This window comes from Thermoprotei archaeon (genome assembly GCA_038881895.1).
Taxonomy (GTDB): domain Archaea; phylum Thermoproteota; class Thermoprotei; order Gearchaeales; family WAQG01; genus JAVZOV01.
On sequence record JAVZOV010000003.1, the window covers coordinates 1 to 115343 of the forward strand.

Annotated in this window: 103 protein-coding genes, 4 tRNA genes and 2 pseudogenes (1 of these 109 running past the window's edge); 52 read left to right on the plus strand and 57 right to left on the minus strand. The window is 36.0% G+C overall.

Annotation, left to right across the window (positions count from 1 at the left end; all coding sequences use genetic code 11):
* Positions 1 to 565: 565 nt before the first annotated feature.
* Positions 566 to 1717: a citrate/2-methylcitrate synthase gene (locus QW128_05420; GenBank protein MEM3833019.1), complete on the minus strand. Its 1152-nt coding sequence runs from the start codon at positions 1715 to 1717 to the stop codon at positions 566 to 568.
* Between the two features lie 244 nt (positions 1718 to 1961).
* Here QW128_05420 and QW128_05425 point away from each other — a divergent pair, with 244 nt between their 5' ends.
* Entirely contained in the window at positions 1962 to 2735 is a 774-nt protein-coding gene (locus QW128_05425; GenBank protein ID MEM3833020.1) for a KaiC domain-containing protein, read from the plus strand.
* Between the two features lie 954 nt (positions 2736 to 3689).
* Here the strand turns inward: QW128_05425 and QW128_05430 are convergent.
* Positions 3690 to 3908 (minus strand): MoaD/ThiS family protein, encoded by a 219-nt coding sequence (locus QW128_05430; protein ID MEM3833021.1) that lies wholly within the window; start codon positions 3906 to 3908, stop codon positions 3690 to 3692.
* Between the two features lie 4 nt (positions 3909 to 3912).
* Positions 3913 to 5742 carry an aldehyde ferredoxin oxidoreductase family protein gene (locus QW128_05435; GenBank protein ID MEM3833022.1) on the minus strand — a complete coding sequence of 610 codons (1830 nt, stop codon included), beginning with the start codon at positions 5740 to 5742 and terminating at the stop codon, positions 3913 to 3915.
* 129 nt (positions 5743 to 5871) lie between these two features.
* Here QW128_05435 and QW128_05440 point away from each other — a divergent pair, with 129 nt between their 5' ends.
* A complete protein-coding gene (locus QW128_05440; protein ID MEM3833023.1) occupies positions 5872 to 6192 on the plus strand; it encodes a hypothetical protein in 321 nt (106 codons plus the stop codon).
* 72 nt (positions 6193 to 6264) lie between these two features.
* Here QW128_05440 and QW128_05445 read toward each other — a convergent pair whose 3' ends face one another.
* Positions 6265 to 7971: a hypothetical protein gene (locus QW128_05445; GenBank protein ID MEM3833024.1), complete on the minus strand. Its 1707-nt coding sequence runs from the start codon at positions 7969 to 7971 to the stop codon at positions 6265 to 6267.
* 189 nt (positions 7972 to 8160) lie between these two features.
* Here QW128_05445 and gcvPA point away from each other — a divergent pair, with 189 nt between their 5' ends.
* Both gcvPA and gcvPB read left to right on the plus strand, forming a co-directional pair.
* Positions 8161 to 9483 (plus strand): aminomethyl-transferring glycine dehydrogenase subunit GcvPA, encoded by a 1323-nt coding sequence (gene gcvPA / locus QW128_05450; protein ID MEM3833025.1) that lies wholly within the window; start codon positions 8161 to 8163, stop codon positions 9481 to 9483.
* The gene (gcvPB, locus tag QW128_05455) at positions 9480 to 10994 is read left to right on the plus strand and encodes an aminomethyl-transferring glycine dehydrogenase subunit GcvPB (GenBank protein MEM3833026.1); all 1515 of its coding nucleotides are present in this window, start codon (positions 9480 to 9482) and stop codon (positions 10992 to 10994) included. The genes gcvPA and gcvPB overlap by 4 nt, the downstream gene beginning before the upstream one ends.
* 5 nt (positions 10995 to 10999) lie before the next feature.
* Here the strand turns inward: gcvPB and QW128_05460 are convergent, their stop codons facing one another.
* From QW128_05460 to QW128_05470, 3 genes are all read right to left on the minus strand, one after another.
* Positions 11000 to 11593, minus strand: coding sequence for a UbiX family flavin prenyltransferase (locus QW128_05460; protein ID MEM3833027.1), 594 nt, complete (start codon positions 11591 to 11593; stop codon positions 11000 to 11002).
* Positions 11590 to 12945 carry a tRNA (N(6)-L-threonylcarbamoyladenosine(37)-C(2))-methylthiotransferase gene (locus QW128_05465; protein ID MEM3833028.1) on the minus strand — a complete coding sequence of 452 codons (1356 nt, stop codon included), beginning with the start codon at positions 12943 to 12945 and terminating at the stop codon, positions 11590 to 11592. The genes QW128_05460 and QW128_05465 overlap by 4 nt, the downstream gene beginning before the upstream one ends.
* A 325-nt stretch (positions 12946 to 13270) precedes the next feature.
* Positions 13271 to 14419: an alanine--glyoxylate aminotransferase family protein gene (locus QW128_05470; protein MEM3833029.1), complete on the minus strand. Its 1149-nt coding sequence runs from the start codon at positions 14417 to 14419 to the stop codon at positions 13271 to 13273.
* Between the two features lie 75 nt (positions 14420 to 14494).
* Here QW128_05470 and QW128_05475 point away from each other — a divergent pair, with 75 nt between their 5' ends.
* The 3 genes from QW128_05475 to QW128_05485 all read left to right on the plus strand — a co-directional run bounded on the left by QW128_05475 (position 14495) and on the right by QW128_05485 (position 17424).
* A complete protein-coding gene (locus QW128_05475) occupies positions 14495 to 15493 on the plus strand; it encodes a hypothetical protein (GenBank protein MEM3833030.1) in 999 nt (332 codons plus the stop codon).
* Positions 15494 to 15629: 136 nt separating this feature from the next.
* Positions 15630 to 16244, plus strand: a complete 615-nt coding sequence (locus QW128_05480) for an IS607 family transposase (GenBank protein MEM3833031.1) — start codon at positions 15630 to 15632, stop codon at positions 16242 to 16244.
* Positions 16222 to 17424: a transposase gene (locus QW128_05485; GenBank protein ID MEM3833032.1), complete on the plus strand. Its 1203-nt coding sequence runs from the start codon at positions 16222 to 16224 to the stop codon at positions 17422 to 17424. Before QW128_05480 ends, QW128_05485 begins: the two co-directional genes overlap by 23 nt.
* 250 nt (positions 17425 to 17674) lie before the next feature.
* Here QW128_05485 and QW128_05490 read toward each other — a convergent pair whose 3' ends face one another.
* The gene (locus QW128_05490) at positions 17675 to 18901 is read right to left on the minus strand and encodes a hypothetical protein (GenBank protein MEM3833033.1); all 1227 of its coding nucleotides are present in this window, start codon (positions 18899 to 18901) and stop codon (positions 17675 to 17677) included.
* A gap of 220 nt (positions 18902 to 19121) precedes the next feature.
* On the opposite strand from QW128_05490, the gene QW128_05495 reads away from it, so the two are divergent.
* Positions 19122 to 20342, plus strand: coding sequence for a trypsin-like peptidase domain-containing protein (locus QW128_05495; protein ID MEM3833034.1), 1221 nt, complete (start codon positions 19122 to 19124; stop codon positions 20340 to 20342).
* A 46-nt stretch (positions 20343 to 20388) separates the two neighbouring features.
* Here the strand turns inward: QW128_05495 and QW128_05500 are convergent, their stop codons facing one another.
* The 3 genes from QW128_05500 to trm14 all read right to left on the minus strand — a co-directional run bounded on the left by QW128_05500 (position 20389) and on the right by trm14 (position 23235).
* Positions 20389 to 20538, minus strand: a complete 150-nt coding sequence (locus QW128_05500) for a hypothetical protein (protein MEM3833035.1) — start codon at positions 20536 to 20538, stop codon at positions 20389 to 20391.
* Positions 20539 to 20813: 275 nt separating this feature from the next.
* Positions 20814 to 21305, minus strand: coding sequence for a flavin reductase family protein (locus QW128_05505; GenBank protein MEM3833036.1), 492 nt, complete (start codon positions 21303 to 21305; stop codon positions 20814 to 20816).
* 781 nt (positions 21306 to 22086) lie between these two features.
* The gene (gene trm14, locus QW128_05510) at positions 22087 to 23235 is read right to left on the minus strand and encodes a tRNA (guanine(6)-N2)-methyltransferase (protein MEM3833037.1); all 1149 of its coding nucleotides are present in this window, start codon (positions 23233 to 23235) and stop codon (positions 22087 to 22089) included.
* Between the two features lie 104 nt (positions 23236 to 23339).
* Here trm14 and QW128_05515 point away from each other — a divergent pair, with 104 nt between their 5' ends.
* The 4 genes from QW128_05515 to QW128_05530 all read left to right on the plus strand — a co-directional run bounded on the left by QW128_05515 (position 23340) and on the right by QW128_05530 (position 27166).
* Complete coding sequence (locus QW128_05515; GenBank protein MEM3833038.1) at positions 23340 to 24176, plus strand: TIM barrel protein; 837 nt, start codon at positions 23340 to 23342, stop codon at positions 24174 to 24176.
* 260 nt (positions 24177 to 24436) lie between these two features.
* Positions 24437 to 25726, plus strand: a complete 1290-nt coding sequence (locus QW128_05520; GenBank protein MEM3833039.1) for a hypothetical protein — start codon at positions 24437 to 24439, stop codon at positions 25724 to 25726.
* Positions 25727 to 26142: 416 nt separating this feature from the next.
* A complete protein-coding gene (locus QW128_05525; protein MEM3833040.1) occupies positions 26143 to 26688 on the plus strand; it encodes a DUF6125 family protein in 546 nt (181 codons plus the stop codon).
* A gap of 337 nt (positions 26689 to 27025) precedes the next feature.
* A complete protein-coding gene (locus QW128_05530; protein MEM3833041.1) occupies positions 27026 to 27166 on the plus strand; it encodes a hypothetical protein in 141 nt (46 codons plus the stop codon).
* Here the strand turns inward: QW128_05530 and QW128_05535 are convergent.
* The 3 genes from QW128_05535 to QW128_05545 all read right to left on the minus strand — a co-directional run bounded on the left by QW128_05535 (position 27167) and on the right by QW128_05545 (position 29619).
* Positions 27167 to 27240, minus strand: a tRNA-Lys gene (locus QW128_05535).
* A 304-nt stretch (positions 27241 to 27544) separates the two neighbouring features.
* Positions 27545 to 28813, minus strand: a complete 1269-nt coding sequence (locus QW128_05540; protein MEM3833042.1) for a hydroxymethylglutaryl-CoA reductase, degradative — start codon at positions 28811 to 28813, stop codon at positions 27545 to 27547.
* A 383-nt stretch (positions 28814 to 29196) separates the two neighbouring features.
* Complete coding sequence (locus QW128_05545) at positions 29197 to 29619, minus strand: translation initiation factor IF-2 subunit beta (protein MEM3833043.1); 423 nt, start codon at positions 29617 to 29619, stop codon at positions 29197 to 29199.
* Between the two features lie 226 nt (positions 29620 to 29845).
* On the opposite strand from QW128_05545, the gene QW128_05550 reads away from it, so the two are divergent.
* From QW128_05550 to QW128_05570, 5 genes are all read left to right on the plus strand, one after another.
* Positions 29846 to 30079, plus strand: a complete 234-nt coding sequence (locus QW128_05550; protein ID MEM3833044.1) for a hypothetical protein — start codon at positions 29846 to 29848, stop codon at positions 30077 to 30079.
* Between the two features lie 44 nt (positions 30080 to 30123).
* Positions 30124 to 30546 carry an archease gene (locus tag QW128_05555; GenBank protein MEM3833045.1) on the plus strand — a complete coding sequence of 141 codons (423 nt, stop codon included), beginning with the start codon at positions 30124 to 30126 and terminating at the stop codon, positions 30544 to 30546.
* Positions 30547 to 30705: 159 nt separating this feature from the next.
* Positions 30706 to 31818 (plus strand): hypothetical protein, encoded by a 1113-nt coding sequence (locus QW128_05560; GenBank protein MEM3833046.1) that lies wholly within the window; start codon positions 30706 to 30708, stop codon positions 31816 to 31818.
* Positions 31818 to 32879, plus strand: a complete 1062-nt coding sequence (asd, locus tag QW128_05565; GenBank protein ID MEM3833047.1) for an aspartate-semialdehyde dehydrogenase — start codon at positions 31818 to 31820, stop codon at positions 32877 to 32879. The genes QW128_05560 and asd overlap by 1 nt, the downstream gene beginning before the upstream one ends.
* Positions 32880 to 33019: 140 nt before the next feature.
* Positions 33020 to 33748 (plus strand): hypothetical protein, encoded by a 729-nt coding sequence (locus QW128_05570; GenBank protein MEM3833048.1) that lies wholly within the window; start codon positions 33020 to 33022, stop codon positions 33746 to 33748.
* Between the two features lies 1 nt (position 33749).
* Here the strand turns inward: QW128_05570 and QW128_05575 are convergent, their stop codons facing one another.
* Both QW128_05575 and QW128_05580 read right to left on the minus strand, forming a co-directional pair.
* Positions 33750 to 34904 carry a transposase gene (locus QW128_05575; protein MEM3833049.1) on the minus strand — a complete coding sequence of 385 codons (1155 nt, stop codon included), beginning with the start codon at positions 34902 to 34904 and terminating at the stop codon, positions 33750 to 33752.
* On the minus strand, positions 34895 to 35056 hold the full coding sequence (locus tag QW128_05580; GenBank protein ID MEM3833050.1) for a helix-turn-helix domain-containing protein: 162 nt from the start codon (positions 35054 to 35056) through the stop codon (positions 34895 to 34897). Before QW128_05580 ends, QW128_05575 begins: the two co-directional genes overlap by 10 nt.
* A 36-nt stretch (positions 35057 to 35092) precedes the next feature.
* On the opposite strand from QW128_05580, the gene QW128_05585 reads away from it, so the two are divergent.
* Both QW128_05585 and mtnA read left to right on the plus strand, forming a co-directional pair.
* Positions 35093 to 35644: a transposase gene (locus tag QW128_05585; protein MEM3833051.1), complete on the plus strand. Its 552-nt coding sequence runs from the start codon at positions 35093 to 35095 to the stop codon at positions 35642 to 35644.
* Positions 35645 to 35657: 13 nt separating this feature from the next.
* On the plus strand, positions 35658 to 36692 hold the full coding sequence (gene mtnA, locus QW128_05590; GenBank protein MEM3833052.1) for an S-methyl-5-thioribose-1-phosphate isomerase: 1035 nt from the start codon (positions 35658 to 35660) through the stop codon (positions 36690 to 36692).
* Between the two features lie 26 nt (positions 36693 to 36718).
* On the opposite strand, the gene QW128_05595 is transcribed toward mtnA, so the two are convergent.
* Entirely contained in the window at positions 36719 to 37447 is a 729-nt protein-coding gene (locus QW128_05595; GenBank protein ID MEM3833053.1) for a hypothetical protein, read from the minus strand.
* Between the two features lie 230 nt (positions 37448 to 37677).
* Between QW128_05595 and QW128_05600 the strand changes: the two genes are divergently transcribed.
* Entirely contained in the window at positions 37678 to 38865 is a 1188-nt protein-coding gene (locus QW128_05600) for an HD domain-containing protein (protein ID MEM3833054.1), read from the plus strand.
* Between the two features lie 5 nt (positions 38866 to 38870).
* Here the strand turns inward: QW128_05600 and QW128_05605 are convergent, their stop codons facing one another.
* Positions 38871 to 39143, minus strand: a complete 273-nt coding sequence (locus QW128_05605) for a hypothetical protein (GenBank protein ID MEM3833055.1) — start codon at positions 39141 to 39143, stop codon at positions 38871 to 38873.
* Between the two features lie 215 nt (positions 39144 to 39358).
* Between QW128_05605 and serB the strand changes: the two genes are divergently transcribed.
* From serB to QW128_05620, 3 genes are all read left to right on the plus strand, one after another.
* Complete coding sequence (gene serB / locus QW128_05610; protein ID MEM3833056.1) at positions 39359 to 40015, plus strand: phosphoserine phosphatase SerB; 657 nt, start codon at positions 39359 to 39361, stop codon at positions 40013 to 40015.
* A gap of 97 nt (positions 40016 to 40112) precedes the next feature.
* Positions 40113 to 41285: a threonine synthase gene (gene thrC, locus QW128_05615; protein MEM3833057.1), complete on the plus strand. Its 1173-nt coding sequence runs from the start codon at positions 40113 to 40115 to the stop codon at positions 41283 to 41285.
* Positions 41275 to 42186, plus strand: a complete 912-nt coding sequence (locus tag QW128_05620; GenBank protein MEM3833058.1) for a homoserine kinase — start codon at positions 41275 to 41277, stop codon at positions 42184 to 42186. Before thrC ends, QW128_05620 begins: the two co-directional genes overlap by 11 nt.
* A gap of 476 nt (positions 42187 to 42662) precedes the next feature.
* Here the strand turns inward: QW128_05620 and QW128_05625 are convergent, their stop codons facing one another.
* A complete protein-coding gene (locus tag QW128_05625) occupies positions 42663 to 43676 on the minus strand; it encodes a radical SAM protein (protein MEM3833059.1) in 1014 nt (337 codons plus the stop codon).
* 151 nt (positions 43677 to 43827) lie between these two features.
* On the opposite strand from QW128_05625, the gene QW128_05630 reads away from it, so the two are divergent.
* Positions 43828 to 45111, plus strand: coding sequence for an aspartate aminotransferase family protein (locus tag QW128_05630; protein MEM3833060.1), 1284 nt, complete (start codon positions 43828 to 43830; stop codon positions 45109 to 45111).
* Between the two features lie 2 nt (positions 45112 to 45113).
* Here the strand turns inward: QW128_05630 and QW128_05635 are convergent, their stop codons facing one another.
* The 4 genes from QW128_05635 to QW128_05650 form a co-directional block, all read right to left on the minus strand.
* Entirely contained in the window at positions 45114 to 46145 is a 1032-nt protein-coding gene (locus QW128_05635) for an alcohol dehydrogenase catalytic domain-containing protein (GenBank protein ID MEM3833061.1), read from the minus strand.
* 482 nt (positions 46146 to 46627) lie between these two features.
* Positions 46628 to 46702: transfer RNA gene (locus QW128_05640), tRNA-Val, on the minus strand.
* A gap of 221 nt (positions 46703 to 46923) precedes the next feature.
* Positions 46924 to 47415, minus strand: a complete 492-nt coding sequence (locus tag QW128_05645) for an ATP-binding protein (protein ID MEM3833062.1) — start codon at positions 47413 to 47415, stop codon at positions 46924 to 46926.
* A gap of 2 nt (positions 47416 to 47417) precedes the next feature.
* Positions 47418 to 48407, minus strand: a complete 990-nt coding sequence (locus QW128_05650) for an ROK family protein (GenBank protein ID MEM3833063.1) — start codon at positions 48405 to 48407, stop codon at positions 47418 to 47420.
* A 402-nt stretch (positions 48408 to 48809) separates the two neighbouring features.
* Here QW128_05650 and QW128_05655 point away from each other — a divergent pair.
* Both QW128_05655 and QW128_05660 read left to right on the plus strand, forming a co-directional pair.
* A pseudogene (locus QW128_05655) lies at positions 48810 to 49398 on the plus strand (IS607 family transposase).
* Between the two features lie 45 nt (positions 49399 to 49443).
* A pseudogene (locus QW128_05660) lies at positions 49444 to 50496 on the plus strand (transposase).
* 188 nt (positions 50497 to 50684) lie between these two features.
* Here the strand turns inward: QW128_05660 and QW128_05665 are convergent.
* The 6 genes from QW128_05665 to QW128_05690 all read right to left on the minus strand — a co-directional run bounded on the left by QW128_05665 (position 50685) and on the right by QW128_05690 (position 57039).
* Entirely contained in the window at positions 50685 to 51572 is an 888-nt protein-coding gene (locus tag QW128_05665) for a VIT1/CCC1 family protein (protein MEM3833064.1), read from the minus strand.
* A gap of 116 nt (positions 51573 to 51688) precedes the next feature.
* Complete coding sequence (locus QW128_05670) at positions 51689 to 52528, minus strand: SagB/ThcOx family dehydrogenase (protein ID MEM3833065.1); 840 nt, start codon at positions 52526 to 52528, stop codon at positions 51689 to 51691.
* Between the two features lie 79 nt (positions 52529 to 52607).
* Positions 52608 to 54029: a proline--tRNA ligase gene (proS, locus tag QW128_05675; GenBank protein ID MEM3833066.1), complete on the minus strand. Its 1422-nt coding sequence runs from the start codon at positions 54027 to 54029 to the stop codon at positions 52608 to 52610.
* Between the two features lie 240 nt (positions 54030 to 54269).
* Entirely contained in the window at positions 54270 to 55277 is a 1008-nt protein-coding gene (locus QW128_05680; GenBank protein ID MEM3833067.1) for a threonine/serine dehydratase, read from the minus strand.
* A 542-nt stretch (positions 55278 to 55819) separates the two neighbouring features.
* The gene (cyaB, locus tag QW128_05685) at positions 55820 to 56374 is read right to left on the minus strand and encodes a class IV adenylate cyclase (protein MEM3833068.1); all 555 of its coding nucleotides are present in this window, start codon (positions 56372 to 56374) and stop codon (positions 55820 to 55822) included.
* Positions 56374 to 57039, minus strand: a complete 666-nt coding sequence (locus QW128_05690) for a metallophosphoesterase (GenBank protein MEM3833069.1) — start codon at positions 57037 to 57039, stop codon at positions 56374 to 56376. The genes cyaB and QW128_05690 overlap by 1 nt, the downstream gene beginning before the upstream one ends.
* A gap of 110 nt (positions 57040 to 57149) precedes the next feature.
* Here QW128_05690 and QW128_05695 point away from each other — a divergent pair, with 110 nt between their 5' ends.
* The gene (locus QW128_05695) at positions 57150 to 57320 is read left to right on the plus strand and encodes a helix-turn-helix domain-containing protein (GenBank protein MEM3833070.1); all 171 of its coding nucleotides are present in this window, start codon (positions 57150 to 57152) and stop codon (positions 57318 to 57320) included.
* Complete coding sequence (locus QW128_05700) at positions 57311 to 58438, plus strand: transposase (protein ID MEM3833071.1); 1128 nt, start codon at positions 57311 to 57313, stop codon at positions 58436 to 58438. The genes QW128_05695 and QW128_05700 overlap by 10 nt, the downstream gene beginning before the upstream one ends.
* A gap of 205 nt (positions 58439 to 58643) precedes the next feature.
* Here the strand turns inward: QW128_05700 and QW128_05705 are convergent, their stop codons facing one another.
* Positions 58644 to 59840: a glycosyltransferase family 2 protein gene (locus tag QW128_05705; GenBank protein MEM3833072.1), complete on the minus strand. Its 1197-nt coding sequence runs from the start codon at positions 59838 to 59840 to the stop codon at positions 58644 to 58646.
* Between the two features lie 269 nt (positions 59841 to 60109).
* Between QW128_05705 and QW128_05710 the strand changes: the two genes are divergently transcribed.
* Both QW128_05710 and QW128_05715 read left to right on the plus strand, forming a co-directional pair.
* Positions 60110 to 61918 (plus strand): aldehyde ferredoxin oxidoreductase family protein, encoded by a 1809-nt coding sequence (locus tag QW128_05710; GenBank protein MEM3833073.1) that lies wholly within the window; start codon positions 60110 to 60112, stop codon positions 61916 to 61918.
* Positions 61919 to 62044: 126 nt separating this feature from the next.
* Positions 62045 to 62142 (plus strand) — tRNA-Lys (locus tag QW128_05715).
* Between the two features lie 429 nt (positions 62143 to 62571).
* On the opposite strand, the gene QW128_05720 is transcribed toward QW128_05715, so the two are convergent.
* The 6 genes from QW128_05720 to QW128_05745 all read right to left on the minus strand — a co-directional run bounded on the left by QW128_05720 (position 62572) and on the right by QW128_05745 (position 70258).
* A complete protein-coding gene (locus QW128_05720; protein MEM3833074.1) occupies positions 62572 to 63669 on the minus strand; it encodes a PLP-dependent aspartate aminotransferase family protein in 1098 nt (365 codons plus the stop codon).
* Positions 63669 to 65045 (minus strand): cystathionine beta-synthase, encoded by a 1377-nt coding sequence (locus QW128_05725; protein MEM3833075.1) that lies wholly within the window; start codon positions 65043 to 65045, stop codon positions 63669 to 63671. The genes QW128_05720 and QW128_05725 overlap by 1 nt, the downstream gene beginning before the upstream one ends.
* Before the next feature lie 10 nt (positions 65046 to 65055).
* Complete coding sequence (locus QW128_05730; GenBank protein MEM3833076.1) at positions 65056 to 65691, minus strand: ParB N-terminal domain-containing protein; 636 nt, start codon at positions 65689 to 65691, stop codon at positions 65056 to 65058.
* Positions 65692 to 67324: 1633 nt separating this feature from the next.
* Complete coding sequence (locus QW128_05735; protein MEM3833077.1) at positions 67325 to 69022, minus strand: thiamine pyrophosphate-binding protein; 1698 nt, start codon at positions 69020 to 69022, stop codon at positions 67325 to 67327.
* A 17-nt stretch (positions 69023 to 69039) separates the two neighbouring features.
* On the minus strand, positions 69040 to 70050 hold the full coding sequence (locus QW128_05740; GenBank protein ID MEM3833078.1) for a 2-hydroxyacid dehydrogenase: 1011 nt from the start codon (positions 70048 to 70050) through the stop codon (positions 69040 to 69042).
* A gap of 58 nt (positions 70051 to 70108) precedes the next feature.
* Positions 70109 to 70258, minus strand: coding sequence for a hypothetical protein (locus QW128_05745; protein ID MEM3833079.1), 150 nt, complete (start codon positions 70256 to 70258; stop codon positions 70109 to 70111).
* 376 nt (positions 70259 to 70634) lie between these two features.
* Here QW128_05745 and QW128_05750 point away from each other — a divergent pair, with 376 nt between their 5' ends.
* Entirely contained in the window at positions 70635 to 71789 is a 1155-nt protein-coding gene (locus tag QW128_05750; protein MEM3833080.1) for an alanine--glyoxylate aminotransferase family protein, read from the plus strand.
* Positions 71790 to 71821: 32 nt separating this feature from the next.
* Positions 71822 to 72898: a class I SAM-dependent methyltransferase family protein gene (locus QW128_05755; protein ID MEM3833081.1), complete on the plus strand. Its 1077-nt coding sequence runs from the start codon at positions 71822 to 71824 to the stop codon at positions 72896 to 72898.
* Here QW128_05755 and psmB read toward each other — a convergent pair.
* Complete coding sequence (psmB, locus tag QW128_05760) at positions 72884 to 73489, minus strand: archaeal proteasome endopeptidase complex subunit beta (protein MEM3833082.1); 606 nt, start codon at positions 73487 to 73489, stop codon at positions 72884 to 72886. The genes QW128_05755 and psmB overlap by 15 nt on opposite strands.
* A gap of 73 nt (positions 73490 to 73562) precedes the next feature.
* Here psmB and QW128_05765 point away from each other — a divergent pair, with 73 nt between their 5' ends.
* A complete protein-coding gene (locus tag QW128_05765) occupies positions 73563 to 74549 on the plus strand; it encodes a GTPase (protein MEM3833083.1) in 987 nt (328 codons plus the stop codon).
* Between the two features lie 179 nt (positions 74550 to 74728).
* Here the strand turns inward: QW128_05765 and rtcA are convergent, their stop codons facing one another.
* From rtcA to QW128_05805, 8 genes are all read right to left on the minus strand, one after another.
* Complete coding sequence (gene rtcA, locus QW128_05770) at positions 74729 to 75790, minus strand: RNA 3'-terminal phosphate cyclase (GenBank protein ID MEM3833084.1); 1062 nt, start codon at positions 75788 to 75790, stop codon at positions 74729 to 74731.
* A gap of 15 nt (positions 75791 to 75805) precedes the next feature.
* On the minus strand, positions 75806 to 76606 hold the full coding sequence (locus QW128_05775; GenBank protein MEM3833085.1) for an S-adenosyl-l-methionine hydroxide adenosyltransferase family protein: 801 nt from the start codon (positions 76604 to 76606) through the stop codon (positions 75806 to 75808).
* 72 nt (positions 76607 to 76678) lie between these two features.
* The gene (locus tag QW128_05780; GenBank protein MEM3833086.1) at positions 76679 to 77704 is read right to left on the minus strand and encodes an ABC transporter ATP-binding protein; all 1026 of its coding nucleotides are present in this window, start codon (positions 77702 to 77704) and stop codon (positions 76679 to 76681) included.
* A gap of 13 nt (positions 77705 to 77717) precedes the next feature.
* A complete protein-coding gene (locus tag QW128_05785; protein ID MEM3833087.1) occupies positions 77718 to 78680 on the minus strand; it encodes an ABC transporter ATP-binding protein in 963 nt (320 codons plus the stop codon).
* Position 78681: 1 nt separating this feature from the next.
* Positions 78682 to 80199 (minus strand): ABC transporter permease, encoded by a 1518-nt coding sequence (locus QW128_05790; GenBank protein ID MEM3833088.1) that lies wholly within the window; start codon positions 80197 to 80199, stop codon positions 78682 to 78684.
* A gap of 5 nt (positions 80200 to 80204) precedes the next feature.
* On the minus strand, positions 80205 to 81260 hold the full coding sequence (locus tag QW128_05795) for an ABC transporter permease (protein MEM3833089.1): 1056 nt from the start codon (positions 81258 to 81260) through the stop codon (positions 80205 to 80207).
* A gap of 207 nt (positions 81261 to 81467) precedes the next feature.
* Complete coding sequence (locus tag QW128_05800; protein MEM3833090.1) at positions 81468 to 84011, minus strand: ABC transporter substrate-binding protein; 2544 nt, start codon at positions 84009 to 84011, stop codon at positions 81468 to 81470.
* A gap of 134 nt (positions 84012 to 84145) precedes the next feature.
* Positions 84146 to 84658 carry a hypothetical protein gene (locus QW128_05805; protein ID MEM3833091.1) on the minus strand — a complete coding sequence of 171 codons (513 nt, stop codon included), beginning with the start codon at positions 84656 to 84658 and terminating at the stop codon, positions 84146 to 84148.
* Positions 84659 to 85026: 368 nt separating this feature from the next.
* On the opposite strand from QW128_05805, the gene QW128_05810 reads away from it, so the two are divergent.
* The 13 genes from QW128_05810 to QW128_05870 all read left to right on the plus strand — a co-directional run bounded on the left by QW128_05810 (position 85027) and on the right by QW128_05870 (position 98775).
* The gene (locus QW128_05810) at positions 85027 to 85281 is read left to right on the plus strand and encodes a DNA-directed RNA polymerase subunit H (GenBank protein ID MEM3833092.1); all 255 of its coding nucleotides are present in this window, start codon (positions 85027 to 85029) and stop codon (positions 85279 to 85281) included.
* Positions 85282 to 85286: 5 nt separating this feature from the next.
* On the plus strand, positions 85287 to 88643 hold the full coding sequence (locus tag QW128_05815; GenBank protein MEM3833093.1) for a DNA-directed RNA polymerase subunit B: 3357 nt from the start codon (positions 85287 to 85289) through the stop codon (positions 88641 to 88643).
* Positions 88644 to 88656: 13 nt separating this feature from the next.
* Complete coding sequence (locus tag QW128_05820; protein MEM3833094.1) at positions 88657 to 91287, plus strand: DNA-directed RNA polymerase subunit A'; 2631 nt, start codon at positions 88657 to 88659, stop codon at positions 91285 to 91287.
* Positions 91284 to 92558: a DNA-directed RNA polymerase subunit A'' gene (rpoA2, locus tag QW128_05825; GenBank protein MEM3833095.1), complete on the plus strand. Its 1275-nt coding sequence runs from the start codon at positions 91284 to 91286 to the stop codon at positions 92556 to 92558. The genes QW128_05820 and rpoA2 overlap by 4 nt, the downstream gene beginning before the upstream one ends.
* Before the next feature lie 15 nt (positions 92559 to 92573).
* Positions 92574 to 92918, plus strand: a complete 345-nt coding sequence (locus QW128_05830; GenBank protein ID MEM3833096.1) for a 50S ribosomal protein L30e — start codon at positions 92574 to 92576, stop codon at positions 92916 to 92918.
* On the plus strand, positions 92896 to 93336 hold the full coding sequence (locus QW128_05835) for a NusA-like transcription termination signal-binding factor (protein MEM3833097.1): 441 nt from the start codon (positions 92896 to 92898) through the stop codon (positions 93334 to 93336). The genes QW128_05830 and QW128_05835 overlap by 23 nt, the downstream gene beginning before the upstream one ends.
* Positions 93337 to 93352: 16 nt before the next feature.
* Complete coding sequence (locus QW128_05840; protein MEM3833098.1) at positions 93353 to 94201, plus strand: sulfite exporter TauE/SafE family protein; 849 nt, start codon at positions 93353 to 93355, stop codon at positions 94199 to 94201.
* A 9-nt stretch (positions 94202 to 94210) separates the two neighbouring features.
* Positions 94211 to 94519: a DUF1634 domain-containing protein gene (locus QW128_05845; GenBank protein ID MEM3833099.1), complete on the plus strand. Its 309-nt coding sequence runs from the start codon at positions 94211 to 94213 to the stop codon at positions 94517 to 94519.
* A 470-nt stretch (positions 94520 to 94989) separates the two neighbouring features.
* Entirely contained in the window at positions 94990 to 95535 is a 546-nt protein-coding gene (locus QW128_05850; protein MEM3833100.1) for a THUMP domain-containing protein, read from the plus strand.
* Between the two features lie 248 nt (positions 95536 to 95783).
* On the plus strand, positions 95784 to 95975 hold the full coding sequence (locus QW128_05855; GenBank protein ID MEM3833101.1) for a hypothetical protein: 192 nt from the start codon (positions 95784 to 95786) through the stop codon (positions 95973 to 95975).
* A gap of 42 nt (positions 95976 to 96017) precedes the next feature.
* Positions 96018 to 96272: a hypothetical protein gene (locus QW128_05860; protein MEM3833102.1), complete on the plus strand. Its 255-nt coding sequence runs from the start codon at positions 96018 to 96020 to the stop codon at positions 96270 to 96272.
* 37 nt (positions 96273 to 96309) lie between these two features.
* Positions 96310 to 98139, plus strand: coding sequence for a ribosome biogenesis/translation initiation ATPase RLI (locus QW128_05865; GenBank protein MEM3833103.1), 1830 nt, complete (start codon positions 96310 to 96312; stop codon positions 98137 to 98139).
* 135 nt (positions 98140 to 98274) lie between these two features.
* On the plus strand, positions 98275 to 98775 hold the full coding sequence (locus tag QW128_05870) for a hypothetical protein (protein MEM3833104.1): 501 nt from the start codon (positions 98275 to 98277) through the stop codon (positions 98773 to 98775).
* Positions 98776 to 99327: 552 nt separating this feature from the next.
* On the opposite strand, the gene QW128_05875 is transcribed toward QW128_05870, so the two are convergent.
* A complete protein-coding gene (locus tag QW128_05875; protein ID MEM3833105.1) occupies positions 99328 to 100881 on the minus strand; it encodes a DUF5752 family protein in 1554 nt (517 codons plus the stop codon).
* Positions 100882 to 101167: 286 nt separating this feature from the next.
* Between QW128_05875 and QW128_05880 the strand changes: the two genes are divergently transcribed.
* On the plus strand, positions 101168 to 101818 hold the full coding sequence (locus tag QW128_05880; protein ID MEM3833106.1) for an HAD-IB family phosphatase: 651 nt from the start codon (positions 101168 to 101170) through the stop codon (positions 101816 to 101818).
* An 82-nt stretch (positions 101819 to 101900) separates the two neighbouring features.
* Here QW128_05880 and QW128_05885 read toward each other — a convergent pair whose 3' ends face one another.
* From QW128_05885 to QW128_05910, 6 genes are all read right to left on the minus strand, one after another.
* Positions 101901 to 102299: a hypothetical protein gene (locus QW128_05885; protein ID MEM3833107.1), complete on the minus strand. Its 399-nt coding sequence runs from the start codon at positions 102297 to 102299 to the stop codon at positions 101901 to 101903.
* 17 nt (positions 102300 to 102316) lie between these two features.
* Positions 102317 to 102413, minus strand: a tRNA-Phe gene (locus QW128_05890).
* 88 nt (positions 102414 to 102501) lie between these two features.
* The gene (gene speD, locus QW128_05895; GenBank protein MEM3833108.1) at positions 102502 to 102888 is read right to left on the minus strand and encodes an adenosylmethionine decarboxylase; all 387 of its coding nucleotides are present in this window, start codon (positions 102886 to 102888) and stop codon (positions 102502 to 102504) included.
* A 120-nt stretch (positions 102889 to 103008) separates the two neighbouring features.
* Positions 103009 to 103518 carry a dual specificity protein phosphatase family protein gene (locus QW128_05900; GenBank protein MEM3833109.1) on the minus strand — a complete coding sequence of 170 codons (510 nt, stop codon included), beginning with the start codon at positions 103516 to 103518 and terminating at the stop codon, positions 103009 to 103011.
* Between the two features lie 7 nt (positions 103519 to 103525).
* A complete protein-coding gene (locus QW128_05905; protein ID MEM3833110.1) occupies positions 103526 to 104665 on the minus strand; it encodes an FAD-binding oxidoreductase in 1140 nt (379 codons plus the stop codon).
* Positions 104662 to 106434 carry an FAD-dependent oxidoreductase gene (locus QW128_05910; GenBank protein MEM3833111.1) on the minus strand — a complete coding sequence of 591 codons (1773 nt, stop codon included), beginning with the start codon at positions 106432 to 106434 and terminating at the stop codon, positions 104662 to 104664. The genes QW128_05905 and QW128_05910 overlap by 4 nt, the downstream gene beginning before the upstream one ends.
* 179 nt (positions 106435 to 106613) lie before the next feature.
* Here QW128_05910 and QW128_05915 point away from each other — a divergent pair, with 179 nt between their 5' ends.
* Positions 106614 to 107000 carry a ribbon-helix-helix protein, CopG family gene (locus tag QW128_05915; GenBank protein MEM3833112.1) on the plus strand — a complete coding sequence of 129 codons (387 nt, stop codon included), beginning with the start codon at positions 106614 to 106616 and terminating at the stop codon, positions 106998 to 107000.
* A gap of 105 nt (positions 107001 to 107105) precedes the next feature.
* On the opposite strand, the gene QW128_05920 is transcribed toward QW128_05915, so the two are convergent.
* Together QW128_05920 and surE are read right to left on the minus strand one after the other, a co-directional pair.
* Positions 107106 to 107357 carry an Lrp/AsnC ligand binding domain-containing protein gene (locus QW128_05920; GenBank protein ID MEM3833113.1) on the minus strand — a complete coding sequence of 84 codons (252 nt, stop codon included), beginning with the start codon at positions 107355 to 107357 and terminating at the stop codon, positions 107106 to 107108.
* A 104-nt stretch (positions 107358 to 107461) separates the two neighbouring features.
* Positions 107462 to 108265, minus strand: coding sequence for a 5'/3'-nucleotidase SurE (gene surE, locus QW128_05925; GenBank protein ID MEM3833114.1), 804 nt, complete (start codon positions 108263 to 108265; stop codon positions 107462 to 107464).
* 337 nt (positions 108266 to 108602) lie between these two features.
* Between surE and QW128_05930 the strand changes: the two genes are divergently transcribed.
* The 3 genes from QW128_05930 to QW128_05940 are packed head-to-tail and all read left to right on the plus strand — an operon-like array spanning position 108603 to position 111008.
* Positions 108603 to 109460, plus strand: coding sequence for an ABC transporter ATP-binding protein (locus QW128_05930; GenBank protein MEM3833115.1), 858 nt, complete (start codon positions 108603 to 108605; stop codon positions 109458 to 109460).
* Positions 109430 to 110281, plus strand: coding sequence for an ABC transporter ATP-binding protein (locus tag QW128_05935; GenBank protein ID MEM3833116.1), 852 nt, complete (start codon positions 109430 to 109432; stop codon positions 110279 to 110281). The genes QW128_05930 and QW128_05935 overlap by 31 nt, the downstream gene beginning before the upstream one ends.
* Positions 110268 to 111008 carry an energy-coupling factor transporter transmembrane component T gene (locus tag QW128_05940; protein ID MEM3833117.1) on the plus strand — a complete coding sequence of 247 codons (741 nt, stop codon included), beginning with the start codon at positions 110268 to 110270 and terminating at the stop codon, positions 111006 to 111008. Before QW128_05935 ends, QW128_05940 begins: the two co-directional genes overlap by 14 nt.
* A gap of 4 nt (positions 111009 to 111012) precedes the next feature.
* Here QW128_05940 and QW128_05945 read toward each other — a convergent pair whose 3' ends face one another.
* Together QW128_05945 and QW128_05950 are read right to left on the minus strand one after the other, a co-directional pair.
* Positions 111013 to 111447 carry a bis(5'-nucleosyl)-tetraphosphatase gene (locus QW128_05945; GenBank protein ID MEM3833118.1) on the minus strand — a complete coding sequence of 145 codons (435 nt, stop codon included), beginning with the start codon at positions 111445 to 111447 and terminating at the stop codon, positions 111013 to 111015.
* A 309-nt stretch (positions 111448 to 111756) separates the two neighbouring features.
* Positions 111757 to 111888, minus strand: coding sequence for a hypothetical protein (locus tag QW128_05950; protein MEM3833119.1), 132 nt, complete (start codon positions 111886 to 111888; stop codon positions 111757 to 111759).
* Positions 111889 to 112395: 507 nt separating this feature from the next.
* On the opposite strand from QW128_05950, the gene QW128_05955 reads away from it, so the two are divergent.
* Positions 112396 to 112935, plus strand: coding sequence for a stage II sporulation protein M (locus tag QW128_05955; GenBank protein MEM3833120.1), 540 nt, complete (start codon positions 112396 to 112398; stop codon positions 112933 to 112935).
* Between the two features lie 47 nt (positions 112936 to 112982).
* On the opposite strand, the gene QW128_05960 is transcribed toward QW128_05955, so the two are convergent.
* Positions 112983 to 115343, minus strand: the 3' portion of a protein-coding gene (locus QW128_05960) for a hypothetical protein (GenBank protein ID MEM3833121.1). The gene runs 726 nt beyond the window's last position; the window shows 2361 of its 3087 coding nt (coding positions 727–3087); its start codon lies off the right edge, out of view; the stop codon is at positions 112983 to 112985.

Here is a 115343-nt window from a genome sequence, read left to right on the forward strand (position 1 = left end):
GAGCCATCAACATCGCTAAAAAATTTGAGAGGTGGATGAGCTATATGCCCATCCACGGGGCTGCAAGTGAACCAGCCCATAACCAGCCTAAGCTGGAAGCCCCATCCGTAAGGGTGGGGTAGTTCACCGGTACTCTGCCAAGACCATATGATAGAGGTTCAATAAGCAATGCTTGCACAATTGATAAGAATATCTTAGATAAAACATTAGAATTCGGAAAATGGAAGTGATTAGTTTCAAGTCATTCTGTGACTGGAATACCAAACGCTTCAATACTTGTGAAAGCTGATAATACTGAGGAAGTTTTATTAGATAGGAACATTAAAACAAGAGCGCGAGCGGATGCCACCTCCAGCTGTTAAAACGGTTAAAGACTTAATCTTTTGGCAATATACAAAGATAATCGCAGAGTCTGCAGGATTCGGTTAAGAGAAATTGGGGTTTTGTAATGAATAAGTTTAAACAATTGCAAAAAGGGGAGATGCTCACCATCAATAACTTTTACACTAAGGTTTTCATTAAAATCTTGTTTCTTAACGTTATTAAAAAAATAAAAGTGAGTATTTCAGCGTTGATCAATCTGCATGTATGGTTTATTGAGTTCTCCTATATAGTAAAGTCTGGGTCTGAGTAACCTATTGTTTGCTACGTATTCCATTATGTGCGATGACCATCCTGCAACTCGTGCTAACACAAATAGTGGTGTGTATAGGTCTATTGGTATCTTCATTCCATAGTATGGTATACCGCTCCAATAATCTACATTTGGGAATATTCCTCTATCTGCTAGCTTCTCAATTACTAATTTTTCAAGTTTTTCTGCTACTTCGTACAAAGTTTTCAGTTCTCCGCCGTACATGTCTGCAAATTTTTTCGAGTATTCTCTGAAAATCTTTGCTCTCGGGTCGTAGGACTTGTATACTCTATGTCCACATCCCATTATTCTTCTTTTTTGGGCTACTGCATTTTTAAACCATTCGTCAACTTTATCTGGCGACCCTATTTCTAGGAATTGTTTCATTGCTTCCTCGTTCGCACCACCGTGTAATGGTCCTCTTAATGCACCAATTCCTGCAACGATTGCGGAATAATAATCTGAGAGTGTTGAAGCGACAACTACACTTGCGAATGCTGACGCATTCATTTCGTGCTCTGCATAGAGTATGTTCGACACATCCATGGTCTTAGCCCATAATTCTGATGGCTTTTCACCATGTAGCATGTAGAGGAAGTTTGCTGAATGATCTAGTTTTAGATCGGGATCTATGACTTCTTTTCCTGTTCGTATTCTATGATAAGCAGCAATTATTGTCGGTATTTTTGCTGTCAGTCTAATGGATTTCCTGTACACTCCATCTAATGATAAATCACTACGTCCGGGATCTAAGTTACCTAGATACGATACTAGGGTTCTGAGAACTTCCATTGGGTGTGTGTCTTTGGGTATTTTTCGTATTAGTTCTATGACCTCTTTAGGTATTTCTCTATTCTCTTTTAACCAGCCTTTAAAATCTTCAAGTTCTTTTCTTTTTGGTAATCTCCCATAAAAGAGTAAATACGTGACCTCTTCATAAGTACTATACGTAGCTAGATCTTCAATACTATAACCTCTGTAATATAATCTGCTATTAAATCCGTCTATGAAGCAGATGCTTGATTCGTCCATATAAATGTTCTCAAGACCTTTATATATTACAGGCTTTTCTTGTGAGACCAAAATCTATCACCAAATACTTTTTGTTTATACATGTATATAAATATTTTGCTAATGAAAATACTTCAGAGTGATAATAAATATTTTCAAATTGAACGTGAAGCAAAAGATCAAAATAATAATGTAATACAAAATAATATTTCTTTCATTATAAGAAAGTCTGTCATCAAAAATCATAAATATCGCTAAAAATGACGATAGATTTAAAAGTTTCATTATAATATTTATGCATTAGAAGATTATGGTTATGGGAGCAAAAGCAGAAGAGAGGATTAAGAGATTATCTACTGGAGTTAAGGGTTTTGATGAGCTTATAGGTGGAGGTATTCCAGAAGGTTTCTTTGTTGCTTTAGTCGGAGAGCCTGGTACTGGTAAAACAATATTTTCAATACATTATATTGCTCAAGGTTTGAATGATGGTGATAAGTGTATTTATGTCACTACTGAGGAAAGCAAAGAATCAGTTATTAGACAAGCCCAACAATTTGGGTTTGATTTTACAAAATATATAAAAGATGGTAAATTAATCATGATCGATGCTTTAATGAAAGAAAAACAGGATGAATGGACTATTATTAATTTAAATGTTGACGAACTAATTCAGAAAATAATAGCTGCAAAACAGAGGTTAGGATATGGTAGGGCACGCTTAGTTATAGATTCGCTTTCGGCATTCTTCTTAGATAGACCTGCTATGGCTAGAAGAGATAGTTATAATGTAAAGCGTACATTATATAAATGGGGACTTACAGTATTAGCAACATCACAATATGCTATAACTACTGGAGAAGCATTCGGATGGGGGATTGAGCACATAGCTGATGGTATAATAAGATTCAGAAAAGCAATCAAAAATGGTGTATTAAAAAGATATATCATGGTCGAGAAAATGCGTCAAACACCGCATGATCTACACTTATGGGAGATTGAAATCATAGATGGGATAGGATTAGTGCTTTTAGAAAAAACTAATATGAGAGCAGAAGATTACGCCGCATCTAAATATTCGAAGAACACGTGAACACTCAATTTATTTTTGGTACCACTCTGTAACCAAAGTCAAGAAGATTCTCATTTCTAAGATACTCATTGTTTATCATCCTTTAGACTTCCTCAGCATCCCACATCAGAAGCGAGGAGTGTGTCATCACACTGTTAATGGTTTCCCAGAAAGGTGATTTCCTGAGCAAGCTCTATATTGATTATGCAGTATCCTTGTTCAAAAGCATTATCTAAACACTTACTTAAGCTTATTGACAATTCATCCCAGAACTAGAGTTCTATTTTCAGTCAAATTCTTTCGTAAGTGTTATTATTTTTAAACTAAATTAAATTATTTCCAATTTTTAAATAATTAAATAAAATTTCATGAAAATTTTTCTAAATAATTAGATTTTATCTTATGATCGAAAGTTATATATTTTCTAAGAACTAAAAATAAATGCTGACCGGAAAGCAAGCTTAATCCGAACGCAACACAAATCATCACCCGGCTGTAATCATCAACGGAAGGCCTGGAAATCCTGCGAAAGCAGGATGGAAGGGCTGGAAGTTGGTGAGATACCGCTGAGTGATGACGGTTGTTGTGTTTGGATTGGGCTTAGATCCGGTCAGCATTTCTTGTCATCATTTTTATTTAGCTTCATTCTTGTCAATCTCCACAGTTAAAGGAGATTCTTGCTTAAATAGACTTGATGTAATTTGTGTGAAAGAAGCTTTCGCTCTGAATCTAGCATCATCCATAGGCTGCTAAGTGATCAAGTCTGCCTCAATAAGGATTTAACATCTCTCTATTGAAATCCATACGCACCAAAATTACTGACTGCACCTTATTGACAATCTTATCCTGGTAAAAACTGTAAACTTTCTTGTCGATTCTTTTTGTAAATAAGAAACTAAATGAAAATTTAAGATTGGGGTTTATAAGGTTCATACTATTGTGTTTTGAACAGTAAGATTAAATTTAGTGTAATAGCTATCCTCCACCGATGATTGGGATTATGATTACTTCATCGTCGTTACTTATTTCTGTTGTAAAGTCAGCGTTTTTTCCGTTTACTAATATTATTGCTCGTTCCTTATCTGGTAGTTCTCCTATTATGTCTATGAGTCTTTTTGGTTTTTCTAGTTGAATTTCTATGAGCTCTTTGCCTAATATATATCTGAAAAAGCCTACTGGTTTGATTTTTGCCAAATTATCACCTCAGTTTTATGTATCTTGAAAGTTCTTGCGCGACGTTTTCTAGTCCTGAATTAATTAGAGCTTGTTTTGTTGGTATTCCATGTTCATCCCAGTTTCTTATTTCATAGTACCATGAAAGCATTTTATTGTAGTCATCATAAGATAACTTAACACCTTTCAACGGTCCCTTTGTTAGAGGTTCTTTAAACCATCGCGCAGGTGGATAATCTATTTCCCTACTCCACGAACCTCCGGATGCTATTGTCTCTCTTATCCAGTATGCTCTCATTAAGTTGTAAATTCTATCTGCTACTTTGAACATATCATCTAATGTCATGTCTATACCAGTGGCTGCTTTGAAGTATCCTGGATAGTTTTCGATCTCATATCCGAGTTCTACCCATGGGAATCTACATGCCACCAATGTTTCAAAGATTCCTCCTCGTATCCGTTGCATCCATATGAGTTTTTCTACCTTTTCTTTATTGACTGCAAAACGACCCATCTGTATTTCTGTTGATATGAACCATGCATCTTTGTGATGTGCGCCTATAGGTGATGTGCCGTAAGCTAATGCCATTCCTGGCGCGGCGTGACAATCATAGGCGGAGATTTCAAGACCTTTAACGTGCATTGCAAAATCCTCAGCTCCGTGACCTAATTTCTTACCAGCATTTCTTGTTCCTTCTGCCAGTAAATTACCTATACCTTTTCTATAAGCTATGTCTTTAGCTAATTCTATGGCTGCGATAGAATCTCCCCATTCCATTTTTTCGTCTATGAGATGTTTTTCTGATGCTTCCATGGCAAATCCAATTACGGAACCTAAACTTATAGTATCCATCCCAAGATCGTCTGCTATTTTATTCAGAACTGCTATTTTACTATAATCTCCTATTCCTATATTAGGGCCTAACATGCCCACATTTTCATAATCTATCTCTGCAACTACATCACCTTTTATAATCATTCCGCAAATCATGTTACATGAGGGGCATCCTTTTTGCCTGATTTTAATTTTTTCCATCGCGTAACCGTTAACATTATCAGCATCGTCAAAAATTCCCTCTCTAAAGTTATATGTTGGTAATACACTATTAGCTTGCGCCCACTCTACGGTAGCGACTGTTCCTTGTCGCATCCAAAATTGATAACCAGGTTTTTGCTTTACAGCCTTATAACCTTCGGTTCCTAGCCTATTAACCAAGTTTTTATCATAATACGGAAGATCTTCTGTACCTTTGAACGCAATGGATTTTAGGTTTTTTGAACCCATGACTGCCCCTATACCTGGTCTTCCACCGGATCGTCCGCCCTCTGATACAATTGTTGCAAATTTTACTAGGTTTTCACCAGCCGGTCCTATAGAGATTACACCAACAGTACCATGATTTTTTTTCAGCTTCTCTTCAGTTTCAATTGTTGTTAGACTCCAGAGATCGTCTGCCGGTAATAATTGAACTTTATCATTTTCTACGTAAATATATGTCGGTTTTTGGGCTTTCCCCTCAATGACTAATGCATCATAACCAGCTCGTCTCATATGATATGCAGCCATTGTGCCAATGTTACCATCACCATAACCACCCGTGAGTGGTGATTTTGCAGCCACTACCATTTTTCCACTACTAGGCATCGGTATCGTAGTAAGCGGTCCTGAAGCTATTATAAGCTTATTATCAGGTGAGAGTGGATTTGTACCAGGTGGTACTTCATCCCAAAGAATTTTGGCAGCGAATCCTCTGCCTCCGATATATTTTAATGCGAATTCCAGATCAAAAGTTTGTGTTTGCACCTTATTATTAGATAAATTGATCCTGAGTATTTTCCCACTCCAACCATACAAAGTTTAACACCAACATTAATAAGAGACTATTAAGATAAATCTTTTTCTTCCTTTAACTTTTCTAATGATACGTAATTGATAATTAGTTAAGTTTAATATTTGGAAATAAAATCTTATCATGGTGATAAAATGGTTGATTGGAGTGCAATATATAACTTTGTTCTAAATGGGACTATTTCAGGTATTCCTGTCGCTGGCTTTTCTTTATTTTCTTTCGTATTAGGTCTGGTTATTGGTTATTTATTGAGGAGGTTAATTAAGTTAGCCTTACTAGTTGGTTTTATAGTGATTATTGCTGGTTATCTAGGGTTCATAAATGTTTCCGAAGTAAAAAGTATGGCTCTGAAATATGGTCCTGATATTATTTCATATTTAGCGCTTATCATCGGAATAATACCAACGAGCTTAGGGTTAATAATAGGGTTAATAATAGGTTTCGTTTATGGATAACGCTTTACTTTGTTGAAAACATATTTTTGTCAACATTAACTATGTGAGATTTTCTGTTTATAAAATTTTAACCTATGATGTTTTACTGATTTCTTCTAATTGTCTTAGTATGTTGTCAATCCTGGTAAATATACGTTGTCGATCTCTCATATAGTTATTATATAACCTTGTGTACGTTTCTCTGGAAATTTTTCCAATACTTATCTGTCGTTCGAGTTCGTTAACGCTTGCTTTTATTGTTGTAAGTGTTGTGAAATAAGACTCAAGTTCTTTAAGCATATCACTAACTTTACTTCTCGTGTCTCTAATTTTTGAACTTAATGTTTTTATTTGACCTTCGATTGTTGCAAGTTCAGATTTTACAACATGCGATCTCTGCGTGTATATTGATTTTTTAATTTTCTTTAATTTATAATCTTCATCAAGTTTGTCCAATTCCTGTACTAATGATAATCGTTTGATGTAAAGCTCAGTTAAGTTGCTAATACCGCTAATTGGGACTTTTGTTATTTCTTCAGGTGGACGTGTTCTTAGTGATGCCCACAGATATAATGCTATAAATGCACCGCCAGAAATCCCTATCATCAGTATTATATTGAGTGTGTTTATGTAACTTACATACGATGCTAAGCGTGTAGTTCCCGAGATAGTCATGGTATCGAATGGTGTTACATTGTATTCTCTATAAATATATACCAGAGGGTTAGAAGCTTGATAGTCTGTAGGTGATGGTGTTAATGCTATATCTGTTGAACCTGGCGGAAATACTATCATTACAGTAAGATTGTCTATGGGAGCTATTAATCCTTGGAATATGTCTATTTTTAATTTTGTAATGTCATTCTCAGTTGTGGTCCACAATGTAAGATTTGATGGCTTAGATCTTATGATAAAATACGCTTTATCACTATTATTGAGCGAATATCTTAGTATCCATTTATTATCAGTAGTATTAAATGTAAAATCACCTAACTCATCTCCAAAACTTACAATTGTAAGTCCTTGAAGATTTGGAGCAAAATCGCTAATTTTAGTATACCCCAAGTATTTAACATAATATTTATCTTCTATGTTAATAGATCCTGACGGTGATATGGTAATAGTCCTTGCAAGAGACAATGCTCGAAACCATGCAGGATTTGTTACATTCGCGACAATTTGTTCAGCTACCAAATCTATTGGTTTTATGTGTGAGAAACTATATTCCGCGTAAATATTATTAATTGAAACACTAAACTTAAAGGATGGGATTTCCGGGTATGTGATAGGAGATCCTGCAGTTGAGATCCAGCTATTCTCATAATGTATTGTAGCATTAAAACTAGTTATTACATAGTCTAAACCGAGAGTTCTAGGTATTATAATTGTTAAATCAGACATAGGAGACAAGTAATATGCATAAGAACCTTCTATGAATGAATACTGTAATTTCAGAGGTGTATGCGCCTGAACTGTAGCATGTATAGTTATCTTTAAAGATGAATTGATGGAAGGTTCCACTGTAACTCTGGGAGTAATTGTAGTATTAGATAATAGTATTTTAAAATTATAGATTGACTTATAAATTTCATATGGTAAATAAAAGCTTACATCATTTACTGTATTATTAAATTCCAATTCGTCAACTACTACCATGTATCCTGACCTGGCCCACACATCACGCTTTATAGCTACACTTGTGTTAGATGGAGTTTGAGCATAAACAATCGTGTTAAACATTAGCACTATCAACGGAAGTATTATGAGGATTAAGATTAGCGCAGTTACTGTTTTTTTCACATCCCTCTACCTCTCACACAAATCAAGGAACACAAAAATAAATACTTTCTTTTGAAAAAGAAAGCTTTGCTAGAAAGCAGTTTTTTGCCCTTTTAACATTCTTGTTGATTTCATGTAAAACATGTTAAAGTTTTTAGAGATAGACATGTTTATTTGGTTTTGTTTCTCTAGTATCATGGTGGTTTAATAATGATAAAGGATGATGAACGATTAAAATACTATTCTGATGTGCCTAAGGAACTTCTTTTTATGCAACCGCTTAATATTAGAGCGAAGTCTGAAATCGATGTGTATAACGAGATAAAAAGTATACTTAAGAAGAATAAGGATATCCTATCGACACCTTCTTTTTTAGGTGGTGGCGTTTGGTGTCATTATGTTCCGCCGTTAGTAGATTATATTGCATCTTCGCCTGAGCTTCTTACTTCATATACGCCATATCAGCCGGAGATTTCTCAAGGTATTTTACAGATCTTATATGAATATCAGAGTATAATTTGTGATCTCACTGGCATGGATGTAGCTAATGCGTCAATGTATAATTGGGCTACAGCCACAGCGGAAGCATTTTTGATGTCTCTTAGAATCACTGGTAAGCATAAGGTTATAATTCCAAGGTATATGGCTCCTTGGAGAAAAAGAGTTATTAGAACGTATTTACGCCCACATAAGGTTGAAGTTATTGAGTATGGTATAAACGAAAGTGATGGTTTAATGAATCTTGATGAGATAAATAAATCGATGAGCGGGGCTGCAGCACTTTATGTTGAGAATCCATCGTTTTTTGGAATTTTAGATCCTAATGTGGAGGTTGCTGGAAAAATTGCGCATGAATTTGGTGCTCTTTATATTGTTGGTGTTGATCCTCTAACGTTAGGTATAATAAAACCTCCTGGAGATTATGGTGCTGACATAGTAGTTGGTGAGGGGCAGCATTTAGGTTCTCCGCCCAGTTTAGGCGGTCCCGCATTAGGTATAATTGCCGTGAAGGATGATATGAGATTAATAAGACAGCTGCCAGGGAAGATTATTGGACTTACTACCTCTCAGGATGGAAGTAAAAGAGGTTTTGTGATGGCGCTTCAAACCAGGGAACAGCATATAAGAAGGGAAAAGGCTACATCAAATATAACTACTAACGAGGCGCTGTTAGCCGTGAGAGCTGCAATCTATTTATCATTACTTGGTTCAACTGGATTAAAGAAACTTGGTGAACTAATTCTCGAGAGAACTGTAAAGTTAGCAACTATGCTATCTAAGATAGATGGCATTATATCACCATTGTTTAATGCACATTATTTCAGAGAGTTTCCGATTAATCTTCCTATTGATCCGAGCACTGTGAATTCTAAGTTGTTAGAACATGGCATAATAGGTGGTTTAGATGTGAAAAAGTTCTTTCCTGAGTTGGGGGATGTTATGTTACTTGCTACTACTGAACTTCATAATGAGATGCATTATGAAATGTTGGTTAATTCATTAAGTAAAATAGTGGGGGGTCTGCATAAATGACTTTTATTCAAGCTTCGTGGGATGAACCATTAATTTATGAAACTCGTCATAATGTTCCTATTAAAAGATGGTTTAATGAAACTCAGATTGATGTTAGTTCTTATGTTCCAAAGAATCTAATTAGAGCAAGTAGTTTGGAGTTGCCAGATTTACCAGAGGTGGAGGTTTCTAGGCATTACACTAGACTTTCAAGAATGAATTTTAGTGTTGATTTGGGAACTTATCCGTTAGGTTCGTGCACAATGAAGTATAATCCGAAAATTGGTGAGATGTTGACTTTGCTTGATGAGGCCAGATGGTTACATCCACTTCAAGATGAATCTACAATACAAGGTGCTCTTGAGATTATTTATAAGCTATCAAAATATCTTGAAATAATTACTGGAACTGATAAGGTTACGTTGCAACCTGCTGCCGGCGCGCATGGAGAGTTAACAGGTGTTCTGATTATTAAGGCTTATTATGAGGATCGTGGGGAGGGTGATATTAGGAATGAGATAGTGGTGCCGGATTCTGCGCACGGTTCTAATCCTGCTAGTGCTGCAATGGCAGGATTTAAGGTCGTTACTGTACCTACTGGGCGAGATGGTAATGTTGATCTGGATGCGTTAAAATCTGTGCTTTCAAATAGGACTGCTGGATTTATGATAACAAACCCAAATACTCTCGGTCTCTTTGAAAAAGATATTGCAGTTGTATCAAAAATGGTTCACAATGCTGGAGGCTTGATGTATTATGATGGAGCTAATTTAAATGGAATACTAGGCATTGTAAGACCAGGTGATATGGGTTTTGATATTGTGCATTTAAACTTGCATAAAACGTTTGCTACACCTCATGGTGGTGGGGGTCCCGGTGCTGGTGCTATTGGTGTTAAAAAGTTTCTTATTGACTATTTACCAGTTCCTATTGTTGAGTACGATGGAACAAAATACAAACTCAATTATGATGTTCCGAAAACGATAGGGGCTGTTCACGGATTTTATGGTAATTTTTTGGTTTTCATAAAAGCATTGGCTTACATTGAGATAATGGGCGAGGATGGATTAAGAGAAGTAGCACTAAGGTCGACTCAGAATACTAATAAATTTTTAGATCTAATTAGAAATATGAAAGGAATTGAAATACCCTATGATCCCAAGAGACCAAGAAAGCATGAATGTGCAATAAGTCTTAAACCATTAGAGCGAGAAACTGGTGTTAAAACATTGGATGTGGCTAAGAGGTTGCTTGATTATGGTTTACATCCTCCAACAATATATTTTCCATTAATAGTAGATGAATGTATGTTAATAGAATTTACTGAGACAGAGAGTGATGAGAGTGTGGAGAAATATGCATCAATATTATCAAAAATTATTGATGAAGCATATAAAGATCCGCAGATTGTTCTCACTGCACCTCACAATACTTCAATAAGAAGACTTGATGAAGCTAAAGCATCGCATCCAAAATCCATGGCTCTCTCGTGGAGAATGTTTAAAAAACGTGAAAAAGAGAGAGAAGGATAAAAACTTTAACCTGCTGTGGATGTAGTTTTTTTAATTCTATGCTGTGGTCCCTGCCATCTTTCGTAAAGATTATGCTCTAATCCTAATTGGTCTAATATTTTTCCTACGATAAAATCTATCATGTCTTGTAGTGTTTTAGGGTTGTGATAAAATCCTGGCATTGCTGGAAGTATTATTCCTCCAGCTCTCGCTACTATTAGCATGTTTCTTATGTGAATTGTTGTCAGCGGTGTCTCGCGTATAACAAGTATCAGTGGTCTTCTTTCTTTTAATGTAACATCAGCTGCTCTAAGAAGTAAATTGGATGTGTAGCCTGTTGCTATTCCAGCTAATGTTTTCATACTACATGGTATTATAATCATTCCATCAAATTTAAAGGATCCACTGGACATTGGTGCTGCAATGTCATTAATATTATAACTTCTTGTGGCTAAAGATTCAACTTCACTAATCTGATAACCTGTTTCTAGTCTTATTGTTTCTTTAGCAGCATTAGTCATAATAAGATGTGTTTCGATGTTTAAATCTTTTAGAACCTGCAAAAGTCTGATACCATAAATAACACCGCTAGCACCTGATATTCCAACTACTAATCTCACACCATATCATCCTCATAAGTTAGTTTTGATATGGCGATGGGAGATATGTGAGAATATTTATTTATTATATCTATTAATTGACCTTTTAGATAATGCGGGTAGGCTTCTGTAATATGAACTAAAACAAAATCTCCGATTAAGCTATCGTCATTACTATTCAAGATAACGACACGGTAGTCGTCAGTTCTGGCCTCTAATCCACCTTTGTCTCCTTTTCCTACTATTAATGCTCTGAGATCTTTGCCGATAAGTTTCATGTTTTTTTCAAGACTTATTCTGTTTACTATTTCAGTAAGATATCTAGTTCGTCTCTTTTTTATGTTATCGGGTAACTGTTTCATAATAGCTGCCTCGGTATGAGGTCGTATGCTATACTTAGCTATGTGCACTTTATCAAATCTTAATTTCTCAACAAGCCTCACAGTATTTTCGAATGCCTCTTCTGTTTCGCCAGGGAATCCTACTATGATGTCTGTTGCGATAAACATTTCCGGAACATATTCTCTAACCAATCTTATCATATACTCATATTCGTGCACAGTGTAATATCTTTTCATTAATCGAAGAACGTTATCATCACCGCTTTGAACTGGCATATGTATGAAGCTGTAAATTCTTTGATCTAATTTATATACATTTAATAAATCTTTTAAAATATTTCGAGCTGTCATGGGATTAAACATGCCAACTCTAATTCGATACTCGCCATTAATTTTTAACAATGTTTTAAGCAATTCTGGTAGCCGAAATCCATTTTCAACACCGTATGCAGCGGTATCTTGGCCAGTTAAATATATTTCTTTAGCACCTCTTTCAACAGCTTGCTTCATCGCATTGAAAAGAGAACCAGGTCTATAACTAAAGACATTACCGCGTGCAATTTTTGTTACACAGAACGTACATGACCATGTGCAGCCAGATTCAATAGGTAATATGTAAGTTATACCTCCATTGTATTCTGGAATTATTTCATTAGTTCGTGTGCTATGTCCAATTAAAATTTTTGATGAATCGTTCTCTATGACATTAACTATTTGATTTATGTTTGATGGACCTACTATTATAGCTTCAGGGCTTGCCAGTGATATTAATGATGGTGATGTTTTTGCTAGGCATCCAGTAATGACGAATTTCTGATCCCTACGTAACATTGTTCTTAATGATCTTATTCTTGATATCATGTTTCGTTCCGTCTCCTCTCTAACTGAACATGTGTTTACTATTATTACGTCAGCATCTCTCACATCGTTAATGACAGTCCATCCTTTAGCTATAAAACTTTGTTCAATATATTCACCATCAGCTACATTAAATGCACATCCATAGTTCTCTATGTAAATTCTACCAGCCATAAAGTTTCATGAATAGAATAAAAACAGAGACATATATAGATGTCACTCACTAAAAAAATTACAGAGTAATTCGACAAGAAAGCTTAGAACTTCAGTTCTAGATGAATTGTCAATAAATTAAACATTTGATTGTTGTATCAATGTTTGAGCAAAGATGAGACTATATGTTCCATTCAAGAGGCTAGTTTGACCAGCCCTTAACTCGGTACGATGAAGCACGAAACTGAAAAACCGAGAATCTCCCGACTTTAGTTGATGAGAGTGTCAATAATAATACATACTAGAATTAACAGACTTTCTTGTTAAGCTTTTTGTGATCTTTATTTTAGTAACCGAAATTGTTGAAAATTTCTTGTGCAGCTTTTATGCTCACTCCAAAATCGATATGGTAACCGAGTGTTTTTAGGCTTCTCTCTAATGCTGAGAGTGTTGATATTATATCATTAACATTTACAGAACCCATGTGCCCGATCCTGAAGATTTTTCCAGAAAGTTCTCCTAGGCCTCCAGCTATTACTATATTACGGTTCATCATTTCCCTGCTTAAATCTGGGAATTTTACATTGTCGGGGAGCCAGATAGCTGTTACTGTGTCTGATCTGTATTCTTTCTCAGCCACTATCTTGAGACCTAAACTTTCAATACCTTGTCTTAAGGCTTCAGCCATTATCTGATGTCTTTTATAACGTTGTTCAAGGCCTTCATAAAATATTCTCCTTAAAGACTCATTAAGTCCATATATCATGTTAACTGGCAACGTGGAATAGTAATTTCTAACGTCTCGCATTGTAGCCAACCATTTACGACCATTAAAGTAAAACAACTCATCCGGGCTTTTCTCTATGGTTTCTACAGCTTTTTTACTTAAACCAATTATTGCTAATCCTGGTGGTACTGCCAAAGCTTTTTGTGACGCAGAAAGACATACGTCAATATTCCAATTCTTCATGTCAATATTCATTCCACCAAGTGATGCAACTGCGTCAACTATGAAGAGAGTATCGGTTCCCTTAAGACTTTCACCAATCGTTTTAATATGATTGGCTACACCCGTTGATGTTTCAACATGTTGAACAGTTACAAATTTTATCTTCTCTCTTTCAACAACATCTCTTATGTTATCACCAGAAAATCCTTGTCCGATTTTAGATTTAATCTGTATTGAAGTGCCACCTCTGTAGATTGTAGCTTTAACAAAATATTCCCCAAAATATCCAGATATTAGGTTTAACACTTTATCTCCAGGTTTTACAAAGTTTGCTATTGAAAATTCCATTGCTGCTGTACCTCCTCCAGCTATTACAACAACTTCTCCATCGGCATTCAATAGCTTTTTTAAATTATCCAGAGTTCCACTCATTATTTCTCCAAATTCTTTCGACACATGAGAAATTGTTGGTTTCGCTAAGTTTAGAAGTGTGCTAGCATCTGAGAATGTTGGTCCAGGTATCATAAGAAGAAAACGTTCATCCATACCATACACCAGGTAAATATAAAAGTATAGCTTAAAATACTTTTATGAGATAATTTCATAATAGGTGATGAACGTATGACGGTTAATACAGTGTTCATAGGTTTTGGTAATGTTGGTAGAGAACTAGCAAAACTTTTACTCGAGAAAAAGGATAAGGATTTAAGTATAAGTAATATAAAGATAAAAAGCATTACGACTTCAAAAGGTTCAGCAATTCTCGATGATAACTGGAGTAATAAACTTCAAGATATTATTAACAAATATTCAATGGGCATCTTTACCGATTTCTCGAAGAACATCGATATTGAGGATATTATAGAGAGTGTTTCACCAGATTTAGCTTTCATTACGATACCACCATCATACTTCACAGGTGAACCTAATTTAAGTATTTATAAAAAACTTTTAGATAATGATGTGAACTTTATAACTGCTGATAAGACTGGTCTTGCGTTAAACTATTCTGATCTTCTTAGAAAAGCTAAGAAAAAAAGACTCTTTATAGGTTACAGAGCAACAGTGATGGCTGGTACACCAGCAATAGATGTTATGAGAGGTCTTAGAGGTAGAGCTGTAAAAAGTATTAGATCAGTGTTAAATGCAACAACAAATTATATATTAACATTAGTGGAGAATGGTTTTAACTACGAAGATGCTATTAAAAAAGCTATTGAAGAAAAACTTGCTGAACCCGATCCAAGGATAGACATAGATGGCTATGATGCCAGCGCAAAACTCGTAATACTGATCAATACGCTTGGATATAACTTTAGCATTAACAATGTAGTGCGAAAGTCATTGGTCACTATAAATGAGACTATTGTAAGATCAAGCAAAAAGAAGGGTACTCCTGTTAAGTATGTAGCTTCAGCAGATTTAGAAAAAAGTGTATTAAGTGTAGCACCTGAGGTTCTAGACTCTAACGATCCATTAGGTAATGTTTCGGGTAATTATAACGCGCTAGTTATCAACATAGATAATGGACAGATTGTATTAAAAGGTTTCGCTGGACCTGCATGGGTAACAGCTAGAACAATGTTTACTGATTTTCTTGAATATTTAGAAAATGTTTGAATCAAAGTTAATGGCTTGTTTAAGTACTAACTATGAAATTAAAAGTCCAAGAAATTTATGAAGCTTTAACTTGCGAAAGTAGCCTCTTTCAGCAGTTTCAGAATAGATGTGTTTAAATATTGGTAGATGTAGAAGAATGTTGATGTCTGAAAAGCTCTATACAATCAAGGAGGCGAAGAAGCTTCTTGGAGTCACCACCTGGACCATTCAGCAATGGGATAGGCAGGGCAAGATTAGGTGTGTCAGAACCCTTGGAGGACGTAGGAGGATCCCCGAGAGCGAAATAAAACGAATCCTCGGTTTAAGAGAGGAAAGAATTATTGTAGGGTATGCAAGGGTTTCATCTCCAACACAAAAGGATGACCTTGAAAGACAGAAACAGCTCATTTCAAGCTACGCTAAGGAGAAAGGTTATGGTGAAATTCAAGTTTTAACGGATGTTGGTTCTGGGCTTAACGAAAACAGAAAAAAATTCCTGAAGCTCTTAAATATGGTTTCAGAAAGGAAAATATCCAAGCTGATAATCGCCTATGAGGACAGGCTCACGAGATTTGGTATTGAAACGCTCAGAAAGATGTTTTCATTCTTCGGAACAGAAATAGAAGTGATAAACCATGAAGGGAAGGCACCTCATGAAGAGCTTGTGGAGGACTTGATCACCATAGTTTCCCATTTCGCTGGAAGGCTCTATGGAATGAGGAGCCGTAAGTATAGGGAGGTTGTTGAAGGTGTCAGGAAGCTTGTTGGTTAAAGCGTACTCGATACCGCATGATCTTGAGGTGAACGAGCTCATAGAGGACTACATGAGCGTCTTAAACGCTATCCTGGATGACTTATGGAGGAACATTGCATGGAATAGGAATGGGAAGAGGCTTATACCATTTCTGAGGAAAGATAAGACTTTTAGAAAAGAGCTTAGGGATAAGTATCTTGAGGGGTGGGCTTACTCCAAGCATTACGTGGACTCCGCGATAAAACAGGCCTATTCCGTGCTCGAGTCCTGGAGGAAGAGGTACCTCCGCGGGCGGACCGGAAGGGAAAGACCCGAACTGAAGAGGAAGTTCGTCAGGGTCAAGGAAACTCTTTACAGTTACAGGGATGGAATTCTCAGGATTTCGGTAAGACCTTACGAAGAGAGTATAACTATAGATTTGAGGAAGGCGTGGTGCTGGGATAGGATAAGGGGTTTAGACCTCGGTGAACTAATACTTAAACAGGACAGGTTCATAGTTACTGTTAGAAGAGAGGTGGAGCTAAAGATTAAAGACCCAATAGCATGGGACGTGAACCTCTTAACCTTGGACAGCTTTGATGGTGAAAAGCATTACTCGATAAGCTTGAAGGAAATCTACACAATTCATAGAACGTACGAGCTGAAGAGAAGGGTTATCCAGAAGCTACACGGAAAAACGAGGAAGAAGCTCCTGAAGAAGTACAGTTCAAGGGAGAGGAACAGGGTTAACGACGCGCTGCACAAGCTGGCTAAGCAGCTCTCAGGCAGGACAAACGTCTTCGAGGGCCTGAAAGGGTTCAAGGAGAGGGTGGCGAGGACGAAGAGTAGGAGCATGAACAGGCAGAACAGCAAGCACAATTACATCAAACTGCAAAGGTACGTGGAATACAAATCTGCGTGGAATGGTTGTGCTACCATATATGTGAAGGCGAGGGGCACTTCGAAGACCTGCTCCAGATGCGGGTATTATAATAAAGACCTAAGGGGAGCGGTCTTCAAATGTCCCAGATGCGGTTTTATAATCGATAGGCAGAAGAATGCATCAATAAACATTTGGAAAACGTTCCTTAGGATGTGGGGATTCATGGGTTCACCCCGAAAGGAGCTAACCTCGATGAGCCCTCCGATGAACCCTAAGGAGGACGAGAGGGATGAAGCTCAAGGACTAAGTATGAATTCTATACGTATCCATACTTAGTTCAGAACCCAAGTACTTAACATTGGTGTTAGTTTTAGAAATAATATATTACATATTAAGGTTAAATAGTCTGATGTTATTGGTGTAGATCCAAATTTCGAAACACTATTTTCAATACCAAGCTTAACAAGAGATTAAAGAATGCATCCAATAGTAGCTGTGACAGAGGAACTTTCATTTCGTGGGTCAGTGTTTGCTTTGTATCTTCGTGGGCTGCTATGTATCATAAATTAATAAGCACTGTGCAATCTCAGATTGTAAATTTAGGAAGCTCATTAACTTTGCTGTACTTACCAAGAATTTTCACATTATTTTCCATAACTAAATTATTAGTAAAGAACATATTTCCCGTTATTACACATTTTTCTTCAAGTCTAATGTCTCTTGCATAAATATTTCGAGCTTTACTTTCTTTTCCTAATTCAACATATCCACCGTAAATATCTTGTACTTTACATTTTTCATCAATTATTACTTCGTCACCAATAAGAATACCTATTACTCTACATGATTTATTGAGTTTAATAATATTTGCTTTCATGGCTTTTTGTAAAATAATTATACCGTTTGCATTAATTTTTTCGTTGGCTATAATTGATTCAGCTCTAATTCCATTACCAATGTTAACAAAACCACTAACAATTTTTCCATTTACATTTACGTAATCATTAACATTAAGTATTCCAGAAACTTTTAGATTACCTCTCACACTAAGAGAACCATTAATGTTAATGTTTCCTCCCTCGCACTCACCATTTATAATGCATACCCCTTTAATGTCCATCGAATCAAATATTAAATTATTATTAACTATGAGTTTATTACCTATGTTAATAATACCACCAACAGCAGAATTCAATATTGCTGTTTGATCAACGTCTAGTTTATCAAAAATTAATTTGCCGATGACTTCAAGATCTCCTTTAATTATGAGCTTCTTAACAGCACCATTTTGTACTTTCACATTTCCTTCAGCATTAATAACGTCTATATCCGCATTCCCTAAAAACTCTGCAGAATTGCTAGTGGTGATTATTTTTGCTTCAACTGATCCAAGAATCATAGCTTTGCCATTAACGTTAGCCTCGATTACTTTTACATTACCATTCACATTTAAAGAACCATTAACATTGGCATTTATAGCTAAAAAATTCTTTTTAATAACTAAGGAACCATTAATGTCTATTGTATTAGTAATGAGTGAGTTCTTCACCTTAAGGTTGCCTTTTTTAATAACTATGGAATCGTTTGCGTGAAGGTAACCTGATATTTCGATATCTCCGCTTTCAGAAATTAATTTCTCAGTTTTTAGGTTACATTCAAAAAATGCACCATTTTTTATTCTTGTTTCACCTAGCACAAGAATAGTGTCACCATCTTTAACCTTTATTATTGTGTACTCCTCAATAATAAGATTATTTAGTACAGTATCTAAAAAAATAGTTGAAATCCGTGCTGAACGAGAATCTTCGTTCATGTTTATACAATTATTAATACCAATATAAAAGATAATGTTTCCTTGAATCATGATAGACAAAATGACATCACGCTTAAATATTCATTTTTTTAAAATTCACTAGGTGATTTGGTGTGATAATGAATAATGTTGCAATTTGTATGTACACTAATTTGGTTCAAATACCACTATTAATTGATGCATACAGAAGCAATATTATTTAATTCTGAGGTGATAAGATGTGCCAAATAATGTTTCATTAATCAAGAAATCTGTTGTGTTAATAATTTTGTTAATTTTAATTGGAGGAATAGGTGCCAGTCTAATTACATTGTACTCAGCATCGCAAGAAATTAATAAACTACAACAACAAGTTTCAGTACTACAGAGCCAAATAAATAATGTACATCAGAGTGTTATTAATCAAAACATTACTTATATTTTGGGAAATAATTATTCACTCTCACAATTATATGATACGATTAAGGATTCTGTTGTTGTGATTAGTGGTACTGTACTATCTAACCAATTTATATTCCAAGTTTATTATCAAGTCCAAGGATCTGGATTTGTTTATAATTATAATGATTGTAATGTCATAATAACCAATTACCATGTGGTCCAAAATGCTGTTAATCTGACTGTGACATTTATTAATGGTGATGCTTATCCTGCGACCGTACTAGGTTATGATCCCTATGCTGATCTTGCTGTTCTTTCAATCAACGCTCCACCGTATAAGTATAAATCACTTACTATAGTCAATTCATCGAGCCTAAAAGTTGGTGATACTGTGATAGCTGTCGGAAATCCATATGGCTTAGCTGGGTCAATGAGCGTTGGTATAATTAGCGCGCTAGGAAGAACTATAAGTGAACAAACTACAGGTGGTTTTCCTATAGCTAACGTGATTCAAATAACTGTACCGATAAATCCTGGTAATTCAGGAGGACCACTTTTAAACCTTGAGGGTCAAGTTGTAGGCATAACAACTGCTATTGTTGCTGGTTCGCAAGGTATAGGATTCGCAATACCCTCTAATACTATATTAAGAGAGATTGGTGATCTGATCACTAAAGGTTACTATGATGAACATCCATGGTTAGGAATATCAGGAGTTGACATGAGCTATGATATAGCAAGGATGATGAACGTGAATGTTACATACGGTGTTTTAGTAGTTCAAGTTATAAGTGGTAGTCCGGCTTTTCAGGCAGGTTTGCATGGTGGAAATAAGCAGATTAGACTTTATGGAGCATCCTTAACGATCGGTGGTGATATAATAATTGGTATAAACGGTATCAGAATTAGGAATAATGATGATCTAGCATCATACCTTGAAGAACATACTAAACCTAACCAAACCGTTGATTTAACTATAATTAGAAACAATCAAAAAATGATAATACCGGTTAAATTAAGTTCGAGGCCTTCAGCTACTAATGTAGCATACAGTACTTAATTATCAAAAAATATGAATATTATATTACAAACATCCTGGTTTTTTATTATGTTACTTTTACTTCAACGAGTTCAACTTCTTTTTTAATATCTTTTTCAGATTGAGAGTGCTTCTTTAAATGTTCTATAAATTCTTCAACATCTACTATTTCCCTGCACTCAGGACATATTATCTCTCCATAATAGCAGTCACACATTTTGATCACCAATCTTTTATTTCCCTGCACTCAGGACATATTATCTCTCCTTCCCTACACTCAGGACATATTATCTCTCCATAATAGCAGTCACACATTTTGATCATCAATCTTTTTATATAAAAATAAGAATTTAAACTTATCATACTTATTTTGAATTTCACGTAAAGATAATTCATAATAATCACTGCACAAGATTATTAATTTAGAAATTACATAAACGTCTTCAAGAGCTTTGAAGAACAGAAGGTCTCAGTCTTTAGCCATGAAGAGTATCAACTACTAGCTAATGTAGTGTACTTCCTATCGTAATATACTAAAGGTAGGTCTTGTTTATTGAAGTTAATTTCTATAACCTCACCTATGATTATTGTGTGATCCCCTCCATCATAAGTATTCCAGATTTTGCATTCCAGTATTGCTAAAGCATCTTCCAGAAGTGGGATTCCTAATTTTCCAATCTTATATTTTATCTTATTGAATTTATTTTCTCCATATTTTCCTGCGAAACGTTCTGAAATTTCTTCGTGACCCTTACCAAGAAGGTTTACTGCAAATATTTTCGCTTTCATTAAAACATCATGGAATGCGGAATCCTTAGATATGGATATCATAATAAGAGGAGGAGTCAATGATATAGATGTAAACGCGCTTACAGTAATACCACCAGGTGTACCATTTAGCATAGTAGTAACAACTGTGACTCCCTGTGGAAACATTCTCATGTAAGATTTTAGTCTTTCTTTAAGTTCATCATGACTGCTCATATTACCATTATAAAGTAATAAGTGTTTTGAATATAAAAATAATATTTATAGATGAGAAGTTATTGATAAAATAGATGATAATACAAGCTTGAAAAATGCTATTAATTAGCGATGCTAAAGTAATACAAGATGTTCTGATGAAGATAATATAGCTTGTAACATAGGTTTAAGTTTTCATTTTTTCAAAAATATAGTGAGTTGCTTTGGTTAATGTGACAGCCGCTAATAAAGATCAGATCTTTGTAAAAGATCCTGTATGCGGTGCAGAGATAAACATAAATGATTCAGTAATTTTAGTGATGAGTGATCAAACATATTATTTTTGTAGTGAGATGTGCGCGAAAGTATTTATGAGATATTTGCAGATAGTTACAAAAAATCACGAAGATGAGTGTGGCTGTAGTGGCAGCTGTTCCTGCCATTCACATTAAAACTATTCTGTGTTTCAGTTGACACTCTCCATGGCTAAAGCCGGGAGATTCTGGTTTGTCGCGGGGCCTCCACTCATTTTACCGAGTTCGGGCTGTGTCAAGGCAGCCCCTGCCATGGACATGTAGTCCATAGCCCGCTCGCTGGAACCATCCCCCACCAGTCTTGGATGGGAGCCTTATTCCAGCTTTCGGACGTCCCATCCACATCCGAGCGACCCGCTCAAGGAGCTGATGGAATTGGAGGAATATAAACTTAACGGCGATTCATCTCCACGACTGAGGTCGGAAGCCTTCTCTCCGAAAGAGTGGTAACAAAATTTAATAAAATTAATGATATATTGTTGAGACTGTTATACTTTTATTTTTATGATTTTTACTGGAACGTTGCCATTTTTTGTATTGTATTCTTTCTCAATGAGAAAACCATTCTTTAATGCTTCATTTTTAAGTATGTTAGGTGCAGCTGTTATTGCTACGATTATGCTTTTCTTTACTACTTTGTTTACTGATTTTAAGAATTCTGAATAGAGTTTCTTTATGTGTTTTAGATTGGAGAATCGTCTACCATACGGTGGGTTTACAATAATGATTTCTGGCGTAAAGTTTAAGATATTTTCTAGTTTTCGTGAATCTCCTTTTATAAATTTTATTGTGTCTAGTACATTTGCTGATTCAGCATTTCTCATAGCTCCGCTCAGATATTTTTGGGATATATCAATTCCATAAATGCTATATGCATTACTATTAGACGATTTCATAGCTTCATTTGATATTTTTTCATAAGTATCTTTTTCAAATAATTTAAATTTTTCAAAAGCAAATCCAATTTTACTTCTTTCTCTAAAAATTTTCAATGGAATTTTTCTTGCAATAAGTGCTGCCTCTATTGGTATTGTACCTCCACCGCACATTGGATCAAGAAAAGTTTGTTTAACATTCCATTCACTAATGTATATCATTGAGGCCGCAATCGTAGTACTGAGTGCTGCTGGATGATTATAAATCCTATAACCTCTTTTATGTAGTGATTCACCAGTTGTATTTACTCCAATAATGATGTGATTTTCTCGCACTCTACAGAAAATTTCAACATCAGGAAAATCAAGGTTTACTTTGAGTCTGTGTCCGGTTTCACTCATGAAACTTTCAATAACTGCTCGTCCTACTCTTTCAGCAACTTGCATACTATTAAAAGGATGATTCCCAATCCTTTCTACTCTGACAGCGAAGCTTTGATTCCTTTCTATATGGTTGGTATAACTTAAATAACGTGAAAACTTGTAGATATCATAAATATCATTAAAATCGGTTTCACCTATCAGTAAGATAACTTTATGAATAGTCCTAGATAATAAATTAACTTTATAAATTAAATCAAGTGAACCATTGAATCTTACTATACCAATTAAAGGATTAGCATAAACAGATAATGTTCTTTGTAGTTCATTTGCTGCTATATACTCTAACCCGATATTGGTTGTGGCGTAGTATTCGTACACAATATTAAAAATTTTAGCTTATCATTAAGGTTTTTCCTTTTAATTATTTATAGAGGATATAGAAATATTTGGGTTTATTGCTGAGATTATTTAGGTGAGGATTATTGATAAAGATTGATAAATTAAGATTCGGACCTGCGGGAGTACCATTGAGTACACCAAAACCGTCCACGATAAGTGGAGTCTATCAAGTCAAAAAGCTTAATTTAGATGCAATGGAAATAGAGTTTGTTCAGGGCGTGAGAATGAGCATAGATACTGCTAAGCAGGCTAAAGAAGTTTCAATAAAAGAAAACGTAATACTTACTGCGCACGGTCCCTACTATATTAATCTACTTTCTACTGAGGAAAAGAAAGTTGAAGCTAGCGTACAGCGAATACTGGATACAGCACGCATAACATACCAAGCCGGTGGATATTCAATAGTTTTCCACGCAGCATATTATCAAAGATTATCGAAGAGCGAGGCTTATGAAAAAGTTAAAAACATTATGAGAAGAATCATATCAACATTGAAGAATGAAAATGTGGAAATCTGGGTTAGGCCCGAGCTTACAGGAAAACCAGTGCAATTTGGTGATTTGGATGAATTAATAAAGCTAAGTCAAGATATAGAAATGGTGATGCCATGTATTGATTTCGCGCATCTGCACGCACGTTATAATGGAAAATACAACACTGAAACAGAAATAAAAGAAGTTTTAGCTAAGATAGAGACCGGACTTGGACGTGATGCTCTTGATAATATGCACATACACATTTCAGGAATTAACTACACTGACAAAGGCGAGAGAAACCACTTAAACTTAGAAGAATCTGATTACAACTATCATGCACTAATTAACGCATGGAAAGAATATAAAATTAAAGGCGTTGTAATCTCTGAGAGCCCAAACCTTGAAACAGATGCTCTGATACTAAAGAAACTCTACTATGCGTGAATCATATAACAAATAAGAATGCTAGTATTAACGTTTCATCAAACATTGAAGAGAAATGGTCATAAGGATCATAGCACACACAATAATGTGGAACAAATAATCCCTTGAATGAGGAGTCTGAGACACCAATAATAGAAAGCTCCTCTTTAGAGGTGTGAGAGATCATAAAGGTTATCTAAGATTCATTTTTAGAACAGGAAAGATTGTTAGTCAGACTTAATATTTAAAAAATTTTTATACATAATAGAGGTTATATTAATATGGCTAAAGTTCAATGGCTAGATGTCTATCATAAACTAAAGATTTTTTTAGACACATATGATAAAAGGCGTAAATTTAAATTTAGCGATGAAGATCTTAGTAAAAAGTTCAGCGAATTGTTTGATGATTTTAGAATAAAATTCATTAGATGGAGGATAAACGATGATTTGAACAAGATAAATCAGTGGATAACGATTTTTAAAGATTGGATGGATAAAGTCTCGCAAATTTATGGTTTTAAAGGTGTTTTATATCCTAGAGAGTTCAGAAGTTTTCTAGAAAACCCTGAACGACATTTAATGAAAAAAATATTTAATTATTCATATGATTTACTCAGAAATAAAGATACTCTGAAATCTTTTAGAAGGACTGCTGGGTCAGCGATAGTCACATCAGTTAGAACGAATTTAAGATCGATTTATCAATATTGGGGATTCATAACGATATTGTACCACATAAGAGATCAGGGCTTCGCTAGAATCACATATCCTGAACATGGACATCTCTTACTTGATCGTGCGGGCAAACAAAAAATACATAGCATACCCCCAAATATAGTCTTATCAACTTATAAAGGACTCTTAAGCTTTTACCTTGAGGCTCCAAGACCTATAGCATGGGGTGATACAGGCGATCTCATGAAAATTTGGAACTTATATACGGCTTTAAGACCTGATTTAATGGTATACGGTGGTGAAGTGTTTAATATTGTTAATCCTTCAACAGATCCACCAATAAGAAGACCTGACATTATAATAGAGTTTAAAGAATTAGATGATTGGTATGTTAGAGCAAGAGAGGTAAGAGGTCCTCTAGCAAAACCATTAACAGCGGAAGAGTGGAGAAGCAAATGGATTGAAGGATTGTGGACAGGATTGGCAGAATCACTGGGTGTTCAGAGAAAAGAAAATATAGAGAAAAATCCGGAAAAAAGCATAAGGTTAAATGAAGTCGAATCAGTAATATTATACAAGAAGGTATATTTACCAAAGAAGATGTATCTGATATCTAAAGCAAAACTCCCAAACAAGATTAAAAATATTCTAATCAACGAAAACATTGATGTTATTGATGATGTAGGGTTCAATATCGCTCAAATCAAACAACTTTCCATAGAATTATTAAATTATGCTAAAGGTGAAACACCATTAGAACAATTACATCAACTAATTAAAGACGTTGAACACTCTATTAAAATTGAGGATCTAAATCAACTAACTATAAAATTTGCTATCGAAAAAATAAATGAATTTAAGATTTTCATAAAAAATCAACACAATATGACTTAAATCCTATTAATAAACTCCTAGTTTCCCAGTTAAAAAGTATCTAAATTATCTGCAATGTTGAAAACAATTCATTAATTTCCATTCCCGAAATTCTTCTAGGCTCTCATTTCACTACTATTTCGTTTTAGAAGTTAGAGATACATTACTGCTTAGATTTTCACAGTCCATTCTAATGAGTATCTATTTTTAATAGGTTAGTTAGAAAAGGATAAGAGAGTTGTGAACTCTAAACTAGAGGGAGAAGATAAGCATAAAGTCCCAGACGGGCACTGCTCTCCATTCAGTGGGAGTAGCTCACTTACGATTACATGTGTGTTTATTTCTTAAGGTTTACTAATGCTGAGTTTACCATCAATATTATATCTAAAGAGCATAAAATTTTTATTACAATAACTATTTTCAATTACGGTGATTAAATGTCCAATATAACTCAAGATGATGATAAAATCCGTTTATCTAAACTTGATAAAGATAAACTTCTGGACCTATTTTTTATTCAGATCAAGAATATTTGGCGTGTCGACGGGCTTTATTTTCAGGATATCGAGAAAAATTTTGGTGTTGATAATGCAGCTAAGATTGATAAAAATACTTGGGAAATTTTAGCTAGGATTGAAGCTAAAGATTTAAAAAACTTTTTCAATTACAATTCAGTTAATGATGTTGAAAGTTTGATAGAGATTTTGTTAAACACCAGTTGGGCTCTTTATCAAGAAGAAAAGAGGTATAATATTGACAAACTAAAGAATACTGGAGAATTTTATGTAATTAAGTGTAGAATTCAGGAAACTAGGATTAAAAAAGGATTAAACATTTTTCCCTGCAAGAATGTTAGATTTAATTATTTAAAATCTTTCGTTAAAGAGCTTAATCCAAAGATTGATGTTGAAGTAATTTCATGCCCCCCAGACGAGAAAAAACCTGATTATTGGTGTGGATGGAGATTTAAATTCATTGAGTGAACTCCAAAATATAGTCATAGCTGTCAGATCTGAAACCGACTGGAAATTAAAATTGAAGGGATAATATGGAAAGCTAAATTAACTTCAAGTGATATTTCAAAGAGTGAGACGGTAAAAGTCAGAGACTTGACACTCTCCACGGCTAAAGCCAGGAGATTCTCGGTTTGTCGTGGGGCCTCCACTCATTCTACCGAGTTAAGGGCTGTGTCAAACCAGCCCCTGCCATGAGCATATAGCCCATAGCCCGCTCGCTGGAACCATCCCCACCAGTCTTGGATGGGAGCCTTATTCCAGCTTTCGGACATCCCATCCACATGCGAGCGACCTGCTCAAGGAGATGGTGGAATTGGAGGAATATAAAGTTAACGGCGATTCATCTCCACGACCGAAGTCGGAAGCCTTCTCGCCGAAAGAGTGGGTAAAGAATTTTACACTAATAGTTAAAAAAATCCACAAAATCATCAGAAAAGTAATATAGCGGGTCCGGCGGGATTTGAACCCGCGACCACCCGGTTAAGAGCCGGGCGCTCCACCTGGCTGAGCCACGGACCCATGCTCAATCGGATATACTTTAAACTTTCTTTTAAATTTTTTCAACAGCTTAAAAGTAGAAAATTTTACAAGTAAACTCGACGAGAAAGTCTAGAACTTCAGTTCTGGGATGAATTGTTGATATCCACGACTGAAGTAGAGAGATTCTCAGTTCTTCAGTCTTTCAATAGTCTTCATTTAAGGTAAAGGTGATGGAAAATCCCCTGTTTATCTTCTTTTATATTTGAATTTGCTTTAAAAAATTCATAAATTTTATTTTGCTAAAAGAGCAGATTTGCTGTTCTTTTATAAAAGCTTTAAGAGATTATTGTTTTTTAAGTTGTTCTACTATTTCTTTTGCTTTATCAAAACGCACTTTTCCTTCTTTTACCATTATTTCAACGACTTTATCTACCATATCAGGTGTTGCACCTGCCATGATTGCTACATTTCTTGCATGCAGTTTCATGTGTCCTCTTTGAATGCCCTCTGTTACTAATGCTTTGAGTGCTGCTAAGTTTTGTATAAGTCCTACTGCGGCCATGACTTCACCAAGTTCAGTGGCTGTTTTTACACCAAGTATTTTTAATGCTATTCTTGCAATAGGATGTGTTTTTACCGCTCCTCCAACTAATCCGACAGCCATCGGTATTTCTAAAGTTCCCACTAAATCTCCATTTTCATTTTTCTCCCATGTTGTTAATGATGTGTAATGTCCATAACGTGTAGCATAAGCGTGTGCGCCCGCTTCTAATGCTCTATGATCTTGCGCTGTAGCTAATGCGACAGCTATTATTCCATTCATTATTCCTTTATTATGCGTTGCTGCTCTATATGGATCTGCGGCCGCAAATGCCCATGCTTCAACTATTCCATCTACGACATCCTCTCCACCAATCTCATTTTTGTCAATAACTGTTCTGGCGCGAACTAATCTTTTGTCTGCTAGGTTTGTTATAATTCTCAGGTAAACTTTTCCGCCTGTCAAATCTTCTATGTATGGTGCAACAGCTTCTGCCATAGTATTTACTGCATTAGCTCCCATAGCATCTCTTACATCAACTACTAAATGTGTAATTACCATAGGACCTTTCATAGTATCTATTACACGTACCTCGATATCTTTTGCTCCACCTCCCAAGTTTACTAATGTAGGATCTTGTTCGTTAGCAATTCTTATTAGATCATTTTTATGCTCAAGTATTTTCATTTTGGCCCCCCATGGATCTTTCACATGCGTTAGTTGAATCTGACTCATCATTATGGAGCCAGTACTTGATGTAAATATTCCACCTTTAGCTCTAGCCCACTTTGCAGCATTGCTTGCAGCGGCAACTACTGAGGGCTCTTCTATTACCATTGGTATCAAATAATCACGTTCATTTATTAAGAAGTTTACGGCAACTGAAAAAGGATATGCCATAGTCCCTATTACATTTTCTATCATTCTATCAGCTATCGATAAATCCAAATTTCCTGCCTTTTTCAATAATTCAATCTCATCTTGTGTAAGTCCAGCAAAATCAGCAACAATTTTTAGTCTTTCATCTATTGGTAATTTATAGAATCCAGGAATTCGTGATGTTTTACTCACGGTTCTCACACCAAGTATTCTTCTCTCTAGATTCTTATATATTTGTGTAAACAAAAATTAACTTATTTATCTTGAACAACTTTCGTGTAAACTTAAACATCACAGTATTTTGGTATTCCTTATAGTGAGCTTCTCCTCGGCTAAAGTCGGGAGCTTCTAGCGTTTGAAATGAGCTTCATACTCATTCCCTCATCTGCTGGTTTGCATGGTTCACAACTCTCTCATCTCATACCTCTCGTTAAGGTATGGACTATGTTTATACATGCGTTTTGTGCGAGAACATCCCACGAAAAAGCATGCAACTTCCAGAAATTAATTTGCACATTTCAGATCCAGGTTTTCTGGGCACCCATTCTTATAAACAGTTCTGGAAGGTCGGCCTTCTATATTTCTGGTACTGGGCTTTCTGCTCCGCATGCAAGACATTTCATATATACGATCTTCTTTTGTTTAATTAATACTGTATCTGGCTTACCACATACTGGACATATTACGTAACGTTTATAATACAGGTTAATTACAGTGTTTATTTGTTCATTCTCAAATCTCCCAGTGAGTATCAGTCTTTCGTTATCTATATTTCCTCCAGCACCTAATTCTTTGTAGATGAATTTTGCTAGCTCTTCTGGTTTTCTATTTAATCTCTCTGCAGCATACTTAAAGTTTGTTATAATGGTCTTTGCTCCTTCATTGTAAGAAGTGAGTTTTGGTATTTCATATCTTGTATATTTTTCTGGCTTAACGCTTACACTACTATATACTCGATTTAGCATCTCATCATAACTGTTTATGCTTAATTTTGACATGGTATACCGTATACTAAATTTTGCTCATAGATATATTGTTTTGCTGTACTATTTAAAAAATGCTAATCTTAGCTGAGATGAATATGGTTGTGCTTAACCTCTAAGACTTCCTCCTCTTAGAAATTTACACGGGCAGGAAGCTTTCTTGTCGATCTTTTGTAGTTTTTTGATGGCTTGCTGGAGGAAAAGATATTTATTATGGTATTTATTTTTATTCGCGAGCGTTATGGTCAGTGCTATGATCATTTCGTTCGAAGATAATGGTGTGTTAGTGGTTCCGTTGGAGACTATTGATATTAAATCTTTGGTCGGTAAGAGAGTTCGTTATCAGGATTATAAGAATCAAGTCTGGTGGGGTATTATAAAGAGTGCTATTAACGATGAGTATTTGTTGGTAGAGTTTGATGGCAATCCTGAAGGATTAGGTATTGGATTGGATTTAGAAATAGTTGTAGAGTGACTGAATAAAAGTATTAAATATGTGTGTTTTTATTAATACATGAGATGGGCTTTAGGGTACTTGACCATGTTGCTGATGTGATTATTGAAGCGTGGGGTAATACTTTAGAAGAAGCGTTTCAGGAATCTGCTAGGGCTATGTTTGATCAAATGGTTTACATAGAAAGAGTCGACCAACTTACAGAGTATTCTATAGAAGTTGTAGGTTATGATCTTGAAGAACTTTTGTATAATTGGCTTGAACAATTAATAATAACTGTCGACACAGAATTTTTAGTTTTTTCTAAGTTTAAGGTAACAATTTCTGGTCATGAAGGAAATTATAAGTTAAATGCAATGTGTTGGGGTGAAAAATACAAAAGAGAGAAGCATGGATCAAAGGTTGTTGTGAAGGCTGTTACATATCATGAGATGAAAATAGAGAAAAACAATGAACTATGGATAATAAGATACCTTCTTGATATCTAATTAAAGTTGTATCATTATTAAAAAATGGAGATCAACATCCTTTATCTTGGCTTCATAAATGACTCTATTATATTTAAGCTTAATTTCATACATGACATAAAAAAGTTTATTTTGATGTTGCTCACTTATATAATGACTAATGAGGTGCGATAACGGTGGGTGACAACAAAATTAAGGGTGGTAACAAAACAAGTGACTGTTATTAAACTTGGAGGATCTATTCTTAAAACTCCTCAAGATTTTGATGAGATTTTAAAAAAATTGTTCAATCGGTTTGATGGACATAGATTAATTCTAGTTGTTTCGGCGATAAAAGGAATAACAGACCTAATCATATCTGTATGTGAAAACCCTTCTAAAGATGTTCTTGAAAAAATACTCACACCATATTATAATACACTCAATGAACTGGGCTTGAATAATGATACTTATGAAGGTTTAAGGAAGCTTTCAGAAGAATTTGTTCATGCTGTACAAAATTGTGGTAATTTACAGTTTTATAAAGATAGAGCACTTTCTTTTGGTGAAAGAGCATCAGCACTAATAGTCAATGGCTGGTTAAGATCTAGGGGATATGATTCGAGGGTTTTTGGACCACGTGACATCGGTTTAATAACTACATCTGAATATGGTAATGCATCACCGTTAATGTCACAAGTCATTTTTAACATCAGAGAGTCTTTAGAGAAAGTGATTGTTAATGAAGTTATTCCCGTTATTCCTGGTTTTATAGGTGTTAATTCTGAAGGGAATATAACAACCATGGGTAGAGGAGCATCAGATTTAAGTGCCATGCTCATCGCTAAATCGTTAGAGGCAAATAATCTGTATCTGATTACTGAAACCCCTGGAATAATGTCTGCTGATCCGAAAATAGTGTCTGATGCAAAGGTTGTTCCATTAATTGATCTGGATGAAGCGCGCGTGGCTGCGGAATATAAGGTTAAAAATTTACATAAAAAAACATTTGATTATGCCAATGGTTTTAGTGGATCAATAAAAATTGTTAACAAGGATTTCATAGGCACGACAGTAACTAATTCGTATTCACCCGCTCACATAAAAATAGTTACCAATCATGATGATCTATTGATCATAATAGGACGAGGAGTCAACAGGAACATAAAACATTTACTCAGTGTTGTCAGTTTCAACAAATGGAATGTTCTTAATTTAGATGCGATACATGCTGTGCTGAAAACATCGTCAAATGTCTATGATGCAATGTTCAAGGTTCATAAAGTAATATTGGAGGTGTGGGGTGATGAATAATGACTTATGATGTAGCGGTTCTTGGCGCGACTGGAATAGTTGGTCAAAGATATGTAAGTTTTCTGAGCAAACATCCATGGTTTAACTTAGTCCAAGTTGCCGCAAGTGATAAAAAAGTTGGTATGAAATATGGATCAGCAGTTTCATGGTTTATAGAGGATCTAATGCCTTCAGATATTATTGACCTTAAAATTTCTAGGGCTGTACCACATGATTTTAAGGATATTGATATTGTTTTTTCTGCTTTACCTACTGACGTTGCCAAGTATGTTGAAATGCAGTTTGTGAAGAATGGTTTTTCAGTATTTTCTGATACAAGTCCTTATAGAATGGAACCTATTGTGCCTCTTGTGATCCCAGAAGTGAATCATGCACATTTAGAGTTATTGAAAGTTTTACCAAGCAAGCTTGGTGGTATTCTTGTTAAATCTCCTAATTGTACATCTAATGTTCTTTCTCTAAGTTTAAAACCTCTTATAGATGTTGTTCAAGAATTAAAGTTAGTGAATGTGACTTCCCTTCAAGCTATTTCAGGGGCCGGTTATACTGGATTATATTCTATGAGTATACATGATAATATTATTCCCTATATAAAAGGTGAGGAAGAAAAACTTTCTATTGAACCAAGAAAGATTTTAGGAAATATTAATGGCAACGAGGTTGTACCACGTAATTTATGGATTGAAGCCACTACTACTAGAGTTCCAGTTATAGATGGTCATACAGTAGTTGTTCATGCATTAGTTGAAAAGAATGTAGATTTTGATTTAGTTCTTAAATCATATAAAGAGTTCTCTGGTATTCCTCAAAGACTGAACCTTCCCACAGCTCCTAAAAAACCCATAATATTACGTGAAGAGTATGATAGACCTCAGCCTAGACTTGATAGGAATTCAGAGAGGGGCATGGCAGTGAGCATAGGAAGGTTTAGATTACATAAAGTAGATAAAGTCAGTGTGATAAAATATGTTGCCACAGGTCACAATACTATAAGGGGTGCAAGTGGAAATACCATACTTAATGCTGAATTAGCAGCTGCCTTAGGATTTTTGAAGAGATAGGTAATCATTTTCTTTAAAAATTCAGTTTATAAAAGTTAGCCAGAAAACTCACGCGTTTTAACCGTGGGATGAATGGTGCAAAATTTAATAAGTCCCTCAAAGTAATCGATCTTGGATGTTCCGTGCGGAAGGATGTTCGGTTGACGGTTGTAGGGAGGGTTTTTAGACCTAACGAGCGGAAGGTTTTAGCCTTAAACAGGTGTCTCAGCGAATACTTTGGGCTTGTGAAATGGTATCTATCCTTGAATAATACCTCTAAGACATACTTGCATAGAAACGGTTATAGCTACGCCAGAGAGAGCTTCGAACTTAGCTCAGCACTGATACAAACGGCAAGAGACAAAGCTGTAGAGATTCTTAAAAGTTTCAAGGAGAACAGAAAGAAAAATAGTGTTTTAAAGTTGAAAAGAACCTCCATAAGGTTTGATAGGCGATGCTATCGATTTTCAAAGACAACCAATGTCTTAACTCCATACTGGCTAACTCTGACCTTAAATCGCAATAGAGTAAGCCTTCCAATAGTCTTCGGAAGGCATCAAAGAGATAGGATTGAATCGGCACTAAGCGGAGAATGGTCCTTCACTACCGTTGAGATGGTTAAGCGAGATGGAGAATGGTTTGCCCATTTTGTTCTAAAGAAAACCGTGGAGCTTACAGACGAACCTGAAACCGTGATAGCCATAGACAGGGGCGAGCGCAACTTAGCCGTTGCAGTTGCTATTTCAAAGAATAATCCGGAGAAACCTATGAAAGGACAATTCTGGCGAGGTGAAGAAATCAAGAGGATTAGGGGACTTTACAGCCACATCAGGAGGAAGCTTCAAGAGAAGAAGAGACTTAGAAAGGTTAAGGAGCTTAGAGGGTTCTGAGTTAAGTAGGAATGCATAGTGAGTTGTTACTTTCATTCCTACTTAACCCTTCCCCCTTGATTAGCTCATTGGGGGCTCTTTGGGTGAACCCTTCTCCCCGCATCTGAAGGTTCAACACCGCTATGATATCTCTATCCATTGTTAACCCGCATTCTTCGCACCTCATTATCCTGCCCAGATAGGAAGCCATGCTTCCTGAGCAGACTGGGCAGGTTTTAGATGAGTTGACTGGGCTAACGTACTTTACTGGTAGGTTAAGCCATTTCAGCTTGTATTCGAGCATGAACTGAAACGTCCTTGCGTTCCACTTTGAGAGCTTTCTATTATTTTTCCTTGAGCCATTAAGAATTCGCCCCTTTATACCTTTCAGGTTTTCAAGTATCGCTCCGCAGTTCCTCTCCTTGAGCTCCCCCGCAACCTGCGTGGTTAGTTTGTGCATGAAGTCTTTGGCTCTATTCTTCTCACGCTTAGAGTACTTCTTGAGGAGCATCTTTGAGGTTAGAGGCTTAATCTTAGATAACTTTTGTATCCTCTGCAGTTTAGTTTCATAGGTTCTGTGAATATGGTAGAGCTCTCTTAAGTCATAGCGCTTGATCTCGCCACCTATGAACGCCGTTACGTTCGTTAAGTTAACGTCAAATGATACCCACTTCTCAGCTTTGGGCTCAACCCTCTTCTTAACTGTAATTATCAACTCCTTCTCAGTCATAAGTAGCCCACCGACTTTATCAAAGTCTTTTGGAATCCACGAACACTTTCTTAAGTCGACCTCAAGATACCGCTTATTCGGTTCAATGCTTACCCTCAGTATGCCATTTCTAAAGCTGAAGAGCGTGCTCTTAATATATACTGTCCTCTTAGTTATCTCAGGCTTACCTTCAGCTTTTCCCTTGTTATAGAACGTTATCCAGCCTTTAACAAGCCCTATGACAGAGTTCATTGCTGAATCAACGTAATGCTTTGAGTATCTCCACTCCCGTAGCAGTTCATCTCTAAGCTCTCTCCTATCCTCAGCTTTCAAGTTAAGGTGAGCCTTCTTGGAAATTTTAACGTGCGAGAAGATTGCGTCTAAAGCCTTCCGCTTAACTTTGAAGTATTCTTCGATTAAATCTTTTGGAACATCTACTGGGATCCTGTAGCTCTTAACTACCTCCATAGCCTCTCAACCTCGCTCTTGGGATAGCGGAGCTTGCCAGTTGGAAGTTTAACTGCTCTAATAATGCCTTTCTTCTGCCACTTCCAGAGCGTTTTAACTGAGATGTTGAATATTTTTGCAACATCCTTTGGTCTAAGTAGTTCTTTTTCCATCAAAGAGTTAATAGAGTTAAACAAATATTTAAACCTATCTATTCCAAAACTGCTGACCACGGCAAGGAGAGGCAGAAGGTCAACCATCAACTGCATATAATAGCCAACCAAATAGTAGCCTACGCTAAACAGTTTCCAAAACCAGTAATAGTAATGGAAGACTTGAAAGGCATCCGCAAAAACTTCAAGAAATCTAAGTGGTTGAACAAGAGATTCCACAGCCTACCATTCGGAAGGCTTCAGGCAATCGTGGAATATAAGACCATGCTGAACGGCATTAATGTAATATATCTGCCAAAGAAGTTGGTTAAGAATACTTCTAAAACATGCCATAGATGCGGGCATGTTGCCCAAAAGGTTAAAAGAGAGTTCAGATGCCCAGACTGCGGAATGGAATACGACAGGGATTTAAACGCATGCATCAACATAGCCCATAGAGTAATGGGCTCTATGGGATGGCGGAGCTGTGAGCTCCGCAAACCAGCAGATGTGACTGGAAGCGTAAAGCTCCAGGCGAACGCTGGAAGCTCCCGACCTCAGTCGTGGAGAAGCTCACTCATAAAGCTTAAATTCCTATGTTTCAATTAATGAGTGAGGTTTTATGCGAAGTATAGAGTGGATTAACGGTAAAGTAAGGTTTATTGATGTGACAAAACTGCCAACCCGTTTAAAGATTGTTGAGACCAGTGATTATAGAGAGTTAGCTGATGCAATCAAATCTATGAAGATAAGAGGGGCACCAGCTATCGGCGTCGCAGTAGCATTTGGATTGGCGCTTGTGGCATATTGTAGTAATGCTGCTCGTTATGAAGATTTCATAGGTGAACTTAAGCAAGCTGCTCAGGCTCTTGCAAATGCTCGACCCACTGCAGTGAATGCTTCATGGGCTGCGAACAGAATATTAACAAAAGCTTTATCATACAGTAATCTTTCAGAGGCAAAGAATGCAGTTATTAATGAAGCAATAAACATGGCTGAAGAAGATGTACAAGTGAACAAGGCGATAAGCGAATACGGTGCATCGTTAATAAAAGATGGTGATATAATAATTACACATTGTAATACTGGTATGTTAGCAACTGTAGATATAGGTACTGCTTTAGGAGTCATAATAAGAGCGCATAAGCAAGGTAAAAAGATAATGGTATATGTTGATGAGACACGTCCTGCTCTTCAAGGTGCAAGGCTTACTACCTGGGAACTTAAGCAAGCTGGTGTGCCATTTAAGTTAATTGTTGATAGTGCGGCAGGAATAGTAATGCGGAATAAAGGTGTCACGAAAGTGTTTGTCGGAGCTGATAGGATTTTGCGTGACGGTCACGTGATAAATAAAATTGGCACTTATACTCTTTCTGTTTTGGCTAAAACTCACAATGTTGAGTTTTATGTTGTAGCTCCTACATCAAGTTTTGATTTGACAAGACATATTAATGAAGTAATAATAGAAGAACGTGATTCTAGAGAAGTTACTCATATCAAAGGTAAACGCATTGCACCAAGGAATATTCAAGTTTATAATCCAGTGTTCGACATAACACCGCCCAAGAATGTTACTGGGATAATAACTGAAAAAGGAATAATCTATCCACCATATTCAGAAAATATACCAAAAATTTTGACACACTTCTCACACTAAAAAGCTTTCAGTTTTAAGAAATAATCTTATGCTTCATAAAGTATAACTATGTGATTTTTATTTTTCAGCCTCAAGATGTTCATGAGCTTCTTAACATCTGACCTATTTAAAGAGTATAAATAAAATATTCGATCTACTACAGCACCAGCTGCTAACAGCAATTGGTAGAGAAGGATTTGGCGATTAATATTACTTGGATTTTCTTCAAAGACAATTACACGATCGTCATTTTTTAACACTCTTTTAGATACATGAAGCATTTCTCTATATTCATCTTGAACTTTTATTGAGAAGTCGCCGGGTGTATATTTTTCATCATAAACTAATACCAATGGTTTATTTAATGCATTAGAGATGTACGCCGCAATAATTGCAATTGGTGAGACTCTTGTTACTACTTTATCAATATTTTTATTATTACACATGAATTTAAAATAGATCGATATTAACCTTAAATAGTCTGGCATCAGGTTCATTGCGCCATCGTTATTTAAGTAATCATATACTATTCTTTGAACTACTTTAGATATGACCCATTGTGTTGTAGCTAATCTTAATATGCGCTCAGTTTTGATTTTGTTGGGAATCGTTTTTCCTGATGCATATTTGCTAAGAAGGTTTGATGATATTCCTGTTAATTGTGCTATTTCTGAATACGTTAAAAAATTATTCTTAAGAATTCTGATTATGTTAACTGCAGTAAGTTCATTTTCGATCTTATCTAATCTTGTGTTTCCATTTTTTTGTGATCTCATTATCCTATACAAATACAACTCTAAACATATAAATTATTTATCTTTCTTACTGTTCAAGAAATTCATTCCAAAGCTCAATGATATTTTTAATAAATTGATAAATCAATTAAACAGATTTTTAGCTAAATTATACGCTTTTTACAATAATTTTTAATTTTTGTGAATTTTTCTAATTTTTCAAGAAAACCAAAACTTAAGGTATTTAAGCGTCCTTTGTATACTTATTCAATGTGAAATTGATTAGAGATCCAATTCATCAAAATATACTTCTTACAGATTTAGATATAAAAATAATAGATACACGTCCGTTTCAAAGATTAAGAAAAATCAAGCAAACTGGTATGGTTTATTTAGTATATCCTGGTGCGCAACATACTAGATTTGAACATTCAATAGGTACCAGATATGTCGCTGAACAAATTCTTTTAACGCTTAAGATAAACGGTTTAGAGATTACTAAAGATGACGAAAAGTCATTATACGCTGCTGCTCTTTTACATGATATAGGTCATACAGCTTTATCACATTCTATTGGTGATACTATTTTAGGGCCAGAAAGACATGAGTTAATAGCTAAACAAATTATAAAACATACGGAGATAAACGATGTTCTAGAGAGTGAAGGTTTAGATCCTGATAAAATCTCTGATATGATCGTGGGCAAGGCTGATTTTCTTTCTCATATAGTTAGAGGAGAAATTGATGCTGACAGGTTAGATTATCTTCGAAGAGATGCGTATTATTGTGGTGTAGCATATGGTGTTATAGATACTAGAATATTTACTGAGTATAGGGTTTTTAATGATACTCTGGCCATTTCAAGGAAAGGATTGAGACCTGCGGAATCTGTATTATTCGCACGTTATCTTATGTATAATATTGTTTATAATCATAAAACTGTTAGAATTGCATCAACAATGATTTCACGAGCCATTGAATATGCACTCAAAAATAATACATTACGCATGGAGGATCTTTATAAGATTGGGGATGAAGAGCTAATGGAAATCCTTATTAAATCTGAAGGTGAACAAAAAAGACTAGCAGAACTAGTGAATGAGAGAAAACTCTTTAAAAGAGCTTATTATCAGGATTGGGATGAAACAAACAAAGATTTGGTAAAAACATTACTCCAAGCGCGTAGCAATATAGCATTGAGAAATAAGTTGGAAGAAGAAATCGCAAATACTGCTGGAGTAAATCTCCAAGATGTTCTAATAGATATACCAGAATTACCCATATTAGAGGAGGCTGAAGTTAAAATATTAACGAACAGTAATATAGCAGATATTAAAAGTTTGTCACCGCTCTCTGAAGCACTTTCAAGCGCATATAAAAGAGCATGGAATTTTGCAGTATATACTACGAAGGAAAATAGGGAAATCGTTGCTAAAGTTTCACGAAAAATATTTAAATAAAAAATTTAGGTTATTTTAAAGTAATTTTTTGCAAGTATCTCAGAATCTTTTTTACTCATGCCATGTATTGCATTCATGTGTTCGCTCACTAATCTTATCATCCTACTTGTTCTTTCTGAGACTATTTCGGCTCCGCAATAATCGCATCTCCAATACATTGTTAATAATTTGTTTAATAGTTCCTTTGCATACACAGCGTCTCCGTCAAAACTCTCATCTAGCAATGCTCGTTTTAGTAGCCAAACTAAATACCTTAATTCGTCCGGCGTCAGTCTCATTTTTATACACTAGAGTTAACAATTATTTAACAAAATATATAAATGTAACTGTTTCATATTAATGAAGACTATCAAAAACTTAACATGAAATGTAATGAAAGCTCACTCAAATTAGTCTTTATGATTTTTAGAGGTTAAAGTATGAGGAGTTAAAGTTAAATATTGCTTTGATAAAAATAATAGTGATCGGTGATGAATAACCAATCGATAAGATAATTAAAAGAAATGAACACTTTCAACTACATGCAAATACATCAAGAAATCGATGGATCGTCTTCGATGTTGAGGGTGTTCTTGTTGATGGTGAATATCTAGTCGGGCTGGCTAATTTGGTTGGTCTTGGCAAAGTAATTGATGAGATTACTCGACAAGGATTGTCAGGAGAAGTTAATTGGGATGAAGGATTGATCATGCGTCTTAAAATACTAAATGGTAAAATAAATAAGAAAATGGCAGAAGAAGTTGCATGGGACCTTCCTCTTATGAAAGGGGCCAAGGAAACTTGTGCTAAATTAAAGGAACTTGGATTTAATATAGCTGCTGTAACAGGCGGATTTCAATTTCTGGCTGATCGTGTTAAAAAGGAGTTAGAATTAGACATAGTTATTAGTAATAAGTTGTTCTTTGATAGTCAAGAAAGGATTAGTGGAATACTTTTTGAAGTCAGTTCAGATAAAGCTGCAGCCTTAATGCGTTATATAAATAAACGCATTGTGGATATTGCTGTTGTTGATGGTGCGAACGATTTAACACTATTTAATATTGCAAAGACCAAGATAGCATTTAATGCTGCGCCAATCGTGGAACTTAAAGCAGACATCTCAATAAAAGAAAAAGATCTAAGTAAAATATTCGAATATCTAAAATTCTAAAAGTTTATTTATTTTTAAACTGATTACGAGTTATTTTTAAATATCTGTCTTTTAAGAATAAACGTTAGGTGAGCGTGATGAAATTGGGAACAAACTCATTTGCATAAACTGTGGAACTGTTTTCGAACCAAACCCATGGTTATTTAAATGTCCGAAATGTGACAGTCTTCTCGAAGTGAAATATTCAGTAACAAATTTGTCGTGGGATGAATTAAGGAAACGCCCTCTTAGAGTATGGAGGTATAAAGAGCTTTTACCTCACGTAAAAAATCCTATATCTCTAGATGAGGGTGGTACTCCGCTCATTCATTCAAACATGTTCGACAATGTTTACATTAAGTTTGAAGGTACTAATCCAACTGGTAGTTTTAAGGATAGGGGCATGACTGTAGCAATAACAATAGCAAAAGAGGCAGGTGTTAAATCGGTTATTGTAGCATCAACAGGTAATACTGCTGCGTCTGCATCCGCATATGCGGCTAGAGCTGGTTTGCAGTGTTATGTATTTATTCCCCAAGGAGCTGTTGCGCAAGGAAAACTAGCGCAAGTTTCATTACATGGTGCTAAGATTATTGAGGTTCAAGGTAATTTCGACAAGGCATTAGAAATGGTTATTGATGTAGTTAGCAGTAAAACAATTTATCCACTAAACTCCTTTAACCCATGGAGGTTAGAAGGACAAAAAACAATAGCATTTGAGATATATGATCAATTGGGTTGTCCAGATTGGGTTGTAGTTCCTGTAGGAAACGCTGGTAATATCTCAGCTATATGGAAGGGCTTCAAAGAACTTAAAGAACTAGGATTGTGTAATAAATTACCGAAAATGGTTGGAGTTCAGGCTGAAGGTGCATCACCATTAGCCACAGCATGGATGAAAAAACTGGAAAGGGCACTCTTCATAGAAAACCCAGAAACTATCGCAACAGCAATAAGAATTGGTAAGCCTGTGAATTGGCCTAAAGCATGGAAGGCTGTAAAAGAATCTGATGGCCTTTTCATAACAGTAACGGACCACGAAATTACATCAGCGCAGAAACTGTTAGCAAGAAGGGATGGAATTGGGGCAGAACCTGCTGGAGCAGCTAGTATAGCTGGGTTAAAAAAACTTATTGAACAAAACATAATTAATAGGGAAGAGCTAACCGTGGCGATCGTGACTGCTCATGCCTTGAAAGATCCATCATCTACATTAAATGGGTTTAGTATAATGAAAGCTAACCAAGAGGAGCTATTGAATTTGATGAGAGGTGACTTTAATGAAGGTTAGAGCATACTGTAGTTCTGCTAATTTAGGGGCTGGTTTTGATGTTGCAGCAGTTGCATTAGATGCATTTTATGATGAAGTCGATGTTTCTGTGAAAACTGGAAATGGACGAATAACTACCGAATTTCATGGACCATATTCAGAAAATATCTCACTAGAAGATAATACTGCACTATTAAGTGCCCGACTTCTTTTAACTATGAGCAATGTTGGTGTTGATGTAGACATAAAAATTTGGAAAGGTATACCATTAGGACTTGGGTTAGGGGGGAGTGGAGCTACTGCAGTGGCAACTGTGAAAGCATTAAGTTTAGAATTAGGTTTAAAAATTGATGATATGAGAGTGGCGTCTATAGCTGGACTCTCAGAAAAGGTTGCTGCTGGATCACCACATTACGATAATGTCACGGCTAGTTTACTGGGTGGTCTTATAATAATTTATAACCTAAATCCATTAAAAGCATTAAGATTTTATCCTAAAGGATATTTTGTACTTGGTATACCACATGTAAAGACACCATCACATAAAACCGAGATAATGAGAATAATAGCTCCTAAAACTTTGTCATTAGAAGTATTACCACATAGCCTTAGTCGTATGGCTGCTTTCATAGCTGGACTCTACACTAACTCATTAGAGTTAATAGGACAAAGTATGACAGACAACATAATTGAACCTATAAGAGCATTAATGGTTCCAGCATATGAAAAGTTAAGGAAATACGTCAAAGAAGCCGGAGCGTTTGGGTTTACAATAAGTGGTGCTGGTCCAAGTGTTATAGCATTAACTGATGAAGAGCATTTAAAAAATGTGATGTCTGCAATGTCAAAGGCATACAGTGAAGAAAACATTAAAGCAGACGTAATATCTACAAAACCCGCACCACCCGCATCACAAGTTTGACATTATCCACGCTAAAGTTGGAATGTTCTTGCTTCTAAGATGCTCATCGATCTATAGTTCATTGCTCTTTTAGAATCTCAATTCATCACATGGTTAAAACTATATTTTCTTGCCAAATCTTCATGCAATTACTTACAACAAAAAACTTTAACATTGCTCTCCTCAGAGCTGACTGTGAAAGTTACTTGGACTGTTATCCTAGAAATGGTTATCAGATCTTAAGAATTCATCTAAACATCGGTTCATCTCCACTAAAACTGCAGATTTTTGATCATTGAAAGAGACTTTGCATGAGAGTTTCTGATTTTAGAGCAGAAATTATCAATGGATTCAATGTAATTTTTCTATAATAATCTCAGCTCCATTTAACTCTCGTGCATTGATGCACATGCATGATAATGCCCTTCTTCCCAGGGCAGGATCTTTGTCCTTCAGAGTGGGGAGAGTTCAGTTTATACATCAAGTGAGTTTTATTGCTAAAGAGGTCGTGCAATATAAATGTTATCCTTGTTACTAATTATGCGAACGCTCACTTTTTGTCCTTTTTCTAAATCTTCCGATATGACTGTAATTATTCTGTTCTTATTTTTAGGAACGCCAAGCCACTCATTTTTTAACCAGCCGGGAGCTATTATCTCTACGTTTACTGTAGAATTTTTTTCATAAAGTATTGGCAGAGTAGGTCTCTTTTCAAAACCAAAATCTCTAGGTTTAGGTATTAACGTCGTTTCATATTTCTTTTCTAACAAACGAAGCCAATTATAAAAATCATCCCATGAAACTTCCCTCATACCTCTTATTTTTCTACCGTATTTATGAATGAGATACTTTTGTATTGCGAAGGGTGGCCATTTCTTACCTACGCCTATTTTCATACCCCATTCAATAATTTTCATGATTTCATTATCATTTATGCCTGGTAACCACAAAGGTACTAGTGTTACGTCTATTGATGTTTCCTTCACAACATATTCCGTCATCTTCATTACATTTGTCACATCGTAAATGAGAGATCCTGCGAGGAATTTAGCTTGCTCCTGATTCGTTGTGTCTATGCTTAGATTTATACGATCTAGCCCTGCGCTAGCCAGTTTGTTAATAAGTTCTTTATTTAGAAATTGTCCATGAGTCTCAACAGCAATACTACTTATATGATTACTTGATCTTAATAGTGATATTAATTCAGGAAGTTTGGAATACGTAAATGGATCTCCAACGCCATCTATGAGTGCTTCCACATGTCCACCTTTAAATTTAGCAATTTCTATAACCCACTCCGCTAACCACTCTACATCATCTATTACATACTCAGTTTTTCTCCAATGCGTATAAGGGCCTGCGTCCACACTACAGAAAATACAATTAAGATTACATAAACTAGTAGGCCTAACTTGAAGTATATTAGTACCCCTATCAATCACTCCAAACGCTATATGTCCAACTAAGGGAATTGGCCTTGTTATCCTAACCACATTCGCATTATTTGTCATATTAATAATTCTACACAGAATCTATCTAAAAACTATTTAAAAAATTATCTATCCAATACATTTTATAATCAAAATTTTATTACGTAAATACTAATAGAAATTATAAAGTAAAAGTTATTACTACGTAATTTTGTACTACTAATGATATATAATGACTGATAGGACTAAAGCACTGTTTGAATCTGCAAAAAAATTCTTGCCCGGTGGTGTTACTTATGCTATAAGGTTTTTTGAACCACATCCGATTTATGTTGAGAGAGCAAAGGGTAGCAGGATTTGGGATGTAGATGGTAACGAATACATCGATTTTTGGATGTCTCATGGAGCTGTTGTGGTAGGCCATAATTACGAACCAATAATAAATGCAGTCAAAGAACAATTAGAATACGGAATACACCTGGGTTGGAGTAATGAATGGGAAATCAAATGGGCTAAGGCTGTATGTGAGTGGTTCGATGCAGATATGGTGAGACCGGCAAATAGTGGTACTGAGGCAAACATGTATGCAATTAGACTTGCTAGAGCATACACTAAAAGAACAAAAATCGGTAAGTTTGAGGGAGGATGGCATGGAGGTTATGATGCCCTTCATAAAGGAGTATCATATCCATACGATAAACCAGCATCGTTAGGATTAACAGAGGATGTAATAAAGGATACAATATTATTGCCGTTTAATGATCTTGATGGTGTTCAGAAAAGAATTGACAAACTAGAACTAGCAGCAATAATAGTTGAACCAGTTATGGGTGTAGCAGGCAATATACCAGCTGAAAAAGAATTCTTAAAAGGATTAAGAGAATTGTGTGATGAAAGAGGAATAATATTAATATTTGATGAGGTTATAACAGGTTTTCGATTTTACAAAGGTGCTCAACATTATTATAATGTTAAACCTGACATCATAACAACTGGTAAAGCGGTCGGTGGTCAATATTTTCCGGGTGCCGGTGCATTCTGCGGCAGAGCTGACATCATGGAACTCTTGGATCAAACTAAAATACCTCATTTCTGGGAGAGAGTTTTCCACGGAGGAACATACGTAGGAAATACGTTAACAATGAGAGCTGGATACACTCTTATAGAAGAGCTCAAAAGTAAGCATGATACAATTTATACTTACTTAAACAAGCTTGGAGACTTAATGAGAAAGGAATTGGAGAACATCTTTTCTAAGAAGGGTTTTGAAGCTTATATTACTGGTTTGGGATCTCTGGTTGGCATTCATTTTACAAAAGAGAAACCTATAAATGGTCTGACTGCAGAAAGAACAAAAGATAGCATTTTAGCTGAAAAGATGTTTCGTTATATGGTAAACAATAAGATACTTTATCAGTCACCAACGAAACCACACCTCTTTCTTTCTACCGCACACACAAAACAGGATATAGAAAAATTCTTAGCACTCACAGAAAATTTCATAAAAAATCAATGATTCTACTCTGTCTTTAATAACACCCGTCCAATGTTTTCTTTTTTTCTCATCATATCATGAACTCGTTGCACCTGTTCTAATGGGACTACATCATGAATTATGGGTTTGATTTTTCCTTCAGCAGTTAATTTGAGAGCCTGTAATAGATCTTTTTTTGTAGAACTAACGCTTCCTGAAATTGTCACACCTCTTAATATAAGTGGTCCTAAATTAAGATTAACTGGTTGTACATTCACGTTGCCCACAACAATAATACGACCACCCCAACGCACGCTTCTAAAACTTTGCTCAAATGTTGGTTGTCCCACTGGTTCGAGCACTAAATCCACACCCTCACCATTAGTTAATTTCTTAACATCATCACTGAAAGCCCCCTTCGAAACTATTATATCGTCAGCACCTGCAGACTTTATCTTATCAACCTTCCATTCTGAGGTTGTGACCGCTATTACTTTTGCACCTAAAGCTTTAGCCATCTGCACCGCATGAATGCCCACTCCACCACCTGCACCAGTAACCAACACTACTTCACCTTCTGTTAATCCACCCCTAACTTTTAACGCATGATACAACATTCCTGTCACGCATGCGCCAATTACGGCCCCCTCAATAGGCACATTTGGAGGCACTTTTACTAAACTATTCTCATGAACTTTCACGTATTCCGCATAAGACCCATTTAGATCCTCGCCATACGTTAATCTGTTACGACATAGATTTTCCATCCCCATCCTACAATACCTGCACGTTCCACATGGAATATAAATGAGAGACGCAACGTAATCACCCGGTTTAAAATTCTTGACTGCATCTCCAACCTTAACAACAGTGCCTGCTATCTCATGACCAGGAATTATAGGTGTTTTAACCCTCGGGAAAAAGCCATCTGCAGTAAGAATATCACGATAACATACACCAGTCACCTTCTGTTTTATAAGAACCTCATTAGGCTCAACTTTCTCTGGAACATCTATCTCTTTCACTTCAAGAGGCTTGCGAATTTCAGTTAAAAATACAGCTTTCAAGTCGCTCACCACTAATACTTCAATTTAACATCATATAAGCATTTATTACTCTTGCTAAATTTAATTCACACAAACACATTTGTCATAACTTTCATTAGTTATTTCTGGTACTAGTTGATGACGCAAGCTATTTTCACTCTTTTAAGTGATAATCTTCAGTCAATCACAGATTTGGCAACTAAAATCTAAGGTAAACATTTGCAATAACTATTAATTTGGCAGCTAGGTCATCAAATCATCGTTTTGCGTTCTTATTTTTGGCACAAATTTGGTAAGAAAGCTCACAGTTTTAACCGTAAATTGTCAATGAACCTAAATATAACAACAACTTATTTTGGACTGTAACATGGCTCGCCTTAATGGAGACGAAATTAACAGGGTGGTAATGTGATTCTTACTTCCAAAATAGAGACGAAATGAATTAGGAACTTGAGAAGACGCGAAGAGAAAGCATATATTTATAAGATCTAAGGATTTGGCTAAAAATTTAATGGGCCGGCCCGGATTTGAACCGGGGACCTCCCGCGTGTGAGGCGGACGTCCTAACCAGGCTAGACCACCGGCCCTTCTATAATTTAATCATTTTGAAGAATATAAACCATACTTAATTTATATCATGATGTGAACAGCAAAGTTTACTTTTTAGAATGATAGTTTCGGATTTCCTTAGCGCTTAAATATGAGCTTTCACCTGTCTAGTCTAGTGAACTGTGGTTAAGAGAGAAGAAGATTTTCTTAAGGTATTAAGTTAGGTTAGTAAGTTTTAGTGTAATAGGATTTTGAGGAATTATGGGGTGTTTTCTATTGTTTTTAGTATTAGGTAGATTATTCTGTTTTCATCGGTTTTTGTTTCGTTCTTTTCTCTGAGTATTATGTTTACTGGTATGTCTGGTTCTTCCCAGAAGCTCTGCCAGAGTGCTATTGTTTCATTATTGATTCCTCGTTGTTTTAGTATGTTTTCACTTACTTCTAGTATTATGAGCATTTTTCCGTTGTTTTCTTGTGCTGCTGTTAAAAGGTATCTGCGGAGTGAGTTGGTTGGTGCTGTTGAGTCTAGTATTACGTTGTAGCCTTTCATAAGTAAAATTGCTGCCATTTCTCTCATTATTTGGAATATTATGTTCTCATCTCTGCTTGGATATTTTTCGTTGAATATCACGTATCTTAAGTCATCGCTACTGATTCTTGCAAAGTCAGGCCTTTCGTTGCATAGATGTTTTGCTATTGTTGTTTTTCCTGAACCTGGGAGTCCGTTGAGCAGTATTAGCCAGTTTTTCATTTTCATCTCACCTTTGTGTGTTTTATTTCCTCAAAGCCTAACGCTATTGCTATTGCCCCGTAGAGTACTATATCTTCTCCTAACGGCGTTAACACGATTTCTGGTGGTCTATTTATTATGTATTTTTTTATGTTTTGTTTTATTGGGTTGAGGACTAGGTCTGGATTATTGAGTGTGATTGAGCCCCCCACTGTTATGAGTGATGGGTCGTAAACATTTATTATGTTAGCAAATCCTATTATGTTGTACTTATTTACTTCTTCTATAATTTCTAGTGCTAGTTTATCGTTTAATCTTGCGGCTTCATACACTGTTTTGGAATCTATTTTGTCTGTACTGTTTACTATTTTTAGGAGTATGCTTTCCTTTATTCGGTTTTTGTCTTTTCTTGAGAGTATGAGTTTGACTAATTTAGGTATTCCACTTCCTGAAGAATATGCTTCCCAATGTCCTTTTCCACCGCATCCACATGTAAGTTTTCCTTTGGGGTCGACAGTCATGTGTCCTACTTCGTGGGCGTTACCATCCTTGCCTATTAGTGGTTTTCCATCAACGTACACGCCAGCACCAATTCCTGTGCTAATTGTTATGTATATAAGATTTTCATGCATTTTACCAGCTCCAAATATACGCTCTCCTATTACGCCTGCCACACAATCATTAACTAGTATTACATTTGTGTTAAAACGATTCTTAAGATAACTGACTAAAGGTATTTTTTTGAAGGGTAAGTTGGCAGTCCTAGGAATAATGCCTTTATTAAAGTCTATTGGTCCTATTGAACCAATCCCTATTCCTAGGATTTCATTCAGTGATATGTTATTTTCTTGGATTGTTGCATCTATTATTGAGCCTATTAATTTAGGTATAGTCAAATTATCACCAAATTTTGGTGTGGATTCAATACTTTTTGATATAATACGCCCTTCATAGTTAGCTAATGCAACTCTTATTTTTGAGGCTCCGATATCAACGCCCACAGCATAAGGCAACTATTCACACCACAATTATCTCTAATAAATACTAAGAAATATTTATAATGCTTAAATGACAAAACAAACCTCCTTTAGACAAAATTCTTAGGTTTTACTTTATAACATTCACGGAATAAAACGACCTTATTTAACTTGAAAGTGAGTTTTGAGATCTTAAGGGATCATCTCTCAACATGTTGTGAAGACACCTTAGGATTTAGTTTCAAGTCCAAAAGTTCTTCCATGAGAAGTGCTACGAAGAACCAAGAAGCAAACCTTAATACGGTTAATTCAGATTGTTAGGGATAAAGCTGTTGATAATGTTAGAGAACTTTGAAGGGAAGAAAAGGGTGAGGAGCTGTTTTGATTTGTAAGGTTTATTAAGGTTTTTATAGAATTCTTTATACTGGTGTAGGATGTTTGGAGAAGCACTACTCAACTAGGGAAGTCTGCGAAATCCTTGGTGTAACCAATAGAACTCTTAGGAGGTGGAGAGTACCTGAGAGTGAGGTTAAGAGGCTTCTGGTAAACCATTGAGGAGTTCAAGGAGGCTAAGATACTTAGAGCAGTTGTGTATGCTCATGTGAGCGGGTCTAATCAGAGGAGGGAGCTTGAGAACCAGGTTGGAGCGTTAAAGAGTTACGTTGAGCAGAGGGGCTGGAGGCTAACAGCCGTGGTAACGGATGTTGCTAGCGGGTTAAACGATGATAGGAAGAGGCTGAGGAAGCTTGTCGAGATGGCTAAGAGACACGAGTTCGATGTCCTGGTCGTCGCTTATAGAAACAGGCTGACTAGGTTCGGTTTCTCCTATCTCCAAGAGCTGTTCAAGGCGTATGGTGTAGAGGTAGTCGTTGCTCTCCAAGAGGAGCCGAAAGACTACATGCAGGAGCTCATAGAAGACATGGTGGAGATAGTAGCGTCTTTCGCGGCGAGGATATACGGCAAGAGGAGCCACAAGTACGAGAAACTGGTGAAATGCGTTGAGGAGTCAGCTGAAACTGTTGAGAGAACAGTAGTACTGGTTTCACCAGAGCTCACCACTAGGAAGCTCGATATCCTTAGGTACGTCTACGAGGTGTACGGGGCGATTCTGAGGGAGGCACTAGACTACGTGTATTCTAAGAACGTTATATCATGGACAAAGGCGAAGAAGAAGCTGTATAGGTGCTTCAGAGAGAAGTATCCCGAGCTTCCATCACACTACATACACGAAGCCATCAGAGACGCATCAGCCAGGATTAAGTCCTTCCTGAAGCTCAAGAAGAATGGTATAACCTACACAGATAAACCCGAGGTTAGGAGGTGGAATGTTGGTTGCGACAACCAGATGTGGAAACTGACGCTTCAGGGAGTATCGGTAGCTACACACATGGTGTGGGTTAAAGTACCTCTAGTATTCCACAAACAGTTCTACAGGTACTACAACCGCGGCTGGTCTCTGAGGAGCTCTTGTAGGTGGAAGCTAGAAAATGGTAGACTTGCGTTACACGTGGTATTTTCGAAGAACATGGAAGCTGGGATGAGGTATGATAAGGTCATTGGTGTTGATGTTAACGAGAACAATGTGACCGTCTTCATTCTCCCTGACAACAGAGCTGTAACGCTAGTGACGAACCACAGCAGAGTGGTGCTTGGCTACGCTCATAGAAGGAGAGCTATGCAGTTAAAGCACGGAAACAACACCAGGTCTCTTAGAAAAGCTATGAGGAAGCTAAGGGAGAGGAGCGTCAAGAAAGACTTGAGGTGCAAGGTCGCCTCAATAGTGTCGAGGATAGCTGTTGAAGAGAACGCAGTAGTTGTGTTGGAGAAGCTCCCGAAGAGGTTTCAGGACAAGGTAGTTGAGAGAAACGGGTTGAAGTCCCTTGATGTTCACAGGCTCAAGCAGTATGCTATTAAAGGTGTCCAGAAGCAGATAATGGAGAAAGCACTAGAGAATGGCGTGAGAGTAGAGCTTGTAGACCCAAGGAACACCTCCAGGACATGCCCTGTCTGCGGCTCCAGCCTAGCTCCCGTGACGGGCGATGCCCAGAAGAGCGGCTGGAGACCGAGGTACATGAAATGCACAAACTGTGGACTAGTAGCGGATAGAGACGTAGTTGGAGCGTGGAGCATAGCTCTGAAACTACATGTGAGCCCCGTGCCGTTGGGCTCGAACGGCGCCCATGACTCCCGCATAGAGTGGTCCGTGACCACCGTGAACCACGGGGTCGAGGCACAACCCGTCCTAGAAAAACCTAGGACGGGAAACGGAAAGAAGTGTTTTAAGTTTCAAGAGGGGAGGTCAAATAAGGTATGTTATTGGAAGAATCCTCTTATGCCGAATATGTTACCCAATAATCCACCGAAGAGAAATGCTCCAAATGCTGTAGCCATGATCAATATCACGCTCTCAATGAATTCTCTGGCAAATTTTCTTTCGAACACTACTGCGCCATAGTATGTGAATCCTGCTGTTAATAAGATAGCGAGCAATGTAGATACTGTGAATGCTATTATCATGTTGTGTGTGACGAAGTATGGTGAGGCAAGTAATGAGACTGCTCCTATGTATGCGAGTCCTGTGGCTATTGCTGATATTATTGCAGATTTTTCTATGTCATGTTTTGCTTGCAGATAAGCTGCGGCAGCCATGGAGATTGCAGCTGCAAAACCTACTACTAATCCTGCGATCCCTGCTATTAATGTTGAGTCAGTTACACCTAAGAATCCTGCGTGAACACCGGAGATTTCGACTATGGCATCTGCAAGCCCTAAAACTATGAAGCTCATGTATTTTACTACACCTTCATTAATTTGGCCCATGAATGCTTTTTCGTGAGAGATCTCATCGTTTATTATTTCTTCAAATTCATTTTTATCATTAGCCGGTAGTTCTTCAGCGAACTTTTTATATTCATCAATAACTTTTTCCTCATGTCTTTCTAGGAATTTTAATGTAAACGTTAGTCCAAAGATTTTTCTCATTAAAATCATTAAGATGATATACCATGCTGTTTGTTCTTTATATTCGGGTGCATACTTTTTCCAAAATTTATAATGTTTGTACTCTTGTTCTGAGAGTTTTTCAAGTAATTTGCGTCTCTCTTCATTTTTTTCACGTTTTGATAGTTCTTTGTATACCAAATAATCTATGAATTCGTCTTTGCAGTATAACAATGGTTTATTTTTAGTAATGTCTTTCATTAAACTCACCTGTAATCAGCACTTTAGTGACATATAGTTTCAAATCCTTATTTATAAATTTTACTATTTGAACTTATTTTTTCATGATTTTAACTTAATTATTTACTATTTTACTTTTATTTTTTATGGCCTATAGCTATCATAACTTGTGTGATTTCCTCATTTTCGTTGAGTTCTAATAGGCTGTTTAGTTCATCATCATAATATGCTCCTATAGCGCACGCTCCGAGACCCATGGATGTTGCTGCTAAATATGCATTTTCCATTGCGGCCCCCGTATCTAACAATGAGTATCTGTAAGCTCTATCCCCGTATTTCCACAATGTTCTTAAATAGAACGTTGAGAGTATTAATATTACAGAGGCGTTATAAAGAAAGTCTTGATATAATGCCACATCAACTATAGTTTTACGTAAGTCATCTTTCTTTAAGACTTCTAACGTATGATCTTGTGGATTATAATGATACAAGCCCATGTCAATATTATTTACATAGTTTGCTATGATGTAAGTTTCAACCGGTTGAAGTGCTCCTGCTGAGGGGTACGCTCTTAACGGCCACTGATCTTCCCATGCAGTTATTCCAACTATTAGGTAGAGTAGTGTGGAGAGAGCGTCGAGTGATATTGGTTTTGGTTTGAAATCTCTAAATGATCTTCTTGTAGCAATAGTGATGCCAGTTAAGTTTGATGCTAACGATGGATTTGGCGGTGGTAATTTAATAACCTCTGCATTTCTATATCTCTTTATTAATTGTGGAAATGCGCCTCTATAAATCTTTCTTGGCGTCATGAAGATGCGGAATCTGCTATGCTTCGAATATTTATGATAGGTTATTCCTGGTTCTTCTTTCCATAACCTATTACCGGATTTTGCTAGCTCTATGAGAGTTAGGAGGTCTTTTGATTCCTTCTCATCTAATCTTTTTACGTACTCAATCAATTGTTCTTTATACATTGGCATCTCATATTATTAATATTTTATTGTTTAATTTATTTTTATTATAACACTTTAATAAGGAAAATGTTGATGATTTTTAATAACTTCTGGCGACATATATTAATGTTCTCGCTTCTTCTCTGCATATTGTACACTTTTCGTGTTTTATGTTTATCTTTTTTAGTGGTGTCCCTAGAATTTTAAAATCTGTTATTTCTTCTAGTTTATGTCCGCATTCACTTTTTTTACACCATGGAACCATCGCGACTTTTCCTTTAGCTATTGTATCACTTATTTCATTTATTGATCGTGTCATTATTAGTCTCTCGTTGAGCTCTTTCCATGCTTTTTGTTTCATTTCTTTAATCATATTTTTCATTAATATTCTAAGTTCTTCTCCTAACTTTGCTTGTTCTATTATTGTTTTTATTCCAGTATCACGTCTTGCTACAGTGACTACTTTATTTTCAATATCTTTTGGTCCAATTTCTACTCTTATTGGTACTCCCATCCTTTCCCACTCATAAAACTTAGAACCTGGTGTGATTTCTGGTCTATCGTCTATAACTACTCTAAATCGTCTTCTTTTTAATAACACGCCAATTTTTCTAGCCTCTGTATTTATTTTTTCCTCTAATCCTTTGTAAGGGATTGGCACAATTACTATTTGTATTGGCGCTACATTAGGTGGAAGCACTGGGCCTTTATCATCGCCATGTATTGCAAGGAGTGCAGCTATGACTCTTTCAGAAATCCCATAACTTAGTTGGTATAGATATTCATATGTTCCGTCTTCTTTCATGAACTTTGCATCAAAGGCTTTTGAGAACCTCTGTCCAAGATAGTGAACTGAGCCTATTTGTAAGCGTCTACCATCCGGCATTATTGTATCAAATGCCACTGATCGGGCAGCTCCTGCAAATCGATCCCATTCTGGTCTATCCACCACATAATAAGGTATGCATAGTCTATTAAAGAAAGCCTTGTAAATATTAATAGCTTCCCTGAATTGCCTCATAGCGTCCTCTTTAGATGCATGTGCTGTGAATGCTTCTTTAAATGTTGAAACTTCTCTCACTCTAATTAGTGGTTTAGTTGCCTTTGTTTCATACCGAAATACGCTCCCTATCTGATATACTTTAATTGGTAAATCCTTCCAAGATTGTACCCAGTATTTGAATGCTGTCGTCATTGGAGTTTCACTAGTTGGTCTTAATGCTAATTCAATCTCTAAAGGTGAGGCACCACCCTTTGTCACCCAAAAAACTTCTGTTGCAAATCCTTTTATATGAGCAGCTTCCTTCTCTAACATATCCTTAGGTATTAAAATCGGAAATTGCACTTCATGATGCCCTTTTTTATCTAACAAATCTCTCATTATATTTAGGACATTCCATCTTAATCTATAACCATAGGGCATCCAGATGCCCATCCCTTTCACTGGATATCTGTAATCATAGAGTTTAGCATTAAACAGCACATCATGAAGCCACTCAGTAAGTTCATTTTCTTTTTTCATACCTAAAAATCCAAAAAATATCCTATATATAACTTCTTTTATGTGATAGACGCCCAGAAAACCTAAAACTTTAGTTCTGTGACGAATGTGTAAAATTTTACATAAATACTCCAAAACCTAATTAAGAGACACCAGCGCGTATTCGCAGTGCTCATTATCTTGCAGGATTAGGAGAATTACGGGTTCTTTTTACTTCAGTTACAAGACAACTCACTAATCATAATAAAATTTTATTAATTTTTAGAACAGAATTTTCTTCAAAAGATCTAGATCAATATTTCCGCCGCTGACAATAATTGCAACTTTTTTATTCTTTAAATCAGCCTTTAGTTTAAAAGCTGCTGCCAGGGCAGCTGCACCAGCAGGCTCAGCAATTTGGCCTGTTGTCTCTAACAATACTTTTATAGCCTTTAGCATTTCATCATCACTGACAAGAACCACATCATCTATCTTATCTTTTAATATTGAGTATGGTAATTCATAAGCTCTAGATGTAGCTAATCCCTCAGCTACGGTGTTTGCACTTTTTGTAGAAACTAATTTTCCTTGCTTTAATGATAAGTATACGCTAGGTGCACCTTCAGCTTGAACACCAATAACTTTAATCGATGGATCTATAGATTTATATACTATGACAGCACTGGACGCTCCTGAACCACCACCTATAGGATTAATAACAATATCAACATCCGGTAAATCCTCAATAATCTCCAAGTGCATAGTACCAACACCAGCATAGAGCAATGGTTCATTTATGCTATGAACAAATAGCATGTTCCTCTCTTTTGCAATTTTAATAGCATAATCCAAAGCTTCATCAAAAACATTACCATGAAATATCAACTCAGCACCTAAATTTTTTAATGCCGCAATCTTAACTCTCGAAACACCATTAGGCATGACTATAGTTACCTTAGCTCCTACTAAACCACCAGCATAAGCTATAGACTGTGCATGATTACCTGTCGACGCAGTTATCAACCCCTTTTTCACAGCCTCATCCTTCATACGCATCACATAATACACACCACCTCTTACTTTGAAAGCCCTTGTAGGTTGTACATTCTCAAGCTTTAAATATACATCAAAATCAAGTTCCCTAGATAATTTACGAGAATAAAACAACGGTGTTCTAGGCAGGTATTTGGATATTAATAACCTAGCATTATATACATCACGAAGTCTCGGTATATAGTTCATAGCCCATTTCATCATGTTCATAGCTCCATTAGAGTCCAAGCAGTCCACTCTAAAAATACCAACAGTTGTATTTAAGCTCATTGGCAATTCATTGCGGTTAAAACCGTAAACTTTTTTTTACTAATCTATGTAACACCACTAAGCTGGACAGCAGTTTTCAAATAGCTGACTTTGTATTGCATTATCTTTTATGTGTGATGCCTTTTTCAGAGGGTTTCGAGATATTTTGGGTATAAACTACTCCATCTACTTGATGATTATGCGTTAACAGAAATTCTATGAAGTTTGATCTACATCTTATCGTCATGGATTATTAGAAGTGAACAATCATCCTCTTCTATGCCTATTTTAGTAACTTTGTTCGGTACATCTACTGTATTTTTCTGACATACTTTGACTTTCAGATATTTCAGGCTCTCTAATACTTCATAATCTTATATTCTAATGAATCTTTTTATTGATCTTTGTTTAATTTCTAAATTTCCTTGTTCTGTATGTACTAAATTTGAGTTCTAAAAGATTATTTTAAACATAAATGAACACTTCCAAGCATTGAAAAACTTTCATAAATCAGTTTAAGGTTGTATACTTTAAATTTTGTTGGTGTTGTTCATCGTTTTTTTATTTAGTAACAGTTCTAAGTATGATTTACGAGTGCTTTTGTTAATATCTAATCCTAACTCTTTTACTAGGCTAATTAATTCCCTCTCGGTCTGTTCAATATTTTCAGAGTTTGGTATTTGTTTTTCAAGCTCTACATAATATCCAAGGCCTTCTACATGATCTATTGCTATAAAGGTCTCATTTACCTTATATAACTCACGTGTTTTTGAAATTCTTATGAGCGTTTTAAAACCTAAATTCTCAAGTAGTTGTTTTGCTTTATTAAAATCATTTACATTAATGTTTATCTCTATTCTAGTCTTTCCTACATTACCTATTTTTGGTCCTTTGTATGTGAGTTCGTACGCGCCGTTCTCATCTCTAAGTCTTAGCGCCTCATCTGTAACAGTAAAGTCACGGAATGGGTGCTGAAAATAGACATCATGTTGCTTAGTAATGGATATTATCTCACCTTTATTCTTAAGCATAGTTCGTATGGTTTCTGGATTTTCTATCGGTATTTTTATTTCAGCCTCGATCATTAAGCTTCACCTAGGAATATTTCTATTTCATGTGATTTTTCTATGCTTACCAATGCATAATATCCTTTTCGTGCAGGACCAGGATTAACCATTAAACTTTCCCCTAACTTATCTGTGCCTCTTGCTTCATGAATGTGGCCGCATACAACTAACATCGGTTTATGCTCTTCTATGAAGGCCCTTACTGTTTTACTTCCTGTATGTAGTCCACTATATGTTAAATCGAGTCTTGTATTGTAAGGTGGTGTGTGGGATACTAAAATAAAGTTTTTCGGTTGCTTTGCTGACCTATAAGCCTTCTCAAGCAACGAATCTATTTCTTCCTCACCCAATTCAAATGGTGTAGAGAACGGTGTTTCAACGGAACCGCCTACTCCCACAACAAACAGATCATTAATTTTCGCATGTTTTCCGTGTATATTCATCTCCTCTAGTTCTTTAATATCAAACGTGTCAACATAATCACAATTACCCGGTACGTAGAATATTTTTTTATTCACATCCTTAAGTATGTTTAGAGTTTGAATGGCGTTCTCACCAGTACCAAAATCTGTCACATCACCTGCCACTATGACAGCATCTACTTTCTTCCCGGCAACAGCTTTTACTATTTTATTTAAAGCTCTAAGATTTCCGTGTATATCGCTCACGACTAATAGTAACATAAAAATAACATAGCTTTGTCTCCTTAAAAAGTTTACACTAAAACTGAGCCATTGTCAGCAGTTTCGGAATAGATAGGTTTAAATGGAGGTTGATTACTTTATTCTTAATGATGTCTGGAGATCACGAAGAACTGCTTAGACCAAAAGATGTTGCAAAGATATTCAACATCTCAGTTAAGACTCTCTGGGAGTGGCAGAGGAAAGGCATTATTAGGACTGTTAAACTTCCAACTGGTAAGCTCCGCTACCCGAGGAGCGAAGTTGAGAGGCTATGGAGGTAGTTAAGAGCTACAGAATTTCAGTAGAAGCTCCAAAAGATTTAATCGAAGAATACTTCAAAGTTAAGCGGAAGGCTTTAGATGGGATCTTCTCGCACGTTAAGATTTCCAAGAAGGCTCACCTCAACTTGAAAGCTGAGGATAGGAGAGAGCTTAGAGATGGACTGCTACGAGAGTGGAAATACTCAAAGCATTACGTTGATTCAACAATAAACTCCGTTATCGGATTGGTTAAGGGCTGGATAACCCTTTATAATAGGGGGAGGGCGAATGAGCCTCCTAAGATAACTAAGAGGACAGTCTACATTAAGAGCACGCTCTTCAGCTTCAGAGATGGTATACTGAGGATAAGCGTAGAGCCTAATAAGCGGTATCTTGAGGTTGACTTAAGAAAGTACGACTGGATTCCAAGAGACTTTGATAAAGTCGGTGGGCTACTTATGACTGAGAAGGAGCTGATAATTACGGTTAAGAAGAGGGTTGAGCCCAAAGCTGATAAGTGGGCTTCCTTCGATGTTAACTTAACGAACATAACAGCTTTCATAGGTGGCGAGATCAAGCGCTATGACTTAAGAGAGCTCTACCATATTCACAGAGTTTATGAGGTTAAAAGACAGAGGATGCAAAAGTTATCTAAGATTAAGCCCAATACATCAAAGAGACTATTAGAGAAGTACTCTAAGCGTGAGAAGAATAGGGCTAAAGACTTCACGCACAAACTAACCACGCAGGTTGCAGGGGAGCTCAAGGAGAAGAACTGCGGAGCGATACTTGAAAACCTGAAAGGTGTAAAGAGGCGAATCCTCAACGGCTCAAGGAAAAATAACAGAAAGCTCTCAAAGTGGAACGCAAGAGCATTCCAACTCATGCTCGAATACAAGCTTAAATGGCTTAACCTTCCAGTGAAATACGTTAACCCAGCTAACTCATCTAAAACCTGCCCAGCCTGCTCTGGAAGCATGGCTTCCTATCTGGGCAGGATAATAAGATGCGAAGAATGCGGGTTAACAATGGATAGGGACGTTGTAGCGGTGTTGAACCTTCAGATGCGGGGAATTGGGTTCACCCAAAGAGCCCCCAATGAAATAATTGAGGGGGAAGGGTTAAGTAGGAATGCATAGTGAATTGTTATTTTCATTCCTACTTAACCCAGAACCCTAACCAGAGCTGTAGGAAAGAATCAAGAATTTAATCATTTTCTAGTCTGAAAGCAGAAATGCTTTAATTTAAATGGTTTTCACATCATTGGGTAATCTTTATGTGTTGTATCAATACCTATACTTTATGGACTTTAAGGAACAAGAATTTTAAAATATGAGGATGCGATTATGTTCGTTCTGTTCTATACCATGGTATTTTAGGCATTATTAGTGAGTATATTGTTGTTAGTCCTAAAAGAACCCAATATAGTAAGAGTATTGGGAAACTTTCTTTTCTTGGTATGTCTGCTTTAGATGCGATCAAGTATATTGGTGCTGAAACTGACGTTAATATTGAAAATAGGCTTAAAAGGAATATTCCTAAGTTTAACTGCACATGATAAATTGCACTGAGAGGAATTAATACAAATACATAAATTGATGAAAATGCTATTATTATTAGTGATATTGGCGATGTGTATGACATTCCTATAACAATCTTTGAACTCAGAGGTATGGAAGATTTCATGGTTCTTACAAAACATTGTGCGTAACCTCTATGCCATCTGATTCTTTGCTTGATTAACGATAACATAGACTTTGGTGCTGGTTCATGAACAACACTGTTTAATAATCCTATTCTTAATCCATGCTTTGCAAACTCTAATGTTAACATAGAATCCTCAGTTAAAGTATCTGGAAATCCTCCTATGACTTCAAGAGCTTTACGTGATACGAACAAACCCTCTCCACTTAAGAGTGGGTATCCTGATACCACTGTTATTCCTGGCAAAGAGACATTAACCCAAAAGAATGTATCTATATATGACAGAGTTTGTGTTAATTTTTTCCCCACTCTTAAAACTTTAACTCCAATAGCGTCAAAACCACTCATTATTAGAGAGACTCCTTTGCCAATCTGATAAGGATCTATTATATCATCATCAGCATCATAAACGACCACGACCGGTTCTTGTACGCGCAATAAAGCGTCATTGAGCGCCGCAGCCTTAGAACTCCTAGAATTAGTCCTCCTTACAATCTCATATTCAACACCATTCTCAGTTAAAACACTGCATGCAGAACTAACACAACTATCGCTCTCCTCATCGTTCTTCTCAACAATTATTATAATTCTTAACAAATTCTTATCATATTTCTGTTTTAAGATGCTCATAAGCGTTCTCCTAATACTTTCACATTTCTCCTTATACACAGGAAAAAGTATAGCCACAGGCACATCAAACCGAGGCTTAGGATTTAACCAAACTCTTTCCTTAAAATTAAAAACTATACTGAGAAACGATATCATAAAAAAATAAAACTGAATGATGTAAACCAGAGACACAACACCAAACGTTATTAATTCCGCACTAACTATCATTATTCTCGCAAATAGCTATAGTGCCCGAGGGATAAATTATTAAGCAAAAAGTTAAAATATCACATATTACAAAATTATGTTTTAGGCGACTTTAAGCCTTCATGTTAAAAAAGAGCAAAACAATGAATAAGTTATCAAAACTCATATATAACTCCAATTTGCGTAGACCGCAACATTTTTATATATCTTCTTCCCAAACATAAGAAACTGGTCCTTCCTCCGTCCTAGAAAGACAAAGCTTGCACATCATAAGGTAAAATATAAATAAGTTGAGTATTGTAGTATCAGGTATGATAAACGGTTATAATGATAGAATATTAATTGTTGATCTTGATGAGAGGAGCAGTAAGGTTAAGAGTATTGATAGGAGCATTGCTAAGATGTTTATTGGTGGAAAGGGATTGGCGAACTACTTTTTGTATGAGTATAACATTTGGAATTATGATGCGTATTCTCCGAATAATTTATTAGTGTTTGCCACCGGGCCTTTCGGTGGATTGCCCTTGACTATGGCAACACGCGCATGGGTTGCTTTTAAATCTCCCTTGACAAATATTCTCGGTGGTTCTAATCTCGGTGGTACATTGGGTGCTGTGATGAAGTATGCCGGTGTGGATATGTTGGTTGTGAAAGGTGCGTCGAAGGATCCTGTTTATTTGATTGTCAGGGATGAGCGCGTTGATTTTAAGGATGCATCTCATTTGTGGAGTAAGGATGCCATAAAGTGTGAGGAGATTTTATGGAAGGATCATGGTAAGGACAGCGCTGTGTTAGCGATAGGTCCTGCGGGTGAGAATCTTGTAAGATATGCTTCTATTAATCATGATAGGTGGAGGCAATTTGGGAGAACTGGACCTGGTGCTGTTATGGGCAGTAAAAAGCTTAAGGCTATAGTGTTTCAACCTGCTGATAAGAGTGTTAGTGTTGCCGATCCTAATGGTTTTTCTGAGTATTTGAAGAGATTTAATTTGAGGCTCTCGACTGATGGTTCCATTAAATCGCTTAGAGAGGGTGGTACGCCTAGGCTTGTTGAGGTTGCAAATGGGATGGGCTTTTTCCCAAGCTACTATTGGTCTAAGGTTTATATTGAGAATTGGCAGAAAATAGCGTGGCCGAATTTAAGGAGCAATTATTTCTTGCATCCAGCAGCTTGCTTATATTGTTCAGCAGCATGTCATCGCCTCGTGGAATCTAGGAAGTTTGATGTTAAAGTTGATATTGAATATGAAACGATCTTTGCTTTGGGTAGTAACCTTGGAATTGTTGATCCTGATTCGATAATCGTGTTCAATGATTTAGCTGATAGACTTGGTATGGATACAATCTCTCTTGGTAATACTATTGGCTTTGCAATCGAGCTTTCTAAAAAGGGTAAATTAGAGTTAAAAATTGACTGGGACAACACTGAAGCTGTTAAAAAACTAATAGTGGACATTGCATACCGTAAAGGTGTTGGAGATCTTTTAGCTGATGGAGTAGCTATTGCTGCAAGAAGATTGGATGCTGAGAATTTAGCTGTACACGTGAAAGGACTTGAACCTGCAGCCTATGATCCTAGATCACTAAAAGGGATGGCATTGAATTACGCTATTGCTGGTAGGGGCGCTGACCATCTTGGGACAATGGCTTACGCCCTCGATATTGCCGGCAAGGCTGGCGGTAAAGATTCTCTCGGTGAAGAGAAGGTAAGAGCTATCATTAATTACGAGAATTTAAGCGCGCTCATGGATTCTTTGTTACTTTGTAAGTTTGGTCGTTATGTTTATGATTTCCAAGTGATAACAGACCTTTTAAACCTAGTTACTGGCTTTAACTATAACGTTAACGAAGTTATTAAAGCTGGTGAGAGAATAATCACTCTAACTCGTTTAATAAACGTAAAAATGGGTGTCAATAAGGTTAAGGATCAACTTCCGAGAAAATGGTTTGAACCTATTGAGTTCGAGAACAAAAAGTATGTAATAACTAAAGATGAATTCGAGAATGCACTAAGCGTATATTATAAGTTAAGAGGCTGGGATGAAAACGGCATACCAAAACCTGAAAAACTCGCTGAACTAAATATAATAACCCAATAAAGATTCTCGCATTTACCTAAAAATAAATCTTTACATAAAGAAAATTTAAGTATGATGCATAAACTAGGAAATTTTAATGATTAAGAAAAATTTTTAAATAGCATAGTATTTAGAGTGAGTGAAGATGGGCCCGTGGCGTAGATATATGCACAACATATAGCGCAACCAGGAAGCGTACCGGGCTTTTAACCCGGGAGTCGCGGGTTCAAATCCCGCCGGGCCCGCTATATTAAGAGTAAAATAATTTCTTCCATATTCTTTTTGAGAAATGTCCTTACAAGAACTGAGAAAACTTAAGAATAGATGAAGATTGTATTAAGAGATGGGCCTCTGATCTCGGTCCAAAGACCGCTAAGAACTATGTCTACCATCTCTTGGATTATCTTAAGTGAGTTAAGGAGAATAGATATTGGAGTTCTGCTCAAGAGATGCTTAATGGTTCCAACTAGATTAAAGTTGATGAGAGAATTAAGCATGCAGAAGCCCTTAAAAAGTATATAAAGTCTCAAACGGGTGAGATCTCTGATGGGAAGAATGAGTGTTATATAATTTGAGTACCATTTTTGTCTTTTAAGTTGGGTGTAGGGTTTAAACTCACATAGCGCACTCTGCAGGTGCATGCCTAACCTGCTTGTCAACTCAGCTTAGTATAATTAGACTTTATCTAGAGCCTGTTTTAAATCTTGAATTATATCTTCTACATCCTCTATTCCAACAGATAACCTAACTAATCCGTCGGATATGCCTCTTTTTATTCTTTCTTCTCTCGGTATTGATGCGTGGGTCATAGTTGCTGGATGTGTAATCATAGTTTCTGTTGCACCTAAGCTTTCTGCAAGATAGCATAGTTTAACTGAATTCATTAACTTCTTCGCTGACTCTAATCCACCTTTTAATTCAAAGGATATTATCCCGCTATATCCAGGATAAATTACCCTCTCAACTTTAGGGTGTCTCTCTAGAAATTTTACAACCTTTTTTGCGTTCTCATCATGTTTTTCCATCCTTAAATGTAATGTCTTTATTCCTAATATTGTTAACCAACAATCGAAAGGCGAAGGTACTGCACCTATAGCATTTTGAATAAACTTTAATTTTTCATAAATTTTTTGATCATTAGTTGCTATCGCTCCTCCTATCAATTGATTATGACCGCTAAGATATTTTGTAGTGCTATGAACAACTATATCTGCACCTAGCTCTAAAGGTCTTAGAAAATATGGTGTGGCAAAAGTGCTGTCAACCACTAACAAAATTTTCCTTTTTCTTGTAATTTTTGATATTGCCTTTACGTCTGAAACTTTCAGCAGTGGGTTTGATGGAGTTTCTATCCAAACCATTTTTGTATTTTCTCTTATAACTTTTTTCACGTTTTCGGCTTTAGTTGTATCAACGTAAGTGAAAGTTAATCCATACCTTCGCAGCACTTGCTCAAACAAACGATAAGTTCCACCATACATATCATCAGAGCATACCACGTGCTCGCCTTGATTTAACAATTTTAAGGTTGCGTCTTCTGCCGCTAAACCAGAAGCAAAGGCTAAACCAAATTTTGCATTTTCTAGTTCAGCAATCAATTTTTCTAATACAGTTCTTGTTGGGTTGTTAGTTCTGGAATAATCGTAGCCTTTAGTTTTCCCTACTTCTTCCAACACATACGTTGCTGTCTGATAGATTGGAGTTAGAATAGCACCAGTTGTGGGATCTGGTTTTTGTCCTCCTCTAACTGCTTTTGTTGCAAACCTTACCATTATTTCACCCCCCTTTTCAAATAATAGGTAATCACGTCTATTGTAGTAATTATATCAACAATTTTCTTTCCGTCTAGAACAAGTAAAGCATTTTTATCTTTCAATAAAAGAAAAGGATTCAATATTTTGTCCTTTATTTGTACTTGTGGTAAGGGTTCTTCCATCACTTCTTTAATTTGTTGTTTTGGATTAGCTCCCTTACTAGAGAGCTTTTTAACCAGTGTTATTTCTCTTATGCTACCAACTTGAACTTCGTCTTCGATCACGGGTAATTGTGAAATATTATAAAATTTCATTAAATCTATTGCGTTCTCTAAAGTATCAGTAGGTTTTACAGAAATAACACGCGGCACAGCTCTAGTTTTTAGAGCAAGTATATCTTCAACTGGAATTCTTTCATCCATGCTTTCTAAAAACCCTTGTTCCATCATCCATTCATCAGAATAAATTTTATTAATGTAATTTCTTCCTGTATCTGGTAGAATAACGACAATTGTTTTGTTTTCATCTAAATCTTTAGCAACCTGTAATGCTGCATAGACAGCTGCACCTGCCGAACCACCAGCAAATATACCTTCTTCTTTAGCAAGTCTTCTTGCGGTTAGAAAAGCATCTTTATCATTTACAACAATAAATTCGTCAACAATTTTCATGTCAAAAGTAGAAGGCATGAAATCTTCTCCTATCCCTTCAACTTTATAAGTGTGAATTTCTCCTTCAGTACCGTAGAACTTATGATGATACATAGAACCTTCTGGATCTACACCAACAATTTTAATTTTAGGATTTTTTTCTTTCAAGTACTTTCCCACTCCAGTAATAGTTCCCCCTGTCCCTACACCAGCAACTAAAACATCGACTCTACCATCAGTTTGTTCCCAAATTTCTGGCCCTGTCGTTCTGTAATGAATCTCAGGATTAGCAGGATTGAAATATTGATTTGGAATGAAGGAATTTGGAATTTCTTTAGCAAGCCTTTCAGCAACTTTTGTATAACTTTTTGGATCGTCCGGAGAAACGTTTGTTGGGGTAATTATTACCTTTGCGCCAAAAGCCCTTAACAAATCTATTTTCTCTTTACTCATCTTATCTGGAATAGTAAAAATTATATTGTATCCTTTAACAGCAGCTGCTAAAGCTAATCCTATGCCAGTATTACCAGAAGTAGGTTCAATTATCGTATACCCTGGTTTAATTTTTCCTTCTTTTTCGGCAGCTTCAATCATTGCTACTCCTATCCTATCCTTAACACTTCCTCCTGGATTGAGATATTCTAATTTAGCTAAAATAGTTGGCTTCAAACCTTTAGTGATTTTGTTCAATCTCACTAAAGGAGTGTTACCAATTAATTCTAAAATGTTATTAGCAATTTTCATTTGAACACCTCTATCTTAATTTCTCTAAAGGAATGTTTACCTCCTTTTCTATTGTTGATATATCTTCCAAATTACCATTCACGACGATCATGTGCTTAGAAGTTTTAGGTGGCAACTTTTTTCCTGATAGCGCAGCACTAATTACTTCCTTTGTTATTTTTTCCTCTCCCCTCCAAGCTAGCACCTGTATTGCTGGTGGTTGATAATCTATAAAGACTACTGGAATTCTTGTATAACCTAATTTTTTGAGCGATTGCAATCTGTGATGACCGTCGAGAACGATATTAAAATTTTTATCAACAGCTATTGGCTTTTTTAAAATTCCATCAGACTTTATCTGATTCTTTAGCACATTCAAATATTTAGGGTCTACTTTTTCATGTTCCTTCAACTCTTCTAGTTTAATTATGCTAGCTTTCTGTGTAAACTCGTTCATTAAAATCACCCATTTAACTTCACTCAACGTAAACAATTTTTTTCTCAGATCTATGAAAACGGGAACCTCTTTTATCAAACCCTTTTTCTTTAAAATACTAAGATTATAAGTCAAAGTTCTCTCAGGAAGTTTTGTTCCTTTTAATAGTTCTTGTTTAAACTTAGGAGTAGCCAAAGTTTTTTCAATTCTTTCCAAGGCAAAGACGTTCACCCACTCTTATTCACCTAAAATAAATAGTTTATTTTAATATAAAAAGATAAAGTGGCAATTGAAACTAGTTTCATCCTAATTCTTATAAGCTGCTTCTTAAAGTGAATTTTAAGAAAAGGAGATTGTTAGAGTGAGTAATTTAACCATCTTGGGTCTCGATTAATACGACTCTCAAATATGCCGTTATCCGTAATCATCTTAAGCCACTTAACTCTTTTAGTTACTTTCCTATCCTTATTATTATCCATCTTATAAGCAAAGCTATTCCAAGCACAATCGTATAAATTACGGTAAGAATGATTGGAAATATTAAAGCAATTCCTGCCAATAAAGATGTTGACTTCCTTATCATCTCTAGGGTGTAAGCAAATAGAATTAAGAAAAGGAGATAGGGTAACAAAACTAATATTTTCCACAATTTCATAAATTCGCCTTCTAATTAATATTTATTTGAAGACTATTTAAGTTTTTCTTTGTAAGAGTTTTCTACTGAGTGTAAGCTCCCTAATTTTTAACCTAACTTTAAATCTTTCCTATTGAATTGAAGTCATGAACGTACTGCTTTAATTATGTTCTTGAATGTAAGATCCAGCGTAGTTCTTACTCTCGAAATTGCTTATCAAATCCGATATGAAGTCCTGAATTCCTCATCGTTGACCTCAAACTCCTTGAATCCTCAGGAGAACAATATCTTAGGGTTTTAGGCTAGTTTTAGACCTGGGTTCAAAGTACATAGTGCACACATCGCAATTCTGCCACTCCTTGCGCTAGTATTAATCGGCTTGCACGTATACCTGATCAGGATTCATGGCGTATCAAGCCCGCTATCCCAGAATTCTGCTCTCGAAAGGAAAGTACCCTTCTCCACTCACATTGTCAAGATAGTCGAGTGTGGCACGTTGGCTGTCACACTCACTGTCATTCTATCTTTTTCAGCTCAAGCACCACTCTCTTCAATTGGGAATACTGCAATAGAGGTATCAAAGCCTGATTGGTATATGCTGTGGGCGTACTCAGTCGAGAACTATTTTGGTCTCTTTGATGTCCCTCTATGTGTTGACACCTTCCCTAATCCTGATGTTCATCGTCCCTGCGCTCTACAAAGGACCAGACGGATCCACGAAAGCGTAAGCTAATGACGGCCTTGCTAATTATTTTGGTAGTTCTTTTTGCTGCATTAACGATTGACGCTGCACCCACACCACCAAAGTCTCACCTAGACTGAAGCAGATACCGCAAGAATCGTCGTTCATACATTGTCCCTTTCAGCAGGTTATTCCACACCATTGGGCTGATCAGATACATATCTATGGTGATGACGATCAGCATGTCAATGCTGGCAAGGAGAATTTCCTCCTTGCAATTCGAAATTCCAATTTTATTATCCTAGATGACTCTCGCGACGGTGTCTTTGACTGTCGCGAACAATCCCTCTGGTCCTGACATTGGATTCTATGCTAAATCTTTGACTGAATTTGTTGTAGTCCTGTTGAGTTTCTATCTGAGTTTTACCTCCTACATCTACTCTATTGTAACCAGAAAACTGACAATTGTTATTAACCTGCAATGAAATCCAAATTCTACATGCATTATCAAAGTCTTTATGATGATGCTTTATTCTTTAGGAATAAACCTAGACTTCAGTCATCCTAAGTGACGCTTCTAAATTTAATGGTGGCAGATCATCCTTATTAATCCTTAAATCTATTACTAAAGGTTCTTGCATTTTGACTATAGTGTTGATAGCATACTCTATGTCATTATCATTTTCAACAGCAATACCTTTAACTCTGAAGGATTCTGCAATTTTTACAAAGTCAGGGTTTCCTAACAATGTACCGTAAATTTTTCCCATTTTCTGCACAACTTGCCTAAAGTAAAGTACACGGTAAGAGTGGTCGTTCACTACTATAACATTTACTGGTATATTTTCTCTAACTGCAGTCTCAAGGTCTTGTAGAGTCATCATAAAATCCCCATCTCCAACAACTGCTACAACTTTTCTATGAGGCATTGCGAGCTTAGCTCCCAACGCGGCTGGGAAAGCATATCCCATAGCTCCCAGATTTGTAGATGCCAAGAAGCTTCTTACGCTGTAAACTCTCATAAAATCGTAAGTATAAAGCACATGCATGCCTTGACCTGCAGTTATCACCTTATCCCTCGGAAGGGCCTCATCTAGCTTCTTGAAGAACTTTGCGGGATTAACACTTCTCTCATAACTTCTAGTTAGGGCATCATGAAGAATGGATTCCCATCTATGTTTAGCTTCATCTACAAGTATATCCCAGTTAGGTTTCGAAAGTCGCAATTCTTTCTTCTTAGCAATCTCTACTAACTTGTGTGTAAAAACATAAGGGTCTACTCTTAAAACTTCATAATAAGTAGGTCTAAGGTCTACTAAAGGATCTAAACTAACCACTAAAATGTTTCCCTTAGGAAGTAAAGTATACGCATAAGTAGTTATATCATCAAATTCGCTACCTAAAACTAACAAATAATCACATTCCTTAAGAGCGTAATCTGCTGGTACAGCTCCTCCACCGAAACCTACTCTACCTAAACATTTCGGATGATCCTCTGGACATGAACCTCTACCATTACCAGAAGTCACCACATATGCTCCAATTCTCTCGGCAAGCTCTTTTAACAAATCTTCAATACCGGGATTAGCAACCTCACCACAAGCTAAAATTAGAGGTCTCTCAGACCTCTTAAGGTCCTCTAAAACATTTAAAACAGAGTCCTCGCTAACTTCTTTAGAGTACGTGGAGGACTTAGAGAGTTCTTCAAAGTAATCTTTCTTAACCTTAACCTTCATATTCCACACATCCTCTGCTACTTCTAAAACCACAGGTCCACCTGGAGGTTTCCTTAGATTAATAAATGCTTCACTAATAGCATTTAAAGCATCTTCAGGAGAATCTATCCTAACGTAATATTTCGAGATGGGTTTAGCAATAGATTCCTGGTCTACTTCTAGCCAGGAATTTGTTTTGAAAAGCCTTCTCCTAACACCTCCTGAAATCAATAGAAGTGGTACTCTATCTTTATAGGCTATTCCTAAGCTTATTAGAGAGTTTAGGAACCCAGGTCCAGCATGTACTAATGCAACTCCAAAACCTCCGCTAACTCTGGATTCAGCATCTGCCATACTAACTGCCACTTGCTCATGCCTAACAGTAACATATCTTATCGTGTGTTTGTAATCATATAATATATCCACAAAGTCTAAAACACTAGTGCCTATAATCCCATATACTCTCTTCACGTTCATAGTTTTCAAAGTTTCGCACAGGAGCCTTGCAGTAGTAAACTCCATGATAGCCATTTGTCTGTCACCTTAAGCTACATGTTAACAATATTCTCAGGTGATAAACCTTTTAATACTCTGATGACATTCTTTATGCTAATATCTATTATCCTAGCTCTAGAGTCTGAAGTCGCTCCTGCGATATGAGGTGTTAATATCAGATTTGCGCTTTCTAATTTTAAGAGAGGATGTTCTTTAGAAGGGGGCTCTACACTATAAACATCTACCGCGGTTCCACCTAACCAACCTTCTTTTAAAGCTTTAGCTAACGCCTCCTCATCCACGATCTCTCCTCTTGAAGGATTTATGAGTATGGCTCCAGGCTTCATCATTCTAAGCTCTTTCTCACTAATCATGCGCCTAGTTTCCGATGTTAGAGGAACATGCATCGATACTATATCGCTTTCCCTTAACAATCTAGGGAGTTCTCTATATTCTAATCCGAGTTCTTTCTCAACTTCACTTGAGAATCTTACCTTATCATAGTAAAGTACTTTAATATCAAAACCCTTAAGTCTCTTAGCAACCTCTCTTCCTATTCTCCCCAAACCTATTATGCCCCAGGTTTTTCCTGAGAGATCATATGTCCCAAGATTCATGAGTTCCCACTGTATCCACTCTCCGGACCTTGTTTTCTCATGCGCATAAATCAACCTTCTGAGTAATACTAAACCTACCATAATAGTATATTCTGCTACTGATACTGCATTGGCCCCACCAATATTTGCAACCGGTATTCCGTAATGTTTACAAGTTTCAATATCTATGTTATCGTAACCTGTGCTGGGTTGTTGTATGAGCCTAACCTTCTTCATAACTTTAACCATTTTCTCATCAATCTTCAAATTTAAAGTGTGGTCTCCTAATATCACATCTGCCTTAGAAAGAGCATCCACAACCTTATCCCAGTCACTTAAGTCCTTAAGAGAAATAACCTCAACTTCTTTATCAAGTTCAGAGGAGTATGGCATAATCAAGCTTCTTATAAAAGCTTCTGGCAAAGGATTAAGAGCTACTACCACGTATTTATCTTTTCCAAAGGACAAAATAAAACCACCAATTAATTATTTTATTGTTTGTTTAATAAACTTTATCTATTTTTCATTAATAGATGAACATTAATTCATTCGCAAAACCTTTCTTCTCATGAAAAATAATGTTAAAAATTTTTATAACGGGTAATATTGCCTGTTTTACTATTGGTTTCATTGACCTTAGTTTCCTTTCATTGGAATTCACGTCATTGATTTCCATCTGCTCATGGAAACCCTAAATTATAACTCTCTGATCCTTATCTTAGGATCATGCTGCGAGAAAACTTCCATCTGAAGGTTTAACACTACTATAATATTACATCTTTTTTAAACTACATTTTTATGTTTCATTAGTTTGCCCAGGTAAGTAAATTCCTGATTTAAAAGATAAGCCCATAGCCCGCTTGAGAGTGGCTCGCTTAAATTCTGCAATTTAGACTTATCAACAGTTCATTCCAGAAACAAAGTTCTAAACTTTCTTGTCAAGCTTTAGTAAAATGAATCTGATGTTGATTTTATTATGTAAGTGTGTCTTTATGATGTTATTAAACGTTTAAGATAAATATTTGTTTTTTGTTGGATGTTTGGTGTTATGTATGTCTGTTGGGGAGAAGTTGATAATGTTGCCTGGCCCAACGAATGTGCCTTCTCGTGTTCTTCTTGCCATGTCAAGACCTGTTATTAATCACAGAGGTCAAGAGTTTCATGTGCTTTATAATGATATTCAGGAGAAAATAAAGAAGGTTTATGAGACTGAGAATATTGTAATTATTCTTTCTGCGTCCGGTACTGGTGGTGTTGAATTTGCTACTTTTAACTTTTTGGGTCGCGGTGATCGCGTTGTGGTTCCTATATTAGGTGAGTTCAGCGAGAGACTTGCTGAAGCTGTTGAGAGAGCTGGTGCTGAAGTGGTAAGGATTAGTGTTGAGTATGGAAGGGGTGTTACATTGGATCAAATAAGGAGTGTTGTGGAGCGTGATTCTGGTATCACAGCTATTGCTTTGGTTTTTAATGAGACGTCTACTGGTGTTTCTGTTTGGGATGTTGAAAGGATTGGTAGTTTTGCTCATGAAAGGGGGATTTTGTATATTGTGGATTCTATTTCCGCATTGGGTGGTGTTAAGCTACCTACTGATAGGGCTTACATTGATGTTCATATTGCTGGGAGTCAGAAGTGTATTGCAACGCCGCCTGGTCTATCATTTGTTTCTGTTAGTAAAGATGCTATTGAGAAGAGCAGGAGGCTTAAAGAGAGGAGAACGTATTATTTTGATTTAGAGTCTTACCTTAAGTTTCATGAACGTTCTGAGACTCCTTATACTCCTGCACTGCCTCTCTTTTTTGCTCTTGATGAAGCTCTTACTATGATACTTGAAGAGGGTTTGGAGAATTATCATAAGCGTCATGAAATACTTTCTGCTGCTATGTATTCTGCCTTAGAGGCGTTAAACATACCTATAATGCCTGAGAAGATGTTTAGGTCTAAGACTGTAGTTGCATCTAGAAAGTGGAATAATGTTGATACGAAACAATTGAGAAGAATAATGGAAGAGAAATATGGTGTTGTTGTGGCTGGAGAGATAGGTTCTATTAAGAATGTTGGTTTGAGGATAGGAGTTATGGGTATGGTGAACGCTGGGCATATAATTCGTACTGTTTCAGCATTAGAGGCCGCACTTATGGATATGAAGTTGATTGATCGTGTTGGTGCAGGTATTGAAGCTGCACTTAAAGTGATAAATAGTTATTAGTTTTTTTATATTTCTAAGTTTAGTGGGAAGTTGTGTGCGGTGAAGAGTCTAAAAAGGGGTTGAAAGTACCGAAGGTTTATGCGGAAGATGTTAGGTTGTGGTTGTATAAGAACGGCTTAATCGATCGAATGTATAATCCGATTCGAGAAGGTGATTACATAATATTTCCATTGATAGGTAAACTTGAGGTTAATCAGATAGAGTATTTATCTAGGTTTAATGTTGAACTTGTTGATCGTGTTTTTTCAAAGCGTGAGGTTGTTCCAAAGAGTCTCTATGATGTCTTGGAGAGGAGTCTCACTAGTGCTGAGTTAGCTCTTGTCCCTGGTTCTATTGATATAATTGGCGAGATTGCACTTATTGAGATACCTGATGAGTTGTGGTCTAAGGTTGAACTGATTGGTAAGGCTGTGATGCATGTTCATAAAAATGTTCGTGCTGTTTATGCCAAGAGATCTGTGCGTGGTGTCTATAGAGTTCGGGATCTTAAGTTTATAATAGGTGAGCCTATAACTGAAACTTTGCATAAGGAGTATGGTGCTCGCTTTCTGGTTGATGTTACTAAGGCTTTTTTTGATCCTAGATTGAGCTGGGAGCATAATAGGGTTGCAAATTTAGTGAAGAAAGGAGAAGTTGTTGTTGATATGTTTTCTGGTGTTGGTCCTTTTGCTATACAAATTGCTCGAAAGGTTGATTGTAAAGTGTATGCTATTGACTTGAATCCTGATGCTTATAATTATCTTGTTGAAAATATTGAATTAAATAAGGTTAGTGATAAAGTAGTGCCGATTCATGGTGATGCCCGTGTGATCATTCAAGAGATGCTGCGTAATGTTGCTGATAGGGTGATAATGAATCATCCATCCCAATCTCATGAGTTTTTATCCTCAGCATGCATGGCTTTAAAATCTAATGGTGTGATTCATTTTTATAGTTTCCAAAGCGAGCCTAATCCTGTAGAGAAGGCTGTAAGGTTATTTAATAATAGTATTAATGGGGTTGGTTGTAAGGTTAAAAAAATTATGTATTCGCGTAAGGTTAAGTCGACCGCTCCTCACGAGTATTTGGTTGTATTAGATGTTGAGGTTATAAAATTACTTAATGGGTAAGAATTTTTCTTCTGCACCGTCTTTTGTTATAATGATTAAGTCTACGCCGTCACCTGATAATACATCTCTTTCGCACGCTAGTTTTACACTCTTGTAGGCTAGATTCTCTGCTTCTTCTTTTGTTATGTTTTCTTTGTAGGATCCTTCGATTACGCTGATTGCTAATTCCGCACCGGTCCCGAGCGTTGCATACTTGTCTTCTATGAGTGATCCTAATGGGTCTAGGACGTATATGTGGGGACCGGTGGCATCTACACCACCCACTATGATTGATGTGTAGTAGGGGAATAATTTGTTACTGTAAAGTATGTTGGAGAGTAGTTTTGCTGCTGCTTTTGTGCTGGGTTCTCTTTTGTTTGTTAACTCATATATTTTTAATTCTGCGCTTAACGTTCTTGATATAGCTTGCATGTCTGCTATTATGCCTGCCACTCCGATGTAGATCTTGTTGGTTATTTTGAAAAGTTTTTTTCCTCCTCTACTCATTAAACTTGGACCTAGTGTTACGCGTTTTTCTGCAGCAATCACAATGCCATCTTTAAACGTTAAGCCAACTACCGTGGCACCTGTAATTTCTTCTTGTTGGGCCATATCAGTATCGATTTATAAAATGTTCAAGAATATATAAACTTCTCTATTTTATATTATTTACGAGGTAAAAAATGTGAATCCATTCGAACAAATGCCTATGATACCTGAACCAGATGAGTTGATCGAGATCGCATTAGGTAGAGCAAACCGAGCTTCTATTCAACAAATTAGAGATCGTGATCTTTATACAAGAAGGTTGTTAGTTAAAAAGCTTGTAATTAGTTATGATTATGTAGAAAATAAGTTAAAAGTTATTAGGGATTGGTATAGAAGTCTCGGTGACATTAGTGCTTTTTATGATGAGCTATTAGATGTTATAATTGGGAGAGAGAAATTCAAAAATTCTATTGAGAGAGTTATCGGTATACTGCCTAGTATAAGGAAATTACGTAGAACATACGTGAGTAAGATTAAAAGATCACAGAATCCTAGAGAGGATTGGCGTGAAGGTATTGGAAGATTGTCATCAATAATAAAGAGGAGGAAAGAAGCGTTCAGGATATTGTCTGATGCTCGTGTTAAATTATCACTACTTCCATCGATAGACAATAATTATCCTTTAATAGTGGTTGGTGGTCCTCCAAACGTTGGAAAATCTAGTCTTGTAAACGCAATATCTACTGCAAGGACAAAGGTAGCGTCTTATCCTTTTACTACAAGAAAGATTGCGATTGGTCATATAAAGGCTGGTTCAAAAGTAATACAAATAATGGATACTCCAGGGCTACTTGATAGGCCGTTAAGTGAAAGAAATCCGATTGAACTTCAGGCAATAACAGCTTTAAAGCATGCTACTGCTATGATAATATTCATGTTGGATCCAAGCGAAACCTGTGGTTATCCTATAGATTATCAATTAAACGTGTTAGAGAGTGTTAAAGAAATATTCAAAACTGATTTTATGATAGTATTGAACAAGATTGATCTATGTAACAATGATAAGATTAATTATGTAAGGGAACAGTTAAAAATGAAAAAGTATGCAGATCCTCTAGAAATTTCTGTTAAATTAGGGACAAATATTGATAAACTAAAAGAGTTGATAGTTAGAAAGTTCTAAGACTTAATGTTCTCGTGGTTAAGTTAATAAAATTGACACATGACTTGAACATTACTTTAAGCTTATTGATTGTATCTTATGGTTTTAAAATAGATTTTTTAATACTTTCTATTTACAACTGAAAACCTCGTCCTTCAAAGTGGAAAAGAAGTCAATTCTCTCGCTTCAAGAGTGAATCTTTACGTGAATCCTATGCCTTTAACTTCTATTATAGATGGTTTATTTAATTCTCCTTGGACTTTAAATTCACCACCCAAGATCTGTTTTGTGATATATATACATGTGTATGCATGTAAGCTGAAATTACTAACCTTAATTTTGGAGGTGCCGTTTGCTAATGCCATCCATGGTATTAGTTGGTCGCCCATGTGTACATCTACTGTTGCACTGTTTTTTATCTCATTCATAAGTTTTAAGGCTGCTTCTTCACCAACTTTCTCTGCAGGTTTTCCCTTTTCTCCTAAAGCATCACTACCTATTATCACATCCTTATCAGTTTCGGCGAATAATACTATAAAGGTTCCTGGACTTAGTACATTATCAACTTCAGGTCCAGAATATATAACGTTAATATTAATGTTTATGTCTCCTAAATGTTCGCGTAAAATTTTTTCTGCCGATTGGGCTTGTCTCTTTGCAATATGGGATGGTAATCTTGCGGAGAGAGAAATACCTCTGATTTGCTGGACGTTTCCCTGTTCTGTTAGTTCTATTGGTTTGAGTTGAGAGACAGGATAGACTGTTATGTTAACTATTCCTCCACCTTTGGGGTAAAATCCATGTTTTATAATTTTTATTTCTGCTTTTAATCCCATTCTAGAGAGTAGAGGTAATAAAACTTTCTCAATGTATGTTATTGGTGGAGACCATGGTACTGCTGTTCCACCTTTTAAAGTAACGTTGACTGGTGTTTTTGTAAACGCTAGAACTGGTAATAATGCTTGGAGTACAAGACTTACAGATCCGGCTGTGCCAATGTCAAAAATAAAATTGCCTGATGATATGCCCCTTGGTATAAATCTAATTTTTGTGGAACCTACTTCTAATCCCTCCACATGTGCATTAACTAAAGATGCTACAGCCTTAACTGCGGTGAGGTGTTGTGGTCTTAATCCTGGAGGATCACGTTTCATTCTTATGTTGATTATTTCAATAGGTTTTTTTGCCAATGCGGCTAATCCAACTGCTACTCTTAATATTTGTCCTCCACCTTCTCCAAATGATCCATCAATGAGTATCATCGCCAATCTTTCCAGTTATAATTTTCTAATTCTTATACTATCTCCTATATTAAGTTTAAGAAAGAGTGCAGCATTACCTTGATTTATTGCTAATTCTAAATAATCAAAGCTATTCACGACAAATAATAACGAATTTCGTTCTGAATATCCATAACTTTCTAATAACGGTATCTTGTATTCATCATCACCAATTCTAACTAAGAAATTGTCACCAACTTGCCACCCTAATTTAGAAAGAAAGTTCACATCAATATCGAGTGTTAAATTACCAAACATGTCAATATACAATATGTGTGTTTCAACAAAGTCATCATGCACACGAGGTTTTGGTAGATCAGTCTTTATGTATCTAGTTGTTTCAGGGCCTATTTCAATCGGACTCACGCCTAATGATAAATAAGCAGCTACTGGGGCAAAGATATCTCTGCCATGAAACGTTCTCGATATTTGTGGACGCATGTAAAGTTTGTTGATAATTTTATGAACCGATAATATGCCATCTCTATTGGCTGTAGGATAAAGCAAACCGTTATCAGGTCCTACATAAAATCCACGTTTGGTTCTGAAAATTAATTCATTCCTACTTGTTCCTACACCAGGATCTACAACTCCAACCAATATTGAATCTTTTGGTAAAAATTTAGAAACTGAGTAGAGTAGAAACGCTCCGACAGTTATATTGTGCGCAGGAACACTGTGTGTTATATCAATAATTTTTGCTTCAGGGTTTATAGAATATATTACAGCCTTCATTTCACCAACATACGGACTATCAACGCCAAAATCTGTGAGAAGAGCAATAATCTTTAAGTTCACACTATTTCTAAATATGATATGACTTAAAAACTTATATGAAAGTTATTCCTGCGATACTGGTAATGTTTCAGTCTATCTTTTAACGTATAACCAGCATGCTGCGTAGTGGTTTGATTCTACTTCTATGAGTGGTGGTTCCTCCTTCCTACAAATATCCATCACGAAAGGACACCTCGGATGAAAACGACAACCAGGCGGTATAGATGCTGCGCTTGGTATTTCACCTTGTATTGGGACTTCTCGCATTTTTGCTCGATTTGCTGGGTCGGGTTCTGGTACTGCAGAAATTAATGCCTGAGTGTATGGGTGTAATGGATTTTCTATAACTCTTGAAGCTTGCCCTAACTCAATTATTTTTCCAAGATACATTACAGATATTCTATCTGATATATAACGTGCTACGGCTAAATCATGAGTAATGAATAGGTACGTTAGTCCGTATTTTTCTTTAAGGTTTAGCATGAGTTCTAGCGTTTCAGCTCTTATTGATACATCAAGCATTGATACTGGTTCATCAGCTACAATGAACTTAGGTCGAAGTATTAATGCTCTAGCTATGGCTACTCTCTGTCTCTGTCCACCACTTAATTGGTGAGGGTATCGCCATAGAAATTCTTCAGGCGGGGTTAGCTTGACCTCCTCTAAAGCTTTTGCAACAAGCTCTTCTCTTTCCTTTGGATTGTTCAATTCTAAAGCATTACCATGAACTATGAGAGGTTCTTGAAGTATATCTGATATTGTGAATCTTGGATTAAGCGATGCATACGGATCTTGAAATATAATCTGTGCTTCTCTCCTGAATTTTTTTAGCTCTTCTTTGGATAAATGAGTTATGTCTCTCCCTTCAAACTTAATAGTTCCTCCTGTTGGTTCTATTAATTTTACTAACAATCGTCCGGTTGTAGTTTTTCCACATCCAGATTCCCCAACTAATGAAAACGTCTCTCCTTTCTCAATGTTAAGTGTTATATCATCTACTGCTCTCACATATCTTTGAGGTTCCCCTGTTAATATTGCTGTTAATCCTCTTCTCAATGGAAACCACTTTTTAAGATTCTTAACTTCAACTGTAGCAGTTATGGATTTTAATTCTGTCATCGTGCGCCCTCCTCTATTTACCTCCATATAACCAGCATGCTGCGTAGTGGTTTGATTCTACTTCTATGAGTGGTGGTTCCTCCTTCCTACAAATATCCATCACGAAAGGACACCTCGGATGAAAACGACAACCAGGCGGTGGTGTTCTCAGATCAGGAGGAACACCAGGAATAAACTCAAGCTTTCTAATCTCTCCTCTGAGTCTGGGTATACTACCTAATAACTTTTTAGTATAAGGATGTAAAGGATTGTAGAAAATGCTTTCTGACTTTCCTATTTCAACTATTTTACCAGCATACATTATAGCAGTCTTATGAGCCACTTCCGCTATGAGACTTAAATCATGCGTAATGAAAATTAATGAGAGGTTTAATTTAGTTTGTAACTCTTTTAGTAAGTTCATAATTTGCGCTTGCACAACAACATCTAATGCCGTCGTGGGTTCATCAGCAATTAACAGTGGTGGGTTTAGCATTAGAGCCATAGCGATAGCTACTCTCTGTTTCATTCCTCCGCTAAGCTCATGCGGATATCTTTTAATAATCTCTGGGTTCAATCCTACTAGTTTCAACTTTTCTTCTGCTATACTAATAGCCTCAGTTTTATCCATTCCTTGATGGTAAATCAAAGGTTCTATCAGTTGATATCCTACAGTGTAAACTGGGTTTAACGAATTCATTGAACCCTGGAATACCATTGAAATGCCCTTCCAGCGTACTTTTTTATTTAACTCACTCTCATCCATTTTAATTATATCTACATTTTGGAAAATGACCTCCCCACTGACGATTTTTCCTGGCGGTGGCACGAGACGTATTATTGATTGAGCTAGTGTACTTTTTCCACATCCTGATTCTCCAGCAATCCCTAGCGCTTCACCTTTTTCTACAGAAAAACCGACGTTATCCACTGCTTTATTGATGCCCTTAGTAGTATGGTAATATGTTTTTAAATTTTTTACTTCTAGTAAAGCCATTTTATAACCTCCTTAATCTTGGGTTCAATATTTCATCTATAGCATGACCAATAAACACAAAACTTAATGAAATTAACGCTATTAAAAGTCCTGGCGGAATCCACCACCACCACATATTACTACCTAATGCATCATATACTTGAGCATCATGTAATATTGAACCCCATGTTGGAAGCGTTGGATCACCTAAGCCTAAGAAGCTAAGGCTCGCCTCGGTAAGTATTGCATCAGGCACTCCTAATGCAAGGTTTGCAAATGCATAAGGTGTTAGATGAGGTGTTATATGCTTCATTATGATCCTTGTGTTACTGGCTCCCACAGCTTTTGCTGCTTCAACAAACTGTACTTCTTTAAGTTGTAATGCAACGCTTCTACCAACTCTTGCTATTCCCATCCATCCAAATGCGGCAATAAGGAATACAATATTCCATATACTAGGTCTAAAAACTATAGCTATTGCAATTAAAATTGGTAATTTCGGAATTGCTATGAGTATATCTACAATTCTCATCATGATTTCATCAATCTTTCCGCCAAAATATCCGCTCACAACACCATAAATAATACCTATACCTACGCTTATAAGTGAAGTTAATATTCCAATCATTAAAGCTATAGGTACACCCCATATTATCCCCATGAATAAATCTCTGTGTAACGTATCCGTGCCAAGAAGTCCATAGGATTTACCACCTATTAATAAATTCATACTCCTAACTTTAAAATTAGGATCAATAGCTAGAACTGGTGATCCTGGTGATAGATCTATGAAAGTAACTATTATGTTATATTTACCCTTAAGTATTGGTGCCTTACTTTCACCTATATACTTCCGTTCTCCCATAATAACTGTTGACGCTGCAAGGTTTTCACTTCTTATTGTTTTATTGAAATTTTTTTGTAACCATATTGATAAAATTTGATTTATATTTAAATCATTAAGTATGTATAACTTAATAGTAGCTGTTTGTATGGTTTTAGTGGCGTTTATTTGTGGAAAACTTTTTTGTTCAACGATAGGTACGATAAGACCGTCCGGTCGCACAATATAAATTGAATACAGTTGCACGCCCATATTCGTAGAATAATCAAAAGTAACACTAAGAACTGTTGATGCTGGATCTGGATAATCATCAAATGTATAATCAAACCCTAACGATGCGTTAACTGCAGGAAGGCTAATCACTTCTCCGCTGGAGGCATAATGCCACGTAGTATTTACAAGACTAAAACTTGTTATATTTTCAGGAGAAGGTAAATTCTTACCAGTCAATAAACTTGCCCAAGTTGGAGGGACACTTTGAGGATTATTCTGCCAATATTCAGTGAGTCTCCAGTAATACGGATTCACTGGTGCAATCACAGGTGAAAAAATAGCTATTAAAATGAAAATAGAAAGCAACAATAATCCTAATATGCCTATTTTATGTCTCTTATATTCATACCAAAAGTCTCTCAATCTCTCCATTAACAATGTACGTTTCTTTGGCACTAATACCGTTTTTGATGAGCTGCTCATCTTATCTAACCTACCTTAACTCTAGGATCAAAGATTCCATAGAGTAAATCTGCTATAAAATTAGCCAATACTAAAAGTATGGTACTAATGTAGAATAAGGCCATCACAACTGGTATATCACCATTCAATATAGCATTCCAATACAAAGTTCCCATACCATTCCAATTAAACACTGCCTCTGTAATTATTGCACCACCAAAAGTACCGGCTAATGCCAAAGCAATTAAAGTTATAATGGGGGGTGCAGCATTCTTAAGTGCATGTCCATATAAAACTCTTCGATCTGGTAATCCCTTAGCTCTTGCAGTAACTATGTAATCCTCTGTGAAAATATTAATGAGAAGATTACGAGTTTGCAATGCCCAACCACCATAGCTAACTAAAACAAGAGCAGATACTGGAAGTATTAAATGCCATAATAAATCTAACGTATATAAAAATGGATTAGTTGGAGCTGGTTCAGAGGTTGTGCCACCAGTTGGAAACCCAAATCCAGTGTAATATTTAAGAAGATAACCAAAAACATATATTAGCAACATACCAACCCACCAAGCTGCAAAGCTCCAACCTATAAGACCAGACACAATAACACTTTTATCTGAAAGACTACCTGGCTTCGTCGCCACTTTAGTGCCCAACAACACACCTATGATAATAGTCACTATAGTTGCAGTACCAAAAAGTATGAGCGTATTAGGCAATCGTTGCAATATTAGTGCAGTTATATCATTCGTATCACCTTCTTGATACCACGACGTACCAAAATTAAACGTAAGAACACGCCAACTAAAATCTATTAATCTCTCCCAAATTGGTTTATTCAGACCCAATGCCTGAATTCTAAGAGTAGCATTGCCTTCTATCCATTTAGATATTAGATTAGGATTACACCCACCATACTTACATCCCGAAGTTACTGCAGCCGCAGTTTGCTGTCTAATCTGAGTTATCACCTGGTCTGCAAAAACAATATCAAAAAGCAAAAATGTTATAGCGACTACAGCAAGAATAACAACTACTGAATTTATCGATCGTAAAATAATATATCTTTTATAACCCATATTCCTCTTACTATTTTACATTTAGCTCATATAAAAATATTTCCACAATTAAAGTAACATGACATCAACTCTATGATATGACTTTTAAAATTAAGCTTACAACTGAATACTTCATTTTTCAGATGATGAGAGAAATAGAAGACTAATGTTTAGGTTCAATTCTTAGATTAATTATGAATTATAAAAAAAAGATTATTATTTTATTTTTTAACGTCTTCTTAACACAATTATAGCCGCTATAGCTACAATTAATACAACAATAATTCCACCTATTATTGCCAGATTTGGTCCGGGTGCCGGTGTTGGCGTAGGCGTGGGTGTAGTTGTCGTTGTGGTTGTGGGAGTGGGCGTAGGCGTTGTGGTTGTGGGAGTGGGCGTAGGCGTTGTGGTTGTGGGAGTGGGAGTGGGTGTTGGTGTGCCAGGAACTAACGAGAATGAAGCAGATGCCGTTACAGGAACACCGTATTGTGCACCAAGCACATAAACTTTCACTACATATGTGCCAGGTGATAGTTTTGCAAGATCAGATGGACTTAAAGTTACTGTAAACCCAGTTGCAGATGGTGTTGCAGTTCCATTTAATACTGGAACATTTGCACTAGAATATACATAGTAATACACAGTAGCATCAGTATAAATCTTTCCTTCAACAGTAACTGGTATGTTTATTGTGAGTGGAATACCGCTAAATGCTACAGGTGGAACTCTAATGCTTACCTCTGGCTTAAGTACCTTAGCCCACTGGCTCCATCTATCTGGACCGTATGGATAATTCTCAAATGCAACAGCATGTATATAGTTTGAAGCACTATTATATTCCACAAGCTTAAATGGCCCGTCACCTATGATGGCATGATTATATGTATTTATGAAATTAATCGCTCTCTGATAATAAGCACCAACATCTGATGAGGATATATATCCAGATAAAGCTTTTGGTACGAAATTACTATTCATCATATCTGTTAATGCTTGCTTTATTAATGCGGCATCTCCTGAAGTTATAAGATTTAACCATTCCACTCCTGCAGCACTAGCATCAGTTTGTGAGAACCTAGCCTTATTATAATCAACTACAACTTTCTCCATTGCGGCATATAAATACCATGGCACAGCTGGGAAGAAATCATAGAAATCAAGAATCATTGATGGATCTGGATACCAGTAATTACCATAAACTGCTATGGAAGTACTGTTTATGATTTTTATACCCTTAATTAGCGGGATCATATAACCTACCACTGATGTATAGTATGAATCGGATGGTGTTGTTCCACTAGCCCATTGGAAGAACATGTAGAGCTGATATATTACATCATTCATCGTTATCGGTGATCCATCATGCCATCCACCTCTAAAATCAAAATTATAGACGATCTGAACTTTTGCTTTTACATTACTGCCGACTGGTTGCCATGATTTAGTAGTTGTGTTCCATATCATTGCATCTGAAGGAACGGGAACAGTAGGTTCTACGGGATTAGATTGAATTGTGTATGATTTTACTCTCCAAGGTTCAAATACACCTGTGTGGGGGTCTGGCCAATCTCCTGGATCATAAAGTGTCCATCTAACTATCACTGAGTATACATCCTGGTATCCGCCTATCGGGTTCATTGCTCCCTGGAAAAGATACTTTGTTCCAGCTCTTAATACTGTAGAGTTACCATAACGTGCATTCATGAATGTCCATCTGTTAGGTAAACCAGCACCGAAATCCATCACTGCGCCTTCCAAACCTTTATGTATCGCATAGTATTCTATTCCAGATCCTATGAAAACTCTAACAGACTCTGATAAACCAAGTAAATTCTCCTCAATAAATAATTTATTTCTCTGTTGTAATGACGTGAAATTACCTGAAAGAAGTTTATTACCTATTTCGTCAAGAGTGGTGTTCGCATAATTCCACCAACCTGTCACTTGATATCCTGGCATGTATCCATAGAAGGGTGCGTACATTTGTACTGGTTCTACATCACTATATTTGGTGAATGCTGATGCACCCCAACCTTCTGTGTATATTTGCCATCCTAGCCCTTTAGGATCACTACCATAAACTACTGCAAATGCTTTAAACAGATCACCGTAGATTGGTTCTACCGTTAAACCGAATTTTGTTAGCTCATTTTGGAACCAGATACCAAAATTATATCTAACTGGGTCATCAGTTCTAATGAAGAATTTTACTGTTATTGGTTGTCCACCATAGTACCATTTACCTCCTTGTTGAACTGCTCCATGTGCAGTTAAGACATCACTCATTATTTTGAAAGCGTATGCTTCATCAAAACGAATGTTTAGTGAATCTACATAAGGTGCTATATAAATATAATCTGGACTCGACGCCTCTATTGATGTAACCATTGGTAGTCCTCCACCCGATAATATACCTTGAACAAAGTAGTTTCTATCTATTAAGAAGTTTGTCGCGTATCTAAATTCTCTGTATTCAAATGGATTGAATACTCCTGTAACGTTCATTGGTACTGGGTTATAAAGGAAGCTGTAAAATCCACCATTTGGATTAGGTAGAAGTTGTACGTTTGGATTGTTTTGGTATTGTAAAACGAGGCTTGGTAGTAACCTGAAACTGTGGAAGTATATATCTCCGCTTGCTACTTTTGTTAATGCTAGTGAATCATCACGTATTCCTGTAAGTATATATTCGCGTGATACTGGTCCTGTTTGTGCTTGTGCTAATGTTTTTGGCGTTGCTGATATAATTATTGCGGCTATCAAGATGGTCATTAGTGCTGTTATTAATGTTTTTTTAATTAAAAATCTGGTTATGTTCATTGTATAAACCTCAGCTTATTAGTAGTATTTGTAGCTTAAATATTTTTCGTAAAAACTAAAATAAACATCACCTAAATCTCATCTAATTATTTAACGTTAGATTCTGCTGCTGATTCTATTATTATGTTTATATAGCTTTTTATTGTGACTATGATTCCTGCTAGGAGTAGTATTGAGCCTGGTAAGCTAAGTATTAGCCATGGTTTTTGGTATGCTAGCGTTAGATAGTTGTATTTTATTGTGTGTGTGCTATTTATTATTAATATTTTGGGTGATCCTTTGAGTATTAATGTTTCTGTGTTGTTTAATATTATTTGTGTTATGTTTTCTTGTTTTTCGTATTGGATTATTAGTGTAACGCTTAGTGGTTTAGTGTTATTTGTTGTGAGTGTTATTGTTGAGTTTAATGATGTGTAATTTGGTGGTATTTGTTGACTTATCGTTGTGTTTGTTGTTCCTATTGTCTGGAATGTTTTTGTTACTGGTATCGTTGATATTATTGTTAAGAGCAATCCTATTATTGCTACTATAAGTCCTAGGATGAATGGTTTATTTTTAATGAATTTTGTTCTAGGTATCTTATAGTGGATTCGTTTCACCTTGATATTCATATCTGCTGTTATATTAATTCTTTTGTTCAATTTTTGTATCTATTTTTGATGAAAGATGAGAGATTTTCTCATGGGCTGTTCTATAGTTTCTGAGTAAATGGATTTTTATTGATTTTAGCTTTGATGCTGCTGGACGTTCAATGTGTGTTCTGCTGAGCGACAGTTTGAAACTACCGCTGTGCTATCCTTTACTGTTGAGCAGTGAAAACACTCGAGAGCTGAGAGGGAGGTGATGAAAATTCATGAAGTTCACGATGATTAGGAGTATTCTATTTTTTGGGTTCTATTTTTTGTTTGATAATAAAGTTTATAAAAGGGATTTTTATATTATTGTAAGCTGGTTTGGGGGTGTTTTATTGACGAAAGGTGAAAAAGAGAGGTTTGATGTGCTAAGTCATGAGTATGTGCCTCATCATGTTCTTATTCCTAGGGAGGAGGCTAAGAAATTATTGAAGGAGTGGGGTGTGAAAGGTATTCAGTTGCCTTGGATTAGGGCTTCGGATCCTGTTGCTAGGGCTCTTGGTGCTAGACCTGGTGATTTAGTTAAAATAATTAGGAAGAGTGAGGTATCTGGTGTAACTGTCATGTATAGATATGTAGTACCAGGGTGAGACAAGTGTCGGATGCAAAGCAATTATCACGTGATGATACATGGGTTCTTGTAGAGAGTTTCATTAAGGAACAAGGATTAGTGCGTCTTCATTTGGATTCTTATAATAGGTTTATTGAGTATGGTTTGCAGCAAATTATTGATGAGATGGGTAGGATAGAGTCTAGCATACCTGGTTGTTATATTGAACTAGGTGCTGTTAGGGTTGAGGAGCCTTCTATAAAGGAGGCTAAGGGCTATACTATCAGGGCTACTCCGATAGATGCGAAACTTCGAAGATTTACTTATGCTGCGCCTATTAAGCTTGAAATGTCGCTTTATATTGATGATGTTTTAAGGTCTACGAAGAAGGATGTTGTTATTGGTATGATGCCTATAATGGTGAAGTCTAATAGGTGTGTTTTGAGCAAGATGAGCAGAGATGAGCAGGTTCGGTATGGTATGGATCCTGATGATCCTGGTGGTTATTTCATAATTAATGGTGCTGAGCGTGTTATAGTTGCTCAGGAGGATTTAGCTGTCAATAGGATTATTGTTGATGTTGCTCCTTCAGGGTCTGGTGCTGTTCATATTGCGAAAGTGTTTTCTTCAACTCCTGGTCAGAAGGTTCCTGTGACGCTCGAGAGAAGAAAGAACGGTGCCCTATATGTTGGGTTTCCCACAGTTCCTGTAAAGATACCTTTTGTGATAATGATGCGTGCTCTCGGTATGAAGACTGATGCTGAGATAGCTGAGGCTGTATCTTCTGATTTAAGAATCCAGAACGAATTGGGCGTTTCTTTTGAAGAGACAGCTGATATTAGGACTGTTGACGAGGCGATTGATTATATTGGGAGTCGTTTGGCTCATGGTAAACCTGCTGAAAGAAGGAAGGAATTTGCCTTAACAGTTATTGATAAGAACTTTCTTGTGCATCTGGGTATGAAGCCTGAAGATCGTAGGACTAAAGCATTGTATTTGGGTCAAATGGCTCGTAGGCTTTTGGAGGTTAGTCTTGGTCTAAGGGAGATTGATGATAAGGATCATTATAAGAACAAGCGTTTAAAGCTTGCAGGAGATTTGTTAGGCATACTTTTTAGGAGTATTTTTAGGAATTTCCAAAGGGATATCAAATATCAGCTTGAGAAAATGCTTAGTCGTCGAAGGGATATGGATATTGATGTTTCGAATCTTGTGAGACCTAATCTTATTACTGAGAAGCTTGAGCACTACCTTGCCACTGGTAATTGGGTTGGCGGTAAGACTGGTGTCAGTCAGCTTTTAGATAGAACTAACTATTTATCGACACTTAGCCATTTGAGACGTATAGTTTCTCCGTTAAGTAGGAGTCAGCCTCATTATGAGGCAAGGGATTTGCATCCGACACAATGGGGTAGAATCTGCCCAATAGAAACACCTGAGGGACCTAACTGTGGATTGGTGAAGAACTTATCATTGCTTGCTTTAGTCACTAAAGGCGAAGCAACTATTGTCATGAAACAGATAATTAGTGAGTTGCTTAATGTTAAGCCTTTACGTAAATCTCCTAAAGAGTGGGCTGAAGTTTATCTTGATGATGTGTTAGTTGGTAGGCATCCGAATCCTGAGGAGTTAGTTTCGCAAATCAGAAAGCTTAGGCGTAAAGGTGAAATAAGTTATGAAGTAAATGTCGCATTAGTAAATGGGCCTTTAGGTCGTGAAGTGCATATTAACGCTGACGCAAATAGGATCATTAGACCTCTTATAATAGTAGAGAATGGAGAACCTAAATTAACGGGTGAGATAATTGAGAAATTAAAGAATGGAGAACTTACATGGTCTGATCTAATTTCCATGGGTGTAATAGAATATTTAGATGCTGAAGAGGAAGAGAATGCTTACATTGCAGTATGGCCTGGGGAGGTCACAAAAGAACATACGCATTTAGAGATTTCACCGGCTGCGTTATTTGGTGTTGTAGGTTCAATAATACCATTTTCTAATCACAATCATTCACCAAGAAATACATTTGAGGCTGCTATGGGTAAGCAAGCGCTCGGATTTTCAGTAGCTAATTACTCAAAGAGGGTTGATACAAGGGGTCACTTATTGCATTATCCTCAAAGGCCTCTTGTTACTACTAAGGCTATCGAGAGTATTGGCTTAAATAAGAGACCTTTTGGACAGAATATGGTTGTTGCTATTTTTTCTTACACTGGTTATAACATACAAGATGCAGTCATTATAAATAAATCAGCTGTTGATAGAGGATTAGGTAGATCAACATTCTTTAGGTTATACGAAGCTGAGGAAATGCGGTATCCAGGTGGTATAACTGACAAAATAGAAATACCACAACCTAATGTGAAAGATTACCATGTTCCTGAGAGTTATTCAAAACTTGAGCCTGATGGTGTGATTACGCCTGAGGTTGAAGCACAAGGAGGAGAGGTGCTTATTGGAAGAACTAGCCCACCAAGATTTATGGAGGAGTATGAACAAAGGGGAGCGTTTGGTGGTCCAATAAGAAGAGATACTTCAATAGCATTAAGGCATGGTGAAAAAGGTGTTGTGGATGCTGTTATATTTACTAATACAATTGATGGTAATCCGCTTGTGCGTGTAAAGATTAGAGATTTGAGAATACCTGAGCTTGGTGATAAGTTTGCTTCTAGACATGGTCAGAAAGGTGTTATTGGTATGTTATTACCTCAGGAGGACATGCCATTTACTGAAAGTGGTATAGTGCCGGATTTAATAATAAACCCACATGCAATACCATCAAGAATGACTATCGGCCAGTTACTCGAATCATTGGCTGGTAAAGTTGCAGCTCTTAAAGGTGTTATTGAAGATGGCACACCGTTCCAGGAAAATGTTGAGGAGAGACTTAGGAGAGAATTGTTGGCTTTAGGATTCGAACCCAGAGGTAAAGAGGTTATGTACAATGGTTTAACTGGTGAGAAGTTCGAGGCTGAAATTTTTATAGGTATCGTGTATTACCAGAAACTTCATCACATGGTTAGTGATAAGATGCATGCTCGTGCACGTGGGCCCGTTCAAATGCTCACTCATCAGCCAACTGAGGGTAGAGCGAAAGAGGGTGGCTTGAGATTAGGTGAGATGGAGAGGGATTGTCTTATAGCTCATGGTGCGGCTGCAACATTAAAGGATAGACTCATGGATATGTCCGATAAAACTACAATATTCGTTTGTAAGAACTGTGGTTCAATGGGTTATTATGATTGGAAGAAAGGAGAACACGTGTGTCCTGTTTGTGGTCCGAAGGCTGACATCGTTCCGGTTGAGGTTTCTTATGCGTTCAAGCTTTTATTACAAGAATTGATGAGTATGATGATCAATCCTCGTTTAGAGGTTGTTGAGAGGTATCAGAAGGGAGTGTAGGAGGTGAAATACGATGTTGAAGGAATCTAAGAAATATGTTATAAGAAATATAAAATTTGGTTTCATGTCCCCTGATTTTGTAAGAAAAATTTCTGTTGTGAGCCTTACAATACCTGATACGTATGATGAGGATGGAACACCAATACCTTTTGGTCTAATGGATAAAAGATTAGGTACGTTAGAACCAGGTCAGAGATGCGAAACATGCGGAGGTTTGCCAGGACAATGCCCAGGACATTTTGGTGATATTGAACTTGCACAACCTGTTATCCATATTGGTTTCGTAAAGCATATCTATACTGCCCTTCAATCAACATGCAGGGAATGTGGACGTCTTACACTTGATCCGCAATTATTCAAGAAATACTTGAACATACTTGATAAATATAAGAGAAGTGGTAACACTATTTTTGAACAGGCATTAATCAATAAAGTATCTAAGATTGCTATAAAAACTGATGAATGTCCGTATTGTGGCACAAAGAAACATAAGATACGCTTAGAACGCCCCGTGTCATTTTATGAAGAGATTGATGAAAATGGTCAGAAAACACTAAAACCATTATCACCAAAAGAGATTAGAGCCAGATTAGAAAAGATACCAAGTGATGATTCAAGGCTTATAGGTTTTGATCCAGATGTTACAAGACCTGAGTGGACTGTTATTACTGTACTTCCTGTACCTCCTATAAGCGTGCGTCCATCAATAACTCTGGAGTCTGGTGAAAGATCTGAAGATGATTTAACCCATAAGCTTGGCGATATAATTAGAACTAATGAGAAGTTGAAGGCAAATATAGAGTCTGGTGCTCCACAGATGATTATTGACGAACATTGGAATTTATTGCAATTCCATGTACTAACATATTTTGATAATGAAGTGCCCGGTGTTTCACCTTCAGTTCATCGTTCAGGAAGACCATTAAAAACCTTAGCCCAGCGTCTTAAAGGAAAGGAGGGAAGGTTCAGGAGTAATTTATCTGGTAAGCGTGTAGATTTTTCAGCAAGGACTGTTATATCTCCTGATCCGAGTATTGGAGTTAATGAGGTTGGTGTGCCATATGATGTTGCTATGACAGTTACTGTTCCAGAGGTTGTTACATCATGGAATATTTCATGGTTGAGAGAGCTAGTGAAGCGAGGACCATTTGAATATCCAGGGGCTAATTATGTATTAAGTCCTGATGGAAAACTTACTGATCTGAGATTTGTTAAGGATAGAAATGTGTTAGCTGAAAAGCTAGAGCCTGGGTATATAGTGGAGAGGCATTTGCAGAATGGTGATTTAGTGATATTTAATAGGCAACCATCGTTACACAGAATGTCAATGATGGCGCATGTTGTAAGAGTTCTACCTGGACGTACTTTCAGGATTAATCCTATTACATGCACACCGTACAATGCTGACTTTGATGGTGATGAGATGAACCTTCATGTTCCTCAGAATATAGAGGCTCGCGCTGAAATGGATATACTAATGAAGGTCAAAGAACATCTGGTAACACCAAGATATGGTGGTGTAATAATAGGCATGATTCATGACTATATATCATCTGCTTACCTATTAACACGAAGATCTACTGTTGTTGATAGATTCAAGGCATCTCTTATACTCGGTGTTGCTGAATATAAGGATCCTATTCCCCACGATAAAATAAGTGGTAAGGAACTCTTCAGCATGCTAATACCAAATATCAATTACGAGGGTAAAGCAAGATGCGATTTAGATCCACAGGATGTTAAGGTTGTGATTAGGAAAGGTAAATTATTGTCTGGTGTTGTTGATCATAGCACAATCGGTGATCAGAAAGCTGGCACGTTAATACATAGCATTATTTTGAAATTTGGTACTGATGTTGCAAGCGATTTTATTGATAAGGTTAGCTGGGCACTATTAAGATACCTCGATACTTATGGTTTCACAATAGGTCTTGATGACGAGGATATTCCTGAGGAGGCGCATAAGAAGATTGAGGAGATAATTAGAGTACATATTGATCATATAAACCAACTTATCGAAGATTATAAGAACAGGAAGCTTGAAAGAGAGCCTGGTGCAACACTCGAAGAGACGTTAGAACAAAAGATAATAAATGAGCTAAACTTGGCCAGGGACAATGCTGGAAGTATTGCAGAAAAGTATTTCAAGCCTAATAATAGCGTACTAATAACCGCAAAAACAGGAGCTAGAGGAAAGATGCTAAACCTAACACATATGACCGCCTGTATTGGCCAACAAACAATTAGAGGGAAAAGGATTTACAGAGGTTACCAAAATCGCACATTACCTCATTTTAAGCCGGGCGATATAAGTGCTGAGGCCAAAGGTTTTATAGCATCAAATTACAAGAAAGGCTTAACACCAACTGAATTCTTCTTCCATGCAATGACAGGCCGTGAAGGATTAGTGGATACTGCTGTAAGAACTTCACAGAGCGGATACATGCAGAGAAGACTTATAAACGCACTTTTAGATTTATACGTTAATTATGATGGTACTGTAAGAACTTCAGATAATTATATTGTACAGTTTATTTATGGTGAGGATGGCGTTGATCCTGCTAAAGCTATTGCTGGGCAACCAGTTGATTTTAAGGATTTAATTATTAGTATTAAGGAGAAATATGGTGGCGAGAAGCAATGAGCACAAAGAGCCGATACTCAAAATACATTAGAATGATGCGAGAGGCAGACTTACCTGAGAAACTCATTAACCAAGCCATAGAATCATTATCGCAAATTGATGATTTGCCAGAATCGGCGAAAAATGAATTCATAAACATGGTTATTGAAAAGTATCAACAAGCACTCGTTGATCCTGGTGAAAGCGTCGGTGTCATAGCTGCGCAGTCTATAGGTGAACCAGGTACACAGATGACTCTAAGAACATTCCACTATGTAGGAGTGAAGGAGCTTAATGTTACATTGGGGCTTCCAAGACTCATAGAAATTTTTGATGCTAGATCAAAACCGTCAACCCCTACTATGACAGTACCGTTAAAGGATGAATATGCTCAAGATTTAAATTTGGCTAAAGAAGTTGCCAAGAATATAGAGGAAGTATTATTAGAAGAAATACTCGATAGACATGAGATTGATTTGACGACTATGGAAATTAGGCTCTATATCAACCTGAATCAACTCAAGCAGAGAGACATTTCTTTAGATACAGTAATTAACTTTCTTAAGGCTGTAAGGAATGTGGAAGTTGAAGTTGAGGATTACAATGCCGGAATTATTAGAGTTATCCCTCAATTTGAGGAATTTTCTTATGCTAAGATTAACATGTTAAAGAATAAGATTCTTGACATAAGGCTCAAAGGAATACCTGGTATACGTAGGGCTATCGTGAAAAGAGGTAAATTAAATGATAAGGAGGAATGGTACATCATAACTGAAGGATCTAATATGGAGGCTGTTATGAAAGTGCCTGGTGTGGATGCCAAAAGGGTTATTAGTAATGATATTTTTGAAGTATATCAGGTTTTGGGTATAGAGGCCGCACGTCAAGTTTTAATACAAGAGGCTCGTAAAGTTTTAGAAGAACAGGGTCTTGAGGTGGATATGAGACATCTCATGTTGGTAGCTGACATGATGACCATGGCTGGTAATATAAGACAGATAGGAAGACATGGCATAGCTAAAGATAAAAGCAGTGTTTTAGCTAAGGCAGCTTTTGAGATAACAACTAAGAACATTTATGATGCTAGTGCAAGGGGGGATGTTGATAAGTTGAAAGGCGTTGCTGAGAACGTGATCGTTGGACAACTTATACCGTATGGTTCTGGTAATATTGGTGTATTCTTTGATTCCAGCTCAATCAAGGCAATCTCTAAAAAACAAACAGAACAAACTGAGAAAAAAGAGATAACTGTTAAAGAAAAAGCTGATAAGTCAAGTAGTTCTAAACAGTGAGGAGGATGATGCGAAATGGTAGATATCGCGAGAGAACTCAAAGTTGCTATGCAAACTGGAAAAATAGAAATAGGTTATAATTCTGTTAGGAATCTCATTTTAACAAAAAATGTTTCAGGTATAATTGTTGCTGGTAAAGGACCTCGCGAAAAAATTGAATCACTGAAATATTATTCTAAAATTTCTAAAATTCCAGTTTATATCTATGATGGAACAAGCTGGGATTTGGGAAGGCTCTGTGGAAAACCTTTCACCGTATCTGTTGTAGCAATAATCAATCCTGGTGAATCTGAGATAATGAAAATTTTTAAGTCATCATCTGAGGAGGATACAATGGATGCCGGAAATAAGGCTCAGTAATAGAGAACTTCGTTATATAGGACTTTTTGAATCTCTTACTGGTGCTGTTGTTAAGGATTGTGTTATTGATGAGAGGTATAATAGAGTTATTTTTATTGTGCGCCCCGAAGATGTTGGGTTAGCAATAGGCAGAGGAGGAGAAAAAGTAAATCAGTTGAAGAGTGTTATGAAAGTTAATATTGAAATAGTTAGCTATGCAGAAACGCCTGAAGAAATTATAAAAGCTAGTCTAATGCCTGCTCGCATAAAGAATGTGAGGATAACTAGCAATCCAGCTGGTGAAAAAGTTGCTCAGGTTACTGTTGATCCTAAAGATTTCGCAGTAGCAATAGGCCCGAAGGGAAAAAATATTAACAGAGCAAGGATCTTAGCGAAAAGATATTTTGATATTTCTAATATATACATAACATCTTCATAATTTTAAGGTGTTTCTGTTGATAATAATAGAATTAATATTATTAGTTCTAGTTGCTGTCATAGCCGGATTGATAGGTTCTGTTTTTGGTGTAGGTGGAGGCATTATATTAGTGCCTCTTCTTGTTTTCGTATTCAATGTTCCAATTAGAGCTGCAGCTGGAATAAGCATAGTGTCTATAATTGCTACATCATTGATGGGTTCTTCAGTATACTTAAAGGATGAAATAACTAATGTAAAATTAGGTGTCATATTGCAAGTTGCAATGAGCACAGGATCCATCATCGGAGCATTGATCTCGGTATATGCATCAGAAGAAATAATATCGCTAGCGTTTAGTTTTATGCTATTTTACGCTTCATACATGATGATAAGAAGTGCTCAGTCATCCAGCAGAGAACTAAATACATCCGAAGGTATTGCATCAAAGCTAAAATTAGATGGATCGTTTTTAGATAAAAGTGAAGGTCGCATTGTTAATTATGGTGTGAAAAATCTCGTCCAAGGATTCCTTGTTTCGATACTAGGTGGTATAGTTGCAGGAATGCTTGGTGTTGGTGGTGGTTTAATCAATGTACCTGTAATCTCTATGCTAATGAATGCCCCAATAAAAGTAGCAATAGCAACAAGTAATTTCATCATAGGAGTAACAGCCGTTTCAGGATCTATTGTATATTTTATAAGAGGGCTTGTGAAGCCGTTGGTTGTGGCGCCAATAGTAGTTGGCATTGTAATAGGCGCTTTTGTAGGTGCTAATTATATGCCCAAGATACGTAACATTACATTAAAGAGGCTATTCTCACTTTATTTAATATACACTGCAATAAAACTAATCCTAAGATCGCTTGGAATACCAATACCGTTCTAGGTGATAGCTATGAAAGTAGAAAATGTATTATCGAAAATCTTCAGAATAGGACTTTTAATGTCAGTAATAATAATTCTTATAGGACTTTTTATTTCAGGCTTTAGAGAAATCAATAAACCGAATATTCCATTAGAAAATATTTTTCTGGAAAATCCTATTACAATCATAACATTTGGTATCATAGTACTCATGTCGATGCCTATAATTGGTTTAATAGTACTTTTCGTGCATTTTCTTAAATTATCTAATAAATTTTTCATGATTATGACACTTTACACACTCTTGTTAATAATGATAACAATATATTTGTTATTATAACTTTTTTAAAAATACTATTAAAATAAATTTAAGGATTTGTGATTTACTATCATTATTGCTTATAGTTACATGATAAATACTTATACTAATTAAAGTCTATTGCTTTCTTGATCTGAAGAACAAGGTTTTAAGTGCGAATTGACACTCTCTGCGACTGAGGTCGGGGGACTCTCGGTTTCTCTACCTGAGGTTTCATCGTACCGAGTTCTGGGCTGTGTCAAACCAGCCCCTGCTATGAGCATATAGCCCATAGCCCGCTCGCTGGAACCTCTTTCTAAACTTCAGCTCGGAGCCTTATTTTGGACATCCGAGCCACATTCGAGCGATACGCTCAAAAACTATAAATCCTCAAAGATATTTAAGTTTATCAACAATTCATTCCAGAACTAAAGTTCTAAGCTTTCTTATCGAACTATTTGTAATGCACAACCATAAAAATAAGTTGGTTATAATTTAGTTTGGTGTTTGGTGTGCAAGGAATTTTGGTTTCAACTTATAGGGGTCGTGAGGATGATTGTGCATCAGAATTATGGGTTTTGCTTAGAGAAATAGGGGAGCCTAACCCTGATATTCAAAGACTTCCATTACCGGGATTGGTGATCGCTTATACAGAAAATGATCCAATTATTTTAGTTGAAAAAATTAGAAGTTATGCTGGCGAACATCCATGGGATTTTCGTTATGTACTAAAAATTGTGCCTCTTGAAATCGTAATTGAGAGCTCGTTAGAAAAATTAGAGGAAGCAGTTAAAAAGCTTGCAGAGAAAATTGAGCCTGAAAAGACTTTTCGTGTTACGGTTAATAAAAGGAGTTCTCCATTATCAATGCACGAAATAATAGATGTTGCCGCACAACAAGTGAAAAATAGGAAGGTTAACTTAGAAACCCCTGATTACATTATAAACATCGAGGTTGTGGGAAGTATGATGGGAATTTCTGTAATTATTCCAAAACATATAGTTTCTATACAAAAAATTAAGGACGAATACCTGAAAAATATTACCAGCAAAGGTTAAAATCAGACTCAAATATTTAGTTAACAGTTAGTATTAGACAAACATTTCAACAAGAAGAACTATATAGAACAAAGTTTCAAAAGTTAAAATCCTTCATTTATGAGGTTCACAACATTATTTTAGAGTTTTTTGTGCTTAGGTTAAAATCGACCTCTTTTAAATATGTATTTTTGATGGAATTATTAAAAAATTAATATCGTAGAAATGGTCTATAAAGAGATAAGTTTATATGTATGCTTACTCCCATAATGGGCGGTGGTTATAAAATGAAGAAATATTTTGAAGAGGAAGAAGAAGGAGAAGAGGAAGAAGAGGAAGAGGAGGAAGAGTGGGAAGGAGAAGAAGAGGAAGAAGAGTTTGAGGAAGAAGAGTTTGGAGAAGAAGAGTGGGAAGAAGAATTTGAGGAAGAAGAAGAGGGTGAGTGGGAGGAGGAAGAGTAGTAGTAAACTATTAACGATTTTTTTTATTGTAGGTGTTGTACTTTGGAGTTTTGTCCTAAATGTGGGGGGTTAATGCGCCCTAGTAAGACTAAAGATGGTAAACCAGCTTTTATATGTACTAAATGTGGCTATATATTAGTTAAAGTTGCTGAAAAACGAATTGTTGTTAAAGCTAAGGATGCTAGAGATAAAGATATTGCGGTTAGTAAAGAGGGAGAGACTTCAAAAGTTAAAGAAGAAGAAAAGGCAATGATAGAGGAGACGTATTCAACATTACTAGAAAATTATGAAGAATAATTTATAGTGCAGTTTGCTATTTCATTAAGTGAGCTCGATGGTTATAAGAATTGCAGTAGTAGATAAAGATAGGTGTAGGCCGAAGGATTGTCATCAAGAATGTATTAGGTTTTGTCCTATTGTGCGTGCAGGAAGAGAGATAGTTTACATAGATAAGGGTAGTGGGAAGGCTGCTATTGATGAGGATGGTTGTATTGGTTGTGGTATTTGTGTTAATAAGTGTCCTTTTAATGCTATAGATATTATTAATTTAGTTGATGAACCAAAAGCACAACTTGTTCATATTTATGGTAAAAATATGTTTCGTTTGTATGGGTTGCCTATTCCTCAACGTAATAAAGTTGTTGGGATTTTGGGTGTTAATGGTGCTGGCAAAACTACAGCACTTAATATTTTATCTGGCAGGCTGCATCCAAATTTAGGTATTCTGGATAAAGAAGTAAGTGTTGATGAAGTTATTAGAACTTTTAAAGGAACCGAACTCCAAGGTTACTTAAAAGATCTTTATAATAATAAGATTCGCGTATCATATAAGCCTCAAAATATAATTCAGCTTACGTTTATAAGTGGTACTGTTAGTCAAGCATTGCGTTACAGTGATGAACGTGGCTTGTATGATGATGTAATCGAAAAATTAGAGCTAGAGGGTATCTTGGATCATAAAGTTAAGGAACTCAGTGGTGGCGAGTTGCAGCGGTTAGCTATTGCTATTGTGTATTTACGTGATGCCAATGCGTATTTCTTTGATGAACCTGGCAGTTTTCTTGATGTCTACCAACGTATGCGTGTAACTAAGTTGATACGCAGTTTAATAAGTCCTAGTAGAATTGTAGTTGTTGTCGAACATGATTTAGCATTTTTAGATTATGTTTCTGATAATGCTCATATAATTTATGGAAAGCCGAAAGCTTATGGTATTATATCTTCATCTTATAGTGTAGGTCCAGGCATAAATAATTATTTGGATGGCTATCTTCCAAGCGAAAACATAAGGATACGTAAGGAAAGCGTGAAATTTGATCTGAAACCACTGTCTAGTACTGTCAAAGAAGAATTCCCAGTTTTTGAATGGACTGAATTAGAAGTCAAGGTCAATAATTTTAGATTGTTGGTCTCTCCTGGCTCTCTCTCTAACGGTGATGTCGTTGGCGTGTTAGGACCTAATGGTGTAGGGAAAACTAGCTTTGTAAGAGTGCTAGCTGGTGAATTAACACCTGTAAGTGGGGCCGTATATTCAAGATTAAGGAATAAAGTGAGAATGAGTTATAAACCCCAAGTTATAACACCAATAGATCTTACTGTTGGAGAGTGGCTCAAACTGGCTAATCCTAAATTTTCTGAAATAGAGTGGATAATGGATGAAGTCATTCGTCCTTTAAATTTACATCTTATAATGGATAGACGTACCACAGAAATTAGTGGTGGCGAGTTACAATCACTAGCAGTTGCTGTCACGGCAATAACTGATGCTGATGTATATCTTTTTGATGAGCCTAGCGCATTTTTAGATGTAGAACAGAGGTTAGTTGTCGCAAAACTGATCAGAAAGTTAGCAGAGTCCTTATCTAAGGTTGTTTTAGTTGTGGATCATGATTTGATAATTCATGATTTTGCTGCTAAAAAGATTATGTTGTTTACTGGAAGACCTGGAATCGAAGGGCACGCTGATGAAATAATGAGTCTGAAGCATGGTATTAATACTTTCTTGCATGATGTAGGCATAACTTTCCGAAGAGATCCAAAAACTGGAAGACCAAGAGTAAATAAGGATGGTTCATGGCTTGATAGGTATCAAAAAAGTATAAATGAATACTATTATCTTTCACCAGAATTGCCTACCACTGTTAAAGATAAAGAGGGAGAATAATTAATGAACACAGTAAGATCTACAGCGTTACTTTTTATAATCTCTTTGCTCTTTATTTTTTATACATGTACGCAAATCTTACTTTCCCTAAATCTTATAATTATTTATAATATACAAGAAATGCGCACAACATTCATGACATTAATGATTATCTCGTTTTTGTTTTATGTTTACTATTTTTATAATATGATCAACAAATTGTCATCTCACATTAAGAATTCGATTGATACAATAATTAGGCTTATGAATGCTAACAATTTAGTGAATGATTATTATTTATTACAAGAAATAGATGATGCTAAATCGTCTACTATTACTTTTCGAAGGAGTTATCTAATATTTCTTCTCATTTTTCCACCATCAGTAATTTATATTTTTTACAATATTAAACTCAAGTTTCGTAAGCATGCAATACATGAATATAGAGCAATATATTTGATTGCTACCAAAGGCATTGGGCATGTAAAGCTTTTAGGTGGTAATATTCCTAAAGTTGAAAGATTGACAGAGATCATACTATTATCAATATTGTCACTTGGTTTATACTTGACATATAAATGGTATGACTTTTCTCGACATCTTGAGGAACATCTAAAATCATACAATACATGGTATATAACGTCTTCTTTAGGTTAAAATTGTAGAACCTTCAGTACTGAAAATCAATTGTTTGTTCATGTCTAGCTTGTTTTAATTAGAAAAATTTATATTGCGTCTTTTTTATAAAGATGGGTAACCGTTGTGGGATTCATAGATTTTCGTCCCTTCCCTCTATCGGCAAACGCTTTCGAGGGCTTTCGCCGCCAACGGTGAAGGACGGCACATTGGAAGTTCCCCCGCCTGCCTGTCGTCCTATTCGCATTGGAAGCAGGACCCATATCGGCATAAAAAATCAACTCAAAACGTCTGTAAAAATCTATCTATTCAAAAACTGCTCACCAACCCAGAAAGCTTAGAGCTTTTTAGCTTTGGAATAGACAAAGTTTAAACATGATGTTAGTTCACTAAATTTTGGATGTTCCCGATGTGGACGGAATAACATCTGAATTAGAGCGAAAACATAAGCCATACCTCTAGGTATGGGATTGTAGAACTGCGAGCCCCGCAAACCAGCAGATGAGGGAATTAGCGTAAAACTCCATACTGGAAGCTCCCGACTTCAGTCGTGGAGTAGCTCATTTAGTGTATCTATTTATGTGCATTGGATAATTGTTTTATTCTATTTTGCAATATATTGATTAGTTCTTTTCTTAAATCTTCACCATGCAGATTTTGTATTTTTCTTATCATTTTCGAGAGTTTATAATCTCCTAGTACATCCTTTATCCATCTGGCTATATCTCCTCTTTCCATGTGAAATTCTATTGAGCTAATGTCGATGTTTTTTAAATGCTCTATCAGTTGTATTAAATTTCCAGCTTCGATTCCTAATTCTTCACCATATCCTTTGTAGAATTTGAACTTGAATGTGTCTGATGTTTCAATTTCAGTTAGTCTGTAATAGAGATATTCTGGTTTTCTTAGTTCTTCTTGTATGCGTAGATTAAGGTCTGTTATTGCTCTAGTAAATACAATGAATGCTTCCAATGGGGAACTGAAGTGGCTAAAGTATGAGTGTACTGCACCAGAGCCTCCTTTTTTCATGCTCATGTAATAGTAGTGATCGCTTGTTGTAAACAGTCTCCATAATCTCAAATAGTGTTTATTATTAAGTATCTTGACTAATTTTTCCATCGATCCTATCGAATCAAAACAATGCTTTTGGAGTACATTCCCAAGCCATGCGCTCGTATCCCTCTCTTCATCGGCCCATGATATTGTATTATCCTCAGGAATATCAATCTCATCTACTGAAGAATATTTCTCTATAGCCTGACTTGGTGATATAAATCTTATATCGCGTTTCCATGCTTCAACTGGGAACCAATATAGAAATTCATGAATCCCGCTTTCTGGCCAGTTGTGTTCTCCGAAAGTTTCATAATCCATTGCTAAGACGATTATGTCGCCACTAGATTTCCTAATCCATTCACTATACTTATCTGCAGTAAGTGGTCGCTCAGACCATGTTCTGGATGTAAATCTGAAACCTATATCATCTGACAGTCTATAGTTTCTTAGTAAAAGTTTTATGTCTAGGTTTTTAGCTTTGTATACATAATTAGGGCTGCGCCATCCTAAAATTTTTTCTGTCCCTTCCGTTAATATTGCACGAAAATTCATGTCCTTTATCGCCTTAGCAATTTTGTTATTATATAAAAATTCAGTATTCTCGAATATTTGGGGTCTTATTCCAAAAATTTCTTGAATTTTTTCAATATGCATTTTTATCTGTTCGATGAACTCATCATGAGATTTAAAAAGTGATGCTAGACTATGGAAATATGTTTGTGTAATGAGTTCTGCGGCATTGAAATCTATTAATTTATTTATTAAGTTTATGAAATCAGGTGTATAAAATTGTGCCTGTTCTAAAAAGATTCCAGAAAAGCTAAACGCAATTTTAAAAGAATGGCCCTCTTCCCTGCTTTTTTTAGCAAGGTTTATAAGGATTTGCGTTGCAGGTCTATAGCATTTTGAATAAACTCGTTCAAAAATTTCTTTGTTTAATGTTCTGTCAAAGTAAAGGTGTTCCAGTTCTTCGAGTGATATTTTTCTTAACAAATTCAATTTTTCATTAATTTTTCTGCTAATTCTATAAGGTTGATGTACCTCAAAAATGACCACTAAATCATTAACCATTGTTCCATCTATTATGAATATCTACTCCCATATTTTAATCTGTATATTTTTAAATTTTGACACTCTCCTCGACTGAAGTCGGGAGATTCTTGCTTCTAGGTATTCATTGGTTTGTGGTTCATCGCCCTTTTAGGCTCCCACTTCATACACAGATCTACATAGTATGATGATACATTTAAACTTATCAGCAATTCATCCCAGAACTAAAGCTTTAGGCTTTCTTGTCTAAGTTTTGTGTAATGCTGAAAGAAAAATTTATTTCTATATTTGTTAATAGATAGATGCAATGTACAGGTGTGTAGTATTTGATGTGGATGGAGTGTTAACAAAGATCGAGAGTGTGTGGCAATACGTACATGAAAGACTTAATACATGGGATAAGGCAAGAATAAACATGGAGCTTTATTTTAGCAAAAAGATTACTTATGAAGAATGGGCATACTTAGATGCATTTTTATGGAAGGGTATATCTTATGATAAGTTTATGGAAATCTTTGATTCTATACCGGTAAATGATGGGTTTGAAGAAACATTATCGCGAATAAAATCATTAGGTCTTAAAATTATTGCTATAAGTGGTGGATTAATGCCATTATTAGAGAGGTTAAATAGAATTGTTAGATTTGATGATATGTATGCTACTGAACTTATTTTTGAAAATGGAATTTTCACTGGCAAAGTTGTAGTGCATGTAAAGTATGATAATAAGGATCTTGTTCTACTTAATGCATGCAAAAAATATGGTATTTCGACCAGAGAATGTATCGTGGTAGGTGATTCCAAGATAGATATACCGATGTTTGCAATAAGCGGATACAGTATCGCTTTTAATCCAAAAAATCAAGAAGTTGTAAAAGCCGCAAACAAAGTCATAAATAGCGAATCTCTTACTCCAATAGCAGATACTATAGAAGAACTGACCAGAAATTTACATTAAATAATAATGCTCTATTCTTATTGTGAGTATTTCTGAATTTAATAAATTATTAGTTTAAAAACAATGCTAAGGATTATTGTTATTAAATCTTCCTTCTTACTGGAATCTCTAGTAATTCGATTAATAGTTCATCGTATGTTTTGTTTGAGTGTTCTTCTAAGTAAATACTTTTTAGTTGCGCATAAGCTTGTGCTATTAAATGATAGCATGGTTCGTTTTCTCCTGAGGCTACTAATGTTGTGAAACCATTACAACTGCAATAATACATGGGTATTATAAAGTAACGGCCGCTACGACCTTCAGCTATCCAGAGTTCTTTTCCATCGATTGTGTAAACTTTTCTTATACCATTGCTTTCTGCGAGTTTTATAGCTTTCAAACCTCGTCTCTTAAAATTTTTTTTAATCTGTTTTTTTAGATCTGTTTCACTGGATAATGCCTCTCTAATTTTTTGTGACATTTTTTCATAGTATGGATACATTTTTCGTCTCCATGAGGTGCCGAGGGTGGGATTTGAACCCACGGCAGCCCGGTCTTCAGCCGGGTGCTCTCCCAGGCTGAGCTCTCGATGCGATGTTTTAATCGCGACCTCGGCTCCCACCTCGGCATTAATTTTATATTAATTATCGTTAAATAAATTTTTCGCTAGCTTAAGTAAGGGAAAAATAATCTCTATTTATTTTTTAACGCTCTAACGATCTGTCAGCTTTATGCTTTACATAATCTTTAGGCTTTAGTTCACTAAGTATGTAATCAAAGGCTTTCTCAGGATCTGTGTGACTACCGCATGTGAATACGTCCACTGTTGCATAATTATACTCGTTCCATGTATGTATAGCAATGTGGCTTTCTAACACAAGGGCTATGACTGATACGCCGCCTTTTCTACCGCCAAATTTCCATGATTTTACTTCCCACAATCTTGCATTGGAGACTTTAACTGCATTAAGTACTATTTGTGTTAATCTTTCCTCATCGTTTAAAATTTTTGGATCACACCCATAAAGATTGCCATATACGTGTTTTCCAATTACGGTGTCTTCCCGAATATATTCTTGCTGTTGGCCCATTTTCTTTTTCTACAGAAAACATGTTTTACATAACTAGAATTTAAACTTAACTCTTTTTATTTCATCAATTATCATGAAATTTTCATAATTTGTCGGAGTACATTGCGGAAAAGGTGTTTCCTAAAGGTAATTAGTGCGAAATGTGTTTAAAAGAGCTTTTTCTTGTATTTTTTCAATGGAACCTCGCCTTAATTTACGTATAAGTTTAATTGCTTCATTTGGTTGCATGTTCTTAAACTTTATTAAATATGCAGCTAGTATCATGCCAGTCCTTCCCTGTCCAGCAGCACAATGTACCAATACTGGTTTTTTTTGGGATATATAATGATGTATCCTGTCTATGATTTGTTGCAACTTTTCTGGTGATGGCGCTGTATGATTTTTTACGGGAAAATGATCAACACTTAAATCTAGGTTTTGTAGTATTCTAGATGGTAAAGGTTCTTCAGTAAGTGTTATTATTGCTCGTATACCTTGTTTATAAAGCCATTCAATTTCTTTTCGGCTCATTGGTTTTCCACTACCTGCTAATGTATTATTAATGATCCAGCTAAAATTTGTTGGTTTTCTGAAAAGAATGCCCCATACTAATCTTTTTATATCGCCAAGAAAATTAAATATCTTTAACATTACTCCACTAACCTATAATCATTGTTTCTTTTATTAGTTTTTCTTCTCTAAATCGTGTTGGTAAATATGGTTCCATGAGTGGGTGTATTTTTTCATTAACTATATATTCAGCTAATACTTCTCCTGCAAATGGAGCCATCATGAATCCGTGCCCACTAAAACCTGTACCTATGTACAAGCCTTTGGGCCACTCAGGATCACTACCAAGTATGTGACTGTGATCAGGCGTTGTCTCATAATAACCTGACCATATCCTCATGAGCTTTGCATGTTTTAACGATGGAATGATTTCTATGAGAGTTTTTGCATAGCGTGACATCCATTGTAATGTGTTGCTAAGTGTTGTTAATCCCTTAACATCTGGGTAATCTATACTTCCCATTATTTCACCTCTGATTGATTGTCCAACGTATACACCACTCTTAGTATTAATTATTAATGGATCTATTATGATTTTGAATGGTTCAGTGACACCTATTTCCCTTCTTTCTGGTATTAACGGAAGTTTAATGTTTATTGTTGATAATATTTCATTACTCCAAGCTCCTGCACACACAACTACTTTATCAGCTTCTATAAACGAATCATCTACTTTCACTCCTTGAACTGCATTGCTTGAAACTACTATTGATGAAACTTTTTTATGTTCAAAAACTTTAAACCCAAGCTTTAATAATGCTTCATAATATCCATATGTTACAAAATCATGGTGTATTTTACCATTTTGAGGCCCATAAAATGCAGCAATTAGCTTATCAACATTTAAATATTCATATTTTTCACTCACTTGTTCTCTACTCATGAAAACACCTGGTACTCCAAGAGAACTCCATATTTTGTTACCTTCTTTAAACTGTCTTAATATTTTTTCGTCATAGATTAACCATAAGTAACCTCCAATTATTGGTAATGGATTCCAACTTAACTCCGTTGCTAACTTTAATATTCTACGTCTTCCTTCTATTGCAAATTTCGTGTTTTCGGGTGACCAAAAGTGTACTCTAAAGTGTGATGCATTGCGTGTACTGGACCCATATCCCACATACCCTTGTTCAAAAACTATCCCCTTTAAACCTAATTTGGCTAAATGATATGCCGTGGCTAAACCCATAATACCTCCGCCAATAATTATTACATCAGTTTTCACTGTTCAAAACCTCCTATCACCGAAAGAGGAATAGGTGTTGTTGGGGGTCTTAGCTTAAACATTCCTACTTGAATTGGATTTACATTACTTATGGTAGAGATGTACAACGTTGATGCAAGAGAACAGTACTTGCCTTGACATTTTCCAGTTCCTAATCCGCTATATCTCTTAATCTTCTCCATGTCAAACCAACCGAACTTTTTTATTACGTTTTTCACATCATCTGTCGTTATATCTATACAAGGACAAAGGAAACTTCTTTTATGCAACGTATTTTGTAAAACATCTGTATCACTACCGTTTACACTTAAAATTTCATTATGTTCAAAACTTTTTACTAATTCCTCTAATGCAGAGTAGTGTTCAGGTGATAACATGTGTTTACCTTCATCTATAAATGTTTCTAAATATTTTTCGGATACCTTTATTCCGGAAACAAAAGCAGCATTTAAACCTGCGGCTTTACTGAAAGGTATTAATGCTGGTTCATCAATGACCCCTCCTAACTCTCCAGCAATAAAAACATTATGTATTATTGTTTCTCCGCTCCATCCATGAATAGGCACAAAACCTCCTAACTTAATATGAAAACCTAATGGTACTCCCATTTGGCTAGGTAATTCTATTGCTGGGCTGCGCATCGATGCGAGTATTACTGCATCTGCGTCTATATTAAAAGTATCCTTACTATTAGTTATGCGTATACCTGTTACATGCTTGGTTCCGACTGCCTCAAGTACTCTATATCCTTTTATATAACGAACTCCAGAGCTAGTGATTTGTTTTTTATAAAACTCACTTATATTATCAGTGGTGCTTATGAGTGTTGTGTTTAAACCTTGCATAGAAAATTGTAGTGCAATTCTTGCAGCCCAATTGTTTGACCCAATCACACTTATATTCCTTCCTATACTTGTTTTGTAAACGTTGAGAAGCTTCAACGCTGATGAACCTAAAATAATACCTGGTAAGTCATTATTACCAAATATTGTCAATATTTCTCGTGCGCCACTAGCTATTACAATGCTTTTTGATTTAACTAATACTGGTGTTCCACTCGGTTCATCGAATTGAATACCTATCCATGCATCATCTAATATGGCTGTCAACGCTGTTCCTTTAATAATATTAATTTTAGACCTCTCAGCTTCTTGCAATAAATCTTGAATTATTTCAGAGCCTGTCTTGTTAAGTTTTTCAATAATAGCGTGGTCATAACCTAAATGTCCTCCTAGTATGTTATCGCCTTCTAATATTACTACTTTGGCACCAAGAGAACGTGCACTTAAGGCTGCAGACAAACCACCTATACCACTACCGATCACTATTACGTCTGTTTCAATAATAATTGGATTTAGGTTTTTTATATCCTTTATACGTTCAGGCATGCGTGGATTCGGTAAAAAATGTTTCATGAGTTTCCATGTGACGCTCCAACTAACTTTATTTCTAAAGAATCTATTATGTTGAAATCCAACTTTTAAGTATGGTGACATTACTTCCATGAATAATTTTTGAAGTCTTTTCTTTTCAATTTTTATTGATAAGCCGTTTTTTGTTTTCATCAAATAATGATTAACGGGACCATAACCTTCTACATATATTCTTTCAGGGCTCCACCATTCAAAACTGAGAGAGCCTCTAGGTCTATTAAATTTAAAAGAACTTTCATAATAAGTTATACCTGCTTTGTGAAGTGCAACTCCAAGAGGCACGTTTTCCTGAACTTTCATTATTTTATTATTGACCTTAATAGACACATCGCTCATTAAATGCACCAACATTATTAATTGCTAATAAAGATATAAAGATGAATATTTATGTTAACTGAATGTTTCATGATTAATAAGTTTATGTAATCATTAATATCTAAAATTTTTTCTTTTCATAATATGAATAACTTTATTAAACAGATTTCATATGTTATTTCTGATATAACATGGTGATTGTGAGTTTGTCGCTTCCGAAAAGCATAGTGGAAAAAATCGATAAAGCCATCGAAGAAAAAGGGTTTAGAAATAGGTCAGATTTCGTGAGAAAATCAATCGAATATCATCTATCGACAATAGGTTGGGATAAGATTGAATCAGGAACTTATTTAGGGACTGTCCAAGCAACATATAAATGTGATGAGATAGATTACCAGAAACTTGCCATGTTGAAAGTTATGAATAAAAATATAGTACTAGCCGAGCAAGGGTTAGCACTGCAGTCAGGTCTTTGTATTCAGGTCTATACGCTTTATGGGTCTTCTGATGAAATTCGCAAGTTTTTATCGAATCTAAATAGTGTTAAGGGTATCGAACATATAGGCATATCTGTCAGGAAAATATAATCATAACTTATATTAATGTCTTCGGTTCTAAAGAATAAAACTTTTGTTGCAAAAATAAATACACATGGTTTTGGGGTTATTAGTTTCGAGCAATTTCATTATGATCTAGTATTTTTCAATTATTACGGACGTAGCAGTTTTCACTACTCCTGGTATTGATAATATTTGTTCCTTAATGGTTTTTGAAAGTTCTGAAAAATCTTTTGCTTCAATTCTAGCTATTATATCGAATTCTCCAGTAACTGCAAGGACTTCTTTTACATTCGGAAACTTTTTTATATCTACACCAACCTTATCGATCTTATTAGGTTCTACAGTTATAAATACTAAGGCCTCAACCACGGATATTCCCACCACAATAGTTTTAATTTTAGTAAAATTTAAATCTTCCTATTAAGTTATTGTCCTATTTACATTAATTAATGAACAGTTTAAAAATCGAATAAAGTTCATTGGAATTTTTAAGTTGTCACTTTCTCAGATCTAAGAATCTCATTAATGTGTTCTGTTATACTTTCTACGGTTCCAGTAATTTTTGCATTGAGATCGAATGTAAGTGGTGTTATTGCTATATTCTTTTCAACTGTTATCGCATACACATCAGTATCTTTTGGTGGATCTATTGGTTCTCCGTATATCCAATAATATTCTTGCTTTCGTGGGTCTAAACGTTTATCAATGTATTCTGCGAATCTAATTTTTGCCGCCGGTACTACTTTAGCACGCATTTTTGGATGTACTTTGTTTGGAAAGTTTACATTCAAAAGCCAAACTTCTTTTGGTAATCCATGTTCAATGACATATTGAGTAATTTCTTTTGAAACTCTCATTATCATTGCAGATAGTTCTTGATTAGAAATGAGTTCATTTTCATCCAATATTGACGCAGAGAATGCAATCGCTGGTATTCCTAGAATAGCTGCTTGTGCGGCCGCGCCTACTGTTCCGGATGATAAAATAACCTGTATGCTTGTATTATCTCCTATGTTTATTCCTGACACTACAATATCTATTTTGTCCAACGTATGAAATGCTACATGAACCACATCACTTGGGGTACCGTTAATCGCATATAATTCTAGATTATTAACTATCATTCTTTTTGCTCTAAGAGGCTTATGTAATGTTAATCCTAATCCGCTGGCAGATTTTGGAGTTTCTGGTGCCATTATTACAGCGCTGCCTAAATCATGCACTGCATTGTAGAGTAATGCTAATCCTGGACTATATATTCCATCATCATTAGTGACTAGTATGTTCACCATTATTCTTATTACACCTCCTCGAATCTACAAAAATTATGAGACTAAAATACTTTACACTAATTTGGTGTAATCATTCTCTATGAGATTATCATTGTTTTGCTACATTTACTGTGAATTAACACTCTCCACGATTAAAACGGGAGATGCTTGCTCCTAAGATACTCATTGATCTGTTGTTCATTGTCTTTTTAGACTTCCAATTCATTTCGTTCCATCTTGGAAACAAGAAGTGTGTAGTCAGCCATAATGTTTTCTTACCAAAAATTTTGTAGTTCACGTTAAATAATGTAGTTCACGTTAAATAATAGCGTATCGTAACTTATAGAGGTAATACAGAATGATAGAGCCTGCTATATCTGTGAAAGATTTAAGTTTTACGTATTCGGGGTCTGATTATCCTGCACTGGTCAATATTAATATGAATATTATGGAAGGCCAGTTTGTACTTATTACTGGACCTAGTGGTTGCGGTAAGACAACGCTCCTTCGAACGTTTAATGGGTTAATACCAAATTTTTATCCTGGTGATCTAAAGGGTGATGTGAAGATATACGGATTAAGTGTAAAGGAACACAGAACATTTGAGCTTGCAAAATATGTTGGAATGGTGTTTCAAGATCCTGAGAATCAGCTTTTAACGTTAAGTGTAGAAAGAGATATAGCGTTTGGACTTGAGAATCTAGGATTTAGAAAAGAAGAGATTAAAGAGAGGGTCGACTGGGCATTGAATGTTGTTGGTATAGAACGTTTGCGGGAGAAGGCTCCGCATGAACTTAGTGGTGGTGAACAGCAGAAAGTTGCGATAGCAGCAGCAATAGCAATGCAACCAAAAATTTTAGTGCTTGATGAGCCTTTAAGCAACCTTGATCCAATGAGCGCTAAAAACATTGTTGAACTTCTTGAACAACTCAGACGAAAATTAAGACTAACAATAGTAGTTTCTGAACATCGGTTAGATTTACTCTCTAAACATGCTGATTTAATATTTATAATGAAATCAGGCAGTATTATAGCGTCTGGTCCACCGAAGGAAATTCTTAAATCAGATATTGCTTGGAGCGCAGGTATAAGTATCCCTAAAGTTGTTGAAATTTGGAAAACTTTGAAATCACAGGTTAATCTTAGTGATATACCACCAATCTCAGCTGAGGAGGCTTTTGAAAAGTGGAGAATATATCTGAAGCAATACGTGTGAATAATTTGTGGTTTACATATCCTAATGGAGTTAATGCTTTAAAAGACATAAATCTCACTATTCTTAAAGGTGAGATTGTTGCACTGATTGGCGAAAACGGTGCAGGAAAAACAACTTTAGCTAAACATTTCATAGGATTACTTAAACCCACAAGAGGCACTGTCGAAGTTTTTGGTATTGATACAAGAAAAACTACAGTAGCCACGCTAGCTAAAAAAGTAGGTTTTGTTTTTCAAAATCCTGACTACCAGTTGTTTGCAGAAACGGTATGGGATGAGGTTGCTTTTGCCCTAAAAAATTTTGATTTCCCTGAAGATGAAATTAAGAAAAAAGTGAAGAAAACGTTAGAGATGTTTGATCTTCTTAAATATGAGAAAGTCTCACCGTTGGCACTTAGTGGTGGAGAGAGGAAAAGAGTTGCGATAGCCTCAGTAGTATGTTATGACCCAGAAATATTAATACTAGATGAACCTACAATAGGGCAAGATCAAATTCAAAAAAATAAGATTATAGAGCTGATAAGAGCCTTTGCCAGTAAAGGTAAGACAATAATAATCATAACACACGATATGGATTTCGTTGCTGATATAGAACCTAGAGTTATCTTATTATCTAAAGGCAAGATTCTAGCGGATGGACATGCAAGAGATATACTCCCGAACTTGTCACTTTTAGAGGCGGCACACTTGTTGTCTAATCAAGTAGGTTATCTTTCATGGCTATTCAGTAAATACAACAATTACTTTCCACACAACATTATAAAAGTTAATGAATTTGTTGAGGCATTCTTAAAAATGGTGAAAAATGATGATACCAAGTGAAGTATTAGAATTCAGAAAGGGTTCTACAATAGTTCATAGATTTACACCATATACTAAAATGTTATACGCAATACTTTTCAGCATCCTGACGTTATTAAAGCCAGAATTCGGTTATACGCTGTTTATCTTTGTTTTGACAATAATACCAATTATTCTAGCGCGAATGATGAAATTATGGCTAAAATCACTAAGGGGACTCATAATATTAATAATAATGGTATTTGGATTTAATATGCTGTTTACTATGAATGTCTATTATTCATTATCAATGGTACTCAGACTTTTAGCGTTAGTAAACATTTTCATGGTATTTTTACGCACCACATCACCTGAAGATCTAGCGTACGCACTTTATAAGTTAGGATTACCTTATGATTTTGTATTGGCATTCACTATGGCTTTACGATTTATTCCTACAATGCTTAAGGATATACAAGCTGTAATCGATGCGCAACGAGCAAGAGGTTTAGAGACAGAGAAGGGAAATCCAATAAAACGAGTACGCAATTATATACCAATATTTATTCCCCTCATAGTAAATGCAATAAGAAGAGCAAGATCAGTTGCTGAAACAATGGAGTCCAGAGCATTTGGAGCAACAAAAAACCCAACAAGTCTTTATGAAGTAAAACTAAAAACATTAGATTACATGGGAATGATAACAATAACTATAACCACCTTACTAATATTTTATATAACCTATGCATTAAACATTAATATATTATAAAAAACTATATTAATATTGTAAGAAGATAGTTTTCTGCTTTCTTTAGTATATCTTTTGATGTTTTAAAAGTAAGTTTTTTATATGCATCATTAAAAATCAGCCAAACATATCCCATGTGCTCCCATGATAAGCTTACAACCTCCTGTTTCGTTTCAGCAAGAAAATATATGACCTCTTTATGAACAGTTTTACCATGCTTTCTATAAAAATAACTCACTCTTTCCTCAAATCCAGTAACAAATTTTAGATCAGTAATTCCAGTCTCTTCCCTAACCTCACGTATAGCTGTCTCTTTAGGTGTTTCATTACTGTCAATCCCTCCTTTAGGAAAATCCCAGTGCCCAGCCGGATAATTAAGCAATAGATACTTCCTAGTAGAATTTTCTTTTCTAAACACTACAACTCCGGCAGATATTTCCTCAAGCAATTCTTCTCCCATATTTATACTACTTAAGTAATATTTAATTTTAAACAAAGATTCAAACAAATAATAGTAACAAAACAGTTCTACTTGTAGTCTAATATCTCTCTACTATTGTCGGATGGTTTAACGTTTTATTGTTATTCATTCCATCTCAGTTAGAGCTTCATGGATAGCTTTCGGGGTTCTGAGTTAAGTAGAGATTCATAGTGTTTTATCACCTCTACTCAACTCTTCCCTCTCGATTAGCTCATCGAGGACTTTCGGGGTGAACCCGACATCCCCACATCCGAAGGTCAACCCCAGCCCACCCATCCCCATGGGAAGTCATGCTTCCAGAGCAGAGGGGACATTAAAACGTATGAGCAAACCATATTTAAACCTATCTGCTCTGAAAATACTGACAAAGACAGCTAAACACTGCCTCTTAGCCTCTTTGAGAGTGTAAAGCTTCTCCATCAAGAAGATATTATGGCTTATCTCTATTTAAGTCTATCTATTTTGAAACTGTTTTTTAAGGCATTAGAGAACGCTACATCTAAGAAGTTGGTGCGTGAGTCTCTCCACGGCTAAAGCCATTCACCTCGAAAGCCTCCCATAAAATGAGGGAGGAATGTTGGCTTGACACTCTCCACGGCTGAAGCCGGGAGATTCTCGGTTCCTTAGGCTTTCAACAGCTTTCATCGTACCGAGTTCTGGGCTGTGCCAAACCAGCCCCTGGCATGAACATATAGCCTCATCCTCACTCGTCCGAACCTCCTCCCCAACTTCAGCGCAGAGCAGCCTTTGGACATCCGAGCCTCATTCGAGCAACACGCTCAAGAATAATACCATTCAACATAATTTAGACCTATCGACATCCCAGAAACAAAGTTCTAGGCTTTCTTGTCGAATTATATGTAAGATAGCTACTGCTTAAAAATAAATATTGAGAAGTATATGTTATCTTAGGTGTAAAACTTGAAAATGGAAAGTGCGCTACCGTTTTACATAAGAATTATAATTGGAATAATAGGTATTATTCTTTTGATTGGTGTTACATTTTTTGGATCTGTGGGATACATTAGTGTGAGTGATGCGCAAAACATGTATAATGATCTAAATAGAACAATTCAAGGCATTAATGGGCCATTGGACATTTTTAAAAATAATTTCCTCTTATCCACACTAATGATAATACCTCTCATCGGAATCTTTCTCGCAATGGTAATAGCATATAATACTGGTCAAGCGTTCGCTGCTATAAGTATTGTGAAGTACGGAAGTAACTTAGGAGGAAGACTTTTTCTCCTCACTATGTTCTTTCCGCATTTTTGGTTTGAATACATATCATATGGTTTTGCAGCAGTTCAAAGCCTAATATTTGTCTATTCCATAGTAAAAGCGCTAAAAACCAGAAAATACGGGATAGTGCTTACAGAACTATTTATAACAATCATCATAATAGGAATAGTTGCTGCGTTTCTTTTAATCGGTGCAATAATAGAATACAATCTAATCACTTAAAGAGATTCTTTTCTATTCTTTGCTCACGGTGAAAAAAAAGTAATAGCTTAAAAGAAACGATCGAGTTTCTCTTCAATCTCTATTTCCTTAATTATATCACGAATAGTGTTAGCAATGTTTTGTATTATATTTGGTTGTTTTCTAATTATTGTTGATATTTTATCAAAAATAATTATGTATTTAGTGAGTTCCTTTGAATCCTCTACCGTCTTCAGTGGAGAATTGCATTTAATGCACAAACCATTGAGTGGGGGTCTTTTATAAATCATTCCGCACTTTGTGCAGACAAATCCTGATGTCAAATACCTTAACAATTTTTTCTTGAAGATAGGAATAAGTTGAGCAGAAATAATAATTAAGCTTTTTTCAGTGTCAATGTATTCAAGCTTTGATATTATATTCAAATAAAGTTCCAAGTTATTTAACAGATCTCGAGAATATTGTTGTACTGGATTGATTAAAAATTCTGGGTAAAACATTAAATTATTATAAATAGCTTCTTCATTAATGTTTACTGAGGATGCTTTCTCGCCAATCCATGATGTGTCATAAATCGTTAATGGCTCATCTACTAGCTTAATTTCATCAATATGCATATTTATTATAAATGGATAATGTTCATACCCTAAGTATTTTGATGAATAGTTAAGAATCAAATCAAGTGCTAATGCGATGTAATCTTCCTGTCCGTTACATAATCTACCTTTTGACGCATGCCATGATGGATGTGCATACAATACATCGGACTCGCTAAATCCAATTATACGACCAATAACACCTACACGTGAGTTAGGAGCAAACCCTATGATTAAATGTCCTATAAGTTCATATAAATCTGATGCGTAATAGAATAACGGTAACTTGTATATATTTTGTAATTCAGAATCTACAAACTTAGCTACATTTAGAAGCAGCTCTCCAACATGCTTTGGTAGTATTACATCGTACGGAAATAATCTTATAACCTGATTTTCATTAACCAGTTCATTTCCATCAGCATCATAATTATACCCCAACGATTTCAATCTCTGAACACTAGCACTTATATCTTTTGGCCTAAAATGTGTAAGCGGAGCATTGGTTATCCTTATTTTTATTATCCCATCGCTGCTCACTGACACATTGTTTAGTGAACGCAATATTCCTTTTTCAATTATTTCATAACCTCCACCATCTTTTACTGGCCTCAATGTACTTGGAGATCCTAAACCTATTTTTTTTATAGCATTCCTATATTCTTCAATACTAATAGAGAAGACGTTATAGATGTCTGCCTTTAAATTGCATTTAGGACATATCGCAGAATCTATAAATATTTTACATCTCGGACAATAATAACCTTTAATTGTTCGTGATCCACACGTAGGACATTGATATTTATATGTTACATTATTACAGTTTTTACAGATTCTAATAGATAGTAATGCATTAACGCTTTTTTCATTAATCGTAGCCAGATCATCAACATTAAATGGTATAATAGTGTGAACAATCCTGCTTTTCCTCTGTTTTTTAATGATTAAAGATGCATTCACGTTATTTACATACTTAGGTATGAGGATAATTCCTGAAACAAGAAATATTATATCATTAACATTCATCCACTTAATTGCTTCATAAGTGATATTAGTATCAAAACCAAGGCATGAAAGTAATGCTCGTCCTTCATTAACCTCTAAGAAACCACTTGAAACAATATGGGGTACTAACAACTTTTTAAATAATCTTTTAATTTCCGAATTATATCTTATAAGCAACTTACTATCCTGAAAAGTAAATCGTGATGCCTGTAATATCTTTCTTAATTGCAAATAATCACTAACAGATAACGCATCCCAATTAAACACATATTTAGGATGAAGAGGTATTCCTATTTTTTTTGAAAAATTAACAGCTTGTATGTCACTGGGTAATATTTTTCCCTTAAGTATGTCTTCTATACTCTTATCATCAAGATTCATATCTTTTTTTATTAAATTAAGATTAGCCTTCTCTCTTATTTTCCTTAGAAACAATAATTGCCACCATTCATTACAGAAACCAGCCCTCTTCAGCTTAGCATTAGAGCGCACCAGATCATTATAAGAAATCAAGATATCACCTAGATGAAGTATTTTAGATACTTTTTCATTTATTCTTAATGCATCCTCAAAATTTTCTATTTTTACGATACTACCATCTCTCAGTTCAACGATTGGCCCATCAATATTATCTACAGGAATGACAAGGGCGTGCCATGGAGCATTATCTAGTTTTAAAACTGAACCAGTTCTTATGAGACCATTAAGCAAAAACATTGTTGCTGGATGAATACCAACTGCACCAAACCCAGTATTATATGCTCTTCCATAACGTATTTTAAATCCACCTTTACCATGTTGAGAAATAGGCATTTTTATATATTGAAA

Excerpts from the sequence above, each read along its gene's own strand:
- QW128_05425 (MEM3833020.1), top strand. The coding sequence starts at position 1,962 with ATGGGAGCAAAAGCAGAAGAGAGGATTAAGAGATTATCTACTGGAGTT.
- QW128_05440 (MEM3833023.1), top strand. The coding sequence starts at position 5,872 with ATGGTTGATTGGAGTGCAATATATAACTTTGTTCTAAATGGGACTATT.
- gcvPA (MEM3833025.1), top strand. The coding sequence starts at position 8,161 with ATGATAAAGGATGATGAACGATTAAAATACTATTCTGATGTGCCTAAG.
- gcvPB (MEM3833026.1), top strand. The coding sequence starts at position 9,480 with ATGACTTTTATTCAAGCTTCGTGGGATGAACCATTAATTTATGAAACT.
- QW128_05465 (MEM3833028.1), bottom strand. The coding sequence starts at position 12,945 with ATGGCTGGTAGAATTTACATAGAGAACTATGGATGTGCATTTAATGTA.
- QW128_05470 (MEM3833029.1), bottom strand. The coding sequence starts at position 14,419 with ATGGATGAACGTTTTCTTCTTATGATACCTGGACCAACATTCTCAGAT.
- QW128_05475 (MEM3833030.1), top strand. The coding sequence starts at position 14,495 with ATGACGGTTAATACAGTGTTCATAGGTTTTGGTAATGTTGGTAGAGAA.
- QW128_05480 (MEM3833031.1), top strand. The coding sequence starts at position 15,630 with ATGTTGATGTCTGAAAAGCTCTATACAATCAAGGAGGCGAAGAAGCTT.
- QW128_05490 (MEM3833033.1), bottom strand. The coding sequence starts at position 18,901 with ATGAACGAAGATTCTCGTTCAGCACGGATTTCAACTATTTTTTTAGAT.
- QW128_05500 (MEM3833035.1), bottom strand. The coding sequence starts at position 20,538 with ATGTGTGACTGCTATTATGGAGAGATAATATGTCCTGAGTGCAGGGAA.
- QW128_05505 (MEM3833036.1), bottom strand. The coding sequence starts at position 21,305 with ATGAGCAGTCATGATGAACTTAAAGAAAGACTAAAATCTTACATGAGA.
- QW128_05520 (MEM3833039.1), top strand. The coding sequence starts at position 24,437 with ATGGCTAAAGTTCAATGGCTAGATGTCTATCATAAACTAAAGATTTTT.
- QW128_05525 (MEM3833040.1), top strand. The coding sequence starts at position 26,143 with ATGTCCAATATAACTCAAGATGATGATAAAATCCGTTTATCTAAACTT.
- QW128_05530 (MEM3833041.1), top strand. The coding sequence starts at position 27,026 with ATGGTGGAATTGGAGGAATATAAAGTTAACGGCGATTCATCTCCACGA.
- QW128_05545 (MEM3833043.1), bottom strand. The coding sequence starts at position 29,619 with ATGTCAAAATTAAGCATAAACAGTTATGATGAGATGCTAAATCGAGTA.
- QW128_05550 (MEM3833044.1), top strand. The coding sequence starts at position 29,846 with ATGGTCAGTGCTATGATCATTTCGTTCGAAGATAATGGTGTGTTAGTG.
- QW128_05555 (MEM3833045.1), top strand. The coding sequence starts at position 30,124 with ATGGGCTTTAGGGTACTTGACCATGTTGCTGATGTGATTATTGAAGCG.
- asd (MEM3833047.1), top strand. The coding sequence starts at position 31,818 with ATGACTTATGATGTAGCGGTTCTTGGCGCGACTGGAATAGTTGGTCAA.
- QW128_05575 (MEM3833049.1), bottom strand. The coding sequence starts at position 34,904 with ATGGAGGTAGTTAAGAGCTACAGGATCCCAGTAGATGTTCCAAAAGAT.
- QW128_05580 (MEM3833050.1), bottom strand. The coding sequence starts at position 35,056 with ATGGAAAAAGAACTACTTAGACCAAAGGATGTTGCAAAAATATTCAAC.
- mtnA (MEM3833052.1), top strand. The coding sequence starts at position 35,658 with ATGCGAAGTATAGAGTGGATTAACGGTAAAGTAAGGTTTATTGATGTG.
- QW128_05595 (MEM3833053.1), bottom strand. The coding sequence starts at position 37,447 with ATGAGATCACAAAAAAATGGAAACACAAGATTAGATAAGATCGAAAAT.
- QW128_05605 (MEM3833055.1), bottom strand. The coding sequence starts at position 39,143 with ATGAGACTGACGCCGGACGAATTAAGGTATTTAGTTTGGCTACTAAAA.
- QW128_05620 (MEM3833058.1), top strand. The coding sequence starts at position 41,275 with ATGAAGGTTAGAGCATACTGTAGTTCTGCTAATTTAGGGGCTGGTTTT.
- QW128_05625 (MEM3833059.1), bottom strand. The coding sequence starts at position 43,676 with ATGACAAATAATGCGAATGTGGTTAGGATAACAAGGCCAATTCCCTTA.
- QW128_05630 (MEM3833060.1), top strand. The coding sequence starts at position 43,828 with ATGACTGATAGGACTAAAGCACTGTTTGAATCTGCAAAAAAATTCTTG.
- QW128_05645 (MEM3833062.1), bottom strand. The coding sequence starts at position 47,415 with ATGAAAAACTGGCTAATACTGCTCAACGGACTCCCAGGTTCAGGAAAA.
- QW128_05665 (MEM3833064.1), bottom strand. The coding sequence starts at position 51,572 with ATGAAAGACATTACTAAAAATAAACCATTGTTATACTGCAAAGACGAA.
- QW128_05670 (MEM3833065.1), bottom strand. The coding sequence starts at position 52,528 with ATGTATAAAGAACAATTGATTGAGTACGTAAAAAGATTAGATGAGAAG.
- proS (MEM3833066.1), bottom strand. The coding sequence starts at position 54,029 with ATGAAAAAAGAAAATGAACTTACTGAGTGGCTTCATGATGTGCTGTTT.
- cyaB (MEM3833068.1), bottom strand. The coding sequence starts at position 56,374 with ATGATCGAGGCTGAAATAAAAATACCGATAGAAAATCCAGAAACCATA.
- QW128_05690 (MEM3833069.1), bottom strand. The coding sequence starts at position 57,039 with ATGTTACTATTAGTCGTGAGCGATATACACGGAAATCTTAGAGCTTTA.
- QW128_05695 (MEM3833070.1), top strand. The coding sequence starts at position 57,150 with ATGTCTGGAGATCACGAAGAACTGCTTAGACCAAAAGATGTTGCAAAG.
- QW128_05700 (MEM3833071.1), top strand. The coding sequence starts at position 57,311 with ATGGAGGTAGTTAAGAGCTACAGAATTTCAGTAGAAGCTCCAAAAGAT.
- QW128_05705 (MEM3833072.1), bottom strand. The coding sequence starts at position 59,840 with ATGATAGTTAGTGCGGAATTAATAACGTTTGGTGTTGTGTCTCTGGTT.
- QW128_05720 (MEM3833074.1), bottom strand. The coding sequence starts at position 63,669 with ATGGTAAGGTTTGCAACAAAAGCAGTTAGAGGAGGACAAAAACCAGAT.
- QW128_05725 (MEM3833075.1), bottom strand. The coding sequence starts at position 65,045 with ATGAAAATTGCTAATAACATTTTAGAATTAATTGGTAACACTCCTTTA.
- QW128_05735 (MEM3833077.1), bottom strand. The coding sequence starts at position 69,022 with ATGGCTATCATGGAGTTTACTACTGCAAGGCTCCTGTGCGAAACTTTG.
- QW128_05745 (MEM3833079.1), bottom strand. The coding sequence starts at position 70,258 with ATGGAAATCAATGACGTGAATTCCAATGAAAGGAAACTAAGGTCAATG.
- QW128_05750 (MEM3833080.1), top strand. The coding sequence starts at position 70,635 with ATGTCTGTTGGGGAGAAGTTGATAATGTTGCCTGGCCCAACGAATGTG.
- psmB (MEM3833082.1), bottom strand. The coding sequence starts at position 73,489 with ATGGCCCAACAAGAAGAAATTACAGGTGCCACGGTAGTTGGCTTAACG.
- rtcA (MEM3833084.1), bottom strand. The coding sequence starts at position 75,790 with ATGATACTCATTGATGGATCATTTGGAGAAGGTGGAGGACAAATATTA.
- QW128_05780 (MEM3833086.1), bottom strand. The coding sequence starts at position 77,704 with ATGACAGAATTAAAATCCATAACTGCTACAGTTGAAGTTAAGAATCTT.
- QW128_05785 (MEM3833087.1), bottom strand. The coding sequence starts at position 78,680 with ATGGCTTTACTAGAAGTAAAAAATTTAAAAACATATTACCATACTACT.
- QW128_05790 (MEM3833088.1), bottom strand. The coding sequence starts at position 80,199 with ATGAGCAGCTCATCAAAAACGGTATTAGTGCCAAAGAAACGTACATTG.
- QW128_05795 (MEM3833089.1), bottom strand. The coding sequence starts at position 81,260 with ATGGGTTATAAAAGATATATTATTTTACGATCGATAAATTCAGTAGTT.
- QW128_05800 (MEM3833090.1), bottom strand. The coding sequence starts at position 84,011 with ATGACCATCTTGATAGCCGCAATAATTATATCAGCAACGCCAAAAACA.
- QW128_05820 (MEM3833094.1), top strand. The coding sequence starts at position 88,657 with ATGTTGAAGGAATCTAAGAAATATGTTATAAGAAATATAAAATTTGGT.
- rpoA2 (MEM3833095.1), top strand. The coding sequence starts at position 91,284 with ATGAGCACAAAGAGCCGATACTCAAAATACATTAGAATGATGCGAGAG.
- QW128_05830 (MEM3833096.1), top strand. The coding sequence starts at position 92,574 with ATGGTAGATATCGCGAGAGAACTCAAAGTTGCTATGCAAACTGGAAAA.
- QW128_05835 (MEM3833097.1), top strand. The coding sequence starts at position 92,896 with ATGCCGGAAATAAGGCTCAGTAATAGAGAACTTCGTTATATAGGACTT.
- QW128_05845 (MEM3833099.1), top strand. The coding sequence starts at position 94,211 with ATGAAAGTAGAAAATGTATTATCGAAAATCTTCAGAATAGGACTTTTA.
- QW128_05855 (MEM3833101.1), top strand. The coding sequence starts at position 95,784 with ATGGGCGGTGGTTATAAAATGAAGAAATATTTTGAAGAGGAAGAAGAA.
- QW128_05865 (MEM3833103.1), top strand. The coding sequence starts at position 96,310 with ATGGTTATAAGAATTGCAGTAGTAGATAAAGATAGGTGTAGGCCGAAG.
- QW128_05870 (MEM3833104.1), top strand. The coding sequence starts at position 98,275 with ATGACATTAATGATTATCTCGTTTTTGTTTTATGTTTACTATTTTTAT.
- QW128_05875 (MEM3833105.1), bottom strand. The coding sequence starts at position 100,881 with ATGGTTAATGATTTAGTGGTCATTTTTGAGGTACATCAACCTTATAGA.
- QW128_05880 (MEM3833106.1), top strand. The coding sequence starts at position 101,168 with ATGTACAGGTGTGTAGTATTTGATGTGGATGGAGTGTTAACAAAGATC.
- QW128_05885 (MEM3833107.1), bottom strand. The coding sequence starts at position 102,299 with ATGTATCCATACTATGAAAAAATGTCACAAAAAATTAGAGAGGCATTA.
- speD (MEM3833108.1), bottom strand. The coding sequence starts at position 102,888 with ATGGGCCAACAGCAAGAATATATTCGGGAAGACACCGTAATTGGAAAA.
- QW128_05900 (MEM3833109.1), bottom strand. The coding sequence starts at position 103,518 with ATGTTAAAGATATTTAATTTTCTTGGCGATATAAAAAGATTAGTATGG.
- QW128_05910 (MEM3833111.1), bottom strand. The coding sequence starts at position 106,434 with ATGAGCGATGTGTCTATTAAGGTCAATAATAAAATAATGAAAGTTCAG.
- surE (MEM3833114.1), bottom strand. The coding sequence starts at position 108,265 with ATGGTGAACATACTAGTCACTAATGATGATGGAATATATAGTCCAGGA.
- QW128_05930 (MEM3833115.1), top strand. The coding sequence starts at position 108,603 with ATGATAGAGCCTGCTATATCTGTGAAAGATTTAAGTTTTACGTATTCG.
- QW128_05940 (MEM3833117.1), top strand. The coding sequence starts at position 110,268 with ATGATACCAAGTGAAGTATTAGAATTCAGAAAGGGTTCTACAATAGTT.
- QW128_05945 (MEM3833118.1), bottom strand. The coding sequence starts at position 111,447 with ATGGGAGAAGAATTGCTTGAGGAAATATCTGCCGGAGTTGTAGTGTTT.
- QW128_05950 (MEM3833119.1), bottom strand. The coding sequence starts at position 111,888 with ATGGAGAAGCTTTACACTCTCAAAGAGGCTAAGAGGCAGTGTTTAGCT.
- QW128_05955 (MEM3833120.1), top strand. The coding sequence starts at position 112,396 with ATGGAAAGTGCGCTACCGTTTTACATAAGAATTATAATTGGAATAATA.